This is a genomic window from Mesorhizobium ciceri WSM4083 (genome assembly GCF_000519305.1).
GTDB lineage: Bacteria > Pseudomonadota > Alphaproteobacteria > Rhizobiales > Rhizobiaceae > Mesorhizobium > Mesorhizobium ciceri_B.
Genome location: NZ_JAFG01000011.1, coordinates 1 through 113,170, shown reverse-complemented (window position 1 = coordinate 113,170; position 113,170 = coordinate 1). Strand labels below are relative to the sequence as shown.

The following is a 113,170-nucleotide window of genomic DNA, read 5'->3' as shown; positions in this document are numbered from 1 at the left end:
CCGCCACGATTTGTGCGTAAAGCGCCTCCGTGATAGCGCGGTTGGCGTAGCGTTCGCGGCCAAAAAAGCGCTGGAACATTGGGGATGGTCTCCTGGGGACCGTTTGTTGAAGTGGGCTTGTTGCATCGGCAAGCAAGCTGGTTTACCGGTTTCGCGGCCCAGCGCAAGTTGCGGCCAGCTAATGGAGTTGTTGTTGCGCGCGCTGAATTTCAAGTCGACCTTCCCGTCCAGGCCCGCCGGCGCGATCTCGCTGCTGATGATCGTTTCGGCACTGTCCGCCTGCCACACCTCCAAGATGATCGGTGACCTCAGCCCGAGTGAGACGCTGACGCAAGGTTACGTCATAGACCAGCAGGCAATCGACCTGGTGCCGGTCGGTTCGAGCCGCGAGCAGGTGCTTCTGGCGCTCGGCACGCCGTCGACGACCGCGACCTTCGACAACGAGGCCTTCTATTACATTTCGCAGACGCGCAAGCGCTACGTCGCCTTCGACAAGCCACGGCTCATTGACCAGCATGTGCTGGCGGTCTATTTCGGCGCCGATGGCCGCGTCACCCAGATCGCCAATTACGGGATGAAGGACGGCAAGATGTTCGACTTCATCTCGCGCACCACACCGACCGGCGGCAAGGACCAGAACTTCCTCAGCCAGATCATCAACGGTGCCAGCAAGCTGGCGCCCAGCGTTCCGGGCGGCGGCGTCTAATTCCTTTCGGCTTCCATTCCGGAAGTCTCGTCATCTCAGGCGACCAAAAACCCGCGGGAGCAATCCTGCGGGTTTTTGTTGTGGCCACGCTCAGGGCAAGGTCCCGGCATGTTTGCCGGCGGCGCTTAAGCCGTCGGAACCCAAGCCGGATAGATGAGATGCCGGCGCATTTACCGCATACAAGGCGGAGATAGGCTTGTTGACGCGTCGACATGGCATAGCTCAACAAAAAACCCGCGGGATCGCTCCCGCGGGTTTTTTCGGGCTGAAGCCTAGATCAGCCGTGCGCGAGCACGGCCAGCAGCAGGAGCGCGACGATGTTGGTGATCTTGATCGCCGGGTTGACGGCAGGACCGGCGGTGTCCTTGTAGGGATCGCCGACCGTGTCGCCGGTCACCGAAGCCTTGTGCGCCTCGGAACCCTTGAGATGCTTGACGCCGTCCTTGTCGACAAAGCCGTCTTCGAAGGACTTCTTGGCGTTGTCCCAGGCGCCGCCGCCCGAGGTCATCGAGATGGCGACGAACAAGCCGTTGACGATGACGCCGAGCAGCGAGGCACCAAGGGCGGCAAAGGCGGATGCCTTCGAGCCCGAGATCAGCAGCACGCCGAAATAGACCACGAGCGGCGCCAGAACCGGCAGCAGCGACGGGATGATCATTTCCCTGATTGCCGCCTTGGTCAGAAGGTCGACCGCGCGCGCGTAATTCGGCTTCGAGGTGCCGGCCATGATGCCCGGATCCTCGCGGAACTGCTTGCGCACCTCCTCGACGATGGCGCCCGCCGCACGGCCGACAGCCGTCATGGCGATGCCGCCGAACAGATACGGGATCAGACCGCCGAAGATCAGGCCAGCGACGACGTATGGGTTGGAGAGATCGAAGGAGATCTCGCCCATGCCCTGGAAGTAGGGATATTTGTCGCCATTGGCGGCAAAGAACTTCAGGTCGTTAGAGTAGGCGGCAAACAGCACCAGTGCGCCGAGACCGGCCGAACCGATGGCGTAGCCCTTGGTCACCGCCTTGGTGGTGTTGCCGACCGCGTCGAGCGCGTCGGTGGACTGGCGCACTTCCTTGGGCAGGCCGGCCATTTCGGCAATGCCGCCGGCATTGTCGGTGACCGGGCCGAAGGCGTCGAGCGCAACGATCATGCCGGCAAGACCGAGCATCGTCGTGACCGCGATCGCCGTACCGAAGAGGCCGGCGAGCTGATAGGTCGAGATGATGCCGCCGACGATGACGATCGCCGGTAGCGCCGTCGATTCCAGCGAGACCGCAAGGCCCTGGATGACGTTGGTGCCGTGACCGGTGACCGATGCCTGGGCGATGGAGTTGACCGGGCGCTTGTTGGTACCGGTGTAGTACTCGGTGATGACGACGATGAGACCGGTCACCACGAGGCCGACGAGGCCGCAGATGAACAGGTTCTTGCCGGTGATGACCATGCCGGCAACGGTGCCGATCTCGCCCCAGCCGAGCGTCACCTGTGTGGCGACGCCAAGGCCTACGATGGACAGCAGGCCGGTGACGATCAGGCCCTTGTACAGTGCGCCCATGATCGAGCCGTTGGAACCGAGCTTGACGAAGAAGGTGCCGACGATAGAGGTCAGGATGCAGGCGCCGCAGATAGCGAGCGGATAAAGCATGGCCGCACCCAGAACGGCGGTACCGCCAAAGAAGATGGCAGCCAGAACCATGGTGGCGACGACGGTCACCGCATAGGTTTCGAACAGGTCGGCGGCCATGCCGGCGCAGTCGCCGACATTGTCGCCGACATTGTCGGCGATGGTGGCCGGGTTGCGCGGATCGTCTTCGGGAATACCGGCTTCGACCTTGCCGACGAGATCGCCGCCGACGTCGGCGCCCTTGGTGAAGATGCCGCCGCCGAGACGGGCGAAGATCGAGATCAGCGATGCGCCGAAGCCGAGCGAGACCAGCGAGTCGATGACGATACGGTCATTGGGCTGGAGGCCCATGAAGTGGGTCAGGATGAGGTAGTAGATCGACACGCCGAGCAAGGCGAGGCCAGCAACCAGCATGCCGGTGATGGCGCCCGATTTGAAAGCGATGTCGAGGCCGGCAGCGAGGCTGTTCGATGCGGCCTGCGCCGTGCGAACGTTGGCGCGAACGGAGACATGCATACCGATGAAGCCGGCGGCGCCTGAAAGCACCGCTCCGATCAGGAAGCCGATCGCGGCGGTGATGGACAGCAACCACCAGGCGAGCACGAGAACGACGACGCCAACGATGGCGATGGTGGTGTACTGACGCGCCAGATAGGCTTGCGCGCCCTCGCGGATAGCCGCGGAGATTTCCTGCATGCGTGCATTGCCCTGATCGGCCGCAAGGACCGAACGTGTCGCCCAGATGGCGTAAAGGATTGAAAGCAGGCCGCAGGCGATGACGGCGGAAATAATTGTCATTGCCGGATTTTCCTCGATTGATGGCCCAAAAGAACCCCTCCCTGGGCCGTTGAGACAAAGACCGGATTCCGAGCACGGAATCCGCCTCTTCGCAGCGGTGTATGCGAAACAGGGCTGCGAACGTCAAGATATTGTTCGGTTTTTGCCCGCCTTTCGCCTAAATGGTTGGGGCCAGGCGGCGGCTGCCGTCAGCACCCTCCTATTAGATCGATTGAAATTGGCCTGACGCAGGACGCCCCTACTCGGCTCCCCGGCCCATACGGCGCGCCGTGTAGCGCTCGATCGCCGACAGACCGTCATAGATCAGTACGGCAAGGGCTGCCACGATCAGGCCGCCCTGCAGGATGAAGGCGAGATTGTTGGACAACAGCCCGGCGATGATCACTTCGCCCAGCGTCTTGGCTGCCACGGTCGAACCGATGGTCGCGGTGGCAAGGCTGATCACCACCGACAGCCTGATGCCGCCGAGAATGATCGGGGCGCTGAGCGGCAGCTCGACCTTGGTGAGCCTTTGCCAACCGGTCATGCCGGCGCCGCGCGCCGCTTCGACGACATTGGCAGGCAGCGTCGTCAGGCCGGTCAGCGCATTTTCGAAGATCGGCAACAGGCCGTAGAGAAACAGGGCGATCAGCGTCGGCTTCTCGCCGAAGCCGACGGCCGGCACGGCGAGTGCCAGCACCGCCACCGGCGGAAAGGTCTGGCCGATGTTGACCAGGCTGCGCGATAGCGGGAGGAATTCGGCGCCGGCCGGCCTGGTGACCAGGATGGCAAGCGCCACCGCAACGATGGTTGCCGCCACGGTGGCGATCAGAACCGTGCGCAAATGCAGCAATGTCAGCGTCAGCAGGCTGCCCTGATTGTAGATCACCGGCGCATTGTTTTCGGTCAGCGGCTTCAGCAGCGGCTCGAACCAGCCTGGATTGGTGACGAAGGCAACAAGCAGCATCACCAGGGCAAGTCGGAGCAGCGATGGAAGCCAGGCCTTCATGCCGGCCTCGCCGCGCGCTTCACCAGCCCGTCGACGGTGACGCGGCCAATCGGCTTGCCGTCGGCGCCTGTGACCGGCAGCGCCGGCCGACCCGACCACAGCAGTTCGGCCAGCGCGTCGCGCTGGCTGGCATCGCCGGGGATCGCCTCGCCTTCGGCGGAGCCCTTCTCCATGGCATCGCGAACCCGGCCAAGCGACAGCAATCGGAACGGCCTCTCGCTGGCGCCGACCAGGGTCTCGACGAAGGCGCTTGCCGGCTTTGCCAGGATCTCGGCCGGCTTGGCGTACTGCACCAGCTTGCCGGCATCCATGACCGCGATCTTGTCGCCCATATGCACGGCCTCTTCCATGTCGTGGGTGACGAGGATGATGGTGGTGCCGAAGCGTTTCTGGATCGCCAGCAGATCCTCCTGCGCCTTGGCGCGGATGATCGGGTCGAGGGCGCCGAACGGTTCGTCCATCAACAGCACGTTGGGCTCGGCGGCAAGCGCGCGGGCAACGCCGACGCGCTGCTGCTGGCCGCCGGAGAGTTCGTGCGGGTAGCGCGGCCCGAAGGCTTCGGGATCGAGCTGATAGAGCGTCATCAGCTCGTCGACCCTGGCCTTGATACGGTCCTTGTCCCAGCCGAGCAGCACCGGCACGGTGGCAATGTTCTGCGCCACCGTGCGATGCGGAAACAGGCCGTGGCCCTGGATGGCGTAGCCGATGCTGCGGCGCAGCTCGTAGCCAGGCAGCGAACGATTGTCGGCGCCGTCGAGCTTGATGATGCCCGAGGTCGGCTCGACCAGCCGGTTGATCATGCGCAGCAGCGTCGTCTTGCCGGAACCGGACGTGCCGACAATGACGGCGATGGTGCGCGGCTCGATGACCATCGAGACGTCATCGACCACGGTCGTCGCGTCATATCGCTTGGTAATGCCTTCGATCTCGATCATGCCGTTTCAACCCTGCGCCTGGTGGCGGTCATTTCGATCACCGCATCGAGGATGATGGCGGCGGCAAAGGCGAGCGCGACCGTTGGCACCGCGCCGAGCAGCACAAGGTCCATCGCCGTCTGGCCCACACCCTGGAAGACGAACACGCCGAAACCGCCGCCGCCGATCAGCGCGGCAATGGTGGCGAGGCCGATGTTCTGCACCAAGACGATGCGGATGCCGGTGAGGATGACAGGAAAAGCCAGCGGAAACTCGACGCCGAACAGGCGCTGCCTGTCGGTCATGCCCATGCCGCGCGCGGCGTCGTTGGCAGCCCGCGGCACGCCGGCGAGACCGACCACGGTGTTGGCCACCACCGGCAGCAGCGAATAGAGGAACAGCGCGACGAAGGCGGGTGCGGTGCCGATGCCGCGAATGCCGAGCGCGGCGGCCCCCGGCACATGCGCGGCAACCCAGCCGAGCGGCGCGATCAGCAGACCGAACAGCGCGATCGAGGGAATGGTCTGGATGATGTTGAGCACGTTGAGAACGCCGGCCCGCAGATTTTCGACGCGATGGCACAGGATGCCGAGCGGCAGGCCGACGATCACCGCGGCCGCCAGCGAACCGAGCGCCAGCGTCACATGCTTGGAGCCCTCCGCCCAGAAACTGTCGGCGCGGTTGAAATATTCCTTCAGGATCGACAGATTGTCCCAGCTTCCCGAAATCAACAACAGCCCGATCGTCAAAGCCGCGACCACAAGCACGCCCACCCGCGCCAATGGCGACAGGTTCAGGCGTGTCAGCACATCGGCGAGCAAAAGCGTGAAGGCAAAGATCAGAATCCAGAAACCGGAGGCTGGCGAAACTCTCGCAAAGGTGTTGCCCGCCGGCGTGAGAAATGTTCCGGCGACGCCGATCAGCAGCGCGAGCGCGGCAAGCGCCGCCACGCTGGCGGCAAGGCGCAGCACAAGCGGTGTCTTGAACAGCGCTATGAGTGCGGCGACGACGATGGTCACGAGCAGCAGCGTCCCGGTGGTTGCCGGCAGCGCCTCGAGAATCGAGCGCGCCTGACCGGGGACAATGCGGTTGGCGCGGAACGTGGCAAAGGGCGCGGCAAAAGCCGCGTAGGCTGATATCGCGGCGATGACCACGCCGAGCTTGTCGAAGCGGATGTTCACGCCCTCCCCCGTCAGTCGATCCAGCGCGCCACGAAAGCGGCGCGCCGGAATCGTCCTACTTCAGGAAGCCGTTCTTCTTCAGGAAGTCCTCGGCGACGCCCTTGACCGGCTCGCCGCCGACCTGCACGCGACCGTTCAGCTCCTGCAGCGTGACGAGGTCGAGCTTGGCGAAGACCGGCTTCAGCAGCGTCTCGATCTCGGGATGTTCCTTCAGCACCGCTTCGCGGATGATCGGCGCCGGCTGGTAGACCGGCTGCACGCCCTTGTCGTCGTCGAGCACGACGAGCCCGGACGGTGCGATGCCGCCATCGGTGCCGTAGACCATGGCCGCATTCGCGCCGTTGGTCTGGTTGGCGGCCGCGGCAATGGTTGCCGCCGTGTCGCCGCCCGAGAGCGTGATCAGCTGGTCCGGCTTCAGCGTGAAGCCATAGGTGGTCTGGAAGGCCGGCAGTGCAGCCGCCGAATTGACGAACTCGGCGGAAGCCGCCAGCACCACCTGACCGCCGCCCGCGACATATTTGCCGAAATCGGTGAGCGTGGCGAGCTTGTTGGTTTCGGCGACTTCCTTGCGCAGCGCGATCGCCCAGGTGTTGTTGGCGGGCGACGGCGACAGCCAGACGATCTTGTTGGCGTCGTAGTCGAGCTTCTTGGCCGTTTCATAGGCCTTGGCGGCGTCTTTCCAGACCGGGTCGTCGGCCTTCTCGAAGAAGAAAGCGGCGTTGCCGGTGTATTCGGGATAGATGTCGATCTCGCCGGCGGTGATCGCCTTGCGCACCACCGGCGTGCCACCGAGCTGGATGCGGTCCGATGTCTTGATGTTGTTGGCGTTGAGGACGAGCTGGATGATGTTGCCGAGCACGCCACCCTCGGTGTCGATCTTCGAAGAGACGACCACCTGGGCATTGGCGGAAGCCACTGTTACGCCGAGCGCCAATGCCGCGCCGGCCAGAAACTTGACTGAAAACATTGTGAAACCCCTTGCTGTGAACCGAAACGCGATGACCGCATATGAGCATGGCTTCAACGGCCAGTCGGGGCACACGGTTTCATAACAATAGGTACAGACGCAATATTTTTGTTCCGGCGCGTCAGATTCGGCCGACATCGTGCTGACAGCGCCGTGTCAGGTGAGGTGGCGGAGGGATCAGGCGTCGGCTTTGCGCAAGCTCGTCAGCTTGAGCGCGCCGAGCGCCACGAAGCACAGGACGGTGACCGGAAAGACGATCCAGTTCAGCATCTCCCAGCCCCAGGCGTTGTAGACCATGCCCGACATCAGCGAGGCGCAGGCGACGGAGCCGAACAGGACGAAGTCGTGGAAGCCTTGCACCTTGCCCTTTTCCGACGGCCTGTAGGTGGCGGCCACCATCGCGGTCGCGCCGATGAAGCCGAAGTTCCAGCCAAGGCCTAGCAGGATCAGCGACGTCCAGAATTGCCACAGCGCCAGGCCCGACAGAGCGACAATGGCGCAGCCGATGAGCAGGATCAGGCCAGTGGCCACAATGCGTTCGGCGCCGAAGCGATGGATCAGCGAGCCGGTGAAGAAGCTTGGCGCGAACATCGCCATGACGTGCCAGGAGATGCCGAGCGTCGCGTCGTTCTCCGACAGGCCGCAACCGACCATGGCCAGCGGTGCGCCCGTCATGACGAAGCTCATCAGCGCATAGCTGCCGACCGCGCAGAAAAGCGCGGCGACGAAACGCGGCTGCGTGACGATTTCAGCCAGTGGCCTGGCGTCGCTGTCGGCGATCTCCACCTTGCCGGATGCTTTCGCCGGCAGCCGCAGGAACGACAAGACGATGGCGCCGACGGCGGCCAGCGGCAGGATGGAGATGAAGGAACCGGCAAACATGACCGGCGCCAGCAATTCGCGGGTGAAGATGACGATCTGCGGCCCAAGGATGGCGGTGACGATGCCGCCGGCCAGCACGAATGAGATGGCACGCGCCTTGAATTCCGGCGGTGCGTTGTCGGCAGCGGCGAAGCGGAACTGCTGGACGAAGGCGCCGCCGACACCGATCGTGAGCAAGCCAAAGGCAAACAGCCAGAAGCTGCCTTGAAAAAGCGCAAGCGTGGCGACGAGGCCGCCAAGCGCCGTGACGATCGTTCCGGTCATGAAGCCCCCGCGCTGGCCCATGCTGCGGATGATGGCCGCTGCAGGCAGCGCGCCGAGCGCCACGCCGATGTTGAAGCCGGTGACCGGCGCTGTCGCCAATGATTTGTCGGGACCAAGCAGATATTGCCCTGCCAGCGCCCCCACGGAGATGGCGATGGGAGCGGCCGAGCCGATGATCGCCTGCGAGGCGGCCAGGATCAGCGCCGTGCGGCGCGCCTCGCTGCCTGCCTCGACGGCGATTGCCGTCATGATGCGTCCTTGCCGCGCCCCTCGCCACGCACCCGGCGAGATACACGGTCGAGCACGGCATTGACCAGCTTCGGCTCATCTTCCTCATAGAAGGCCTTGGCGATGTCGACATATTCGGAGACGATGACCGCGACGGGGACATCCTCGCGCTTCATCAACTCGTAGACGCCGGCACGCAGAATGGCGCGCAGCGTCGAATCGAGCCGCGACAGCGGCCAGTCTTCGGTCAGCGCCTGGCGGATGATCGGATCGATGGTCTTCTGGTTCTCGACGACGCCCGCCAGAATAGCCCGAAACCATTGCGCATCGGCCTCGCGATAGAGCGCTCCGTCGACTTCCTTGCCGAGACGAAAGGCCTCGTATTCGGCGGTAATCTCGAAGACACCGCTGCCGGCGACATCCATCTGATAGAGCGCCTGCACGGCGGCAAGACGGGCAGCGCCGCGCTTGTTGGCGTGGCGCACCGCGGGCTGGCCGGGCGAAGCGGGTTCGCTCACGATCGCGCTCCCAATTGTTCCTTGAGGGCAATCATGGTCAGGGCCGCACGCGCGGCAAAGCCGCCCTTGTCGCCTTCCGAGCGCTTGGCGCGAGTCCAGGCCTGGGCGTCATTCTCGGTGGTGAGGATGCCATTGCCGATGCAGACCGAGTCCTGCACGCTCAAATCCATGAGCGCGCGGCTGGATTCATTGGCGACAATGTCGAAATGATAGGTGTCGCCGCGGACGACGGTGCCGAGCGCGACAAAGCCATCATAATGTGTGCCGCCTCCCGTAGCGCCGTCCAATGCAAATGAGATTACCGCGGGGATCTCGAGCGAACCTGGAACGGTGACGACATTGTAAGTCGCGCCCGCTTCATCGAGCGCGCTTGTCGCGCCGTCGAGCAGCGCGTCGGCAAGGTCGTCGTGAAAGCGCGCTTCGACAATAAGCAGATGCGCCTTCGCCTTCGGACGAATGAAGGCTTTGCCGTGTTGGGATGTGCCAGCCATAAAAGTCTCCGGGGAGTTGCCGGTGACTTAGGCCGAAGCCGGGTTCATCGCAAGCGGAAGATTGTCCACGACGCCGACGGTCGGCAGAACTTGTTGGGTTTCCAGTATTCAGAAGCCTGTAACGTGACGGTAGCGACGCACCGTATCGCGCAGACGATCGTTCACCGATCGTGGATTGATCAAGGCTTCAACGAAGACTCTGCTGTCGTTGATAGACAGATCGACCCGCGAGTGCTCTTCGGTGTTCACATCGGCCTGCGCCTCACGGATCAGCTTGTCTTCCTGCGTGGAATGCACTCTGTCCTTGGCCATCAAAGCCCCTCTTTCGCGGCCTCGACCAGCCGCGCCGCATAACGCGCCATGGTGTCGATCTCGAGATTGACGCGGTCACCGACCTTGCGCTCACCCCAGGTGGTCACGGTCAGCGAATGGTGGATCAGCAGCACGTCGAAGCGGGTGCCTTCGACCTTGTTGACGGTGAGCGAGGTGCCGTCGAGCGCGACCGAACCCTTGGGCGCGATGAACTTCGCCAGGTCGCGCGGCGCCTCCAGCGTGAAGCGCACGGCGTCGCCCTCGTCCTTGCGCTCGACGATCTCGGCCATGCCGTCGACATGGCCCGAAACGATGTGGCCGCCGAGTTCGTCGCCGATCTTCAGCGCTCGCTCCAGATTGACCTTGGTGCCGGATTTCCAGCCCGAGGCCGTGGTCAGCCGCAAGGCTTCCTCCCATGCTTCAACCTCGAACCAACGCGCATTCGAGCCGCTGTCGGGCAAGGCAGTGACTGTCAGGCAGACGCCGCCGCAGGAGATCGAGGCGCCGATGGCGATGGTCTGCGGATCATAGGCGGTGTCGATGCGCAAACCCACCCCTTCCCTGAGCGGTTTGACGGAAGCGACAGTGCCGATATCGGTGACAATTCCGGTGAACATCGGTGTTGATCCCTAAAAATCTCTTATCCACTCGGCGTAGCTGTCTTCGCCAAAGCGCATCTCGCGCAGCTTGCGAAAACCTGCCGGGATATGGTCAGCGTCAACAGGCGATGCAATGCCGTCATCGCCGATCGCTTCCGGCCCCTGGAACAGCACGATGCGGTCGACCAGTTCGTCGGCCAGGAAAGCGCTCGCCACCCTGGCGCCGCCCTCGACCAGCACGCTGGCCATGCCGAGCGCGGCCAGATCCTCGAGTAGTTCCGGCAAGGCTACGCCGCCCTCGTGCGTTTCCGTGCCGATGAAGCGGACGCCGGCGCGTTCGAGTGCTGCGCGCCGCAGCGGATCGGCCTCCAGGCAAGCGGCGACATAGAGCGGCACCCGGTCGACGCCCGAAACCAGCTTCGAGGCCTCCGGCAACCGGATCTGGCGGTCGAGCACGATGCGGGCAGGCGAACGGTTCTCCAGCCCCGGCAAACGCACTGTCAGGGCCGGATCATCCTCAAGGGCCGTGCCGATACCAACCAGTATGCCGTCCGCCTCGGCGCGCATCAGATACACTTCGCGGCGCGCGATATCGCCGGTGATCGACACCTGCCCATCGCCTTCCCTGCCGATCTTTCCGTCGCTGGAAAGCGCAAGCTTGAGAATCACTTCCGGGCGTTTTCTCAACGAACGAATCAAATAGCCGGCCATCTGCTCGGAGGCTTGCTCGGCCAACACCTTCTCGACCACCTCGACACCGGCGGCACGCAGGATCGCGTAGCCCTTGCCGGACACGCGCGAATCGGGATCGCTGGCGGCACCGACGACGCGCGCGACACCGGCATTGACCAGCGCATTGGCGCAGGGCGGCGTGCGGCCGTGGTGGGCGCAAGGCTCCAGCGTGACGTAGGCGGTGGCGCCGCGCGCGAGCTCGCCGGCCTCGGCCAGGGCCTCGGTCTCGGCATGCGGGCGGCCGCCGACAGCGGTGACGCCGGTGCCGACGATCATCGGACCGTTGCCGTCATCGCGTACGATCAGAGTGCCGACGGACGGATTGGTCGCGGTGCGCCCGGCATTTTTTCGCGACAGTCTGAGTGCCGCCGCCATGAAGCGGCGATCAAGGGCGGCCTGTTCGCTTGCAGTCATGCTCAGCTGGCTTCCTCTTCACCCTTGATTTCGTCGCCCTTGAGCTCGCCCAGCAGTTCGTGGAAATCCTTGGCCTCGCGAAAATTGCGGTAGACCGAGGCGAAACGCACATAGGCGACATCGTCGAGCGATTTCAGCGCTTCCATGACCAGCCGGCCGACTTCTCCCGAAGCAACCTCCGTCTCGCCAGAACTTTCGAGCTGGCGCACGATGCCGGTCACCGCGCGGTCGATGCGCTCGGGATCGACATTGCGTTTGCGCACGGCAATCTCCACCGAACGCAACAGCTTGTCGCGGTCGAAGGGCACTTTGCGGCCCGATTTCTTGACCACGACGAGATCGCGCAACTGCACGCGCTCGAAGGTGGTGAAGCGACCGCCGCAATCGGGGCAGACGCGCCGCCTGCGGATCGCCGCGCCATCCTCGGCGGGGCGCGAATCCTTCACCTGCGTATCTTCCGACTGGCAATAGGGACAGCGCATGGAGAAGCCTTTGGTTGGCGAATCTGGTGAAGCGAAAGGCTTAGAGGTTTTTGCAGCGATGGCAAAGTGTCGCCAACCCCTCGCCCTTCAGAGATAGCGAGGCGCAAGCAGGATTGCCAGCCTCGCTAGGCAGCCGCACAGCGTACCGATCGTCTCAGGGAGCTACGTCGGCGGTCGGAAAACCGCACGATGCGCCGAGACTGCGATAGGCCTTGGTGAAGCCCTCCATGGATATGCTTCCAACCGGCGCATCGCCAAAGGAGACATCAAGCACCGATGCCCGGCGCATGGCGCGCAGGAGCGCCAGGCTGGTCTTGGCCTGGTTGTCCACGGTCCAGCTGAGCCGGCCGTTGACGGCGCCATCGGAATGGAGCTTGGCGGTGACGCGGCCCTTGTCGTCGCCGAAGGTGGCGGTAACCGACTTGCCGGCCGGCAAGGTCTTGTTGTCGACGGCGATCGTTATGGACGGGTAGGCATCCGGCGGCAGTGCATCGCCATTCGTGATTATGAGCGTCAGAACGCCGCTCTCGCCGCCAGCGCCGATAAAGGCGGTCGAGGCCGCGCAGGTCTTGCGCAGATCCTCACCGGTGTCGACCTCGTCGACCAGGGTCGACCATCTGCCGAAGGTTTCGAGCTTGGGTGCCGCCTGGGCGGGCGCCGCGGGCTCGGGCTGAGGTGCGGGTTGCGCGGGCGCGGCTTGAGCAGGGGCGGTTTGCGCCAAGGCGATGCCGGGGAAAGGCACGGCGATCAAAGCGGCCAGAGCGCCAACGGCGCCAAGGTCGGCGAAACGAAATGGTCGCATCATCAAGGCTCCTGCCGGTCGCCCCGGCCTGCTGAAACGACGCTTGTCGTTGCAGCAGGCGGTAAGACTTCCTACCGCGTCAGCCGAGATAGGGATAGAGCGGGAACCGATCGGTCAGCGCCACGACCTTGGCCTTGACCGCTGCTTCGACGGCGGCATTGCCCTCATCGGAATTGGCGACCTTGAGACCATCCAGCACTTCGGCGATCAGCTTGCCGATCTCGCGGAATTCGGCCTGGCCGAAGCCGCGCGTGGTGCCGGCCGGGGTGCCGAGACGCACGCCCGAGGTGACAAAAGGCTTTTCCGGGTCGAATGGAATGCCGTTCTTGTTGCAGGTGATGTTGGCGCGGCCCAGCGCCGCCTCGGCGCGCTTGCCGGTGGCGTTCTTGGGCCTGAGGTCGACCAGCATAAGATGGTTGTCGGTGCCTCCGGAGACGATGTCGAGACCGGTTTCCTTGAGACTGGAGGCGAGCGCCTTGGCGTTGGCGGCGACGCTCTCGGCATAGACCTTGAAGCTCGGCTTCAGCGCTTCACCGAAGGCAACCGCCTTGGCGGCGATGACATGCATCAGCGGGCCGCCCTGCAGGCCGGGAAACACCGCCGAATTCATCTTCTTGGCGATGTCCTCGTCATTGCAGAGGATCATGCCGCCGCGCGGGCCGCGCAGCGATTTATGCGTCGTGGTGGTCACGACATGGGCATGCGGCAGCGGCGACGGATGCACGCCGCCGGCGACCAGGCCGGCGATGTGCGCCATGTCGACCATCAGATAGGCACCGACCGCATCGGCGATCTCGCGAAACCGCTTCCAGTCCCAGACGCGCGAATAGGCGGTGCCGCCGGCCAGGATCAGCTTCGGCTTGGTCTCATGGGCGGTCTTTTCGATGGCGTCCATGTCGAGCAGATGGTCGTCCTGGCGCACGCCATAGGAGACGACCTTGAACCATTTCCCGCTCATGTTGACCGGAGAACCGTGGGTCAGATGGCCGCCGGAATTGAGGTCGAGGCCCATGAACGTGTCGCCCGGCTGCAAGAGCGCCAGGAACACGGCCTGGTTCATCTGGCTGCCGGAGTTCGGCTGGACGTTGGCGAAGTTGCAGCCGAACAGCTTCTTGGCGCGCTCGATGGCCAGTTCCTCGGCCACGTCGACGAACTGGCAGCCGCCATAGTAGCGCTTGCCCGGATAGCCCTCGGCATATTTGTTGGTCATGATCGAGCCCTGCGCCTCAAGCACGGCGCGGGAAACAATGTTTTCCGAGGCGATCAGTTCGATCTCGTGACGCTGGCGACCGAGTTCGTTGCGGATGGCGCCGAAAATCTCCGGATCGGCATCGGCCAGCGTGGTTTCGAAGAAGGATTCGAATTTGTTCGACACTGCCGCTGCTGTTGCCATGGCCTGCAATCCTCGGGGTTCGGGGGCAATTTTCGATTTATGCAAGTCGTTGTCCCAAAACCGCTGCACACTTTTGGGCGACTTGCATTTGCCGCGCCATTAACACAGTTGTTTTCGCCCCGCCACGTTTGCGGCGCGAAATTTGCTGGCCGGATTGCGCCAGCGAAGCCTTCAGGTCGCTATTTCCTTGCCTTGCGGCCTCTCAGCAAGGCCTCGGTGAGCGTGATCTCGGTAAACAGCGCCTGCGACGTGTGGTCGTTGATCTCGCCGCTGCGAAACATAGCGCGCACGGCCTCGCGCTCGGCCTCGATGCCCGCAAATCTCAGCTCGAGTTCCAGCCTTCCGGCTTCGCGCGCCTCGGCGCGGGCCTCATCGGCTTCGTCCGAGGCGGCGATGCGGCGCCGGTAGCCGGCGACGATGCTGTCGGCGGCGGCAAGCCTGGCACCGGGCACCTCGCCTCCCTCATCATCAGCGGCTCCGGCAATGCTCTCGATGCGCGCGATTGCCGCTTTGGCGGCGCCGACACGCGCCAGCCGCTCCTCGGCGGCGCCGGCATCCTCCCCCGGCTCGACCAGCCCCCTGGCGATCGTCGGCAGAGCGAGGCTGGCGAAGACCAGCGAGCAGATGATGACGCCGGCGGCCAGGAAAATGACCAGGTCGCGCGCCGGAAACGGCGAGCCGTCCGGCATGGCGAGCGGCAGCGACAATATGCCGGCCAGCGTAATGGCGCCGCGCACGCCGGCCACCGAACCGGCGAGCCGCACGCGCAGCCCGAACGGCTCCGCCTTGCGCTTGCCCAGACGCGCGGCGATGCCGGCCGCGATATCGCCGACCCAAATCCATAGGAACCGCAACGCGATCAGGCACAGCGTCAGCGCGATGACGGTCGCGATCGGCTGGAGGATCGGGTGCAGGCTCATGAGCTCCGGCGGCACATGGCGGATGATGTCGGGAAGTTGCAGCCCAAGCACGATGAAGAGAGCGCCGTTGAAAACGAAGGAAAGCGTCGTCCACAGCGACATCGTCTGCATCCGCGCCGAGACGCCGAGGAAGCGAAACACGCCGGAGCCGCCGGTGAGCAGGCCGGCGGTGACAGCCGCCAGGATGCCGGAAGCTCCGACATGCTCGGCGCCGAGATAGGCGATGAAGGGCAGCAGGACCATCACCAGCACCTGCGCCTCGGCCGGGACGCCGCCGATCCGGTTGAGCAATTGCAGCAGCTTGGCGGCAACGAACAGCGCCGCCACGCCGATCAGGATGCCGATCGCCACGGCATAGAGAAAACTGAGCGAAGCCGCGGCAAGGGAAAAGCTGCCGGTCAGCACTGCCGCCACGGCAAAGCGGAACATGACCAGCCCCGACGCATCGTTGAGCAGCGACTCGCCTTCCAGAATGTGCATCAGCCGCGCCGGGACGACATTCCTGTCGACGATCGAGGACACGGCCACCGCGTCGGTCGGCGACAGCACCGCGGCAAGCGCAAAAGCAACGACCAGAGGGATGCTCGGCACCAGCCAATGCAAGGCGTAGCCGAAGCCGACGATGGTGAAGAAGACCAGCCCTATGGCCAGATCCAGGATCGGTCGGCGCAGCGCCATCAGTTCACGCTTCGGCGCGCCATAGGCATCGCCGAACAGCAGCGGCGGGATGAACACCAGCAGGAACAGTTCCGGATTGATCTCGACATGGATGCCGCGCACCGGCCAGGCGAGCGCCGCACCGATCGCAATCTGCAGCACCGGCAACGGCACCCGCACCAGGCGCACCAGAGCGCCGGAAAGCGCCACGAAGACGAGCACGACCAGAATGAAGACAGCGACTTCCATGGTCCGGTTCCAGGCTTTCCTGCCGACCATGCGCAAAGCTGGCCGATCCGTCCAGCCGCCCGTCCCGTGAAAAACGCCGCGGCACCCAATGAAAAAGGCCGCCCTGAGAGGCGGCCCTTTTTATATAAGAATCAAACGTTTATAGCGCAGACGTGATCTGCAGCTCGTTGTTGCCGTCAAGCGCGTAGACGTCATCGCGGAACTGCACGACGCCCGGACCGGTCGACCAGGCCGAGAGATAGAGGAAGTGGACGGGCACCGGATTGGTGACCTGGATCGGCGTGTTTTCACCGGTCTTGATCGCCGCCTCGAAATGCTGGCGGTCCCAGCCGGGCGTGTCGCGCAGGATCCAGGTGACGAGGTCGCGCACATTCTGCACGCGCACGCAGCCCGAGGAATCGAAACGCAACATCTTGCCGAACAGGCTCTGCTGCGGCGTGTCGTGCATGTAGACGCCGTCAGGGCTCGGGAAATTGATCTTCACCGAAGCCATGGCGTTTTCCGAGCCGGGATCCTGGCGGAAACGGTACTTGGCGGCGTCGTCGGTCGACCAGTCCACATTCATCGGATCGACTTCGCTGCCATCGGGCGCGAACAGGCGGATGTGGCTGTTCTTGAGATAATCGGGATCCTTCCGCATCAGCGGAATGATGTCCTTGCGCACGATCGAGACGGGCGCGTTCCAGTATGGATTGACGATGATCTCGTTGATCTTGGAATTGACGATCGGCGTCTGCCGGTCGATTTTGCCGACGATCGCGGTGTGGCGAAGCACGACGCGATCGTTCTCGACCGCTTCGACCTGCGCTGCCGGAATGTCGACTAGCACGTAGCGGCTGCCCAGCGTGCCGGCCTTCTCGCGCAGCCGCTGCAGATTGGTCTGCAGCTGGCCGAGCCGGATCTGCGCCGAAACGTTCATCGCCGCGTAGGTGTATTTGCCCATCGAGCCATCAGCCGGCAGGCCGTGACGCAGCTGGAAGCGCTTGACCGCCGAGTCGACATAGGAATCGAAAGCCGTCGAAATGCCGGCGCTCTGCGACAGGTCGCCAGCAACCATCAGCCGCTTGCGCAGCGGCACCACATCGGGATCATCGACGCCAAGCTGCAGCTTCTTGGTCGCGGGAACCTCGACCCAGCCACCCTGCCCGACGATGTTCTGGTATTGCCCGACCGCCTGTTCCGTGAAGGCGACGGTCTGCGGGCTGAAGATCGGCAGCGTCGAGGCCACCTTGCCACCCTCGCTGGCGCGGGCGTCGAACTGGTCGTCCCAATTGCCGCGCGCCGAGGATTTCAGGATATCACCGATCACATCCTGCGCATTGGCGCCGCCGGCAACAACTGCGGCTGCGAGCGCGGAGGCTCCGGAGAGGAAAAAACGACGGCTGGTTCTCATGGACGTTCCAGACATTGGTAGCAGTTCGATCACTTGCTGCGTTGATCACCGGGCGATCTCGCCCGCACTGTAAAATTGGCAATCTTAACAATTAGCCAACCATGCTCCGCATCACCTTGGTGTGACAGCGCCCAGGCGCGATACGGATTGCGGGTGAACGCATGGCCTTCACACCAGCATCACTGCCTCTCTCGGTTCCACTGGAATATGGCGGCAACGTGGCCTAGCGCCTCAAATCCGACCGGCGGATATTCCGAAAAGAACGGTGCGTGCTTTTTGGGTATCGGGTCAGCGCCGTCGCCGAGCCATCACCGATGGGGTCGGCTGCCGCGCGGCAGGACCCGCAGCCGGCCGGGAATGAACCTGGCTCAGGGCTTTGGACCCGGAGCCTCGAGTTCGGAACATCGTTGCAACACTTGATTCTCAGGGTACCGCAATATCTTGTTGTCATCGAGTTTGAGCAGCAGCGCCCGTCTCTTTTCCACACTGTCGGTATCGTCGGAGCAAGTCAGGTCCAAAATGACGGCGTCCAGGCCTTTGATCTTCTGGATTTTGTCGATTGCGCAGCCGACTTCCCACATTTCCACCGACTTGTGGGTGAACGTCACTCTGGAGTCATTTCCGTCGCACGGGCTGCTGCCTTCCATAGCGAAGGCATCCTTCCACCATTCCTCGGCGAAAGCCGTTTCTGATGCCAGCAATAGTGCCGCCGCGACAAAACAGATCTTGAAACGCCTGCTTCGACCCATCATGCCCCCTTGTGTGGTGACATTAGGCATTGTGGAAGCGAAAGCAAAGCGTGGCCAACCGGGTTCCGGTCAGCTGACACACAGATGAACTCACGTCGCCGTCCGTCGCTAGAAAAAGGCCGATGCCTCTCGGCACCGGCCCTGACTGAAGGTCGACATTTCGGCCGCGCTTCTGTGGCGCGGGCCGGATCTCTGCGCCTTACATGCGGTAGGCGATGGTGTCGTTCCAGAAGCGGTCGAGCCGCTGCAAAGCGCGGTTCATCTGCTTGAACTCGTCGGTGTTGATGCCGCCGACCTGTTCGATCGAGCCGACATGACGCTCGTAAAGACCGGCGACGACCTCGGCCACCTCGTTGCCCTTCGGCGTCAGCGAGACGCGGACCGAACGGCGGTCGATGCGCGAGCGCTGGTGGTTGATGAAACCAAGATCGACCAACTTCTTCAGATTGTAGGAGACGTTGGAGCCGAGATAGTAGCCACGCGAGCGCAGTTCGCCGGCGGTCAGTTCGGAATTGCCGATGTTGAAAAGCAGCAGCGCCTGGATGGCATTGATGTCGGAACGGCCGTTGCGGTCGAATTCGTCCTTGATCACATCAAGCAGGCGGCGGTGCAGCCGCTCAACAAGCTGCAGCGATTCCATGTACAGGGAACGGATAGCCTCGCGGCGATCGTCGGATACGTTGGCGGTCTTCGCCGCCGGACGCGAATTGATCATTGTCTTTGCCTCTCGTTTGTCGCCCTGGTGATTTTTTGTTTTTCACCTTGATCGCGACACTATCGAATACTCATAAAATTCGACTTAAACGCTAGGGCTAACAAGAGCTTACCGGTAAGAGGTTTCGGAAGAGGCTTAACGAACGGTCACCCGAGCAAGGATAATTAACCTAAAGATTTCGGCAACGATTGCGGGGCTCATTCGAGGCGACAGCCGGGCCGCCAATGGGTTCAACGGCTTAGTGGCGGACCGGGCGCTTCTGCAGGTGGATGACGACGCGGAAGACGATGTAGAGCACCGCCACCGCCGCATGCGAGACGACAATCAGCAAGCGGTGGCCGAACAGCTCAGGAAAGCCGGCATACATGACCGTCTCGGTCACCGCGCAAATGAACCAGATCACCGGGCCCCAGGACGCCAGCATCCACAGGCCGGCAGCGGCAAAGGGAAAGAACACGGCGAGCACCACCGCCGCGACCTGCCAGTGCACGGGCATCAGGTCGAAACGCCACAGTGTGCCCGGATAAAAGCCGATCAGCTTGATCCAGTAGAGAATGCCGAACAGCAGGCAGTAGCCCGATATGACGCGCTGGAACCAGGCGAAGATCACCTCCACCCCGGAGGGCTGCAGCACGACGCGCCTTGAGGTCACCTCGCTCATATCAGGAGTTCCCGTTCGCCGAGCGGAGCGAAATAGGCATCGACATCCGCTTCGCTGACCGCAGCCAGGCTTGCCGGCCGCCATTGCGGCTTCGAGCCCTTGTCGATGATGGCGGCGCGGATGCCTTCGTAGAAATCATGGCCGGCGAGCATCCGGTTGAGGATGCGGAACTCCATTTTCATGCAGGCTTCCATGGACAGCGTCAGTCCGGCGCTGATCTGCCGCCAGGCGACGCGCAGGCTGGTCGGCGAGCGGGTGCGGATCGTCGCCAATGTCTTTGCCGCGAACTCGTCGGCGCCAGCCGCACGCTCGAGGCTGTCGATGACGCGGTTGAGGGACGGTTGCGAAAAATGGCGAACAATCGCCTCCAGCGTCGGCCTGTCGGTTTCTCGCCTTGCCTGCACGAAGAAGCCGCGCAGCACCGATTCCGGATCGCCGGTCAACGCCAGCCGGTCGAGGAAGCCAGCCTGGTCCTCGGCCTTGATGGTGTGGGTGGCCAGCCCCGACCACAGCGCATCGCCATAGCGGATGCGATTGCCGGTCAGCGCCAGATACATACCGAAGGAGCCGCCGAGGTCAGGCAGCAGGTGGCTGGCGCCGACATCCGGAAAGAAGCCAATGCCGACTTCCGGCATGGCAAATTGGGCATTCTCGGTCATCACCCGGTGCGAGCCGTGGAAGGAGATGCCGACGCCGCCACCCATGACGATGCCGTCGATCAGGGCGACATAAGGTTTCCTAAAACTGTTGATGCGGGCATTGAGGCGATACTCATCGGCGAAGAACTCGACCGGCGGTTTTCCCGCGCGGCCTGTCTCATAGACATGCAGGATATCGCCGCCGGCCGAAAAGGCCCTCCCCTCTGCCTTGACGACGATGACGTCGACGCCCTGGTCGGCTTCCCACGCGGAAAGAGCAGCGTCGAGCGCCCCGATCATACGGTGCGTCAGCGCATTGAGCGCCTGCGGCCGCGTCAAGGTGACGACGCCGGCCCGGCCCAGATGTTCGAAGCGGATCTCGTCGCCTCCGCCAAAATCCATCGTGAAGAATCCCTCCCCCGGCCGCCGGGACTGAAGTGCTAAAGCGTGGCGCATGGGTGCGTCAATGGCGAGCGCACCGGTGCAAGCTCTGGCCCGGACCAGGAGCCAGTGCTAAAAATCGAGCTGCAATACTGAAAAACTGGATAGAGTTCAGTGCAGCGCGGCTATGGCGGGTCTTCGAACGGGACGATTGTTTATGACTCGATTTTCGCACCTTGCGCCGGTGGCAATCGGGCTGAGCATCTGCTTGACTGTTCACCCGGTCATGGCGGGGACTTTGGAAGACCTCTACAGCTCGCAGACCATCGTCAACGGCAAGTACGAGAAGAACCGCCAGTCCGGCTTCAAGCGCTGCCTCGACGCGGTTCTGGTCCGGGTTTCCGGCGATCAGCGCCTGCCGGCGAAACCCGAGATGGCGGCACTGCGCGACAAGGCCGGCAGCTTCGTCGCTGGCTTTCACTACCGCGACCGCATGGAAGGCATTCCCAACCATGACGATCAGGGCACCTACGATCGGCCCCACAACCTTTACTGCCAGTACAAGCCTGCTGACATCGACCCGGTGCTGGCTTCGCTCGGCAGCAGGCCGTGGCTGACTGAGCGGCCGCGGCTGGCGGTGTTTTTGGCGACCGAGCGCGGAACAATGCATTACGCGCTCGATGCCGATGACGATCGTGGCATGCCGATGCGCGAATCGTTCGGCAATGCAGCCGCACCGCTGGCCATGCAGGTGGCTTTTCCCACGGCAGCGCAGCTGTCGCAGGCCGGATTGGACGATCAGGCGCTTCGCAATGCCGAGATGACGAAGCTCGACACACTGGCGAAGAAGGCCGGCGCCGACCAGGCGCTTTCCGGCAGTCTCGTCTGGAGCGACAAGGAACTGGGCTGGATCGCCGACTGGCAGCTCAAGGCGGGCGACGAGACCTACCGCTGGCAGGTGCGCGGCGTCAATTTCGACGAGGCTTTCCGTGTCGCCATCAGGGGCGCGGCACAGATTCTGTCAGGCAATGGGCAACCCGAATAGACCTCGATCGGATCACTGGCACAATCGTGCCGCATTGGTCAGCGGCGGGAGCTCGTGGTAAAAGCCTGCCCGAACGAGAGTATTTGGCGATGAACAAATTCACCCCCGCAAAGCCCGCCGGCGCGCGCGGCGTCGACGAGATCACCGGCAGCCGCCGTCTGCGCCGCATGCGCAAGGCCGACTGGTCGCGCCGTCTGGTGCAAGAAAACAGGCTCACGGTCGACGACCTGATCTGGCCGATCTTCGTCGTCGACGGCAAGGGTGTCCGCGAGCCGATCGCCGCCATGCCCGGCGTCTTCCGCCTGTCGATCGATCTCGCCGTCAAGGAGGCCGAGCGCGCGGCCAAACTCGGCATTCCGGCACTCGCCACCTTCCCCAATGTGGACATCTCGCTGCGCGACCAGACCGGCTCGCACATCCTCGATCCCGACAATGTCATCAACCGCGCCACCCGTGCGATCAAGGATGCGGTGCCGCAGATAGGCATCATCACCGACGCAGCGCTCGACCCGTTCACCAGCCACGGCCATGACGGCATCCTGCGCGACGGCATCATCGTCAATGACGAGACGGTGGAACAGGTGACCGCCGCTGCCGTCATCCAGGCGGCCGCCGGCGCCGACATCATCGCGCCATCCGACATGATGGACGGCCGCATCGGCGCCATCCGCGACGCGCTCGACGCCAATGGTTTTCAGGATGTGGCGATCATGTCCTATGCGACCAAATTCGCCTCGGCATTCTACGGTCCCTATCGCGAGGCGGTGGGCACCGCCGGTCTGCTCAAGGGCGACAAGAAGACCTATTACATCGACCATGCCAATTCCGACGAGGCGGTGAGAGAGGCCGAACAGGACATCGCCGAGGGCGCCGACATGCTGATGGTCAAGCCCGGCCTGCCCTATCTCGACATCATCCGGCGGCTGAAGGACGAGTTCCAGATGCCGACCTTCGCCTACCAGGTGTCGGGCGAATATTCGATGATCAAGGCAGCAGGCGCCAATGGCTGGATCGACGGCGAGAAGGCAATGCTGGAATCGCTGCTCGCCTTCAAGCGCGCCGGCTGCGACGGCATCTTGACCTATTTCGCTCCAGAAGTGGCGGAACTGCTGAAGGGGTAATTTCTCTTCGCGACGATGGCCGGTCGCGGCGAGCAATGTCGGCCAATCCGCTTCGACATCCATACCAATTTCCGGCTCCTGGCCGGGGAATCCATAGCGAGGGCCGCTTGACCGTTGCCTGGGCTTCGTTAGAGCTTGAAAATACCGCTTGCAATTCACAATCGGTTTGTTACAAAACAACTGCTTGCAAAACACAATCGGTTATCGAGGAGGCTCGCATGTCCAAACTTCGCGTCAACGCTTTCACCCTGTCGCTCGACGGCTATGGCGCCGGTCCCGATCAGGATCTGCAAAATCCGCTCGGCGTCGGTGGGGAATCCTTGCACAAGTGGTTTGTCGACACCCGCACCTTCCGTGAGATGGTGCTCGGACAAGACGGCGGCACCACCGACGTAAACGAGGCGTTCGCGGCGCGCAGTTTCGAAAATGTCGGCGCCTGGATCCTCGGCCGCAACATGTTCGGGCCGATCCGCGGCGAGTGGCCTGACGACAGCTGGAAGGGCTGGTGGGGCGACAACCCGCCCTATCATGTGCCGGTTTTCGTGCTCACCCATCACAAGCGGGAACCGATCACGATGGAGGGCGGCACCACTTTCCACTTCGTCACTGACGGTATCCATTCAGCTCTTGAACAGGCCCAGGCTGCCGCTGGCGGCAAGGACGTGCGGGTCGGTGGCGGCGTCGCTACAATCCGCCAGTATTTGCAGGAAAAGCTCATCGACGAGATGCATCTGGCGGTCTCGCCGCTGCTGCTCGGCTCGGGCGAGAACCTTTTTGCCGGTCTGGACATGCTCAAGCTGGGTTATCTCTGCAGCGAGCAGGTGGCGACGCCGCTCGCCACGCACGTCACCATCAAGCGGGCGTAGTTACAGCTCTTTCTCCCCGACACTATACGGGGAGAAATGCCCGGCAGGGCAATGAGGGGCGGCGCCAACCAGCCGAATAGTATGGCGCCGAAAATGCCATCGAGGGCAATATAACGGCAGAATAGTCTCCTGCCAGCATGGAGAATTTTTTTAGACTCAACTGTCGAAGAAGGTGCCGCCCCTCATCCGCCTGCCGGCACCTTCTCCCATATAGAGACGGGGAGAAGGGAGCGATCCATCAATACTTCTCCGGCACGTAGAGCTCGCGCGGCAGCACCTGGCGCTCGTATTCGGGGTTGAAGACGCGCTCCGGCAGCGTGATCTCCTCGTGCGGCACTTCCTCGTAAGGCAGCTGCTTGAGCAGATGGTCGATGCAGTTCAGCCGCGCGCGCTTCTTGTCGTTGCCCTCGACGATGAACCAGGGCGCTTCCGGGATGTTGGTGCGGGCGAAGGTCTCTTCCTTGGCCTTGGTGTATTGCTCCCAACGCACGCGCGACTGCAGGTCCATCGGCGACAGTTTCCACTGCTTCATTGGGTCATGGATGCGCATCAGGAAGCGCATCTGCTGTTCCTCGTCGGTGATCGAGAACCAGTATTTGACCACGGTGATGCCCGAGCGAACCAGCATGCGCTCGAACTCCGGCACGTCGCGGAAGAATTCTTCGACCTGATCGGGCTGGGCAAAGCCCATCACCCGCTCGACGCCCGAGCGGTTGTACCATGAGCGGTCGAACAGCACGATCTCGCCGCCGGCCGGCAGATGCGGGACATAGCGCTGGAAATACCATTGCGACTTTTCGCGCTCGGTCGGTGCCGGCAGTGCCACGACGCGGCAGATGCGCGGATTGAGCCGCTGGGTGATGCGCTTGATGACGCCGCCCTTGCCGGCCGAATCGCGTCCCTCGAAGATTACCACCAGCTTCTTCTTGTGGTAGGCGACCCAGGACTGCAGCTTGATCAATTCGGACTGCAGTGTGATCAGGTCGCGAAAATACTGCATGCGATCGATCGAAGGCGGATGCGAGTTCTTGTAGATCTTGGCGATCTCCATCGACAGCGCCGGCTCCGACATTTCGAGCTCATAGTCTTCGTCAAGCGTGTCGGCGAGCTCGGCTTCAAGCCAATCCCTGGCCGGAGAATTCTGTTTTAGCTCGGTCATTATCGGCTGCTCCACTTGCAAGCTCTGTCGATCCACGTCCGGCGCCCCAAACTCCCAGCTTGCGGCCCGGGAACGGCAACACCTGAGCCGACTTCAATATAGGCCTGCAATGACGGTTTTATTGCAGCGCGAGCATGGTTACCGCCGCTGTCGATTCAGCCAGGCATGATCCATCCGTCGTGCTGGCATGGAGACACGTCGCCCAAATTGTCCTACAAATAACGGCCACATTCGGGCGCCCTCCCCAGCCCCTTTCCCAACGCAATCGCGAGGATCGACATGGAATACCGCACACTCGGCCGTTCCGGCCTGAAAGTATCGACGCTGACCATGGGCACCATGACTTTCGGCGGCGCCGGCGCGTTTTCGGCTGTCGGCAAGACCGACCTCGACGAAGCGCGCCGGATGATCGACCTCTGCATCGACGCCGGCATCAATGTCATCGACACCGCCAACGTCTATTCGAATGGCATATCCGAAGAAATCATCGGCGAAGCGCTCGGCGGCAAGCGCAAGGGCGACGTGCTGATCGCCTCCAAGGCACGGATGCGGATCGGCAAAGGTCCCAACGATGAAGGCCTGTCGCGCCATCACCTGATCCGCGAATGCGAAAAGAGCCTGAAGCGGCTCAAGACCGACGTCATCGACATCTATTTCCTGCACGAATGGGATGGCGTGACACCGCTGGAGGAAACCATCGGCGCGCTCGACACGCTGGTTGCGCAAGGCAAGATCCGCTATGTCGGCTGCTCCAACTATTCCGGCTGGCAGGTGATGAAGGCGCTCGGCATCAGCGACAGCCATCATCAGCCGCGCTTCGTCACACAGCAGATCCATTACACGCTGGAAGCGCGCGAGGCGGAGTACGAACTGCTGCCGATTTCCATCGACCAGGGGTTGGGCGTTCTGGTCTGGAGCCCGCTCGCCGGCGGATTGCTGTCCGGCAAATACCGCCGCGACAGCCCCACCGCCCGCCAACTCGCGGGCTGGTCGGAACCACCGATCCGCGACGAGGACCGGCTGTGGCGGATCGTCGATGTGCTTGTGGAGATCGGCGCGCAACGCGGCGTGTCGGCAGCGCAGGTGGCGCTGGCCTGGCTGCTTGGCCGGCCGTCCGTCAGTTCCCTGGTGATCGGCGGCAGGACGGAAACGCAGTTCCGGGACAACATCGCGGCGGCAAGCCTGGTGCTTTCCGGCGAGGAGCGCGAGCGCCTCGACGCGGTCAGCCGGCCGCCCTTGCTCTATCCCTACTGGCACCAGCAGCTGACCGCAAAGGACCGTTTTGGTGCCGCCGATCTGGTGATTGACCGAAGCGGCATCTGATCGGCAAATCGATGGCGATGGGTATCGGACGCCGCAATGATGGGCGTGGCCCCTTCATTGCGGCGCGCATCTTGCAAGCCTGGCCATCATCGACGCACTATCGCTTCAGCTGTTGTGTTTGACGGCTAATGCTCCTAGGCAGGACCAGAGCCGCGAGGCAGTGAAAAGGAGCCGATATGGCGCGACCACCAAACTACGATCAGGAACGCAAGGAACGCGACCGCCAGAAGGCGGCCAAGAAGGCCGAGAAGCTGGCAGCCAAGGTTGCAGCGCGGGAACGTTCGAAGCCCGAGGACGAAACCGAAGGCGAAACCGAAACGGCAAAGTGACGGCAAAAGGCCCGCAGATGCGGGCCATGCCTCAATCCAGATAGCCGGCTTGTGTCAGGCCGGCGCCTTGTCGCTGACGAACACGTCCACTTCGCGTGCTGCCGCAATGAAGGCGCGCCTGGCGTTCATCGCCGGCTTGTCGCCGGCCAGTGCGTCATGACAGGCTTGCAGGGCCGCGCGATGCTTGGGGCTGCGCTTGCCGGGCCAGCTGTTGAGGAGGTAGTCGGAAGCCTCACGCGCCGTGCGCAAGAGCTGAGTGCTTCCCGCCGCGACTGACTTCACAGTCACAGGTGTTTCAAATCGGTTGTTTTCCATGGCCGCTCCTTACGCCATCGGCGTCTGCGAAGCGAGGCGAAAGTGCGCATACGTCCAGACGCCGCTTTGCGTCCCTTCATCCACCCCTAAGCAGCAACGACGGCAAAGCCTCTGGCGCGAAGACCGCGCCGATCGTTGGCGAGCGACGTCACCAGCCGGTCGCGGCTGCCGACGATGTGGCCTGAGAGCAGGCGCGCGGCTTCATCGGCGTCGCCAAGGCGTGCCGCCGCCAGTATGGCGCGATGTTCGGCCCAGGCGCGGCTGAGCGCCGCTTCGTCGCGAACCTCCAGCCAGCGCGCCCGCGACAGGCGCGTCATGGCATCGCGCACCGCCCGGAACAGGAATTCATTGCCCGACAGACGCGCCAGTTCGATGTGAAAATCCATGCCGACGCGATGCCATTCCTCGCGCGGCGTGTCGTTGTCGCAGGACTCGAGCATCGCCTCGATGACATCGACGGCGCTCCGGTCCGCCAGGCCGCATGTCAGGCGAAGTGCCGCAACCTCGACTGCTTCCCTATAGACCGCGATCTGCTCGAGTTCAGCCAGATTGATCGGCGACACCGTCCAGCCGCGCCCGTCCCTACCGACCAGCCCCTCGGTCTCGAGCCGCAGAAGTGCTGCCCTGACCGGGGTTCGCGATGCACCGAAACGGCTCTCGATCCAGCGCTCGGTCAGCTTCTCGCCGGGACCGATCTCTAGGCCAAGGATCATCTGCCGAAGCTGTTTTTCGACGCTCTGCATCTGCGACATTGTCGTTTCCACCTTTGGTCGTTTGCTGGCGATTGTCTTGCCGATCACGTTCGACAGGCTGCATTGACAGCGGCCAAGCTTGCGTCCATGACGTGCACCATCTTGGTATCCCAAACTGGTATCCGCAGCAACCCTCGATAAAAGAGTTGCTGGGACAGGACATAAGACATGCAGCAGAGCGCGCCCCCGGCCACCGACAGCACCTACAACATCCACTGGCGGCGCAATCTGTTCGTGTGCTTTGCCGGGTCGTTTTCGACGCTTGTCGCCATGACGCTGCTTTTACCGTTCCTGCCGCTCTATATCGAGCAGCTTGGTGCCGAGGGCCACGCGGCGATCGTGCAATGGTCGGGGATCGCCTATGGCGCGACGTTCTTCGCGGCGGCGCTGGTGGCGCCGCTCTGGGGACGTCTCGGCGACCGCTACGGCCGCAAGGTGATGCTGGTTCGCGCCAGCTTCGGCATGGCCATATGCATGTCGCTGACCGGCATAGTGGAGACCGTCTGGCAGTTGGTGCTGCTGCGGCTGCTGATCGGTTTTGCCGGCGGCTACTCCTCGGGATCGACCATCCTCGTTGCCATGCAGACGCCGAAGGAACGCTCCGGCTGGGCGCTGGGCCTGCTGTCGGCCGGCATCACGGGTGGGGCTCTGGTCGGCCCACTGGTGGGCGGCGCCCTGCCGCCGCTGATCGGCATCCGCGCCACCTTTCTCCTCTCCGGCGGCGTCATCTTCCTGGCGTTCCTGGCGACCACGTTTCTGATCAAAGAGAATCCCCGTCCGAAAACAGCAGACGCCGCGTCGAAGCAGAAGCCGAAAGGCGGCTGGGCACAAATTCCCGACAAACGGCCTGTCGTCGCCATGCTGGCGACCGGCATGCTGTTGAGCTTCGCCACCATGTCGATCGAGCCGATCATCACAGTCTATGTGCAGCAGCTCATCGAGGACCAGAGCCGCGTCACGCTGATATCAGGCGTCGTCATGTCGGCGGCGGCCCTTGGCGCCATCCTGTCGGCCTCGCGCCTCGGCAAGCTCGCCGACCGCGTCGGCCACTGGAACGTCATCATCGGCGCGCTTGCCGTCTCGGCGCTGCTGCTGATCCCGCAGGCCTTCGTCACACAAAGCTGGCAACTCATCGGCCTGCGCTTCCTGATGGGCCTGGCGCTGGGCGGTCTGTTGCCCTGCATCACCAGCGTGATCCGCCACAATGTCCCCGATGGGGTCGGCGGCAATGTGCTCGGATTGTCGATTTCCGCCCAGTATGTCGGGCAAGTCGCCGGCCCCTTGCTGGGCGGCTTTGCCGGCGGTCATTTCGGCATGCGCTCGGTGTTTCTGGGCACATCCGTCTTGATGGCAGGGGGCGCGGTGTATAATTGGCTGGCACAGTCACGCCGCGAGCAGGACATGCTTGCCAACCCCGGCAAGCCCTGACCGGGCCAGGCATATCCCTCGGACATCACGGAGCCCCAGACATGAGCACGGCCGAGCAATTTTCCGGCACCAGCAGCCGTATCCTCGTCCTGTCCGGAGGCCTCTGTGGTGCTGCAGGCGTGGCACTGTCGGCCGCGGCGGCGCATCTGGGCGGCGCCTTCGTCGGCACCGCCGCATCGTTCCTGCTGATGCATGCGCCGGTCTTCCTTGCCGCCGGACTGCTTGGCGCGAACCGGATCCTGCGCATCGGCAGCCTGATCCTGCTGGTTGGGCTTCTGCTGTTCTGCGGCGATCTGCTGGCCCGCGATTTCATCGGGTCGCGGCTGTTCCCGCTGTCGGCGCCGATCGGCGGCACCCTACTTATCGCTGGCTGGCTGGCGATCGCCGCCTCGGCGCTGGTGCGCATGCGTTCCTGACGCCTGCCCGCGCCAAACGTAAAAGCGTGGGCTGCTAGTCCTGCCGGCGCTCGGGCTTGATGAGCAATTCGCGATTGCGTCGCCGCAGCTTGGCCAACCAATGCCGTTGCGGCCTCTTGGAGGCTGGCGCGATGCCCCAATAGTTGCGGTAGATGTCTTCGAACAGATAGCTGACGGGATGCATGATGTGCGCTCCTTTTAGTCCTTGAATCGATCCAATCGACAGGCGCGAAAAACCGACCCGGTCAGCTCCGTTTGCGCTCCACAAGGAACCGCAACTCGCGAACCCATGGGCCGGCTTTGCCACGGCGTTTCTGCGTCGTGGTGTTCGACGAGATGCTCCAGTCGTTGCGGTAAATGTCTTCGAACAGAAAATTGACGGGATGCATGACACAACTCCCTGCTTAATGTTGAATCGATCCAATTCCGATAGCCGGCATTTCCTTGGATCGATTCAAACATAGGCCTTGTCGAGGCTTCGATCAAGTCAAAATTTGAACCGATCCAACGAAAGTGTTAGATGGGAGGAATCCAGGAGACGAAGATGGCGCCACTTATCTCTGCAAAGACAAGACCGGTCCGGCTGGCGGACATCGCCAAGGCGGCCGGCGTGTCGCACGGCACCGCGTCCAACGTGTTCGCCCGTCCGGAGATCGTGCGCGAGGAGGTTCGCGAGCGGGTCAAGGCGGCAGCCGAGGCCATGGGATATGGCGGACCGGATCCCAAGGGCCGGCTGCTGCGCGCCGGCAAGGTCAACGCGATCGGTGTGGCGACCGCGGAACCCCTCTCCTATTTCTTCGACGACCCCTTTGCCCGGGTGATGATGGCCAGCATCTCGCAGGCCTGCGACGCGACCGGTGCGGGGATTTCGCTGGTCTCCGCAGCCAACAACGAACAGCTTGCCTGGAACATCCAGAGTGCGCTGGTCGACGGTTTCATCGTCTTTTGCGTCGATGGCGGTTCAAGGCTGGTCGAACTGGCGCGTGAACGCAAACTCCCTTTTGTCGCGCTCGATCTCGATTCGGACGACGACGACGCCGTTGCAGCGATCGGCGTCGACAACATCGCCGGGGCTGGCCTGGCGGCCCGCCACCTGACCGAACTCGGACATCGCCGCTTTGCCGTGCTTACCCTGCCCTGTGCCGACGCAGGCTTCGGCCCTACCACAAGCGAGCAGGTGGAAATGGCCCTCTACTCGGCTACGCGCGACCGCTTGCGTGGCTATTTCGCCGAACTCTCCCGGGTCGGCGTCGACGTCTCGCGGGTGCCGATCTACGAAACCGTCAATGACGAGGAGAGCGTTTGGGCCGGCCTCGACCATATTTTCGCCGGTGCCGAGATGCCGACAGCCATCCTGGCCATGTCGGACAGGATGGCGCTCCATGCGCTGGACTGGCTGCGGCAGCACGACATCTCGGTACCGGGCGATGTTTCGGTCGTCGGCTTCGACGGTGTTCCGGAGGGGGCGGTTTCCAAGCCGCCGCTGACCACGATCGTCCAGCCGATCGCCGAGATGGGCCGTCTTGCCGTCAAGGCGATCCTTGAAAATGACGGTTCGTTCAGCCGGCAATCGCTGCCGGTCCAACTCGTGGTGCGAGCCTCATCCGGTCCCTCGCCCGCCTGAGCTGGCGACGCCTCAACGGCCCATTCTTGTCGCCATGGCCGGCATCGCGAAGGATGCAGCATGGACTGGCGGTGCGGCGTTGTGAGCCGGCCTGCTTTTGCCGGACCAGCCGAGGCCCGATAGCCATTCGAGATAGTAGGCGAGCGCGAACTGCATGACGATGCCGGCCGATATCAACAGGCTGTCATAGGCAAACCCGCCCGGATTGATCAGCTTCAGCACCTGCGCCGCCATCGCAAGCACCGTGCCGGCAATGAAAACCGGCAGCGATCGTTTGCCCAATATGGCAAGCGGATGATCGCGCCCGGTGCGAAACAGGTTCGAGACCGCCGGGAATGCCACGATCAGGTAGCTCACCGCCAGTATATGCAGCAGCCTCGGCAGCGACAGGAACGTCTTGTCGAAACCGGTCAGCACCGGAGGCAGGCCAAGCCAGGAGATATGCCCCCAAAGCGGGCTGTGCACCCAGACCAGTGCGGCTGCGGAGTAGGCCAAGGCCGCGCCAACCAGCCAGCGATTGACCGGGATGGTGCCGCCGCGACGCACATGCAATGCACCTGCCAGGCCGATGTTGAAAAGGAACTGCCACGACAGCGGGTTGAGAAACCAGAAGCCGGGCTCGGGATAGTTGGGCGGAGCGATCTGATAAATCCCCGCGACCAGCCACAGGGCGCCGGATGCGACCAGTGCCAGGACCGGCCGATAATTCACAATGAGCAGGAACACCGGCGCCAGCAAGAGCAGCACCGCATAGACGGGCAGTATGTTGTTGTAGCCGAGTTGGTGGCCGAGCGTCACGATGCCGATCAGCACCTGCGGCGTATTCTTGATCAACGGCTCGATGTTGATCATCGTCAGAAGCTCCGGCCGCCTGGCAAACACCGCCGCGGCGCAGAAAATGGCCATCACCACCATGGTGGTGACGATGTGGGTGGCATAAAGCACACCGGCGCGGCGCAACATCTTCAGGGTTGCCAGCAGCCGGTTTCCAGGCTCGAATTTCCTGCCATAGGCGAGCGCGACCGAGATGCCGGAGATCAGCACGAAGACCTCCGCCGCATCGGAAAAGCCGAAATTCTTGTAGGTCAGATACTCGAAGGCGGTACCTGGCACATGGTCGACATAGATGGTCAGCAAAGCGAGAGCACGGAGCACGTCTATGCGCGTGTCGCGCTCAGTGCGATCCGGGACACGCGCATCGCGGTCCGACACGCGCGACTCGCGGTCTGTGACACGCGCATCGCGGTCCGGGGAAATCTGGGTGGTCATCGACAAAAAGGCCTCAAAGCTGGTTGTTCATACCGGGCAATGCGACCCCCGGCGCACCGCTTCGATTCCTCCCGAAGGGATCTTATCGGCGGAGAAACGGACTGTAATGCGCCCGGTTCAATCAACTTTCGCGGAGCTTGAAAATATTGCGTTTTGAAGCCGGCAAATTGAGCGAAACCTCATATAATCAAGAGGATGCGCGATGATCCAAGAGACCTCACAAGATGGTGCGTTGCGGCGTGATTTCGCCTTCCACCACCGCCTTTACAGCCCGGCGGATTCAACCGGCGAGTGCTTCTTCCTGCTGCATGGGTCGGGTGTCGACGAGACGACACTGGTGCCGCTGGCGCGAGAGATCGCACCGCGTGCCACGCTCATCGCGGTGCGTGGCCGCGTTGTCCAGGAGGATGGTTTCCGCTGGTTCGCGCGCATCACGCCGACGCGCTTCGAACAGGCAAGCATTCGCACCGAAACCGAGGCCTTTGCGGGCTTCGTCGCCGACGCGGCCACACGTCACCATCTCGACCTCTCGCGCACAATTTTCCTCGGCTATTCGAACGGCGCCAATCTGGTTTCGAGCCTGATGCTGCTGCATCCGGGCCTTGTCGAGCGCGCCGCGCTGCTGCGGCCGATGCCGGTGCTCGATGACGTGCCGGCGACGGATCTGTCAAAGGTGCGGGTGCTGATGATCGCCGGCGCCACCGACCTCACCTATGCGCCTTTCGCCCCTGCTCTGGTGACATTGCTCAGTCGGCATGGCGCCGAGATCGACGCCAGGATTGTCCCGTCAGGTCATGAATTCGGCAGCGCCGACGCCGCAATCGTCAGGCAATGGCTGTCGGGATCGGCAGCGGTGGCGATGGCAGGCTGACGGACTCACCAGCATGACCAGCCGCCTACCCTCGCCCCATCCTGTTCCAGGCATCCAGCCCGGCGATCTTGTAGGCTTCGGCGAGCGTCGGATAGTTGAAGGTGTTGTTGACGAAGAAGTCGACGGTGCCGCCGAGGTTGATCACCGCCTGGCCGATGTGGATGAGCTCGGTGGCGCCCTCGCCGATGATGTGCGCGCCGAGCAGACGGCGCGTTTCGATCGAGAACAACAATTTCAGGAAGCCGGTGTTGACGCCCATGATGTGGCCGCGCGAGGTCTCGCGAAAACGCGCCACGCCGACCTCATAGGCCGCACCGCTCTCACGCACCTGTTCCTCGGACTGGCCGACCGTCGAGATTTCCGGCACCGCGTAGATGCCATAGGGAAAGGTTTCCGGTGGCGGCGGCAACGGCACGCCGAAGGCATGGCAGGCCGCCACCCTGCCCTGCTCCATCGACGTCGAGGCCAGGCTCGGAAAGCCGATGACGTCGCCGGCGGCATAGATGTTCGGCACGCTGGTCTGGAAGGATTGCGGATCGACCTTGATGCGCCCCCTGGAGTCGGCGTCGATGCCGACGACATCCAGGCCCAGGCTGCCGACATTGCCGGTGCGGCCGGCGGCGTAGAGCACGACCTCGGAACGGATGGTGCGGCCATCGGCCAGTTCCACTTCGGCGGCGTCCGGCTTGGAGCGGATTTCCTTGACCGCGCTGCCCAGCCGGATGGTCATGCCGCGATCGCGCATCTGGTGGATGAAATCGTCGACGATCTCGCGGTCGACGAAATCGAGGATGGAGTTGCGCGGCTCGACCAGCGTTACCGGGACGTCGAGCGCGGAAAAGATCGTCGCATATTCGACGCCGATGACGCCGGCGCCGATCACGGTCAGCGTACGCGGCAAGCGATCAAGCTCCAGCATCTCATCGCTGTCGAAGATTCGGGTCTTGTCGAAAGGCACATCGCGCGGCCGGTGTGGCCTGGTGCCTACTGCGATCAGCGCATTGGCAAAACCAACCTCGCTGTAATCGCCTGTGTCGGTGGTCAGGCTGACCTTGTTGGGGCCAAGGAATTTCACCGCGGCTCGGGCGCTCTTGACGGTGTTGCGCATGAACTGGTGCTGCAGCACCTCGACCTCATGGTCGAGCGTCTTGTGCAGGCGCTCGACCAGATCGCCGACCGAGATATCCTGCTTGACCCGGTAGCCGCGCCCGTAGAAGCCACGCTCGCGCCAGCCGGAAAGATTGAGCACCGTTTCGCGCAGCGTTTTCGATGGGATGGTGCCGGTATGCACCGAGACACCGCCCAGACGCCGGCCGCGGTCGACCACCAGCACCGACTTGCCGAGCTTGGCCGACTGTACCGCGGCACGGCGACCGGAAGGGCCGCTGCCGATGACCAGCATGTCGTAGTCCATATTGCCCCGTCCCCTACCCCTAGCGCTGTTGCGCCACCTGTGCGCTTTGCTGCGCCGCAGCAAGCTAATGCTATCCGCGCCGCAAATTCAACCGGTTCAGATTGCACCCGACGCCATCGAAGCCAGTGCACCGCAAGAAGCCCGATCTTGATTCCGCCACGGGCCTTCACCATTTCATGGCTGAGCGGTCCGCACCCTATGTCGGACCTTGTTACGAGGAAATGACATGAACGCGCGCGTTCTCGACGGCGAAATCATCACCAGCAGGCTCGATGATGTCAGGGCCTATGACGGCGTGCGCACGAAGCGCATCCTGGCCTTCGTCATGGACTATGTCATCGTCGCGCTGCTCACCATCCCGTTTGCCATTCTGGTGTTCTTCCTCGGGCTTTTGACCCTCGGACTTGGCTGGATGCTGTTCGGCATCCTGATACCGACTGTGGCCATCCTCTACATCTGGAACACGCTGGGCAGCACCGACCAGGCCACCACGGGCATGAAGATGATGGGCATCCGGCTCGACCGGCTCGACGGCAGGCCGATCGACGGCCTCACCGCGGTCGTCCATTCGGTGCTGTTCTGGGCCGGCAACGTCATCCTGTCGCCGCTCGTCCTGCTGGTGACGCTGTTTTCCGACCGCAAGCGCACCTTGCACGATCTTTTGCTTGGCACGGTCGTCAGCCGCACCGACCGCTGAAACGGCCCTGTGAAGAGCAGTCGCAACCGATTGAGCACAAATGTGAAGGCGTCGAGTCGACCACGCCCACATAATCCTGTTGAATTTTTCGCCGTCCGCGCCAAAGGTAGAGCGATTCGAAGGAGTGTTTCCAAGGCTCGATGACGCAGCATCCGACCCAGTCGCCGCAGTTCTTCCTGACCGCGCCGTCGCCGTGCCCCTATCTCGACGGCCAGTTCGAGCGCAAGGTGTTCACGCACCTGGTTGGCGACAAGGCGGCGGAGATGAACGACCTCTTGACGCAAGGCGGCTTCCGGCGCTCGCAGAACATCGCCTACAGGCCGGCCTGCGAGACCTGCCGCGCCTGCGTTTCGGTACGCATCCTCGCCCAGGAATTCGTCGCCAGCCGCAACATGAAGCGCGTGCTGCAGCACAATTCCGACCTCGTCGGCCACATGCACAATGCCGAGCCTTCGACCGAACAATATTCCCTGTTCCGCAGCTATCTCGACGCCCGCCACCGCCGTGGCGGCATGTCCGACATGACGGTGCTCGACTATGCGATGATGGTCGAGGATACTCATGTCGACACCAAGGTGATCGAGTATCGGCGGCGTGGACCCGACACCTTCATCACCGGCAAGGGACAGGGCGAGTTGATCGCGGTGGCGCTCACCGACAAGATGGCCGATGGCCTGTCGATGGTCTATTCCTACTTCAATCCCGATTTCGAGGAACGGTCGCTCGGCACGTTCATGATCCTCGACCACATCGCCCGCGCCAGGGCGATGGGCCTGCCCCATGTCTATCTCGGCTACTGGGTCAACGGCTCGCGCAAGATGAATTATAAGATGCGCTTCATGCCGCAGGAGCATCTCGGCCCGAAGGGCTGGGAGCGCTACACCAACGAAGCGGTCGCGCGCTGATTACTCTTTCCCAAGTCCGGGCTTAAACATTTTCAATCGAGACGATGCTGGTCTTTCCGCTGGTTGGCGGAGAGCGTGCGATTGCGCCGGTCCGCCATCCTCTCCCGAATTCATTGTGAAAGTCGCTGCATGTCGTCTCACGATACTCACACCAAAGGACTTCTGCTCACCGCATTCGGCGGGCTGACGCTGACCGTGGACATCCCGCTGATCCGGCTCGCCCACGGCGAGGCGTGGACAATCTTGCTGCTGCGCACCGGCTGCACCTTGGCCGCGGCACTGATCATGTGGACCATCTGGCGCTCGTTCAGCAAGAATGCGCCGCAGCTGATACCTGGCTGGTCGGGCCTGATCGTTGCCGCGATCTACGGGCTCGGCGCGATTGCGTTCATCACAGGCGTCTACAACACCTCGACCGCCAACCTGGTGTTCATCCTGGCCTTCACAACCATGTTCGCCGCGCTGCTTTCATGGGTGTTCCTGAAGGAGCGGCCGCGGCCGCTGACCCTTGCGGCATTGGCCATGATGATCGTCGGGGTCGTCATCATCGTCGGCGATTCCGTCGGCACCGGACATCTGTTCGGCGATCTGATGGCGTTGTGTTCGGCCTTCCTGATCGCCTGCGCCATCACCATCTCGCGCGCCAGCGGCAAGGATATGGGCTTTACCTCCCTGATCGGCGTCGTCCTGCCTTTCGGGCTGGCGGCATTCATGGTCTCCAAGACCGGCTTTCAGGTGGAGGCGCCCTGGTGGATCATCCTCAACGGCGCGCTCGTCATGCCGATAGCGTTCTTCTGCCTTGCCGCCGGGCCGAAATACATTTCGGGCCCTGAAGTGGCGATGTTCTACCTGCTCGAAACCGTGCTGGCGCCGGTCTGGGTGTGGATGATCTTTGCCGAAACACCGACGCGCAACAGCCTGATCGGCGGCACGATCCTCATCGTCACGCTGATCGCGCATTCGCTGTGGCAACTGCACGAGGGACGCAAGCGGCGTGGCGACCTTGCGGTGCAACATCCGGTCTGAGCACCTTAGTGCCGATATGCTAGGTGCGATCAACCGGTTGCCGTATCTGAAAAAGGCTCTGCAACGATCTGGTATTCGTCCTCATAGATGACATATCCCAGACGAGAACTCTTCATGACGTCAACATGATGCCCATGCTGCGCAAGGAGCGCTGCCAGGTCAAAGGCCCTTGCCAGATGTTCCGTTGCCGTTGGTTTGAACCAGCTCAATCCTTGGGTCGTCTCTCTCCGGTAGAAACCTTTCGATCTTGAGAGGTTGAAACGCGGCGGTATTGCGAGGTTCTGTCGAAACCAGGCAAGACTGTCTTCCAGCTGATCCAGCGTATGTCGGTCAACATCCGGTTGACCCCGCAATTCATAGGCAGCGCCAAAAAAACCTTCGCGCGCATGCGTTCCCTTGATGGCATTTGACCGAACAAATCGCAAAAACATGCGCAGATATTATTTCTGACCGGAAATGGATCAATAGTCGCTCAGGGTCGCTGCGGACAGTTCAATTCAGGCGCTAGCCTTTTTATCGGCGACGATCTCGATCTGCTGCGGACTACCCTCCAGCTCCACCGGTGCCGCGGCCCCAAGCTCGTCGGTCAACTCCACCTCGCGCAGCCATTCGCGCCAGATCGCGACCAGCAGGGCCATCAGCACCGGGCCGATGAACAGGCCGAGAAACCCCATGGTCTTGACGCCGCCGATCAGGCCGAAAAATGTCGGCAGGAAGGGCAGTTTTATCGGCCCGCCGACGAGCTTCGGGCGCAGTGTCTTGTCGACGATGAACAGCTCGATCGCGCCCCAGAGGAACAGCGCCAGCCCGGCCATCGGCGACCCGCTGGCGGCGAGGTAGATCGAGACCAGCGTGAACGACAATGGCGCACCGCCGGGGATCAGCGCCATGACGCCGGTCAAGGCGCCAAGCGTCACCGGCGACGGCACGCCGGCCAGCCAGTAGGCGATGCCCAGCACCAGGCCTTCGCCGATGGCGATGACGGTCATGCCGGTCACGGTCGACGAGATCGTCGCCGGCACGACGCGCGAGATGCGTTCCCATCTGGTCGGCAGGATGCGTTCGCCGAGACGGTCGACCTGGCCAGCAAAATGCTCGCCGTCGCGATAGGCGAAGAACAGCGCGATCATCATGAACAACAGTGTCAGGAGCAAGCCGAAAGCACTGCCGCCTGCGGCCAGCACGCCGCGATAGATGCTGCCGATGTTGGCGCCGCTGACCAGCTGGATCAGTTCACCAATGCCGCCTGGATGGCCGAAATTGGTCGTCCATTGCTGGTTCAGCCACTCGCCCACGACAGGCATGGTGGCGATCCAGTGCGGCGTCACCGCGCCGTGACGGTTGGTCTCGATCGCCCAGGCGACCCATTCGCGGACCTCGTTGATCGCATAGGTGCCGGCGAGCGCGATCGGTATCACCAGGAAGGCGAGGATGAAGAGGATGGCAAAGGTCGCGGCGATGGTGCGGTTGCCACTGACTGCGACGAGCAGGCGGCGGTAAAGCGGCCAACTGGCGAAAGCGATGACGAGCGCCGCCAGCACCGGGAACAGGAAGCCGTGGAAGAAATAGACGCCGGCGGCGACGATCAGCACCAGCAGCCAACGCGCCGCCGACAGCGGCGGAATGACGGCGGACCGCAGCGGCGTCGACAGGCCGAACAGGCGCTGCTGCCGTTCCGGTTTCTGGATTCTTGTTTCCTTCAAACGCCTGGCTCTCCCAAACACCCCTCCTGTCTATGCACTGATATAGTGCAGCAATCGTGACGATAGTCCAAATGATTGGGTAGCGTCTCTCCTTCTCCCCCTGTGGGAGAAGGTGGATCGGCGCGCAGCGCCGAGACGGTTGAGGGGTGTTCCAGCGGAATGAGGCGTTGGTGTTCCCTGGAACACCCCTCATCCGACCTCGCTTCGCGAGGCCACCTTCTCCCACAAGGGGAGAAGGAAAGGCGCTGAGTTACCCAAATTTCCCCGTCCTCGGGAATCCCTTCGGCACCATGCGTCCGGCCGAGGCGCGGGCGCCGATCCACTCAGTCAGTTCCTCGCGCGACCTTGTGAAGGTGCGGTCGGCCGAATCCTGCCAGGAGAGGCCGCTCTCCAGCGTGAACGGCTTGAGATCGAGAAGGCCGCCATCCTTGTATTTCTGCAGCCGCACGCCCTTGCCGCGGCCCATTTCCGGAATTTCGGCGAGCGCGAACACCAGCATCTTGCGATTCTCACCAACGATAGCGAGATGGTCGCCGGTGACCGGGATGCAGCGCTTGGCTTCGTCCGGCGCCTTGACGTTCATCACCTGCTTGCCCTTGCGGGTATTGGCGACGACTTCCTCCTCCGGCACGATGAAGCCGTTGGCGTCGTGCGAGGCCAGCAGCAGCTTGCGCTTCGGATCGTGAACGAAGGCGGTGACGATGTCCTGGTCATTGTCCATATCGACGATGATGCGGATCGGCTCGCCATGGCCGCGCCCGCCGGGCAGCCGGTCAGCGCCGATCGTGTAGAATTTGCCGCCGGTGGTGAAGACCAGCACCTTGTCGGTGGTCTGGGCATGGAAGGCGAGCTTGAGGCTGTCGCCCTCCTTGAAGGTCAGCGTCGAGAGATCGGCCAGATGCCCCTTCATCGCCCGCAGCCAGCCCTTTTCCGAGACAACGACGGTGACCGGCTCGCGCTCGATCATGGCATGGGCAATGTCGGTCAGATCGTGCTCGGGCGCGTCGGCGAACTGGGTGCGGCGCTTGCCGAGCTCGGTCTCCGGGCCGAACTTGTCGCGGATGTTGGTGACTTCCCACTTGATCGTCGCCCACTGCTTCTCGTTTGAAGCAAGCAGTGCCTCGATCTGCTTCTTCTCCGCGCTCAGGCCGTCGAATTCCTTGCGGATCTCGAATTCTTCCAGCTTACGCAGCGCGCGCAGGCGCATGTTGAGGATGGCTTCGGCCTGGGTGTCGGTGAGCGACCAGCGGGCCATCATTACCTGCTTTGGCTCATCCTCCTCGCGGATGATCCTGATCACCTCATCGATGTTCAGGTAGGCGATCAGGTAGCCGGCAAGTATCTCCAGCCGTCTTTCGATTTCGCCGAGCCGGTGTTTCGAGCGGCGGACCAAAACCTCGCGGCGATGATCGAGCCACTCCTGCAGCACGCCCTTCAGCGACAGCACGTTGGGCACCTTGCCGCGCGACAGGACGTTCATGTTGAGCGGGAAGCGGCTTTCGAGCTCGGTCAGCTTGAACAGCGATTCCATCAGGATGCCGGGGTCGACCGAACGGCTCTTCGGCACCAGCACGACGCGGACGTCCTCGGCGCTTTCGTCCCTGATGTCCTCGAGCAGCGGCAGCTTGCGCGCCATCAGCAGCTCGGCGATCTTCTCGATCAGCCGCGCCTTCTGCACGCCATAGGGGATTTCGGTGACGACGATGCTCCAGGTCCCCCTGCCCTGGTCCTCCTGAAACCACTTCGAGCGCACGCGAAAGCCGCCGCGGCCGGTTTCGTAGGCTTCGAGGATCGAGGCGCGGCTGTCGACGATGATGCCGCCGGTCGGGAAATCCGGCCCCTGGACAAAGTCCATCAGCTTCGCCACCGGCGCGTCCCGGTTTTCGATCAGGTGCAATGCGGCATCGCAAAGCTCGGCGGCGTTGTGGGGCGGGATCGATGTCGCCATGCCCACCGCGATGCCGGACGAGCCGTTGGCCAGCAGGTTCGGAAAGGCGCCGGGCAAGACCACCGGCTCCTCGTCTTCTTCATTGTAGGTCGGCCGAAAATCGACGGCATCCTCGATGATACCGGACAACAGTTCGGTCGCCACATCGGTCATGCGCGCTTCGGTGTAGCGCATGGCGGCGGCGTTATCGCCGTCGATGTTGCCGAAATTGCCCTGCCCGTCGACCAGGGGATAGCGCATCGAAAAATCCTGCGCCAACCGCACCAGCGCGTCATAGATCGACTGGTCGCCATGCGGGTGGAACTTGCCCATCACCTCGCCGACGATGCGGGCGCATTTGGCAAAGCCCTGGTCGGGGTTGAGCCGCAGCAGGCGCATGGCGTGCATGATGCGGCGATGGACCGGCTTCAGTCCGTCGCGCACATCGGGCAGTGCCCGGTGCATGATAGTCGACAGCGCATAGGCCAGATAGCGCTCTTCCAGCGCCTTCTTCAGATCGACCGGCTCGATATGATCGCCACCGCCATTTTCAGGCGGCAAAAGCCTTTTTCCCATGGGCTCGGACTAGCCGAGCGGGTGATTCGCGGCAAGAGCCCGACGGAGATACCGGCCTTTCTGCAACATGAAACCGCACCCCGGGGGATGTCTGCCAACATCAGCCTGTTACATGCGGGTTCTATGGCCAAGCGCGACGATATCCGGCTATCGGCTCTTCATGACAAATTCACCGGTTTGCGCAAAGACGGTGGGATCGGGTTTGCCTTTCACCGCGATTTTTGACCAATGTGCCGGGACACGCCTTTTTCCGGTCCAGTTCGTCACGGAATGGTGATGGCGCAAATAATTGAAAAAACAATTTCAGGACACTCTCAGGGACCTTGCGATGACAATCAAACGCTCAACTCTCAGGAAATTAGCCTTTTCGACCTTCTTGCTCACGCTGCCGCTGAATACGGCCCTCGCTCAGGATACGGCAGTGGCCGACCGGCTGAAGGCAGCGCTTGTCGCACAAGGTGTCGACATCACCTGGACCGGCGTGACCGGCGACAACACCAGCATGGTGCTGCAGGGCGTTGCCATCAAACCGGCGGCGGAGAAGGAAGCGCTTCCCATCGGCGACGTCAAACTCGAAGGCGTGACCGAGGCAAATGGCGGCTATGACATCGCCACCGTATCGACGGCTGCCTTCACACACAGCAAGGACGGCGTTACCCTCGACCTCAGCCCCTTCGTCATCCATGACATGACAGTTCCGGCCGACGGCGCCACCGGCCCGCTGGGCTCGCTGATGATGTACAAGTCAGCCGAACTCTCGAACATGACCGTCAAGGTCGCCGACAAGACCGCCTTCTCGATGGACGGGCTTGCCATCGAAATCACGCCGCCGGCGGACGGCAAGGCGATGGAATTCACCGCAACCACGGAAAAATTCAATGCCGACCTGACGCTGGTGGACGATCCCAAGTCCAAGGAAGTCATCAACGCGCTCGGCTACCAGAACATCGCGGGCAATCTCGAAATGGCCGGCACCTGGCAGCCCACGGACGGCAAGATGGAACTGTCGAAATACGACATCTCGGTCGAGAATGCCGGCACGCTCGGCATGACCTTCAATCTCGGCGGCTACACGCTGGACTTTATCAAGTCGCTGCAGGAAATGCAGAAGAAGATGGCGGCACAGCCTGAAGGCGCCGACAATTCGGCGCAAGGCATGGCCATGCTCGGCCTGTTGCAGCAGCTTTCGTTCAACAGCGCCTCGATCCGCTTCGACGACGATTCGCTGACCAACAAGGTTCTGGACTATGTCGGCAAGCAGCAAGGCATGTCCGGCAAGGACATCGCCAACCAGGCCAAGGCGATCGTGCCGTTCGGCATGGCGCAGCTCAACAATCCGGAACTGACGGCGCAGGTCACGGCCGCGGTCAGCAAATTCCTCGACGATCCGAAGAGCCTCGAAATCTCGGCCGAGCCGCCGGCATCCGTGCCGTTCGCACTGATCATGGCGGGTGCCATGTCCAACCCGCTCGACCTGCCGAAGACGCTCGGCGTCACCGTCAAGGCCAACGAAGACTGATCGAAGCGATCTCAATATGCAAAAAGCCCGGCAGCGATGCCGGGCTTTTTTATCGGGATTAGCGAATCGAAAGAATCGGTTCGGGCGGTTCTTTACAGCATCGCCCGAAGCGCGATCAGGCGTCCTTCTTGGGCACGGCAACGCGCAGCGCCAGGTCGCGAAGCTGCTGCGGGCTCGCTTCCGACGGTGCGTTCATCAACAGATCGTAGGCCTGCTGGTTCATCGGGAACATGGTGATCTCACGCAGGTTCTTGGCGCCGAGCAGCAGCATGACGACGCGGTCGACGCCGGCGGCCATGCCGCCATGCGGCGGTGCGCCATACTGGAAGGCACGATAGAGGCCGCCGAAGCGCTCCTCGACCGTGGCGCGGTCCAGCCCGACCGTCTCGAACGCCTTGACCATGGTTTCGGGCAGATGGTTGCGGATACCGCCGCTGGCGATCTCGAATCCGTTGCAGACCATGTCGTACTGGAACGCCTTGATGCCGAGCAGGTCCTCGCCGTTCAGCGCATCGATGCCACCTTGCGGCATCGAGAACGGATTGTGGGCGAAGTCGATCTTCTTCTCTTCCTCGTTCCACTCGAAGAACGGGAAGTCGACGATCCAGCACAGCTCGAAACGCTCGCGGTCGACAAGGTTCAGCTCCTCGCCGGCACGGGTGCGCGCAGCCCCCGCAAAGGAGACGAACTTCTTCGGGTCGCCTGCAACAAAGAAGGCGGCGTCGCCATCGGCAAGGCCGAGCTGAAGGCGGATCGCCTCGGTGCGCTCCTCGCCGATGTTCTTGGCCAGCGGGCCGGCGCCTTCGAGCTTGTCACCCTCCTTGCGCCAGAAGATATAGCCCAGCCCCGGCTGGCCCTCGCCCTGCGCCCAGGAATTCATGCGGTCGCAGAAGGCACGGCTGCCGCCGGTCTTGGCCGGAATGCCCCACACCTCGGCCTTCGGATCGTTGGCCAGGATGTTGGCGAACACCTTAAAGCCGGAATCGCGAAAATGGTCGGAAACGGCCTGCATCTCGATCGGGTTGCGCAGGTCCGGCTTGTCGGAACCGTATTTGCGCATGGCGACGTCATAGGGAATGCGCTGGAATTTCTGCGTCACCGGCTTGCCGTTGGCGAAGGTCTCGAACACCCCGCGCATCACCGGTTCCATGGTCGACAGCACGTCGTCCTGCTCGACGAAGCTCATTTCAAGGTCGAGCTGGTAGAATTCGCCGGGCAGACGATCGGCGCGCGGGTCCTCGTCGCGGAAGCAGGGCGCGATCTGGAAGTAGCGATCGAAGCCCGACACCATGATCAGCTGCTTGTACTGCTGCGGCGCCTGCGGCAGCGCGTAGAAGGTGCCGGGATGGATGCGCGACGGCACCAGGAAGTCGCGCGCGCCTTCCGGCGACGAGGCGGTGAGGATCGGCGTCGAGAATTCGGTGAAGCCGACCTCGCCCATGCGCTTGCGCATTTCCGCGATGATTTTTGTCCGCGCGATGATGTTCTTGTGCAGCGTCTCGCGGCGCAGATCGAGGAAGCGGTATTTCAGGCGGATATCCTCGGGATAATCCGGCTCGCCGAACACCGGCAGCGGCAATTCCTTGGCCGCCGACAGCACCTCGATCTCGCGGGCGAAGATCTCGATCTCGCCGGTCGGCAAATTGGCGTTGGTGGTCTCGGGCAAGCGCGCCTTGACCTCGCCGTCGACCCGAATGACCCACTCGCCGCGCACGGTCTCGGCGACCTTGAAGGCAGGCGAATCCGGATCGGCGACGATCTGGGTCAGGCCATAATTGTCGCGCAGGTCGATGAAGAGCAGGCCGCCATGATCGCGCACGCGATGCACCCAGCCCGACAGGCGAACGGTCGAGCCGACGTCGCTCTTCCTCAACTGGGCACAGGTATGGCTGCGGTAACGGTGCATTGTCATTGGTAAAGTCCGGGGTGCTGGGGCCGAAGCATCACAGCTCAGCCTGAAAATTTGCGCGAAAAGCGCATGGGAGGTTGGATTTGTCAAGGTAAGTGGCCCGGGTTGGTATTTCGGTTCCGCTTTCCCAGGCGCCCTATGAGCCCAGTGCCGATAGCCGAAGGCGCTGAGCAAGGTGTTCGACGACCAATGCAGCGCTGGCGGACGACGTTGCGGCATGATGAAGGCGAATTTCGGCCCCCGGCAGCGGGGGCACATGCCGGCCGGGACGGACATCTCGCAGGCCAGGCGCAAGCATGCTGCCTTTGACCACGGTGACCGCCAGGCCCTGTTCGACAATTGCCTCCGTGGCTGAGAGGCTCGGGCTGACATAGGCCAATCGCCATGGCCGGCCTGCCTTGTTGAGCGCCTCAATGGCCCAGGAACGAAACAGGCAATCGGGGCTCGACAGAGCGACGGGCAGTGGGTCGAGCTCCTCGACGGGCCGCGTCGCCGCCGCCGCCCAAATCGCCCTTTCGCGGCATATCAAATCCCCCTCGGTCGTGCCTTCCGGGTGCATGGCGATGACGGCGTCGAACGACGACCCAAGCCGTTTCAGGAGCCGGGCGGTGAGACCAATCTCCATTTCGACCTGCACCAACGGAAATCGCTCGGCAATGCCGGCAAGGAGGCGCGGCAGGATCTTGGTGCCATAATCTTCCATGACCCCGATGCGAACCTGTCCGGCCACCTGCTGACCGGACACACGCGCAATCGCCTGCTCATTGAGAGCAAGAATGCGGCGGGCATCGATCAGAAAGCCCTCCCCGGCGGCGGTGAGTTCAACGCGGGCGGTCGAGCGCCGGAACAAGATGGTCTCGATGCGCTCCTCAAGACGTTTCACCTGCAGGCTGACGGCCGCCTGCGTTCTATTGAGCTGCTCGGCGGCTCGCGTGAACGAGAGGCGCTCGGCAACGACGACGAAGGCCCGCAGAAGGTCCGGATCCAGATTCGGGATGCTCATAGTGGAATGTTATCAAACTCATTGAGCTTATTCGATTCCTTATGGCCCGCCTGCCCGATATCGCTGGTTCAGAGTTGGCAAGGTCAGGAACCATGGAAATCACAGGAGTGCTCGCCGCGATTCTCTCCAGCGCTTTTGGAGGCACCGCCGTTGGCGCAACGCGATATCTCGCGGGCACGCTCGATCCTCTCGCTATCGGTGCGGTCCGGTTCGGCGGCGGCTTTCTGGTTTTGGCCGCCGTAGCTCTTTGGCGGCGAGACATTTGGCCGCCGAAGAGCGACTGGCTCGGCACCGGTGCATTGGGTCTCCTGTTCTTCGGGCTGTTTCCGGTGCTCTTCAATGGCGCCCTTGTCTACACGACGGCCGCGCGAGGTGCGCTCGCGCTTTCGACACTGCCTCTGCTCACCATGCTTGCCGGGGCAGTTCTGAGAATCGAGCCGCCGACCATCCGCAAGATCGTCGGTGTCCTGATCGCAATGGCAGGGGTGGCCGTAGCGCTCGGCACGAGCCTGACGACGGCTCCCCCAGATGCCTGGCGCGGAGATCTTCTCATGGTCGCGGCCGCTTCCTGCATGGCGCTCTACAACGTCTGGTCGAGACCATTTCTATCCCGCACCGCGCCAATCCCGTTCGTGGCGTTTGGCATGGGCGTGGGCGCGGTCTGCCTATCGGTCCTGGTGGTTTCGAACGGAGGCTTCGCGCGACTTGCCACGCTCAGCGCACCTCAGTGGATCGCGAGCGCATATCTGGCCATAGTTTGCGGCGCCTTCATTTTCTTCCTCTGGGCATTCGCGCTCGGGCGAGCGTCGCCGACGCTGGTTGCCGTCTCCGTTGCGGTCAATCCGGTGACGGCATCGATCTTCGGTGTCGTCTTCCTGGGCGAACAAGTGAGCGCGAACCTGATTGTCGGGCTGATGGCAGTCCTCGCAGGAATAGGCATCGCAACGGGAGCAGCCGAGCGGCTCGGCCTGTGGCCCGACGATCGGCAGTCACGTCGAAGGCAGCCCTGAGCGCTGACCAAGCAAACGGGGGAAACGACAGCGATCATCTCTGTTGGCGCAGGGAATTGCTGCTGGCGTTGGCCAGGGCGATGGTCCAAGAAGGGATCACCGACACGTGATCGCCTCTTCATGTCCTCCATCCGCCCGATGATCCCGCTTCTTCTCGCCGCCGGCATCTTGCTCGGCGGCAATGGGCTGCAGAGCACGCTGGTCGCGCTGCGCGGCGCGCAGGAAGGGTTTTCGGCTTCCGACATCGGCCTGATGGGCACCTTCTACTTCGCCGGCTTCCTGCTCGGCTGTCTGGCCATCACCCGCATCATGAAGGCGGTCGGCCATATCAGGGCATTTTCGGCGCTGGCGGCAATCGCCTCGGTCGGCACCTTGCTCCTGGTGCTGGTCATTGATCCGGTGATGTGGTGCGCGGTGCGCCTTGCCGGCGGCTTCTGCTTCGCCGGGCTGTTCACCATCGTCGAAAGCTGGCTGAATTCCGGCGTCGGCAATCACGACCGGGCACGCGTGCTGGCGATCTACCGGATGGTCGACATCGGTTCGGTAACATCAGCCCAGTTCCTGATCCCGGTCTTCGGCGCCGGCGGTTTCGCCATCTTCGCCATCATGTCGATGATGATCACCTTGTCGCTGGTGCCGGTCTCGCTCGGCGACCGCACCAACCCGGCACCACCCGAAGAGGTCAAGCTCGACCTGGCGCGCGTCTGGCGGATTTCGCCGCTGGGCTGCTTCGGCTGCATCGCCGTCGGCGTCACCAACAGCGCCTTTCGCACCTTGTCGCCGGTCTATGCCGAGCAGATCGGCATGTCGGTGGCCGATGTCGTCACCTTCGTCAGCGTCGGCATTTTCGGCGGCGCCATCATCCAGTATCCGCTGGGTTATCTTTCCGACCGCTGGGACCGGCGCCGGGTGCTTTTGATGACAACCTGCTGCGCGATGTTTTCAGCATTGGCGCTGGTGTTCATTGCCGGCAGCAATCCAGCGCTCAACTTCATCCTCATCTTCATCTTCGGCTGTTTCGCCATGCCGCTCTATTCGCTGTCGGCGGCGCATTCCAACGACCGCGCCGACACCGGCGAGTTCGTGCTGATCAACGCGGCCTTGATGCTGTTCTATTCCTTCGGCGCCATTGGCGGCCCGTTCGCCGCCTCGACGGCGATGCAATATTTCGGACCGGGCGCCCTGTTTGTATTCAGCGCGGTGGTCTATGCGATTTTCATCGCCGTCATCCTCTACCGCATGCAGGCCCGGTCCGGCGTGCCGGCAGGCAGGCGCGGCCGCTTCATTGCGCTCTTGCGCACTTCGACGGTTTTCGCGCGGCTGGCCAGGAGAAACGGCGATTCCGATAGTCCGGGAACCTGATGATGGCGGCGCCAAAGCTTGACGAAAGCCCCGGCGGCTGAAATCTAGGAAGACCTTACTCCTGCCAAAAGCGATTTGATGCACGTCATCACCACCCAGAAAGAACTCGAGACCGTTCTCGCCGCTTTCGAAAAGTCGGATTTCGTCACTGTCGACACCGAATTCATTCGAGAAACGACGTTTTGGCCGATCCTGTGCCTGATCCAGATGGCCGCCCCCGGCGTGACGGCACTGATCGATCCGCTGTCGCCCGATATCGACCTGAAGCCGTTCTTCAGGCTGATGGCCAACGAGGCGGTGGTCAAAGTCTTTCACGCCGCGCGGCAGGACATCGAAATCATCGTCCATCTCGGCGATCTGGTTCCGCATCCAGTGTTCGACACGCAAGTGGCGGCGATGGTCTGCGGCTTCGGCGACAGTGTTTCCTACGATCAGCTCGTGCAGCGCATCACCGGGGCGCGGCTCGACAAATCATCGCGCTTCACCGACTGGCGCCACCGGCCGCTTTCCGACAAGCAGCTCGACTATGCGCTGGCCGACGTCACCCATCTGATCGAGGTCTATCAACACCTCAGCGCCGAATTGGAGCGGGAAAACCGCGCCCATTGGCTCAACGAGGAAATGGAGGTCCTGACCTCGCGCGAGACCTATGACCCCCACCCCGAGGACGCCTGGAAGCGGTTGAAGATGCGGCTGCGCAAACCGCAGGAACTGGCGATCGTGCAGGGCGTGGCGGCGTGGCGCGAGCGCGAGGCGCGCGAACGCGACGTCCCGCGCGGCCGCGTGCTCAAGGACGACGCGATCTATGAGGTGGCGCAGCAGGCGCCGCGCGACGCGGCGGCCCTTGGCAAGCTGCGCACAACGCCGAAGGGCTGGGAGCGCTCCTCGACGGCAACGGCGCTGCTCGGCGCGGTCAACACCGCACTTGCCTTGCCCAAGGAAGAGATGCCGAAACTGCCAAAAAGTTTCCAGCCGCCCGAGGGCTCGAGCGCCGCGGCGGAACTGTTGAAGGTGCTGCTGCGGATCGTCGCTGAAAAGGAAGGCGTCGCCTCGAAGGTGCTGGCCTCCAGCGACGACATCGACCGTATCGCCGCCGAGGGCGAGGAAGCCGACGTACCAGCGCTGCAGGGCTGGCGGCGCGCGGTGTTCGGCGAGGCCGCGCTCAAGCTGGTACGCGGCGAGATCGGCATCAAGTTCGACAAGCGAAAGATCGCCGTGTTTGATCTTTAGGTATCCTTCGCGGACTTCCCTTCTCCCCTTTTGGGAGAAGGAATATCTGCTCTGCTCAAACCACGCCGAGCAGGTGTAGCGCGAACCAGATCCATCCCAGCAGGAGAATCACCGCGCTGACGAAGAATGACCGGCTGCGCAGCAGCAGATTGTTGCTGGTCAGGTGAATCCAGGCATGGAAATAGCGCGAAGCGACGAAAATCCACATCAGCGCCAGGGTCAGATAGTTGACGCCATTGGTCAGGTGCAGGGTCAGGCACAGCACATAGAACAGCACCGGCAGTTCGAACTGGTTGGTGAGATTGGCGGCAACGGTGACGCTGGAGGCCGGCTCGGTCGAACGCACCTTGAACTGACCGGGCTTCGCCTCGCCTGATCTGATTGCGCCGTATCTGCGGCGACCCAGGACACAGTAGACGATGTAGATCAGCAGCACATGCGCCAGAACAGGCCAGAAGATTGTGGTCTGGTTCATGAAGTGTCCCCTGCCCGGTCGGGCCTTTACGGCATCAAGCCTGGCGTTTCTGGCCTGCCAGCAAGAAGGCGGTAATGACGATCACCGGGATGGCGAAAAGCGCGAATTTGGTCACGATCAGCGACGAGGCCAAAGACAGCGAATCCGGGTTCGCCGACAAGAAATCGGACAGAAGCCGCGCTACCGCGATGTTCTGGGCGTAGTCGGCAAGCGTGTAGGGCAGCACCAGGACCAGCGCGAAGATCGACTGCAGTTGCGCCGGCAGCACGCGGAAAGCCTTCAATCGCCGGCCGGTGGCCAGGATCAGGCTGACCAGCGTCACCGACAGCAGCGCCGGGAACAGCAGATCGAAGGTCAGATAGTGCCAGACGAGAATGATCTCGCCACCGCGCCGGCCGAGCGCCGTCAGCCAGGCCATGCCTTCGTCGGGCGTGAAACCGAAAACGCGCATGTCGAGCGACGGCAAGCCGCCGCTCAACTGGCGGAAATAGAAGAATTCCAGTGCCGTCATGGCGATGAAAACCACCGCCGACAGGAAACAGAGTGCGCCTGCGTGGCGCGACAGCCGCAGGATCGTCGCTGTCAGGCTCCGCCCGAGCGCGTACTGGTCAGGCTCCGCCGGGATAGTTCGGGCTTTCGCGGGTAATCGTGACGTCATGGGCGTGGCTTTCACGAAGTCCGGCATTGGATATGCGCACAAAGGTGGCGCGCTCGCGGAAATCGGCAAGGTCGCGGCCACCAACATAACCCATAGCGGCTTTCAGCCCACCTGCAAGCTGGTGCAGCACGCCGGACACAGGTCCTTTGTAGGGAACCTGCCCTTCGATGCCTTCCGGGACCAGTTTCAGCGTGTCGCGCACCTCGGCCTGGAAGTAGCGATCGGCGGAGCCGCGAGCCATGGCGCCGACCGAGCCCATGCCGCGATAGGCCTTGAAGGAGCGGCCTTGGTGCAGATAGACCTCGCCCGGGCTTTCGTCGGTTCCGGCCAGCAGCGAGCCGATCATGGCCGCACTGGCGCCTGCGGCGAGCGCCTTGGCCAGATCGCCGGAATATTTGATGCCGCCATCGGCGATCACCGAGACGCCGGATTTGTGCGCCGTCTCGACCGCCGACATGATGGCTGAAAGCTGCGGCACGCCAACGCCGGCAACGATGCGGGTGGTGCAGATGGAACCCGGACCGATGCCAACCTTGACGGCGTCGGCACCGGCGTCGATCAGCGCCTGCGTGCCCGCGGCGGTGGCGACGTTGCCGGCCAGGATGCGGACCGAGTTGGATAGTTTTTTCGCCCGCGTGACGGCGTCGAGCACGCGCTGCGAGTGGCCATGCGCGGTGTCGATCACCAGAAGGTCGACGCCGGCATCGATGAGGCGTTCGGCGCGCTCATAGCCGTCATCGCCGACGCTGGTGGCGGCGGCCGCGCGCAAGCGGCCCTGCGCGTCCTTGCTAGCGTGCGGGTTGAGCTGCGACTTCTCGATGTCCTTGACGGTGATCAGTCCTACGCAATTGCCCTGCCTGTCGACGACGACCAGCTTTTCAATCCGATGCTGGTGCAGAAGGCGCTTGGCCTCGTCCTGGTCGACGTTCTCCTTGACCGTGATCAGGTTGTCACGGGTCATCAGCTCATGGACCTTCTGCGCCGGATCGGACGCAAAGCGCACGTCGCGATTGGTCAGGATGCCGATCAGCCGGCCGATCTTGTGGCCGCCGCTGCCGCCGTTCTCGACCACCGGAATGCCCGAGATCGAATAGCTGCGCATCAGGCCCAGCGCGTCGGCGAGCGTCGCGTCGGGGCCGATGGTGACGGGATTGACCACCATGCCGGATTCGAATTTCTTGACCTGCCGCACCTGCTCGGCCTGTTCGGCCGGCGAGAAATTGCGGTGGATGACGCCAATGCCGCCGGCCTGGGCCATGGCGATGGCAAGCCGCGCCTCGGTGACGGTGTCCATCGCCGCCGACAGGATCGGCACGTTGAGGTCGATGTCGCCGGCGATGCGGGTGCGGACATCGGTCTCGCCAGGCATGACCTCGGAATGACCCGGCTGCAGCAGCACGTCGTCAAAGGTCAGCGCCAATGCGCCGGTGGACGTTTCGATGATTTTTGCCATGGCCAGTCCCTTGAATATAAAACGCGGTGGGGGAATACAAAAAAGCGCTGGACCGGAATGGACAGCGCCGACTCGTTTCTTCCCTTTCAGGATTGGCGCTGGCTGGTACCACGTCCAAGCGCCGATGAAAAGCCGATGATTTCACGCTCCCGCAAAGGTGACTTTCCGGCGAAGGGATGCCACCTGTGGTTGCCGGTCGCACAAAAGTGACAGCAAATTAATGCGACATCCCGGCGAAGGCATGGTAACCGCCCGCCTCAAGGCCGACATGCAATCGGCAACGCAACATTCAAGTCTGGACGCGTTCCTTGAACCGCACCATCCCGCTCATCCTGGCGGTCGCCCTTTTCATGGAAAACATGGATTCGACCGTCATTGCGACATCGCTGCCGGCGATCGCCGTCGACATCCACACCAGTCCGATCGCGCTCAAGCTGGCGTTGACCGCCTATCTCGTGTCGCTGGCGATCTTCATTCCGATCAGCGGCTGGATGGCAGACCGTTTCGGCGCCAAGAATATCTTTCGCGCCGCGATCGCGGTCTTCATCGTCGGCTCGATCGCTTGCGCGCTCTCCGGTTCGCTGCCGGCTTTCGTGGTGTCGCGCTTCCTGCAAGGCATCGGCGGCGCCATGATGACGCCCGTCGGGCGGCTGGTGCTGGTGCGCGCGACACCGAAAAGCGAACTCGTCGCGGCGATGTCCTGGCTGACCGTTCCGGCGTTGGTCGGGCCGTTGGTCGGGCCCCCAGTCGGCGGCTTCATCACCACCTACTTCACCTGGCATTGGATCTTCCTGATCAATGTGCCGATCGGCGTGGTCGGCATCTGGTTGGCGACGCGTTTCCTGCCGGAGACCGAACCCGCGCAGACCCCGCCACTTGATTTCATCGGCTTCGTGCTGAGCGGGCTGGCGGCATCCGGCGTGGTGTTCGGCCTGTCGGTGGTCAGCTTGCCATATTTGCCGCCAATCGTCGGTGTCACCACCGTAGCGGTCGGTCTCGTATCGGGCGCGCTCTATCTGCTGCACGCGCGGCGCGCCAAAAACCCCCTGCTGGCGCTCGAACTGTTCCGCAACCAGGTGTTCCGCTCTTCGGTGCTTGGCGGCTCGCTGTTTCGCATCGGCATCGGCGCCGTGCCCTTCTTGCTGCCGCTGATGTTCCAGATCGGCTTTGGGCTGACGCCGTTCCAGTCCGGCATGATCACCTTCGTCTCGGCGATCGGCGCCATCGGCATGAAATTCGTCACCGCACTGATCTTCCGCGTCGCTGGCTTCCGCCGCGTGCTGGTTGTCGGTTCGCTGGTCGCCGCGGCCTCGATCGCCATCTACGGCCTGTTCACACCCGACACACCCTATCTGCTGATGCTAGCCATGCTGCTCGTCGGCGGCTTCATCCGCTCGATGTTCTTCACCGGCGTCAATGCGCTCGCCTATGCCGAGGTTTCGGCTGAAGACACCAGCAAGGCGACGCCGATTACAGCGGTGTTCCAGCAGTTGTCGGTCGCGCTCGGCGTGGCGCTGGCCGGCGGAATCCTGGAAGTATCGACGTCAATCCATGGCGGCCCGCTGTCGCTGGACGATTTCCACACCGCCTTCTTTATCGTTGCAGCGGTCTCTGCGGTGGCATCGCTATCCTTCATCCGGCTGGCGCCCGATGACGGCAACGCCGTCTCCGGCCACGGCCGGCTGACCACACCCAAGACGCTGGAAACGGTGAGCCCACCTAGCAACTGATGGCAGCCTACGCTTCGGGCTCGCCTTCTGGACGACCCGATTCGCCCGACGGCGGACCGGCGGTGCCCTGTCAGTCGTCGGCGTCCCCCGGCCCTTCGCTATGGCTCCGGGCGCTCGAGGCCTTCGGAACGTCCACTGGACGTTCCGATCCGCCTGACGGCGGACCGGCCTCTCGCCCTTTAAAATCTTTGGCCAGCAAATAGAGCTCGACCGATTCATCCCGCGACGCCGGCGGCTTGACGTGATGGACGGAGCGGAAGTTCTTCTTGAGCATGGAGAGCAGCTCGTTTTCGGCGCCGCCCTGGAAGGTCTTGGCAAGGAAATGCCCGCCCGGCTTCAGCACCGACAGCGCGAAATCGGCGGCCACCTCGCACAGATGCATGGTGCGGATATGGTCGGTCCGCTTGTGGCCGGTGGTCGGTGCCGCCATGTCGGACAGCACGATGTCGGGATCGCCACCCAGCGCCTCGGCCAGCTTTTGCGGTGCTGCCGGATCGAGGAAATCCATCAGCAGCACCGGCGCGCCGGGCACGGCGTCCATTTCGAGATAGTCGATGCCGATGACATGCGGTTTGTCGGCCGTCGATTTCGTCCGCGCGGCGGCGACCTGGCACCAGCCGCCGGGGGCGGCGCCGAGATCGATCACCTTCATGCCGGGTTTCAGGAGATGATGCTTGTCGTCGATCTCGATCAGCTTGTAGGCCGCGCGCGAGCGATAGCCGTCAGCCTTGGAGCGCTGGACATAGGGATCGTTGATGTGGCGCTGCAGCCAGCGGCGCGACGATTCCTTCAGGCCGCTCTTCTTTTTGATCCGTGTCTTCAGCACGCGAATGCTGGCGGATCCTGGTTTTTCCGGTTTCTTGGTCATTGGCTAGTTTCTTGCCTGAGTTTTCTCGCTCGCGGAGTTGCGGTCGTTTTTCCACGTCTGCGCGTTTCGTGAACGGTTTCCCCCACTCCGTCGCCGCTTCGCGGCGCCACCTCTCCCCCCTCCGGAGGGAGAGGAAAGGAGCGAGGGTCGGCGAACTCGCGCCCTTCCTCTCCCCCGTCGATCGGGGGAGAGGTGTCGAGCGAAGCTCGACGGAGTGGGGAGTCGACTGTTCACGCTCTGCCACGCCCATCGTTGCGCCAGACGCCATCATCGGCCATCAGTTCGCTCAAAATACCTTCGCGCAGGCCACGATCGGCGACTCGCAGCCGCTCGGACGGCCACACGGCGCGGATCGCTTCGAGGATAGCACAGCCGGCCAGCACCAGATCGGCGCGATCGGCACCGATGCAAGGGTTGGCGCAGCGCTGCTGGAAATCCCAGCCAACCAGTCTTTCGACCATGCGATCGACGCTGTCGCGGTCCATCCACAGCCCGTCGACACGGCGGCGATCGTAGCGCTCGAGCTCAAGGTGGACACCGGCCAGCGTCGTCACCGTTCCCGACGTGCCCAGCAGATGAAAATTCGGGCTGGCCTTGAGATGGCTCAGCCGGTCGCGACCGTCGAAGTTGGCCAGCCGGCCGGCGACATCATCGACCATGGCGGCGAAGATCTCGCGCGTCACCGTGCGGCCGCCAAAGCGCTCGGCCAGCGAGACGACGCCGACCGGCAGCGACGTCCACGACACGATGTGATTGGCCAACCTTGGCGAACGGCGGCCGGCGAGATCGATGAGCGCGATTTCGGACGAGCCACCGCCAATATCGAACAGCACGACGCCTTGGGTGTCGCGCTCGACCAGCGAGCCGCAGCCGGACACCGCCAGCCGCGCTTCGGTCTGGCGGTCGATGATCTCGAGCTTCAAGCCGGCCTCGCGTTCGACGCGGTCGATGAACTCGACGCCGTTTTCGGCCGTACGGCAGGCCTCGGTAGCAATCAGCCGGGCTTTTCTGATCTTGCGGTTGCGCAATTTGTCGCCGCAGATCTTCAGCGCCTCGACCGCGCGGTCCATCGCCGGCTGGCCGAGCCGGCCATTGGCGGTGAGCCCCTCGCCCAGCCGCACGATGCGAGAAAAGGCGTCGATGACGCGGAACTGGCCATGCCGTGTCGGCACGGCGACCAACAGCCGGCAATTGTTGGTGCCGAGGTCAAGCGCCGCAAACACCGGAAGCTCCTGGACCGGCGGCCGACGGGCGCCTTGTTCCGGCCGTGGCACAACAGCGGCGGGCGAGACCGCCGATTCCACCGCCCTGTGGGCCTCCGCCGCCGGGGCACCGGTTTTGCCTGGCGCCGGCGATCGATTCTCCGTGGGACGCGCTTCGTCGCGCGCAAAAACCTTGCGCCCGCGCCTTCGCTTGCGCCGCTTCTTGGGCTTGCCTTTGTGGGGTGCGTCGCCCGCCTGCCCGTCTGCGGAGCGGAGCTCCGTCGGGCGGCGTTGCTGCCAGCTTGCGTTCCCCGGGTCAGCCGACCGCCGGGAAGCGCTGGACACGCCCACCTCCGGCGCGCCGGCGCCGGTGTCGTGGTCTTCCACTGTCGTTCCTTCCGGCGCCGCGCGAACCTATGATGGACGCAGCAGGCGCTTCAGTGTTTTAAGTTGCCGCCAGACTAACAGCGCCGCGCCCGATCACCAAGAGCCGCATGCCGAATTTGCCGGCAGGCCGCTGACCGCCGTTCCGGCGCGGCCGCTCACTGCGGCAAATCTTGCCGGCCGGCGCTGCGACAAGGGTTCGCGGTTGAATAGCCGGCTTCGATGAGGCATTTCTGAAATGAGCGGAAGAATCCGGCACTGCCGGCCTCCCACCAGCCACGAAAAGGAAGCGGACCCGCAACGCATGGCAGTCAGGCAATGAACTGGAGACGCTATTTCTGGCCGGTCGTCGGCATCGCCGCGGTGATCTTCTCGCTGCTGCTGCTCTGGCACGAACTGCGCGGCGTTTCGCTCGACGATGTGTGGGACGGTATCACGGCCATTCCGACCCGCGGCTGGGTTCTTGCCGCGCTGAGTTCGATCATCGCCTATGCCTCGCTCGCCGGTTACGACCACATCGCGCTCCTGCATATCGGCAAGCGCGTATCGTGGCTGTTCGTCACGCTGTGCTCCTTCACCACCTATGCGCTGTCGCACAACATTGGCGGTTCGGTGTTTTCGGGCGCTGTCATCCGCTACCGCGCCTACGGCACCAGAGGCCTGACCGGACAGGATGTCGGCGTGCTGGTGGCGGTCTGCTGGATCACCTTCGTGCTGTCGACGATTTTGGCCTCGGGCCTGGTTCTGGTGTTCGAGCCTGAGATACTCGACCGGTTTTCCGGCATCGCCCATCATGGCCTGTCGGAAGCGGCCGGTATCGCGATGCTGCTGCTCGTCGCCGCCTACATATTCGGTAGCTGGCTGCATCTACGCCCGCTGAAGATCGCTGGCTTTCAGTTGCACTATCCGGCGCTGCCGATCGTCGCCCGGCAATTGCTGATCGGCCCGATCGAGTTGCTGGCCGCCGCCGCGATCATCTTCTTTGCCCTCCCCGAAGCCCACAATCCCGGCTATTTCGTCGTGCTGGGTGTCTTCCTCGTTTCCTTCTCGATCGCGCAGATCTCGCACGCGCCGGGCGGGCTCGGCGTGTTCGAGGTGGTGTTTCTCGCCGGCCTGTCGGACATGGATCCGGTCGGCGTGCTGGCGGCGCTGCTGGTGTTCCGGCTGTTCTACCTGATCATCCCGCTGATTCTGGGCCTGGGCGTGGTGCTGTTCTTCGAACGCTCGCAGTTCAGCCGCAACGAGAGCTGAGGAGCGAGATTGGACTGGGAGCCGCGCGCCCGCATCTGAAGTGTGGCGTCTGAAATCGCCTGACGAAACGTGCCATTGAACCGCAGAGCAGGCTTGACTATTTTCCGCTGGCGGCTACAAGGCAGCGCTCACAGCGGCTTGCCCGCTCGGCCCGCACGGTTCATGACCGCGCCTGCTGGGGAATAGGTTAACGGTAGACCCACGGACTCTGACTCCGTTAGTCCTGGTTCGAATCCAGGTTCCCCAGCCAAACATTTTTTCAAAAACAGCCGACTTACTCATCCCGCAAATCCTGCGGTGTCGGCGCAGCGGATCTTCCTGCTGGGCGTGAACGGGACTCGCAACACCACGCTTCAATCCCCCGTTCTTATATTAGCTTTTACGAATGAAAAATTGAGAGTAGTATCGCCTTCGGCGCGTTCTAGATCCTAGAGCAGCAGCCAACTCCGAAGAGCGGGAGCTGACCGTTGTGACGCGCGCCGTCCAATCTGGCGCTCGCGAAGGAGGAGGAAATGCGCATCCATCCAAGCCCGGTGTTTTTGGCAGCCTTTGCGGTCGCCTGGAGTTCTGCCGCGCTTGCGGCCGATAAAAGCGATGAGCAGTTGATTGAGAATGCGATCACGGCAGCGCCGGAGGCTGTCGGCAAAAATGCCGCCGTCGTGAACTGGGAGATGAAAACGCTAAAAAAGGGCACGAACGGCTTCACCTGCATCCCCGACGATCCTGGGACTCCCGCCGACGATCCGATGTGTACAGATGAGAACGGCATGGCGTGGATGCACGCGATCATGTCCAAGGGCGAGCCCCCCAAAGGCAAGGTCGCTTTCGCGTATATGCTGAAGGGGGGCGATGCGGCCAGCAACACCGATCCCTTTGCAACCAAGCCACCGGAAGGGGCCGAATGGCTGCATGACGGTCCGCATGTAATGGTCATGAACGCACCGGACATAATGGCCCTGTACCCCCACGAACCGGACCCGAAACAGCCTTATGTGATGTTCCCCGACACGCCCTACGCGCACCTGATGATTCCGGTGAAGTAGTACAAGCGAGACCTGCCGCTTAACTCGGCGGCAGATCTCCCTCGCGGACGGGAGGTTTGGTTGTTCAAGCTCGCGGCCATGGCGTTGGCAGCCGTGCTGATTGCCGGCGCTGCGCTGGCGCACAAAGGCGCAACGGGTATCATCGCCGAGCGCATGGAGACGATGAAGAACATGGGCCGCGAGTTGAAGGCCATAGGGGACATGCTGGTGGGAAATGCGCCGTTCGACACGGCGGCCGTGGTTCAGCACGCCGATGCGCTCCACGAGAATTGCCACAGAACCACAATTTTGTTTCCCCCTGGCAGCATCGATCACCACAGCAAAGCCTTGCCGGCGATTTGGGAAAAGCCCGAGGTATTCCAGGAGGCAATGCAGAAGCTGCACAAAGCCACCGAGACTTTCGCCGCGACGGCGCCCGTCAGCGACAGGATCGCGCTTGCGGCTTCTTTTGAACAGATCCGGAAAATCTGCACCGGCTGTCACCAGACATTTCGGTCGCCCGACAATTGACGCAGAGTTGCAGCGGAATGTGCTTTGACGCCGAAAGCCCGCGCCTCTGGTAGCCTGTCGGCCCTCTTTTTCTTGCCGCGCAGATGCTTCACGCGGGCTTCCCGGATTCCTGGCCTGGTCGATCTGACGGAACATGCTCCTTTGATTAAATTAGCAGTGGCACATAAAAGGGCTTATAATTCGGACAGCCGGCACTGCCCCCTCCAAGCCGGTCAGGCTCGGCGCCAGTCCCCCTCGATACCCCCCGACGCCGGGCCGCTGCTCCTAGCCGCTGGTCAGGATAAGCGCGCGAGCGATACGGCGCGTCATCGGTGTCTATGCGACGGAATCATGGAAGGCGAGATTGCCTGGTCGTTGCGTCCGCCTTAGTGAAGCTTCATGAAGGCTCCTCCACAAGGCCGCGTCATGCTCACTGATAGCCAGTACATTCTCGAACGCATCAGCCAAGGCTGCGTGACGCTCTCCGACGGCGAGTTCGTCATCGACAGGCTGGTCAAGTATTTCGGCAATGGGAGGATCCGCTGGCATGTCGAATTCCGTGGGCATCGCATCGAGCTGACGACAGGCCAGCTCAAGAAGCAGCCGACCTTCCGCAGGAAGATACTCGAACAGGCCGGGGTGCTGCCGCCGCAGCGTGCCGGGACCGACTACAGGCGATGGGCACTTGATCTGAGGACGAATGCCATCGAGCTGCCTTGGCGGGATAGGCCGGTGGATGTCGGCTTCGCCATCGACAGGCTCACCAGCCATGGGGATGGGCGCTGGACGGTCGAATACCAGGGCAAGGCCATCAAGTTCACGACGACCAAACTCCGCAGGCAGGTGAGTTTCCGCAAACGCATGCTGGCCAAGGCCAAGGTGTTGCCGCCCGAGTTGGCCCCGGTCGCCTATCGCAAGTGGATGGATTGGCTCATCCAAAACGCCACCGAGGCTGCCCCGCAGGCCGGCGATGCCTTGATGACAGAGAAAAGTTGGCTTGACGACCTGCCAGAGCTAGCCGGCTGGCAAGACGAGGCGCCGCGCGAAGGGACCGACTAAGGGTGGCGCTAGCCGCATCATCACCACAACACCAGCAGTCCCCACCTTTCGTCGTCCAACCGCGTAGCGGGAAGCTGCCCTGCAGCAAGGTTGACGAAGCACCGATGAGGTAGGCATAAGATCCGCACGGTCTGAGGGCGGGACGGTGACGCATCGGTCTGCAAAACCGACGTAATGGGTTCAATTCCCATTCAGACCTCCATTTTTCAAAAGCCGCCCGCGCTGATACAAGCCGGGCGGCTTTTCTTGTCAGGGAACGCCAGCCTTACCGTCTCAAACAATGGCGATGGCACTCGTGGCGTTTGCCATGGATACGGATTTCGGCACACATTGATGGCGAAGGAATCTGGTACCGCTTGGCTCGCGGTCGACAAGACTTTGAATGGAAGACATGGACCGCTTCGACCTCGGCATCTACCGCCGCCCCATCTCCACTCGCTCGACAGAAACCCAGCGTTGGTTCGATATCGGCCTCAACTGGTGCTATGGCTTCAACCATGAGGAAGGCATCAAGTGTTTTGAGAAGGCGCTCGAAACAGATCCTGAATGTCCGATGATCCATTGGGGCATCGCCTATGCCGCCGGACCTTTCTACAATCTGACCTGGAAGGAACATGGCGAGGCCGAGGCCGACAGCGCGACCAAGCGCTGCTTCGCGCATGTCCAGCTGGCCCGGGCCAATGCGGCTTCCGCCAACGAGATCGAGAAGCGGCTGATCGAGGCGCTGGCCGCCCGCTTCCAGAAGCCGTACCGGGTGAGCCCGGACGAATTCCAACGGTGGGATGACGCCTATGCCGCCGCGATGCGGCTTGTGTACAGGGACTTTCCCGACGACCATGATGTGATGGCACTGCTGGTCGAAGCGCTGATGATGCGCACGGTGCGGCGGCTGTGGAACCTCAAGACCGGCGCGCCGGCGCCGAATTCCGATGTCGTCGAGGCGCTCGACGTCTGCGAGCGGTCGATCCGGCTTGCCGGTGAGGCCAGCGCAGCACAACATCCGGCGATCGTCCACCTGCACATCCATCTGCTGGAAATGTCCACCATGCCGGAGCGCGGCATGCGGTCAGCGGATCTGCTCGGCGAAATGTGTCCTGATGCCGGGCATATGAACCACATGCCGGGGCACATCTATGTGCTGTGCGGCGAGTATGAGAAAGCCAGACGTGCCAGCGAAAAGGCGGTGCGCGCCAACGACCTCTATCTCGCCTATGCCGATGAGCCGACCTACTATCTGCTCGGCTGCTGCCACGATCTGCACCTGATGATGTTCACCTGCATGTTGTCGGGCCAGTACCAGCCTGCACTGTGGGCCGCCGACAGGGTGCGCAGCCTGGTCGCGCGCGACGTGGTCGCCATCCCCGGCCGGCCCAAGCTCACGCAGACGGTGGAAGGCTACCATGCGATGAAATCGCATGTGCAGGTGCGCTTCGGCCGCTGGCGGGAGATCATCGACGAACCGGCGACCGCGGAGCCAGGCCTCTATGTGCTGACGGCGGCCATGCAGCACTACGCCAAGGGTGTGGCGCATGCGACGCTTGGGCAATTTGCTGAAGCCGAGCGTGAGCGCGAAGCGTTCCATCGGCATCTGAAAGGCATTGCGCCCGAGCGGCGCTTCCTCAGCAATCCGACGCAAGCCTCACTGGCTGTCGGTGCCGCCCTGCTCGACGGCGAGCTGGCGTACCACCAGGGCCGGCATGAGGAGGCGTATAGCCATTTGCGGCAGGCGGTCGAGCTTGACGACAATTTGTCCTACACCGAGCCGTGGGCCTGGATGCACCCGCCGCGCCATGCGCTGGCGGCGCTGCTTCTCGACCAGGGCCATGCGCAAGAGGCCGAGCAGGTCTATCGCGACGATCTGGGCCTGAGCGGCACGGTGCAGCGCTGCGCCCAGCATCCGAACAATGTCTGGGCACTGCACGGGCTGGTGGAATGCCTGAAACGGCGCGGCGAGACTGATGAATTGCCGACATTGCAGACAAGCCTTGCCGCAGCGCTGGCCAAGGCGGACGTGCCGATCACCTCGTCCTGCCTGTGCAGGACGAGCGCGCAGCAAGGCTGCTGTCACTGACGCGAAGTCAGCCTGCCGCCACTGTTGCGGCCGATCGGCTAGAGCAATTCCAGGAAAAGTGTGAAACGGTGTTCCGTCCGGAATTGCGTCAAAACAAGGAGTTAGAGCGGGTCGCCGTTTCCGTGAAACGGTGAACTGCTTTAGCCAAACAAATTGTCGGCCAGATCGCCGTTGGTGGTGGAAACCGCGCCACCCGGTCGTGTCACCTGCCGATCAGCCAAGGCTCCATGCCGCGTCGTTCCACGCCTTCCTCGATCAGCACGGAGCAGTCGATCTCATCGTGAAGTTGGGCATTTGGGTCAGACGAAAGCCAGGAAGCATAGGACCGAAGCTGCTTGAGCCTAGCTGTTTTCTCAAGCCGTGCCTGGCGCTCATCCTCGGCAGGTTGAGCCGATCTTTTGTTCTTCTGGGCAGGAAATTGCATCTTGGCTCTCCTCGGTCACCGAGCCTATGGAGACAGACGCCCAATGGGACCCTCGCCCATTGTCGCTCCGGTCTCCGCGCTTCGGCTTGAAGCCAACACATGCGCTGACGAGAGTCGCCATCCATCTGGATGAAGGCGGACCCCTAATCAACCCGGCAAAGTGCTTGTGACGTACCCCGCCTCGATCGGGAGCCAGAAGTCCGGGCTTTCGACCGTGTGACTGGCGTCACCGAGGGCGTGGGGCGGCGCCCCTTACCCCAGCCACTTCTCGTAGTCGGACACCAGCAGATGGACCGGGGCAACGTCTTCGTCGATGTTGGAAAAACGCCCGATCGGTTCGCGAAACACATTGTCGGTGAGATCGTCATTGACGGTCGAGACCTCGCCGATCAGCACGTCCTTGCCCTCGGCCCAGAAAGCATGCCAGACGCCGGGCAGCAGCGTGACGCTCTGGCCCGGGTCGAGCTTCAGGAGCCCGCCCGCGGGCAGCCTGTGGATGGTTCCGTCGACCGGCACCGAAACCTCGGCCTTGGGATCGATGCCGCCGTCGCGGTCATGCATGAACAGTTCCAGCACCAGCTTGCCGCCGCCACGGTTGATGATGTCCTCGGCCTTGATGTTGTGGCGGTGCATCGGCGACAGCTGGTCCTTGCGCGAGATCATGATCTTCTCGGCATAGAGCATGCCCATGCCCTTCTTCATGTCCTCGTAGCGGCCGTTGCGAACGGTGAACAGGAACAGGCCGAGTTCCCTGAATTTCTCTTGCCCGTAATCGGTGATGTCCCAGCCGAGCCGCGAGCTAAACACCGCCGACGAGTCGACTTGGCGCGCCTTCGCCTCCTGCGGCGACCAATAGGCGAAGGGCGGCATGATGTAGCCGAACGAGCGGATGAAAGCGTCGGCTTCGCGGATGATGTCGTTGATGGCGGAGCGCTTCATGATCATGATCCCTTCGTATCGATTTGTCTGGCAAATCGCATAGCCGAACGTCGATGCGGTGTCGATCCATCTCGCCGCCCTGCCCGGCATTGCGCAGGGCGTATGGACCACAGATCCGCTTGCCTGGCCGCGTGACATCACGGATTTTCAGGGCCATAAAACCCGCGGATTCCTCATGGGGTGAAAGATGATGCCGACCGTCCACGATCTCGATACGCCGTCCATCCTGATCGACGCCGCGCGCGCGGAAGCCAACATTGCCCGCGCCCAGGCGCATGCCGACAAGAACGGGCTGAAGCTCAGGCCGCATATCAAGACGCACAAATTGCCCTACTGGGCAAAGAAGCAGGTGGCGGCCGGCGCCGTCGGCATCACCTGCCAGAAGATCGGCGAGGCCGAGGTGATGGCCGATGCCGGGCTGACCGATATTTTTCTTCCCTACAACATCCTTGGGCGGGCCAAGCTGGAACGGCTTCTGGCGCTGCACGGGCGCGTCACCCTGTCGGTGACAGCGGACAGCATGGAGACGCTCGAAGGGCTGGCAACCACCTTCACCGATGCCGGCCATCGTCTGCCGGTGCTGGTCGAATGCGACACCGGCATGGGCCGCTGCGGCGTGCAGACGGCTGATGAAGCGGTTGCGCTGGCAAGACAGATCGACAGAGCCGGTGGCCTCGCCTTCGGCGGACTGATGACCTACCCGGCCGCCGGGCGGGCAGCGGAGGCCGAAGCCTGGCTCGCCGGGGCCAAGCAGGCACTGGCCGCGTCAGGCCTCGCCTGCGAACGCATCTCCAGCGGCGGCACCCCGGATATGTGGCGCTCCAGCGATACATCTGTTGTCACGGAGTATCGTCCAGGCACCTACATCTATCTCGACCGCTATCAGGTCGCCAAAGGCGTCGGCGGCCTCGACGACTGTGCGCTGACGGTGCTGTCGACGGTGGTCAGCCATCCCACAGCGACGCGCGCTATCCTCGATGCCGGCAGCAAGGCGCTGTCCAGCGACACGCTGGGTCTCGCCGATTTCGGCGAGTTGCTCGGCGTGTCGGGAGCGCGGGTGACGGGCCTGAGCGAGGAGCACGGCACCGTCACGCTTTCGGGCGACGGCAAGCTGCGCATCGGCGAGCGCGTGCGTGTCGTGCCCGACCATTGCTGCGTCGTCACCAATTTGTTCAACGAGGTCAATCTGGTCGACGGCGACAAGGTGCTGGAAACGCTGCCGGTGGCGGCGCGGGGAAGGATGGGGTGAGACCGACGCGCCCGAACTGAACGCCAGATGCACTCAGCGTTGAAGAACTGGACCCAGCGCGGTTTTCAATGGATCGAGGGCGTCGCCGTACAGTTTCCAGCGCTCGACCGAGGACGAATAGATCGGCTGGCGCACCTGCCAGCGGCTCGGCGTCCGCACCGTGCGCTCGGTTTCGTGGAAACGGAGGCAGGCATCGTCCCATTCGACCCCGAGGAACCCGATCAATCCACGCGCGCGATGCTCAAAATCGGCCACCGTTTCTTCGTAGGGCATGTCGTGGATATCAAGCGGGACGACCTTGGCCCAATGGCGCATCAAGCGGTCATATTGCCGGTAATACTGCCCCAGCTTGGTCAGATCGGCATTGTAGCCATGTGCTTCGGAAAAATTATGCATGAAGCAGGACGTGCAATTGTCCATCGGGTCGCGCCGGCAATGGATGATGCGGGCATTTGGCAAGATGAGGCTGATGAAGGCCAGCATCTCGAAATTATGCGGCATCTTGTCGACGACCAGCCGCGCCTTGCCGTTGCGCTTGTTGAGATCGTCTAGATATTTCGAGCCGAGCTCTTTCGCCTTGGCCGGAGTGAGCGCCGCCATGGCCTTGGTGAAGACAGCAGGATCGAGTTTGTCGAACCCGAGTTCACCGGCCAACGAGCGAATGGTCGGCAGTTCGCCCGCGCCATAGATATCGCGATGACTGGCGCATATCTGCTCGGTCAGTGTTGTTCCCGACCGTGGCATGCCGACGATGAAGACCGGGCGTCTCGACGGATTTCCCAATTTCGGCCGCGCCGCGAAGAAGTCGGCATCGAAAGTGTCGATGAAGCTGTCGTAAAGCTGGGTGTGCCGGTCAATGTCGAAATCATTGCCGGAAATTGCCTTGGCCTGCGCGAAATGGCGGATGGCCAGGCGATACTCGCGCTGATCGTTGAGCATTTTGCCGGCGGCGTGGTGCAGCACCACCCGCTCGCGATCGGTCGTCATGGGCAATTCCAGGCGAGCCCGTATCAAAGGCAGCGCCGGATCGTCCTTGACCGCCCGGCGCGCCAGCGCCATTCCGGCCAGCGCCTCGACATGGCTCGGGTCGATGGCAAGCGCGCGGCCAAAACATTCGACCGCCTCGGCCTGTCGGCCGATGTCGGTGAGCAGATCGCCCATACCGGCAAGGGCCGTCAGCGATTGGCTGTCGACCGCCAGCGCCCGGCGATAGAAACCTTCGGCGACGTCGCCCTCGAGCTGGCTGCGGTAGGACCGGCCGAGATTGCACAAAGCTTCGATGAGCCGTCCGTCAAGCGCGATCGCCTTCTTTAGATGTTTGCGGGCGCGCTCGATGTCGCCGGTGACATTGTAGGCGTTGCCGAGATTGTTGCGGAAGATGGCGTTGCCCGGTTCGAGCTTGACCGCCCTTTCCATATAGGCAATGGCGGCGTCATGATGCTCGGCCTCGATGGCCAGAGTGCCCATCAGGTTCAGCGCCATGGCATTTTTCGGCTGCGTGCGAAGAACCGTCTGGTAGCAGAACTCGGCCTCGCGAAAACGCTTGCGCCGTTGTAGGTCGATGCCGCGCTGCAATGTCTTTTCCGCCGGTTCACCGGCGGTCGGAAGAGAGGCTGGGATCATTGCCGGCAGACCCAAGGGCTGCCGGCGTGGCAAGAGCGGCATCCGTCAAATCCCGGTCGCGGCTTGTGACAGGCCGGTCAAATCAGAACTTGTAGATAACGCCAAACTGCAGATTGTGGGAGTACAATTTGGCATCCTTGTAGGTATTGCTGCCGTCATTGTCGTCCAGATCGACGTTGGAGACGGCCTTGAAGCGATAGCCGAAATCGAGGTCGACATTCTGCGTCACCGCATAGGTGACACCGGTCCCCAACTGGCCGGCGAAACCCCAGCCGCCAGGCCCATATCCAAAGTCGTCACCGTCAAAATGGGTATCGGCGGTAACATAAGCTGCGCCGATACCGCCGCCGACATAGAGCTTGGCATCGCCAAAATGCGCAACGTCGGCCCAGACATTGGCGAGCAGATAGGTCGCTGACAAATTGCCGGCCGCATCGCCTGAGTTGAAGACAACACCGTCGTAACTGCCGCTAAACGAACTTGCTTTGTAGCGCGCGTAGGACAATTCGCCTTCGACACGAAACACATCGTTGATGCGCCGACCGACAGCACCGCCGATCACGAAGCCAGTATTAAGATCGACTGAATACCGAGAACCATCGTAGTCCGTCTTCACATCATTGGGGAAACTGGCGCCACCAAACAGTGTGACATACCAGAGATCTTCCGCCCTCGGGGCGTCGACGACAGCATCGGCGGCGTGCGCCGAACTCCAGCCAAGCCCCAATGCGAGTATCGATACCCCAGCCAGTAAACTCAGTTTCATCGTCGAATCCCCGCTCGATAACAGTGACTGGCACTTCGCTCGGCTCAGGGGAAGATGTCAACGGACGGACGAAGTCGAGGCGGCCTTTTGGGACACCTCGTTGCTATACAGCAACACAGCAGCATTGTTTGGGCGAAAGCAGGAGTAAGGTTGCTGCTGGTCGCAATTCGAGCGGCGAGAGGGGGAAACCTAATCGCGTCTCTCTGCCTGCCGTGCCGCAACCCTGCGCATGGCAATCACCCTGCGGCGGCGGATTTCGGTGCGCATCGCCATCAGGTGCAGCGCGAAGAACAGCACGGTGAAGCCGAGCGCCATCACCAGCAGCGGCCATAGCAGGCTTGGGTCGATGGTCGAGCCGCCCATGCGGAACACCGAGGCCGGCTGGTGCAGCGTGTTCCACCAGTCGACCGAGAATTTGATGATTGGGATGTTGATGAAGCCGACCAGCGTGATGATGGCGGCGGCCCAGGCGGCGCGGCTGGCATCGTCGAGTGCGCGGGTCAGCGCGATGATGCCGAGATACATCAGGAACAGCACGAACACCGAGGTCAGGCGCGCATCCCAGACCCACCAGGTGCCCCACATCGGCTTGCCCCAGATCGAACCGGTGATCAGCGCCAGCGCGGTGAAGACGGCGCCGATGGGTGCGGCTGATTTCAGCGCGACATCGGCCAGCGGATGCCGCCAGACCAGTGTGCCGAGCGCCGAGATCGCCATCAGCGTGTAGCACATCATGGCGAGCCAGGCGAAAGGCACGTGGATGTACATGATGCGAACGGTGAGGCCTTGCTGGAAATCCTCAGGCGCGGCGAAGCTCATATAGAGCCCGACGGCGAGGATCAGTGTGGCGATCGTGGCCAGCCATGGCACGACCCTGTCCGCCAGCCCGACGAAGCGCGTCGGGTTGGCAAGATCCATCCAGCCGGTCAGGCGTGAAGTCGTGTCGCTCATGTGGTTCTACATAAACCGCCGCGGCGTTCGGGGCAATCGAGCGGTGGTGTCGCAGGGCTACTTACCCTCCCCTTGTGGGGCATATGCGCTAAGATAGTTTCGGCATGGACTGAAATTTGCGCTTTCGTGGTGGCTCACGCCATCGATGTCGCAAGGCATGGAGATTTTGGCGCAGAGTTGCCAAGGGAGGCTGAGCAAAGATCGCTGCGATCAGAGAGGCGACGATCTGGCGGGTGGCGCGCCACAGCAGCGGGCGCCCGTCGCTCAAGGGGGAGAGACACCCAACTCCTGCGAAAGGGGTTCGGTCACAAGCGCGATGAGGAAGTGGGCAAGAATCCAGGGCCTTGCGATCCTTGGGTCTTTGGCGGGAGGCGCGCGCAGTCCGATCAGGCTCTTCAGGCGCTTGAAAGCGAGTTCGATGCGCCAGCGCATGCGATAGAGCTTGAGAACTGTGCCGGAGGGAAACTCCTCCTGGTCAAGCGAGGTCACAAGGATGACAAAGCCGGCGGCAATCAGCGTCTCTGGTTGAACCTGCTTGCCCTTGGCCTTGGCTTCCTTGTTGATTTTGCGCCGCGCTTCTTGTGTCGCGGCCTCGGATTTGCGCAAGGCGATCAGGCGCATCTTCAGGGGCTCGCCCTTCTTGAGGCCCAGCCAGACAGGCGTTTCGATGACCTCCTCCCGGCAGCTCTTCAGGTGGCCGATGAGATCGAACACCTTGCCGCTGGCGTCGAGCCATCGCACATTCTTCCACGGCGCGCGCACGACAACGTCGCCGTCTTGCGCCATGACCTTTGCGATCCGCTCGGCCTGCAGATAGGCGCGGTCGCCGATGCGGATCTCGCCCGGCACCACCGGCACGCGGTCGATCAATTCGGCCTCGCTCTGGTCGGTGATCTCGAGGAAATCGAACTGCTCGCGCTCAAGATCGAAGGCGCAGTGCATACGCCAAAGGCCATTGTTCTTCTTCTCATGCACACCGGCTTTGGCAACCGATGTCGCATCGAGGATGCGGATCAGCCGGCCCTTGGCCAACCCTTCCTCCTCGCGCTTCAAAAGATGCCAGATCAACTGCTGCAGCCACGGCCCTGCATTACGCAGCCGGCCGAGCAACGCCACGTCCGAGATGTCGGCGATCCCGCTTGCCGCCGCCCAGGCCACGACGCCCCGCATGCCAACCTTGCCAAGGCAGTAAGCCGGTGTCAGGCGCAACAGATCAGTCGCCGACCTGACGCCCCGCGGCCGCAGAAACGCCTTCGTCTTGCGGCCACTCCCTGCAATCAACTCTTCACCGCCGAGGAGCTCAATCGTCTCGGCCCAGCCGTCATCTACAAGCGATTCGTGTGTCATCGCAGCGTAGAATCACAACCGATTTGCCACGGCAACGCCTATCTTAGCGCATATGCCTTGTGGGGAGGGTCGCTGCGAAGCAGCGGGGTGGGGAGCGACGGCAGCGCCTGTACCCACCCGGACCTACGGTCCGACCTCCCACAAGGGGGAGGTCGGAGAAAGAAGCTCAGGCGGCTGCTTCCTGCTGTTGCTGTACGGTGCGGCTGAGGCGGCGAACCTCCTCGTCGTTGAGCAGGCCGCCGGCGCGTAGCAGGCTGGCAAAGCGGCCATTGCGCAGCGACAGCTCGGTGAAGCCGCCCATCTCGACCACCCTGCCCTTGTCCATGAACACGACCAGATCGGCGTCGCGAACGGTGGTCAGGCGGTGGGCGATGATGAAGGTGGTGCGGTCGCGGCGCAGTTCGTCAATCGCTTCCTTGACGCGGTCCTCGGTCTCGACGTCGAGCGCGCTGGTCGCCTCGTCGAGCACCAGGATCGGTGCGTCCTTCAGCACGGCGCGGGCAATGGCGATGCGCTGACGTTCGCCGCCCGAGAGCTGCCCGCCACGTTCGCCAACCACCGTGTCGTAGCCATTGCTCTTGGACAGGATGAAGTCCTGTGCGGCAGCCGCATTGGCGGCGGCATGGATTTCGTCATTGCTTGCATCGGCGCGGCCAACACGGATGTTGTCCTCGATCGAGCGGTTGAGCAGGCCGGCATCCTGGAACACGGTGGCGATCGAATGGCGCACCGATTTGCGGGTCACGGTGCGGGTGTCGATACCGTCGATCAGGATACGGCCATGGGACGGCGAGAAGACACGCTGCAGCAGGTTGATGAGCGTGGTCTTGCCGGCGCCCGTCGGGCCCACGATGGCGACGGTCTGGCCCGCCTGCACCTCGAAGGACACGTCGTCGATGCCTTGGCCGGAATTGGCGAATTCGAAGCCGACATTCTCGAAGCGGACATGGCCGGTGACGTTGGCAAGATCGCGCAGGCCGTCCGGCTCGGCGGCATCAGCCGCGGAGTCCTCGAGATGGTAGAAATCCTCGAGCTTGGCACGGGCCTCGGAAATCTGGTTGGCGAAAGCCGACATCTGGTCGAGGCGAGCGATCAGCATCGTGGCAAAACCGGTGAAGGCAATGACGTCGCCGACACCCAACTGACCATGAGTGACGAGATAGGAGCCGATCGACAACACGATCAGCATCGAGATTGCCGAGGACAGACGGTGCAAGGCATTGGCCAGCGCCCACCAGTCGAGGACAGGGTTCTGCGCGTCGAGCAGGTTCTTGACGTAGCGGCGCAGCGTATCGGCCTCGTGGCCGAGGCGATTGTAGCTCTGCAGCACCGCAACGTTGCTGACCGAGTCGGTCACATGCGCGAACACCTTGTGGTAGTGACGCTCGACCGCGGCCTGGCCCGCCTTGGTGCGGCGCATGACCATCCGGCCGATGCCGACATAGAGCAGCCCGAGGCCAAGCAGCACCAGCGACATGCGCAGGTCCATGCTGATCGCGGTCGGAACCAGCAGCACGAGGGCGACAGCCGTCGACAGATGCTGGCGCATGAATTCGAGCCAAAGGCTGAACAGGGTTTCGACGGCGCGCAGCATCGTGTGCAGCGCATTGGAGGTGCCGTGCTGATGGTGCCAGGCGAGCGGCATGGTGATCACCCGCTCGAAGGACTCGCAAAGCACTTCGCTGCGCCGCGCGTGGGCAAAGCGGTCGGCGCCGCGCGCCACCATGACGAAGGCAACGATGTTGAAGGCGCCGAGACCGGCCCACATGACCAGCGTGGTGAAGACAGAGCCACGCTCGGAGATGGCGCCGATGACGCGACCGAACATGATCGGCTCGAGAAGCGCTACGATGGCGAGAGCCACGTTGGCCGAACAGATCAACGCAACGCGTTTCCTGTCCGCGGCCAGATAACCGAGTGCTCGCCAGTAGATTTGCAGAAGGGTCACCCCAGTTACTCCGCCACGCTGTTTATTGTGCACTGCATCATTTTATTCGTACCGGTTGATACGTCGCAAAACAATGGCCGTGTACCCCTTCAGTTCCCTTAGAGCGAACAAAAGATGGCGACGTTCCGAAATCTGCCGTGATCACCTAACGGTTTGAGAAGACAGGTAAAATGTCAGGCATGCGGCGAAATCATGGCAGTTGGCACGTGCTGCCACAATTTTAATCAGCAACAATGTCCGGCGGATGACCAAGGCCGAAATCGCCTTTCGTGAAGTATAGAGCGAAACAAAGCTGCAGGATGCCCCTCCGGGCGAAGGGTGGCCAAACCCTCACTGCCCGTGGCGGCCCATAGGGCGCGCCTCAAGCCTTTGATTTCATGGATTTCTCGGCGACATGCCCTTCAATCGGCAGAGGCAAATGCCATGCGGGATGGGGTCTCTCATACCGCCGCGGTGACAAAAGTCGCGCCCCGGACCTCAGCCCCGAGCGCCTGCTTTTTGGGCAACAGTCCTCAGGCCGGGATCCTGATGACAACCTCGGCAACTTCGCCGTCCTTCAGTTCGACTGCCGAACCCTTGGTCTTTGCCCCATTCACCTCCAGCGACACGGCCTTGGCCTTATTGTCGCGGATGACGCGAACCTTGAGTTCCGCCCCCAGCATTTTGAGATTTGCCGAGTACCCATCCCAGTGGCTCGGCAGCTTCGGCTTGAACTGGACACGCTTGCCGCGCCGTTCGATGCCCAGAATGCCTTCGACCGCAGCCCTGTAGAGCCAGCCGGCAGAGCCGGTGTACCAGGTCCAGCCGCCTCGGCCGCCCTTGCTGTTGCCGGCGCTGTCGTCCCCGGCATAGATATCGGCCGCCACGACATAGGGCTCGACACGATAGTGCTCGGCCGTGGCCTCGTCGGTCGCATGGTTGACGGGGTTCAGCATCGAGAAACAGCGATAGGCCTCGTCGACCTGTCCCATCTCGGCAAGCGCGATGACGAACCATGTGGCGGCATGGGTGTACTGGCCGCCATTCTCGCGCACACCGGGCGGATAGCTCTTGATATAACCCGGGTCCTTCTCCGTCTTCGAGAAGGGCGGCGTGAACAGCTTGACGATCTTCAGCTTGTCGTCGACGAGCAGCTTCGTTGCTTGCTCCATCGCGGTCGTCGACCGTGCCGGATCGCCCTCTCCCGAAAGCACGCTCCAGGACTGGGCGATCGAGTCGATCTTGCACTCCTGCGAGTTGCGAGACCCCAAAGGGGTGCCGTCGTCGAAACTGCCGCGCCGGTACCATTCGCCGTCCCATGCGGTGCTCTCAAGCGCCCGCTTCAGAACATCGGCATGCTTTGCCCAGGCCTGTGCTCGCTTGGCGTCGCCCTCGGCCTTGGCGACGGGGGCGAAATCGCCCAGCGTCTTCAGCAGGAACCAGCCGAGCCAGACGCTCTCGCCCTTGCCGTGCTCGCCAACGCGGTTCATGCCGTCGTTCCAGTCGCCGCCCAGGATCAGCGGCAGGCCCGCGGGGCTGCTGCGCTTGATGGCGAGATCGAGCGCACGCGCGCAGTGGTCGTAGAGCGACGCTGTCTTCTTCGAGATTTCCGGGGTGAAGAAGGCATCGTGCTCGCCCTCGCCGAGCGGCTGTCCATCGATGAAGGCCAATTGCTCCTTGAGGATGGTGGCATCGCCGGTGACCAGCAAATAGCGCGCCGTGGCGTGGGCAAGCCAGACCACGTCGTCGGAGATCAGCGTGCGCACGCCAGCACCCGTGCGCGGCAGCCACCAGTGTTGCACGTCGCCTTCGGGGAACTGCCGCCGCGCCGCATTGAGGATCTGGTCGCGCGCCAGCTGCGGGTCATGCGCCAGCAATGCCAGCGTATCCTGCAGTTGGTCGCGGAAGCCGAAGGCACCGCTGGCCTGATAGAAGGCCGAGCGGGCACGGATGCGGCAGGCCAGGCTCTGATAGGGCAGCCAGTGATTGACCATGGCATCGAGCGCCTTGTCAGGCGTCTCGACCTGGATGGTGTCGAGGAAGCCGCGCCATTCGCGCTCATTGTCGGCCAATCGCTGGTCGAAATCCTTGACCCGGTGCTCCTGCACCAGCGCGCTAGCCTCCTCGGCGGACTCGGCGTCGCCGAGCAGCCAGAGCAGCGTCACGTCGCCGCCAGCCGGAATCTCGACATCGCGGGCAATCGCCGCGCACGGATCGTCACCGGCCTCGACACGGCCAGACAGCGCCGCACCACTCAGCACCGCCTGCGGCAGCTCGCTGGAGCCATGCCGGCCCAGGAACTCCGTCCGGTCTGTCGTCACCGAATGAACGCCGCCGTCGGCCGCGAGGAACGCAACCCGTTCGCCGAAATCCAGCCCATAGGGGTTTTGTGCCAGCAGCGCACCGGTTGCCGCGTCCCGCGACGGAACGATGGTTGCCGCAGTGCGCGACCGGTGCCCGCCGAGCACCCATTCGGCATAGGCATAGACACGCAGCCGCGCCGGCACCGAGCCGGAATTCTGGATGCGCAGCCGCGAGATCTTCAGGGAATCGACCGGATCGACGACATGGGTGAGGTCCATCGACAATGGTCCGCGCTTCGAGCGGAAGGTCGAGAAACCCTGGCCATGCCAGGCCTCGTAGGTCATCGAGGGATCGCGCACCATGGCGGCGAGCGGCGAGAATGCCTTGCCGCTCGCCTGATCGTAGATATAGAGGCCCTCGCCCGGCCGGTTCGAGACCGGATCATTCGACCACGGCGTCAACTGGTAGTCGCGGCTGTTTCGGCTCCAGGTGAAGGCTGCGCCCTCGGCGGAGGTGTGGAAGCCGAACGAGGCGTTGGAGACGACGTTGATCCAAGGTTGCGGCGTCGTGCGCCGGCCGGCCAGGCGCACGACATAGTGCCTTCCGTCGCCGTCGAAACCGCCAAAGCCGTTCCACTGGCTGAGCCCGCTTCCATCGGCGCTGACATTGGCCACCGCCTGTGAGGCAGGAGTATGCGTCGTGGGTGTCGGCGACGGCAATTCACGCGGGATCGGCAATGCTGCCAGGGCGTCCCGCGCCTGCAGAGCCGCCGCCTCGGCGCGCTCGATCTGGTCGAAGATGGTGCCGTTGCGCGTGTGCAGGACCACCCGGGCGACAGCGAGCAGCGTCTTGTAGGTGGTTTCGTCCATGAGATCGCGGCGCACCGCGAATATGTGCTGGCGAGGTCCGAGCTCCTTGCCGCGCAGGCGGCTGTTTTCGCACAGCGTCTCGACCGCCCGCTGCAGGTCCTGGACATAGGAGGACGCCTGCTCGTTGACGACGACGAAGTCGATCATCATGCCGCGGGTGCGCATATATTCCTGGAAACGCAGCGCCTGGGCAACGATTTCGAGATCGGCGACGTCGCCGATCCTGACCAGGAAGATCGGGAAATCGCCGGAAATGCTTGTCGGCCACAGGCTCGACTGCTTGCCCAGCCCCGTGGCGATGGATTCAGCGGGAAGACGCAGGAACGGATCCGGATAGATCAGATAGCGCGCCAGCTTCTGCACATTGGCGGCATCGGTCAGGCTGAGGCCCATATGGCGGGTCTGCACCTGGCTGCGCGTCCAGGCAAGCATGGCCTGGCGGGCAAAGCTCTCCGGATGGTCGAGGCGGGCGATCGCTTCGTCCAGTTCGGCACGGCCGGCGCCGACAACCGTCCAGAAGGTCAGCGATATCTTCTTGTTGGCCGGCACGCGCACCTGGCGGCGCAGCGAGGCGACGGGATCAAGTGTAAAGCCTGAGTGGCCGCCCAGCCTGGCGCCCGGGTCGAAAGCGGCGGCGTCGACGATGGTACGGCCACGGCCGATGAAGGCGCGCCTGTCGGTCTCGGCCTCGGCATCGCGCGCCGATCCGGATGGATCGGTGACGAAATGCACCATGGCGATATCGGGCTCGCTGGTCTCGCGCTTGCGCCGCGTGGCGAAGATCGCCGCGTTGTTGGCAGAGATTTCGGTTTCCACGAACATCTTCGAGAAGGCCGGATGCGCGTTGTCGGACGCCTCCAGGCCGAGTACCAGCTCGGCAAAGGAGGTCACTTCGATGTGACGGTCGGACGGACCGTCATTGTAGAGCGTGACCCGACGGCCCTCGCCATTGCCTTCCGAGATGACGATGCATTCGACCTCGGAGCGCAACGTGCCCACCGATTTGACGAAGCTCGCCTTGTCGTCGGAGAACAAGGTCTGCGCCTTTTCCTCGGCCGCGCGCTTCGGTTCGGCTGTAGCCGACCACCAGTCACCTGAGCCTGCGTCACGCAGGAAGATGTAGGAGCCGAGCCGGTCCTCGGTCGGATCCGGCTGCCAGCGGGTGACGGAGAGATCGCCCCAGCGGCTGTAGCCCGAGCCGGTCGCGGTGACCATCACCGAATAGCGGCCGTTCGACATGACGTTGGTCGACCGCAGCGACTGCAGCGGATTGAGCACGATGCGGGTGTCGGGGCTGTCGACTTCGGTCTCGTCCTTGGAGCGTTCGTCGGCCTCGGTCCTGACGGTCGCGGTCGGGATGTCGCGCGGCGCCCTCTCCTGCAGCAAGAGTTCGGCCGATTCGATGACCGGATCGCTGTGGAAGCGGTCGCGCATGCGGCCTTCGAAGATGGCGTCGGCAACCGCCGCGATCGACATGCCCGAATGGTGGGCCATGTAGTTCTGGACGACGACATGATCGGTGCCTTCCGGCACGCGCTGCGGCGTGAAGTCGACGGCATCGTAGTAGCCGTGGCGGCCGAGCGCCCCGATCTCCCGCAATCGGGCGAGATTCAGCACGGCTTCACGCGGATTGAACTGGGCCGCCAGTATGGTGGCGTAAGGCGCGATCACCGTGTTCTGGCCAAGGCCGCGCTTCAGCCCGAGGCCTGGAACGCCGAAATTGGTATATTGGTAGGTCAGTTCGCGGTCGCGCGCATTGTAGGCGGCCTCCGAGATGCCCCACGGCACGTTCTTCTGGCGGCCATACTGAATCTGGCGCTTGATGATCAGCTTGCTGGTCTGGTTGAGGATCGAGCCCTGCGGCTCCTTCATCACCAGCGGCGGCATCAGATATTCGAACATCGAGCCGGACCAGGACATCAGGGCGCCCTGGAAACCGATTTCGACGATCGGCCGGCCAAGCCGGAACCAGTGCTCGGTCGGCAGGTCGCCCTTGGCGATGGCGAACAGGCTGGTCAGCCGCGCTTCGGAAGCCAGAAGGTCGTAGCAGCTTTCGTCGAGCTGGTGCTCCTCGACCCGGTAGCCGATCGACAACAGCTTGCGCTCCGGCCGCATCAGGAAGGAGAAATCCATCTCGAAGGCGTAACGGCGCGTGCGCTCGCGCAAGGTGAGCAGCTTGGCACGCAGCGCCTCGACGGCATTGTCGTCGCTGTGCGCGTCATGGACGTGCGCTTCGCAGGTGGCTTCCAGCCTTGCCGCCCAGTCAACGATGACGTCGCTCTGGGGCGACACCGCCTCCGTATGGATGGCGGTGGCCAATTTGCGGATTTCGCCGGCCAGCACAGCCAGGTTGATGGTGCGGATCGACGCCATTTCGGGCTGCGCCTTGATGGTGTCGACAGCGCGCCGCATGCCGTCGAGGCGGTCGGCTAGGCGCTGGCGCAAGGGGCGCAGCTGGCGACGATCATCGGGCAGATCATCAAGGCTTTCGCTGAGGATGGTGACGGTGTCGAGAATGCCTTCGAAATCGCCCTGGAGATGGACGGAGGGCGCCTCCGCCCATTCGGCGCAAGCTGCCGCTACCGCCACCAGATGACCGGCGAGGTTGCCGCTGTCGACAGCCGAGATGTAGAGCGGATAAAGCGGCTTCAGCGTCGTCGTGTCATACCAGTTGAAGAGGTGACCGCGCTCACGTGGCATGCCCTCGATCGTGGCCATGGTGGCGTCGATGCGGGTGATGGCGTCGGACAGGCTGATCCAGCCGAAGTCGCGGGCGGAAACGACGGACAGCAGGTAGACGCCGATATTGGTTGGCGAAGTGCGTGGCGCCACCACCGGCGCCGGGCTTTCCTGGAAATTGTCCGGCGGCAGATGGTGATGCTCTGCCGTCACGAAGCTTTCGAAATAGTGCCATGTGCGCCGCGCCACCGTGCGCAACGTATGGATATCAGCCTGCGATATGCGCAGGCGATCCTCGGTTTCAGCCGAACGGCTGATCCAGCTGGCGATGGCGGGCGAGCCAATCCAGAACAGGGCGAAGAAGAAGGCAACAAAGGCGCCGGTCGAATCGGCCAGCACCGGAATGGCAAGGCCGACGAAGCCGATGATCACGGCGCCATACATCATGCCGTAATACGACCCGACATCGTTGTCGCCCGCCTTGTGCGCCTGCGAGGCGGTGCGCCATTCCAAAAGGTTCTGGCGGCTGACGAACAGCCGGTAGAGGGTGCGCACGATGGCATCGCCCATCATCCAGGCATTGTGCGCCATCAGCACGATCTTCAGCGCCACCATGGCGGTGCCGAAGGCGACGTCGCGCGCCAGGGCCGAGAAATGGCCGCGTGGCGTCTGGTCGCCGCTCTTGGGCAGGATGGCGTTGACGATGTCGAATGTCGGCGCCATGAACAGGCTGAGGATCAGCAGGGCCTGCCATTGCGCGGCCTGCGTGAAGGGCAGCAGCGTCCAGCCGGCGATCGCCGCCATCACCCAGAAGATCGGCGTCAGCGAGCGGCGCAGATTGTCGATCATCTTCCAGCGCGACAGCGCCGGCACGCCGGAGCGCGGATCGAGCATGAAGCCGAGCAACTGCCAGTCGCCGCGCGCCCAGCGATGGTGGCGCGAGGCGTCGACCGAGTAGCGGGTCGGATAGTCCTCAACCAGTTCGACGTCGGTGATCAGCGCCGCGCGCGCCAGCGCGCCTTCCAGCAGATCGTGGCTGAGGATGGTGTTTTCCTCGATGCGGCCCTGCAGGGCCGCCTCGAAGGCGTCGACATGATAGAGGCCCTTGCCGGTGAAGGACCCGTCGCCGAAGACGTCCTGGTAGAGATCGGACACGGCAAAGACATAAGGGTCGAGGCCGCGATTGGCCGAAAAGACCCGCTGGAAGAACGACGCATCGTCGCCTGATGTCAGCGACGCGGTGATGCGCGGCTGCAGGATCGCGTAGCCGGCCGTGACGACGCGCTTGCTGGCGTCGAAATGCGGCCGGTTGAGCGGGTGGCAAAGCTTGCCGACGAGAGTGGCGACCGCGTCACGGGTGGTGCGCGTGTCGGCATCGAGCGTCATCACATGGACGACGTTCTCCGGCAGCGGCACGTCGAGCGGCAGGAACGTGGTGTCGCTGTCGCCGCGCAGCAGAAGGTCGAGCTCATGCAGCTTGCCGCGCTTGCGCTCCCAGCCCATCCAGGACCCTTGCGCCGCATTGAACAGCCGGCGCCGGTGCAGGATGTAGAAACGCGGCGCGCCTTCGGAAGGATAGCGGGCGTTGAGACGAGCTATCTCGGCACGCGCGAATTCGAGGATTTCGGTGTCGGCAGCATCGATCTCGGTCTTCGAGTCCGGCCAGTCCGACAGCAGCGCGAAATGGATTTCATCGGCCGTGTTGGCGAGATGATGCACCTCGATGTTGCGGATGTTTTCCTCGACATCGTCGCGCGAGCCGATCAGCGACGGCACCACCACCAGCGTGCGCGCCTCGGGCGGCACGCCGTGCCGGTAATCATAACCGACAAGACGCGTCGGTTTCAGGAACAGCGATACGACCGTGTTGAAGAAGGCGAGCGCGCCCTCGCTGGCCGGCACGGCAAAAAGCGCCAGCATGAGGACGATCGAGGGCACCGACAGGCCGAGATTGGCAAGCGCGTTGCCGGAGAGGACGAGAAGCAGGGCCGTCAGCGCAAACACCGGTACGACGATGCCGAGCCACCCGGTCTTGCGGAAGGCACGCTTGGCCGTCTGGCTGATGGTCGGGCGATAGCCGATCGCCTTCTCGAGCTCCAGCCGGCGCGGGCCGACGAGAAAGAAGCCGACATCGGTGTGAGCGGATCCGGTTAAAACGGCGTCGCCGTCGCCATCGCTGGCGGCGTGGCCGGCCAGCTCGATGGCCTTCTCGGCGACGCGATATTCCGAAAGGTTCGAACGGCGCGCCAATTCCTCGATCGCGGTCCGGTACTGGTCGCGCGAGAAGAAGTCGAGCGCGGCGAAATCGGTGCGCTCGCGCAGCACGGTGTCGATGCGGCTGACGCCTTCGAACCACACCGTCCAGTCGACGTCGTTGATGAGGCGCAGGCCGCGAATGATGTTGCCCGTCGTCACATTGCCGCTGGACAGCGTGTGATGTTCGGAAATGATGATTTCCTCGGCATCAGAGCCGGTCTTTTCGAGCTCGCCTTCCAGCCATTCCAGAGCCTTGCCGGCATTCTGCGAGCCATCGCGCAGGCGATAGAGCAGCTGGGTCGCGAAGGTGGTGTCCTGCGCGTGGGCGCTGAAATTGGACAGGATCGACTGCCGGTCAGCGCTGTCGTCGGTGGCCAAGACCTTGTCGGCCACATCGTTGGCGATCTGACGCATCTGGCGGGTGCGATTGACCCTGACGGCCAGCCGACGCAGATTTTCGATCAGGACGAAGCGCAACAGCGAAGGCAGCGCCCAGAGCTCGCCAATCTTCAGCGGCTCGACCGACTGAAAACCCTGGACGATGGACTTGAACATCGTCGCCGAAACGGAACTGTCCGAATGCGCGACATAGGTCCACGCCAGCGCCAGCGCGCGCGGCACGCTGCCGCCGTCAGGCAGTTTCAACGTCGGCAACTGGCGATAGAAGCGGCGCGGCAGATCGCGCTTGACCTGGAAAATGGTCTCTTCGACCAGGTAATTGTTGTCGAGCAGCCATTGTGCCGCCGGCGTGATCGTCTCGCCCCTCGCCTGCGCCGCATTGGTCGACCGGTAGACTTCCAAAATCTTCTTGGCGCTGTCCCGGATACGGGCCTGAAAATCGAAGGGCGTCAGGCCGAACAGATCCGTGAGGTCGCCTTTTGCCAGGCTTTCACCGAGCAGCCGAAGGCGCTCTTCGGGCAGGTAATTGGAGCGGATCGGCTCTTCGGTGATGGCCGGGAAGCTCGCGCTTGTCTTCTCGATTTGGGCAGGATTCGTCTGAATATTCATTGAAAATTCCGTAAGCGGGCACTGAGCGGCGTCACCGCCACGGCAATGGCCCTAAAACCGGTTCAAATGCAATTGGTTGCATAAACCCCACTTGCCGAAAGTTTGTTTCCGCACCGCGACAGGGCGTCATCTCTCAGCAAAACTCAAAGACAAGCACCCCACTTCCCGCCAGGCCAGATCGGCGGAGAGGATTCAGGCTTTTTCGTGATGCCGCCAGCAGCTTACGCTATATTTCTCCGGTACCGCGATCATGTTTGGAAACAAGCGTTAACCGTTGCCGGAAATGCCGCCGATCCGGATCACGAACAGCGTTGCCTCATGGGTGGGCTGGACAAGCAGGCCGCTGCTGACCGGACCGGACAGCAGCGTGTCGAATGGCCCGAGGCGAACCGGTTCGGCGGCGGGCACGCTGACGTCGCCGTCCAGGCACAGGATGAGCGTCGTGCCGGCTTCAGTCCGGACTTCCGTGGGGGCCGAAATCACCAGGCGTTCAACCGAATGCGTCATCCGGCTTCGGCGGGTCATGACATTGAGATCGGTGATCGGTCCGCCGATCAGCGCGGCCGAGGTCTGCACGTCGGCCGGGAAAGAAAACAGGGTGGTCGTCCTGTTTATGGATGTCGGCGGCCAGCCGGCAACATCTAGGATGATGCCCTCGCCTTCGAGCACGGCAAGGGTGCGATCGATGCCGGCAAATTGCGAGAAAGGCCCGCTCAATTCGACGCGCGCCATCGACACGCGCCAGTCGAAGTCGTCGAGCCCGGCACCCGAAGGCGAGACGGCGATTTCCGTCGTCACGCCGCCGCCGTTCTTCCACGGCATCGACCGGTATTCGGCTGCCCGCAGGATGCGCATCGGTTCAGCCAATCAGCCGAGAATGCCGGGCAGGTTGAGCTGGTGCTCCTTGGCGCATTCGATGGCGATTTCGTAGCCGGCATCGGCGTGGCGCATGACACCGCTCGCCGGGTCGTTCCACAACACCCGCTCCAGGCGCCTTGCTGCGTCCGGCGTGCCGTCGGCGACGATGACCATGCCGGCGTGCTGCGAAAAGCCCATGCCAACGCCGCCGCCATGGTGCAGCGACACCCAGGTGGCGCCGGACGCCGTGTTGAGCAACGCGTTGAGCAGCGGCCAGTCGGATACCGCATCCGAGCCGTCCTTCATGGATTCCGTTTCGCGGTTCGGCGAAGCAACCGAGCCGGAATCGAGGTGATCGCGACCGATAACGACAGGCGCCTTCAGCTCACCCTTGGCCACCATTTCGTTGAAAGCGAGGCCGAGCCTGTGGCGGTCGCCAAGGCCAACCCAGCAGATGCGCGCCGGCAAACCCTGGAAAGCGATGCGCTCGCGCGCCATGTCGAGCCAATTGTGGAGATGGGTGTTGCCAGGCGTCAGTTCGCGCACCTTGGCGTCGGTCTTGTAGATATCTTCCGGATCGCCCGACAGAGCTGCCCAGCGGAACGGCCCGATGCCACGGCAAAACAGCGGACGGATATAGGCCGGCACGAAACCGGGGAAGGCGAAGGCGTTCTCGAACCCCTCCTCCTTGGCCACCTGGCGGATGTTGTTGCCGTAGTCGAGCGTCGGCACGCCGGCGTTCCAGAACGCCACCATCGCCTCGACATGTTCACGCATGGAAGCGCGTGCCGCCTTCTCGACCACCTTGGGGTCGCTGACGCGCTTCTCGCGCCACTCGGCCATCGTCCAGCCCTTCGGCAGATAGCCGTTGATGGGATCATGCGCCGAGGTCTGGTCCGTGACCATATCGGGGCGAATGCCACGCCTGAACATCTCCGGCACGATCTCGGCCGTATTGCCAAGCAGGCCGACCGATTTCGCCTCCCCGGCCTTGGTCCAACGCTCGATCTTTTCCAGCGCCTCGTCGAGCGTGTCGGCGCGCTCGTCGACGTAGCGGGTGCGCAGGCGAAAATCGATCGAGTCCGGGTTGCATTCGATTGCGAGGCAGCAGGCGCCGGCCATGACGGCGGCGAGCGGCTGGGCGCCACCCATGCCGCCGAGACCGCCGGTGAGGATCCATTTACCCCGGAGATTGCCGCCATAGTGCTGGCGGCCGGCCTCGACGAAGGTCTCGTAGGTGCCCTGCACGATGCCTTGCGTGCCGATATAGATCCACGAGCCGGCCGTCATCTGGCCGTACATCATCAGGCCCTTCTTATCGAGCTCGTTGAATTTTTCCCAATTCGCCCAGTGCGGCACCAAATTGGAGTTGGCGATCAGCACGCGCGGCGCGTCCGGGTGGGTGCGGAAGACGCCGACCGGCTTGCCGGACTGGACCAGCAAGGTCTCGTCATCGGCCAGCGTCCTCAAGGAGGCGACAATGCGGTCAAAGTCGTTCCAGGTGCGCGCCGCCCGGCCGATGCCGCCATAGACGACCAGTTCGTTGGGATTTTCAGCAACATCCGGATCGAGATTGTTCATCAGCATGCGCAGCGGCGCTTCCGTCAGCCAGGAGCGCGCGCTGATTTCGGTGCCGCGCGGGCTGCGGACTTCGCGGATATTGTGGCGAGGATTGTTCATGGCGTCACTCCATAAAGGACCTGATGTCAGACGCGCGCCCAGGATGTCGCGGTCTCGAGGATTTTCCGCAGCGTGGCGCGGATCGGTGCTGCGAACTCGGCGTCATAGGGCACCGGCCAATTGTCCGGCGTACCCTTGCCATCTGGCTCGCGCATATAGCCGCGGTTGGAGAGTTCCATCTGCAGCGCATGCACGCCTTGTTGCGGCTGGCCGAAATGGCGTGTGATCCAGCCGCCCTTGAAGCGGCCGTTGATGACAAAGGTTTCACCGGTTTCGGCCATGATCTGGCCGACCATCGCCTGCAGCGTCGGACCGGCGCTCCTGCCGTCATTGGTGCCGAGGTTGAAAACCGGCAGCGTGCCTTCAAACAGGCGCGGCAGCACTGAACGGATCGAGTGGCAGTCATAGAGCACGATCTTGTCGTGCAAGCCACGCAACCGGTCGATCTCGACCTGCAAGGCGGCATGGTAGGGCACGAAGAATTTTTCGCGGCGCTCGTCGATCTCCGACGGCCCCGGTTCTTCGCCCTCGCCGTAGAGCGGATCGCCATCGAAAGTCTCGGTCGGGCAAAGGCCGGTCGTCGCCTGGCCGGGGTAAAGCGAGGCGCCGGAGGGATCGCGGTTGACGTCGATGACGGTGCGCGAGATCGCGGTGTGTACCACCGTCGCCCCGAGGCCGGCAGCAAAGTCATAGAGATTATCGATCCACCAATCGCAGTCGCGGCGGCCGAGCCAGGGCGAGACCAGCCGATTCTCAAGGCCGGCGAGGTCGATGCCGGTGTGCGGGATCGACACCAGCAACGGGGCTGTGCCGGGCGTGACCGTCAGCCAGGGCGCGCTTGCCATCACATCGCTCCCGAAATCGACGGCAGAGCCACACCGCCGGCGGCCTTGATGGCCGCACCGCTGCGCACCATGGCGATGGCTTTTTCCATATCGGGGTGGAAATGGCGATCATTGTCGAGATGCGGCACTTCGGCCCGGACCAGTCTGCGGACCGCCTCCAGGGCGTCGCTCGAGGCCAGCGGCGCGTGGAAATCGCAGCCTTGGGCCGCGGCCAGCAATTCGATGCCGATCACCGCGGTGGCGTTCTCGACCATGCCGATCAGCCGGCGCGCGCCGTGCGCGGCCATCGAAACATGGTCTTCCTGGTTTGCCGAGGTGGGGATCGAATCGACGCTGGCCGGATAGGCTTTCTGCTTGTTCTCCGAAACAAGCGCCGCCGCCGTCACCTGCGGGATCATGAAGCCGGAGTTCAGACCGGGCTTCGGCGTCAGGAAGGCCGGCATGCCGGACAGCGCCGGATCGACAAGCATGGCGATGCGGCGTTCCGACAGCGAACCGATTTCGCAGACGGCGAGCGCGATCATGTCGGCGGCGAAGGCCACCGGCTCGGCGTGGAAATTACCGCCGGAAAGCGCGGTGTCATCCTCGGCGAAGATCAGCGGATTGTCGGTGACGCCATTGGCTTCGGTGCCCAGCGTGTCGGCTGCCTGGCGCAGCACGGTGAGTGCAGCGCCCATGACCTGCGGCTGGCAGCGCAGGCAATAGGGATCCTGCACGCGTTCGTCGCCAACCCGATGCGATTCACGGATGGCGCTGCCGGCCATCAGATTGCGCAGGGCGTCGGCCGTCTCGATCTGCCCGGGATGCTTTCTCAGCACATGGATGCGCGGATCGAAGGGGGCGTCGGAGCCTTTTGCCGCGTCGGTCGACAGGGCACCGGCGACCAGCGCCGATTGGTAGAGCACTTCGGCCTCGAACAAGGCGGCCAGCGCATAGGCGGTCGAAAACTGGGTGCCGTTGAGCAGCGCCAGGCCCTCCTTGGCGCCCAATGTCACCGGCTCCAGGCCATGCGAGACGAAGGCGACCTTGGCCGGGAAACGGCCGTGCGGGGTGAAGCATTCGCCGACGCCGATCATCACCGCCGTCATATGCGACAGCGGGGCAAGGTCACCGGAGGCGCCGACGGAACCTTGCGCCGGCACTACCGGGATGACGTCGTTGGCCAGCATTGCTTCGAGCAACTCGATGGTCTGCGGCCGCACGCCGGACGCGCCCTGCGCCAGGCTGGCGAGCTTCAGCGCCATCATAAGCCTGCAGACAGCAACCGGCATCGGCTCGCCGACGCCGGCGGCGTGCGACAGCACGATGTTGCGCTGCAAGGTCTCGAGGTCTTCGGCCGGGATGCGAACGCTGGCCAGTTTGCCAAAGCCGGTGTTGATGCCGTAGACCGGCTCACCCTTGGCAACGATCCTGGCGACGGCCTCGGCGCTCGCCTTGATTTTCGGCCGGCAGGCATTGTCCAGCTTGGGCACGGCGCCACGATAGATGGCGCGCCAGTCCGCCAGCGTCGCATTGCCGGGCTTCAGGGTCAGTTCGGTCATTGTCCTCTCCAGATGCGGGCATGCAGCGGGTTGAAGCCCATGCGGTAGACGAGTTCGGCGGGGCGCTCGATGTCCCAGATCGCCAGGTCGGCGGATTTTCCGGCTTCAAGCGTGCCGGTTTCTCCCCGCAAACCAAGCGCGCGGGCCGCCTCGCGGGTGACGCCGGCAAGGCATTCATCGACGGTCAGGCCGAACAGGGTCGCGGCCATGTTCATGGTCAGAAGCAGTGAGGTCAGCGGCGAAGTGCCGGGATTGTTGTCGGTGGCGACAGCCATCTTGACGCCGTGCTGGCGAAACAGTCCGATCGGCGGCTTCTTGGTTTCGCGAATGAAATAGTAGGCGCCGGGCAGTATCGTCGCCACGGTTCCGGCCTTGGCCATCGCCGCTGCACCCGCCTCATCGGTGTATTCGAGATGGTCGGCCGACAGAGCGCCGTAGCGGGCGGCGAGTCCGGCGCCATGCAGGTTGGACAGTTGGTCGGCATGAAGCTTGACCGGCAGGCCGGCCGCCTTTGCCGCATCGAAGACGCGCGCCATCTGTTCCGGCGAAAAGGCGATGCCTTCGCAGAAACCGTCGACCGCATCGGCCAGCCCCTCGGCGGCAACCGCCGGGAGAATTTCCTTGGCGACCAGATCGATAAAAGCGTCCTTGTCGCCTCTGGCTTCCGGCGGCAATGCATGGGCGCCGAGGAAGGTGGTGCGGATCGTCACTGGCCGCTGTCCAGCCAGTTGGCGCGCCGCGCGCAGCGACTTTTTCTCGTTTTCGAGGTCGAGGCCGTAGCCTGACTTTACCTCCACTGACGTTACGCCTTCGGCGATCAGCGCATCGAGACGCGGCAGCGATTGGGTGACCAGTTCGCTCTCGCTGGCGGCCCGCAAGGATTTGACCGAGGAGACAATGCCGCCGCCGGCTCTGGCGACTTCTTCATAGGTGGCGCCGGCCAGCCGCATCTCGAATTCGTTGGCGCGGTTGCCGGCATGGACCAGATGGGTGTGGCAGTCGATCAGGCCAGGCGTGATCCAGCGGCCCTCGCAATCGACCGTCTCGGCGGCCTGGGCAAGTGTTGGGGGCAGCTCCGACTCGGGGCCGGCATAGACAATGCGGCCGTCACGCGCAGCGACCGCGCCATGTTCGACGACGCCTAGTCCGGCAGACCCTTCGGCCATGGTCGCGAGCCGCGCATTGCGCCACAGACGAAGATCCCCTGCCCGGCTTTTGCTCTGTCCAGCCATCATCTTTTCCGTTTCAATGGATGACGATTATGTATATACATATTGAAACGCACTGCAAGTGCCATCATCGCATGAGAGACAGAGAACCGGAGAGAAAAGTGGCAGCGATCTTTGCGGAACAGGCGCTCCTTCCCGATGGCTGGCGCGATAATGTGCGGCTCACCCTGGCCGATGGACGCATTACAGCCGTTCAGCCTGGCGCAGCAGCGGCAGCCGGCGACGAACGCCACGCGATCCTGTTGCCCGGCATGCCCAATTTGCACAGCCACGCCTTCCAGCGCGGCATGGCCGGCCTTGCCGAGCTTCGCGGCCCCTCCGCCGACAGTTTCTGGAGCTGGCGCGAGGTGATGTACCGTTTCGCCCTGTCGATGACACCCGATCAGGTCGAGGCGGTTGCCGCACAACTCTATGTCGAAATGCTGGAGGCCGGGTTTTCGCGTGTCGGCGAATTTCACTATCTGCATCACGACCGCGATGGAAAGCCCTACGCCAACCTCGCCGAGATGGCCGAGCGCATTGCGGCCGCGGCCGGCGAGACGGGCATCGGCCTGACCCTGCTGCCGGTGTTTTATGCGCACTCGTCTTTCGGCGGTGCCGTGCCAAACGACGGCCAGAGGCGATTCATCAACGATGTGAGTCGGTTCTCGCGGCTTGTTGAGAAATGCTGCGAATCGGTTCGTGCACTGAATCAGGCTGTCGTCGGCGTTGCTCCACACAGTTTGCGTGCCGCGACGCCGCAGGAACTAGCCGAAGTCGCCGCGCTGGCGCCGGAGGGGCCGATTCACATCCATATCGCCGAGCAAGTGAAAGAGGTCGAGGACTGTCTTGCCTGGTCCGGCGCGAGGCCCGTGGAGTTTTTGCTCGCCAACGCCAAGGTCGACAAGCGCTGGTGCCTGATCCATGCCACGCACATGACCGATGCTGAAACCGTTGCCATGGCCAGGAGCGGCGCCATCGCCGGCCTCTGCCCGATCACCGAGGCCAATCTCGGTGACGGCACTTTTGCCGCCCCGCTGTTCAGGGAACATGGAGGCCGCTATGGCGTCGGCTCCGATTCCAACGTTCTCATCGGCCTCCCCGACGAGTTGCGCCAGCTCGAATATTCGCAGCGCCTCGCTCACCGCGCCCGCAATGTGCTCGCGGTCGCGGGCGGCTCGACCGGCCGGGCGCTGTTCGATGCCGCGCTAGACGGGGGCAGCGCCGCCCTTGGCGCCGGCATCTCGCAGATCGCCGCCGGCGCATCCGCCGATCTCGTCTCGCTCGATCCCAAAAATCCCTCGCTGGCCGGCAAGAGCGGCGACGCGATCCTGGACGCCTGGATCTTCGCCAATGGCGGCAAGGTCGACTGCGTCTGGGTGCATGGGCTCAAGCAGGTCAGCGGCGGCAGGCATGTGAAGCGAGAGGCTATCACCGAGCGGTTTCGCAGCGTGATGAGGGCGCTTTCGGCATGAGCATGGCCGGTACAGTGGTAGCGGAAGGTAGCGGCTCGCTGCACCAGCGCATCCTGACCGACATTAGCGAGAAGATCACGTCCGGTGCCTGGGCGCCCGGCCATCGCATCCCGTTCGAGCACGAACTGAGCGTGCAATACAATTGCTCGCGCATGACGGTGAACAAGGCGCTGTCACAGCTTGCCAAGGCCGGGCTGATCGAACGCCGCCGCCGCTCAGGCAGCTTTGTGCGCCGGCCGCAGTCGCAAGCGGCGGTGCTGGAAATCCACGATATCCGCATCGAGGTCGAAGCGCTCGGCCTGCCCTACCGCTATGAGCGCGTCGCGCGACACAAAAGGCGCAGCAGCGCCGGCGATCGCGCGCTGCTGGAGCTGGGCGTGGCCGGACCGGTGCTGGCGCTGGAGTGTGGGCATTTCGCCGGCGAGCGACCGTTCGCGCATGAACAGCGGCTGATCAACCTCACCGCCGTGCCCGAGGCAGCGGACGAGGAATTCGTGGCCATCGCACCAGGACCATGGCTGATCGGCCGCGTGCCGTGGAGCGAAGCCGAGCACCGGATTCGCGCTGTCGCCGCCGACAGGCATATCGCCGCGGCACTCGACATAGAAACCGGTGCGCCCTGCCTGGTGGTCGAGCGACGGACATGGAGCGCCGAGCACCCGGTCACCCATGTGCGCTTTACCTACGCGGCCGAGAGCCACACGCTGGTGGCAAGGTTCAGGCCGCAGGGGTAGTCTTTCTTCACCCTCCCCCTTGTGGGGAGGGTCGGCGAGCCGGCATTGCGAAGCAATGGTGGCGAAACGGGGCGGGGTGCGGCGCCGACCCCCACCCCGCTGCTTTGCAGCGACCCTCCCCACAAGGGGGAGGGTAAAAACTCAAATCGCGGCGGTAATAATAATCTCGACCAGATAGTCCGGGGTGGCGAGCTTTGCTTCGCCGGTGGCGCGGGCTGGCGTGTTGCCCTGCGGCACCCACTTGTCCCACTCAGCGTTCATCTCGGCAAAAGTGCTCATGTCGGCCAGCCAGATGATCGCCTGCAGGATCTTGGTCTTGTCGGAACCGGCCTTGGCCAGCAATTCGTCGACGGCCGCCAGGATATCCCTGGTCTGCGAAGCGACGTTGCCGGTTGGCTGGCCGACCTGGCCGGCCAGATAGACGGTGTCTCCGTGAATGACGATCTGGCTCATGCGCGGGCCGACATCGATGCGACGAATGCTCATTGGATGGTTCCTTCCTGTGGCGGTTGCGCTTCTTTAGAGTCGCGGCCGGCTTGGGGCAAGGTCGCCAGGTCGAATCCCCTTGGGCCAACGACATATGACATGCACACACGGCAAGTTGACCTCCGGCCGCAATTCCGCCGGATTGGCTTGTTGACTAATGTAATAACATCACATATCCAATCGACCGCTGCCAGCAGCCGGATTTCGCCGCCCCACGGATCGCAGAATGACAAACACCTGCCTGACATTCCGCGACCTGACGCTTGGCTACGGCAGCCATCCGGCGATCCATCATCTCGACGGCACCATCCGCAAGGGCTCGCTGACGGCTGTCGTCGGCGCCAACGGCTCAGGCAAATCCACGCTGATGAAAGGTATTGTCGGCGTCCTGAAGCCGATGGCCGGCGAAGTTATCCGCGCGCCCGGCGTTCGCGCCGCCTATCTGCCGCAGCAGTCGGAACTCGACCGCTCCTTTCCGGCGCGGGTGGTGGATCTGGTTTCGCTCGGCCTGTGGCCACGGCGCGGGCTGCTTGGCCGTTATACCAGGGAAGATCGCGATGACGTCAGCAAGGCGCTGATGGCGGTCGGCCTCGGTGGCTTCGAGAAGCGCCCGATCGACACGCTGTCGGGCGGCCAGTTGCAGCGCACGCTGTTTGCGCGTGTCCTGCTGCAGGACGCCGACCTCATCCTGCTCGACGAACCCTTCAACGCCGTCGACGCCAAGACGGTCGGCGACCTTATTGCGCTGATCAAACACTGGCATGGCGAGGAACGCACCATCATGGTTGTCGTCCACGATCTGGACCTGGTGCGTCAGAATTTCCCCGAAACACTGTTGCTTGCCCGCCAGCCGATTGCCTGGGGCGAAACCAGGGAAACGCTGAAGCCGGAAAACCTGCTGCGCGCCCGTCGCTTCCACGAAGCCTGGGAAGAGAATGCGCCCTGGTGCGAGCCAGGCGAGGACGCTCATGGTCATGGCCACGATCACGACCACCATGACCATCACCACGGCGTCGGACCTAGGGCTGCCTGATGGATACGCTTTACGGTCTCTTCATCGCACCCTTCGCCGATTTCGGCTTCATGCAGCGGGCCCTGGTCGGTTCGCTGATGCTGTCGCTCGGCGCCTGCCCGATCGGCGTCTTCCTGATGCTGCGACGCATGAGCCTGTCGGGCGACGCCATGGCGCATGCCATCCTGCCCGGTGCCGCCGCCGGCTTCCTGTTCTATGGGCTGGAAATCCTGCCGATGACCATCGGCGGCCTGATCGCCGGCGTCATCGTCGCGCTCGGCGCCGGCGCCGTCTCGCGCTTCACCATCCAGCGCGAAGACGCCTCGATGGCGGCGTTCTACCTGATTTCGCTCGCTATAGGCGTGCTGATGGTGTCGATCCGCGGTTCCAGCGTCGATCTCATGCATGTGCTGTTTGGCACCGTGCTCGCGCTCAACGATGAAGCGCTGACGCTGATCGGTGGCATCGTCGTCGTGACGCTGGTCAGCCTCGCCATCTTCTGGCGGGCGCTGGTCGCCGAATGCCTCGACCCGCTGTTCCTGCGCTCGGTCAGCCGGCTCGGCAGTCCGGTGCATTTCATCTTCCTCGGCCTTGTCGTGCTCAACCTTGTCGGCGGCTTCCAGGCACTCGGCACGCTTCTGTCGGTTGGGCTGATGATGCTGCCGGCCGCGGCGGCCCGCTTCTGGACAGCTCGCGTCGAGCCGATGTGCGTGCTGGCGGTGCTGATCGGCTTCGCCTCCTGCGTCGCCGGACTGCTTTTGTCCTATCACGCGTCGCTGCCGTCCGGCCCGGCCATCATCCTTTCGGCCGGCGTCGTCTATTTCGCCTCGATCCTGTTTGGCACGCGCGGCATTCTGCGCGCGCGCATCATCCATCACCGTCACAGAACGGCCTGATCCCCGCCCCTAGAAGGAGACCCGTCTATGCTGAAATCGATCCATGCCGCCCTGGCTATGAGCGTTATAACATTAACCGCCTTTGGCGCATCGTCGGCCTTGGCGGCACCGCTAAAAGTGGTCGCCAGCTTCACCGTCATTGCCGATTTCGCCAAAAATGTCGGCGGCGACCGCATCGACGTCACCACCATTGTCGGGCCGGATGGCGACGCCCATGTCTACGAGCCGAGCCCGGCCGATGCTGTGGCCATGGCCAAGGCCGACATCGTGCTGGTCAACGGCCTGCATTTCGAAGGTTTCCTGCAGCGGCTGGTCGATGCCAGCGCTACCAAGGCGTCTATCATCACCTTGACCAAGGGCGTGACGCCGATCGATTTCAAACCTGAATTCGCCGATGCCGACGCGGCCGAAGGTGCCGGCACCGGCGGCGGCAAGACGGTCACCGATCCGCACGCCTTCCAGTCGATCGCCAATGCCAGGATCTACGTGAAGAACATCGCCGAGGCTTTCTGCGCGGCGGATGCGGAAGGCTGCGTCAGCTACCAGACCAATGCCGCCGCCTACACAAAGAAGCTCGACGCGGTCGAAGGTGAAGTGAAAACGGCGATTGCCTCGATCCCGCAGAGCAAGCGCGTCGTCATCACCTCGCATGACGCCTTCGGCTATTTCGAACACGCATACGGCCTGACCTTCCTTGCCCCGCAAGGCATCTCGACCGACTCCGAACCGTCCGCCGCCGACGTCGCCAAGCTGGTTACCCAGGTGAAGCAGGACAAGGCGGCTGCGATTTTCGTCGAGAACATCACAAACCCGCGCCTGATCGAGCAGATCGCCAGCGAGACCGGCATCAAGGTCGGCGGCACGCTCTATTCGGACGCGCTGTCGCAGCCCGATGGGCCGGCCGCGACCTATATCGACATGATGCACAACAACATCCGTCAGATCAAAGGCGCCATTCTCGGCAGCTGAGTTTGAAGGATCGTCCAGCCGGGCCGCATCGGCCCGGTTGGATTTTCCGGCACGCAATGTGTATTTGGCAGAGAATTCCTTCGGTACGGATTGCCGCCCATGTCGGGGAGTGGCAAGACTGCCGCCTGACCAGTTTGCAAGGATGCTGCCATGGAATACCGCGAAATCAGCGAGGACTATTCGGTTTCGGGCCAGATCCAGCCTGAGGACGTCGCCGCCATCAAGGAAGCCGGCTTCAAGAGCGTCATCTGCAACCGGCCCGACGACGAACAGCCCGGCCAGCCTTCTGCCGACACCGTCAAGGCGGCGGTGGAAGCCGCAGGCCTCGCTTTCCGCTACATTCCGGTGATCAGCGGCCAGATCACCGTCGAGAATGTCGAGGATCAGGCCGAAGCGCTCGACGAACTCGACGGCCCGGTCTTCGCCTATTGCCGGTCCGGCGCGCGCTGCACCAATCTCTATGGGTTGATCCAACAGTCGAAGGGTTGATACGCCCAAGATTTAGATCGGCAGCGCGCCGGTTTCCTTGAGTGTCTCAAGCACGATTGCCGTCTTCACATGCTGCACGGATTCGTGTGGCAAGAGCACGCCGTTGACGAATTCCGACAGTGATTTCAAGTCGGGCGTCACCACTTTCAGGATGTAGTCCATCTCGCCGGTCAGGGCGTGCGCTTCCTGCACCTCGGGCAGCCGCGCCACCAGTTCGCCGAAACGCCGTGCATTGTCGCGGTTGTGGGTGGCGAGCGTGACCGAAATGACGTTCACCAGGGAAAAACCGAGCTGGTCGCGGTCGAGAACGGCGCGATAGCCCTTGATAAAGCCGTCCTCCTCCAGCCGCTGGCGGCGGCGCGAGCATTGCGACGCCGACAGGTTCACCCGCTCCGAAAGATCGTTGTTGGTCAGCCGCGCATCACCCTGCAATAGCGCCATGATCTTGCGGTCGAACTGATCAATGCGCGTCTCATCCATGGTTTTTCCTCATATCATGCATGCTTCACGCATGACATCATCATTTCAAGCGTTTGAATGCAAGCACCATGCACTCCATCGGCGCTATGATCGCGCAAGATGAGCCTTTCAGGCCAAGCCAGCTTTCGGAGGATATCATGGGCCCCTTCCCGCACGACGCCCCGCCCGCGAAGATCAACAAGGATAATCCGGCCGGCACCGACGGTTTCGAGTTTGTCGAGTTCGCGCATGCGGAGCCGCAGAAGCTGGCCGAACTCTTCGCCCGCATGGGCTATGTCGCGGTAGCCAGGCACCGCACGAAAGACATCACCATCTGGCGCCAGGGCGACATCAACTATGTCGTCAATGCCGAGCCTGGCTCGCACGCGATGAAGTTCGTCGACAGGCATGGGCCTTGTGCTGCCTCGATGGCCTGGCGGGTTGTCGATGCCAAGCACGCTTTCGATCATGCCGTTGCCAAGGGCGCCACGCCTTACGAAGGCGCCGACAAGGCGCTCGACGTGCCGGCAATCGTCGGCATTGGCGGCTCGCTGCTCTATTTCATCGAGACCTACGGCAATAAGGGTTCGGCCTATGATGCCGAGTTCGAGTGGCTGGGCGCTCGCGACCCGCGGCCGCAAGGCGTCGGCTTCTATTACCTCGATCACCTGACCCACAATGTCTATCGCGGCCAGATGGACAAGTGGTGGGATTTCTACCGCAATCTGTTCGGCTTCAAGCAGATCCATTTCTTCGACATCGACGGCAAGATCACCGGCCTGGTGAGCCGCGCCATCACCTCGCCCTGCGGCAAGATCCGCATCCCGCTGAACGAGTCCAAGGACGAGACCAGCCAAATCGCCGAGTATCTGAAGAAGTACAATGGCGAAGGCATCCAGCACATCGCCGTCGGCACCGACGAGATCTACGCCGCCACCGACAGGTTGGCCGAGAACGGGCTGAAGTTCATGCCCGGCCCGCCGGAAACCTACTACGACATGTCGTATGACCGCGTGAATGGCCATGACGAACCGATCGAGCGGATGAAGAAGCACGGCATCCTGATCGACGGCGAAGGCGTCGTCGACGGCGGCATGACCAAGATCCTGCTGCAGATCTTTTCGAAGACCGTGATCGGCCCGATCTTTTTCGAGTTCATCCAGCGCAAGGGCGACGAAGGTTTTGGCGAGGGGAATTTCCGCGCGCTGTTCGAATCGATCGAGCAGGACCAGATCAAGCGCGGCGTGATCAAGGTTCAGGCAGCGGAGTAAGCTTCAGGTCGAGCGGATTGCGCATGCCCTCATTTCAGGTCATGCGCTGGATCAGATTTTAAGCCCCAACCGCTCGACCTCTTTCTCCCTCAGCTTCAGATCATAATCGAGCAGAAACTCATCCAGTTGCGGCGGCTTGACCGAGGTGCCGGAAAGCATGGCGTGCACCTGGCCGCGATGATGGATGTCGTGCAGGAAGACGTGGGCAAGGATATCGCCGATGCGCTCGGGGATCATGCCGTCCTCGCGCCGGTCGGTGATCACGCGGCGATCGAGATCGTCGGCCGACAGCCTATCGCAAAAGACGATCAGCCGCCGGTCGGCTGCGACCTGCGCGGCAAACAACGCCGCCGGCTCGTCGAGGGGCACGAAGTCGTCATGGGCGGCAGCACCGAGACCACCCTCTTCGAGAAAATCGAGATAGAGAAGATCGACCGCAAGGATGTGGTTGAGCGTTGCCTTGATCGACGGAAAGAAGCTGGTGCGTTCGGCCTCGAACTCACCGGGCTGGAGCGACAGCACCGCGCGGTAGAGCCGGTCGTTCGACCACAGATTGTTGCCGGCCATACGGCGCAGATGGTCGAGCAGGTTCACGAGATCAGCCCCCTGCCCGCACCAGATGCAAGCCTGCCCCCATGATCGCGAATCCGGCAAGAACGATCAACAGCAGCCCGTTCATGCGTCGCCGCATGGCTTGCGTCTCCTCATCCCGCGCGACTTTCATGTTGGTGATGGTGTGGAACATCATCGCCTTGCGCGGAAAGCCGCTGCGGTTGGTCAAGTCCGGTGAGCGCGCCTCGATGCGGTAGCTCAGCCGGATCGCCTGGATGAAGACCGCCAGTATGGCGAGTGCCCAGACACCAGCCAGCAGATAGACCCCCGTCATGCCCTCACCTCTCGTATTTTTCGACCTTCTGCTCGATGGCGCCGAAGATCGAATGCCCGGTCTTGTCCTTCATCTCGATGCGCACCGTGTCGCCGAAGCGCAGGAACGGCGTTTTGGCTTCGCCTGACACGATGGTCTCGATCATGCGCAGTTCGGCGATGCAGGAATAGCCGGCGCCACCGGCCGAAACAGGCTTGCCCGGCCCGCCGTCGAGCTTGTTGGAGACGGTCCCCGAGCCGATGATCGTGCCGGCGGCCAATGGCCGTGTCCTTGCTGCGTGAACGATCAGCGCCGGGAAGTCGAAGGTCATGTCGATACCGGCATTGGCCCGGCCGAACGGCTTGCCGTTGAGATCGGCGAGCAGCGGCAGGCTGACCTTGCCGCCATCCCAGGCGTGACCCAGTTCGTCCGGCGTGACCGCGACAGGCGAAAACGCCGAGGACGGCTTTGATTGGAAAAAACCGAAACCTTTGGCCAGTTCCGGTCCGGTGAGTGCGCGCAGCGTGACGTCATTGACCAGCATGACCAGCCGGATCGCAGCGCGCGCTTCTTCGAGGTTGGCGCCCATCGGCACGTCGTCGACAATGACAGCGACTTCGCCTTCCATGTCGATGCCGAAGGCCTCGTCAGCCATGCGGATCGGATCGCGTGGCGGAATGAAAGAATCCGAGCCGCCCTGGTAGATCAGCGGGTCGGTCCAGAAGCTTGCCGGCATCTCGGCGCCGCGCGCTTTGCGCACCAGCTCGACATGGTTCACGTAAGCCGAGCCATCGGCCCATTGATAGGCACGCGGCAGCGGCGAGTGGGCGTCATGCTCGTGGAAGCGCTCCGACGGCATCGCATTGTTCTCAAGCGATTCCGCTATTGTCGCGAGATGCGGGGCGATGCGCCGCCAGTCGTCGAGCGCCGCCTGCAGCGTGCGTACCAGGAACGAGGCGTCGGTGAAGCGTGTCAGGTCGCGCGAGACGACGACGAGTTTTCCGTCGCGCGTCCCGTCCTTCAATGTGGCAAGCTTCATGCGGTTTCCTCTCCTGCTGCAGCTTTGGCGCTGCTTTGGTTTTTTATCTTACGCATGATCTTTTCCGAAAACCGGTTCCCACTTTTCGGGATCATGCTAGCTCCACAACAAGGCCGTCGCGGGCGATCGTCAAGTCGCCGGCCCATGTTTTCCTGACAGCGGCAGTCCAATCGGCCTCGCCGATCCCGGGATCGTCGGCCGGAATGAGGTGATTGAGCACCAGCCTCCTGACGCCGGCATCGCTGGCGATGCTGCCGGCCTCTTCGGCAAAGCTGTGGCTGGCGAGCAGATGGTCTTTCAGCCGCGCACCATTGCCGGTCCTGGCCACCAGCCGCTCGATGCCCTCTTCCAGCATGGCCTCGTGGACGAGGATATCCGCGCTCCGGGCAAAATCGGCGAGCGGCGGAAAGAAGGCCGTGTCAGCGGAGAACACCACACTTTTCCCGCCATGTTCGAAGCGCAGGGCAAAACAGTCGGTCACCGGCGGATGCTCGACGCGCAGCGCCGAAACCGTCAAGCCGCCCTGTTCGACCACCTGGCCTTCGCCGAATTCGACGATCGAAACCAGGTCTCGAATATCCGGCCGGCCCTCGTCGACGATGCGGATTTCGATATCGAAGTCCATCGCCTGGCAAAAGCGCTGCCAATAATGATCCGTGCCGGGCGGACCGAACACACCGACGGGCATGGCCAAACCCGCCGTCCAGGCGGTGTGGATCAGCGGCCCCAGTTCCAACACATGGTCGGAGTGCAGATGCGTGATGAAGATCAGGTCGAGCGACTTCAGGCTGATGCCGGCATCGACCAGACCGCGCGTCACGCCAAGTCCGCAGTCGACAACGATGCTGCGGCCGCCGATCTGCAGCAGCGACGAACTCGGCCACGGACCACCCGGCCGGAGCGCAGGACCACCCTTCGAGCCCAAAAGCACTAGCCGATCCGGCATTGGCTCGGTGCTCAAGACCAGTCGCCCTCGGGCGTGCCATTGAAACGCTTCTTCAGATCCGCCCAGCAGTCGATGTAATTGTCCTGCCGCGTTTCGAGTTCGGCGCCGTAGCGGGTCAGCATCTGCGGAAAGCGGGTTTCGAACATGAACGCCATGGTGTTGTCGAGCTTGACCGGTTTAAGGCCCGCGCGCGAGGCCTTTTCGAAGCCAGGCGCATCCGGCCCATGGGCCAGCATCAGATTGTGCAGGCTGATGCCACCGGGCACAAAACCTTCTTCCTTGGCGTCATACTGGCCGTGGATCAGCCCCATGAACTCGCTCATGATGTTGCGGTGGTACCAGGGTGGCCGGAACGTATCTTCGGCCACCAGCCAGCGCGGCGGAAAGATGACGAAGTCGATGTTGGCGGTACCCTCCTCGCCACTCGGCGCCGTCAGCACCGTGAAGATCGACGGATCGGGATGGTCGAACAGCAGCGCTCCGACCGGCGAAAAGGTCGCCAGATCATATTTGTAGGGCGCGTAGTTGCCGTGCCAGGCAACGACGTCCAGCGGCGAATGGCCGATCTCGGTGACATGGAAATTGCCGCACCATTTCACCGTCAGCCGGCAAGGCGTTTCCTTCTCCTCGAACCAGGCGCAAGGCGTCTTGAAATCGCGCGGATTGGCCAGGCAATTGGCGCCGATCGGGCCGCGGTCGGGCAGCGTCAACTTGGCGCCGTAATTCTCGCAGACGTAGCCGCGCACTTCCTTATCGACCAGTTCGACCTTGAAGACCAGGCCGCGCGGCAGCACCGCGATCTCGCCGGGCCTCAATTCGATGACGCCCATCTCGGTGACGAAGCGCAAGGCGCCGACCTGCGGCACGACCAGCAACTCGCCGTCGGCATTGAAGAAATGGTCGTCGACCATCGAGGTGTTGGCGACATAGACATGTGCCGCCATGCCGGTCTGCCCGAGCACGTCGCCAGCGGTGGTGATGCTGCGCATGCCCTTGATAAAGTCGGTCGGCTCCTTCGGCATCGGCACCGGATTCCAGCGGTACTGGCCAAGCGCCAGTTCATGGTCGCCGACATTGGGCGCGCTCTTCCACAAGGGATAGCTCGCAGGCTTGAAGCGGCCAGTGTGCTTGACGCTCGGTCGGATGCGGTAGAGCCAGGAGCGCTCATTGGTGCCGCGCGGCGCGGTGAAGGGAGAGCCGGAAAGCTGTTCGGCGTAAAGACCGTAGGCCGGCCGCTGCGGCGAATTCCGTCCCTGCGGCAGCGAACCGGGCAGCGTCTCGGTTTCGAAGTCGTTGCCGAAGCCCGGCATGTAGGAAAAGGCCATTGCTTCCTCCCGAAATGGATACCAATTGACCAAACTGGTTTCATTTGTAACCATTGAAAATGTAACCATCAATGGCGGCTTTGAAAAAATGGTGATCAAGAGCGAAGTGCCCGACGCGCCTGAAATTCTCAATCTGGAGAGTTTCCTGCCCTACCGGCTCTACCGGCTTGCCGACGCCGTCAGCCGCGAGTTTTCCCGGATTTACAAGGACAGCCATGGCCTGACGCGGCCGGAATGGCGCACCCTCTCGGGACTGGGGCAGCGCGGCACGATGACCGCGACAGAGCTCGGCGAGCAGTCGGCCATGCACAAGACCAAGGTTTCGCGCGCTGTCGCCGAGCTCGAACGGCGTCGGTGGCTGACGCGAAAACCGGACGAAAAAGACCGCCGTGTCGAACATCTGACGCTGACCGGAACGGGGCTTGCCGCCTATCGCGAGATGGTGCCGCTGGCGAAGGCGTTCGAACGGGATTTGCTGGCAAGGCTCAGTGCTGAAGAGCGCACGGCGATCACCAGCGGACTGGCTGCATTGGAGACCAGCCTGGTCCCGAGCAAGGGTTAGTCCAAGATCAAGCCAATCACTCTGAACGACGGAGTTCGAGCGAACCTGCGTGGGAACTCCCACCGCAGCCAAAGCATAGCATTGCTTTCGATTTGATCGTGATTTGCGTTGTCAGGCCGCGTATAATGCCCATTACACCGACGGGAGGACTACGATGAGCATTCGCGCATTAAGTGTCCTGGTGACGCTGCTTGTAGGCACCTGCGCATTTGCGCAGGCCCAGCAGACAAAGCCGATGTCGATCGAAGTGTTCCCTTTCGAATTGGAGGACAAGAGCGCCGGGGCGGGAATAATTCCCCCGGACGATTATGACAGGCGCTATCTGTCGGAATCGGCACAAATTGCGAGGGACATGCTCTCCCAGTCTGGGCGTTTTACAGTAATTGATGTGCCGGCGAGGGATACAAAGGCTGCCGCGCCGCACGGATTGCGCAACTGCGCTGGTTGTGAAGGCCCGATTGCCAAGGAGCACGGCGCGTCGCTTGCCTTGCTTGGCGTCGTAACGCGCATCAACCGAACAGAACATACTATGTTCATTCGCATCCTTGACGCCGAAACCGGGAGACATGTTTCGGAGGGGTTTACCGATCTTCGCATGGGTGCGAACTACGCGTGGCCCCGCTCCGTGAAATGGTTAATGAAAAACAGAATTCTGCGGTAGGGCGGCATCTACCAGTCCATCACCACCTTGCCGGAACTGCCGCTGCGCATCGCATCGAAGCCGGCCTGAAAATCGTCGATGCCGATGCGGTGGGTGATCAGGCCGGAGACATCCAGCGGGCCCTGCACAAGCGCGATCATCTTGTACCAGGTTTCGAACATCTCGCGGCCGTAGATGCCCTTGAGATGCAGCATCTTGAAGATGACCTTGTTCCAGTCGATCTCGAAGCCGGTCGGCGCGATGCCCAGAATGGCGATCTTGCCGCCATTGTTCATGGTGTCGATCATGTCGCGGAAAGCGGGGGCGGCGCCCGACATTTCGAGGCCGACGTCGAACCCCTCGGTCATGCCGAGCACCGGCATGACGTCACGCAGCTTTTCCTTCGAGGCGTCGACGACATGCTGGACGCCGAGCTTCTTGGCCAGCGCCAGCCGCACCGGGTTGATGTCGGTGATGACGACTTTTCGCGCGCCGACGCATTGCGCGACGAGCGCGCCCATGATGCCGATCGGCCCGGCGCCGGTGACCAGCACATCTTCGCCGACCAGATCAAATGACAATGCGGTGTGAACGGCATTGCCCAGCGGATCGAAGATCGCGGCGATCTCGTCGGGCACATCATCGGGGATCGGCACGACATTATGCTGCGGGATCGCCAGATACTCGCCGAAGGCGCCCGGACGGTTGACGCCGACGCCGAGCGTGTTGCGGCACAGATGCCCTCGCCCGGCGCGACAGTTGCGGCAATGGCCGCAGACGATGTGGCCTTCGCCCGATACACGCTGGCCGACCTTGTATTCGGTGACCGCGGCGCCGAAATCGGCAACGGTGCCGACGAATTCATGGCCCGTCACCATCGGCACCGGCACCGTCTTTTGCGCCCACTGGTCCCAATTGTAGATATGGACGTCGGTGCCGCAAATCGCCGTCTTCTTGATCTTGATCAGCACGTCGTTTGGGCCGATCTCCGGCACCGGCACCTCTTCCATCCAGATGCCCGGTTCGGCCTTGGCCTTCACCAGCGCCTTCATCATGTTCGACATGCTTTTGTCCCTTGAATCTCTTGATCCGGAATCGCTTTTCGGTTCCGGCCTTTCAGGAAATGACCCCGAGTTCGCGCCCGACAGCGGCAAACGCTTCCACTGCCCGATCGATATCCGCGCTGGAATGCGCCGCCGACATCTGCGTGCGGATGCGCGCCTGGCCTTTCGGCACCACCGGGAAGGAAAAGCCGATGACGTAGATGCCGCGCTTCAGCATGCGCGCCGCCATCTCCTGCGCCAGGCTGGCATCGCCCAGCATCACCGGAATGATCGGATGATCGGCTCCGGCCAGCGTGAAGCCGAGCTTGCCCATCTGCGACCGAAAGCGCGCCGCATTGTCGTAGAGTTTGCTGCGCAGCCCATCGCCGTCCTTGATCAGTTCGAACACCTTGATCGAAGCGCCGGCGATCGCCGGCATCAGCGTGTTGGAGAAGAGATACGGCCGTGAGCGCTGGCGCAGCCAGTCGACCACCTGGCTCTTGCCCGAAGTATAGCCACCGGAGGCCCCGCCAAGCGCCTTGCCGAGCGTGCCGGTGATGATGTCGACCCTGCCCTCGACGCCGCAATGTTCGGCCGAGCCGCGGCCGTTTCGGCCGACGAAGCCGACGGCATGGCTGTCGTCGACCATCACCATGGCGTCGTATTTCTCGGCGAGGTCGCAGACACCCCTGAGATTGGCGATGATGCCATCCATCGAAAACACGCCGTCGGTGGCGATCAACCGGAAGCGGCAGTCCCGGGCTTCCTTCAGGCGCGCCTCGAGATCGGCCATGTCGTTGTTGGCGTAGCGGAAACGTTTGGCCTTCGACAGCCGCACGCCATCGATGATCGAGGCATGATTCAAGGCATCCGAGATAATGGCGTCTTCCTCGCCCAGCAGCGTCTCGAACAGGCCGCCATTGGCATCGAAACAGGAGCCGTAGAGGATGGTGTCTTCCATGCCGAGGAAAGAGGAAATCGTGGATTCGAGCTGCTTGTGCTCTTCCTGCGTGCCGCAGATAAAGCGCACCGATGCCATCCCGTAGCCATAGCGGTCGAGCGCCTGCTTGGCAGCATTGCGCAAATCGGCGCTATCGGCGAGGCCGAGATAGTTGTTGGCACAGAAATTCAGCACCTTGTCGCCGCCGACCTCGATCTCGGCCGACTGGGTCGAAGTGATCACCCGCTCCGACTTGTAGAGGCCTGCCGATTTGAGCCCCGCGAGCTCGCTGTCGATGTGTGAGAGGAATGCTGCGGTCATGGTCGGCCTCGTTTGATGTGGGCTGACTGTCGTCTCGTCCGCGCGAAAAATCCATCGCAAAAACGACCGGACCGGTGGCAAGCAGCACGATGCCGCCCCGATGTCGATCATCATGCGGGGGCGGAAACGACGCCACGACAAAGGTTCTGGCCGATGACCGCTCAAATGCCGGTACGGCGCTAAACGAGCCGATAACCATTTCGCGATCTTTCGACAGCTGCCCCTCACCGGGCAGCCGTCGATTTCCGGTCCTGTTAACGTTTGCAGTTCAATGGTGCTCATACAAGAATCTTAGGCAAGAATCCGTAGGCGAGAGGGCCGCCCCCGAAAATGTCGCAGCAGCCGGTGCAAACCGTTTCAGGCAAGCTCATACTGTTGATCAAGGCCGGCTATTGGCTGGCCCTGCTGATCATTGCGGCCATGGTGATCGCCTCCTTCATCCTGCTGCAGCAGATGATGGCCACCCAACAGCACAATCACACCTTGCTCGACATCGTCAGCACACAAAAGACGCTGTCGCAGCGCATCGTCTTCCTTGCCGGTGCAACGGGCGCCGGCTCACGCGACAAGCAACCGGCGCTGGTCAGCGCGCTCAAGCAGGCAACGGCGGAGTTCGAGACGAACTACGACCTGCTGCTCGATCAGACGGGAGCCGACCCGCAATCGCCGGCCAAGCTTGACCCGAAGTCGATCGAGAGCGTCCTTTTCGCCAAGCCCTTCCACCTCGACTATTTCTCGGTCGGGCTGATCGCCAATGGCGACCGCCTGATCTCGGCCTATGAATCGCAATTCAGCGGCAATGGCGGCTACAAGGGGGGCGACGAACGCGTCAATCTCGATGCCTCTGTCGCCAATGCGACCTTGTCGGGCTATGCCGCGCTTGGCCAGCGCATCAGCGCCGATGCCGATGAGCGCTCAGAGAAGCTGCTCGCCCTCCACCGCACGCTGTTCTATGCCACAATCGGCGTCATCATACTGGTGGCGCTGTTCATCTTCAGACCGATGTCGAACGCCATCCTGCGCAAGACGCATGAACTGATCGACGCGCGCAATTCCATGGCCTTCATCGCGGTGCACGACGGGCTCACCGGCCTGCACAACCGCACGTTCCTGACCGATCATTTCGACACGCTGATCAAGGGCACGCACCGGCGTCGCGAACGCCTTGCCGTCGTCCAGCTCGATCTCGACCGGTTCAAGCAGATCAACGATACGCTCGGCCACGCCGCCGGCGACTATGTGCTGGTCGTCACGGCACAGCGCATGCGCGATTCCTGCCGGGCGTCGGATCTGTGCGTGCGCCTGGGCGGCGACGAGTTCGTCATGATCCTCGGCGGCGCCGGCGGCACCGAAGACATCAATATGCTGGCGCGACGCATCCTGGCACATATCAACGAGCCGATCGTCTTCCAGGGCACGACCATTCTCCCAGGCGCCAGCGCCGGCATCGCGGTCTATCCGATCGACGCCGACAATGCTGGGGATTTGCTGGTCCACGCCGATCTGGCGCTCTACTCCGCCAAGAAGCTTGGCGGCGGCAACTTCTCCTTCTTCTCCGAGGAGCTGCGCCGCGAACTCGACTATCGCAAGCAGCTCGAGCACGACATCAAGGTCGCCATCGCCGAGCGGGCGTTCCAGGTCTATTTCCAGCCGCAGGTCTCGCTGACCAACGGCACGATCAGCGGCATCGAGGCGCTGGTTCGCTGGAACCATGCGGAGCGCGGCATGATCCCGCCCGGCGAATTCATTCCGGTCGCCGAGAAATGCGGCTTCATGCCCGAGATGGGCCGCATCGTCATCACCAAGGCGATCAACGAGGCGGCCGAATGGAACCGCGCCGGCATTGCCTTCGGACGGCTTGCCGTCAATGTTTCCGGCACCGAGCTGCGCGAGCACGATTTCGATGCGTTCTTGTTCGAGACGCTGGAAAAGGCCGGGCTGCCGCCGCAGAAATTGTCGCTGGAAATCGTCGAATCCGTCATCCTCGATGACGAAAAGACGGGCATCGCGGCCAAGCTGCGCCACATCCGGGCAGCCGGCGTCCATCTTGAACTCGATGATTTCGGCACCGGCTATGCTTCGCTCAGCCATGTCAACCCGAACGAGATCGACCGGCTGAAGATCGATCGCCGCTTCGTCCAGAACATCCATGAGAATGGCGACAACTCGAAAATCGTCCGCGCCATCACCGAGCTGGCGCGTGGCCTTGGCATCTCGATCGTCGCAGAGGGCGCCGAAACCGAGGCCGAGCTCAATTCGCTGATGGCGATCGGCTGCGACCAGGTGCAGGGCTACTCCATCGCCTTCCCGATGCCGCACGACAAGGCGCTGGAATGGCTGACCGCCCGCATGCCCAAGAAGGCCAGGCTGACGGTGCTGCAGGGAAGCCTGGCATAGGTTTGCCTTTTTGTTTGTGCATGTCGTTATCCCAAAACCGCTGCGCACTTTTGGGCGACATGCACCGGCTCGCCTTGACAAGCCTTTGTGGACATGGCGGCCTTGTCGTGATCGCAACCGGATATCGGGGCCGATGACACCGTTTCGGTTTGTCCTGGCGGCAGTTTTGATTTTTGCGGTCCCCGCCCAAGGGGCCGATCGCACAATCTATCTTACCTTCGACGATGGACCGCTTAACGGCACAAGCAACATCCTCGATGTGCTGGAAGCCGAAGAGGTTCCGGCGACAATGTTCATGGTCGGCATGCATGCGCAGGCGAGCGCCGCCAACAGGGCGCTCGTCCAGCGCGCCAGGCAACTTCCTCTGGTGACGCTCGGCAACCACAGCTACAGCCATGCCTACAATCACTACCGGCATTTCTACGGCGATACCGAAGGTGTCGTCGCCGACATGGTACGGGCGAATGCGGTGCTCGGGTTGAAGCCCGTGGTGCATGCAAGACTGCCGGGGCGCGACGTGTTCAGGCTGCCCTCCATGTCGAAGAACGACACTTCGCTTGGCCTCGCCCAGGAGGGGCGTGAAGAGCCCGATTACGAGTTTGTCGCGGCCTCAGGCTTCTATCTCTACGGCTGGGACCATGAATGGGTGCACAAGGACAACGGCGAGCCGGTGCAGAGCGTCGACCATCTGGTCAGCGAGATCGATCACCTGTTCGGCTATGGCCGCTTCGTCAAGCCCGGCAAACTGATCCTGCTGATGCATGACGAGATGTTCCAGGACGGCTTCGACGGCAAGACGAAGCTGACCAATTTGATCACCGCGCTGAAGCTGCGCCGTTACAGCTTTGGGGCAATCCAGGGCTATGACGACTGAGCCGGCAAGGACGGCCAGTTCTCAGCGGATTGCGCATCGCGGGATCAGCAAGGTGTCAAAGCACCTCGACTGATTCGCCGCGTAACTTGTGGCGGCGCAATTTGATGTATGTGCGTAAATTTGGCGTAATCTGAAAGCCAATCAGCTTCGTCTCCTGGAGGGGAGCAGCCCACGCCATGGTCTCGTAGCGGGCACCGTAACCTTCGATAGTGACGGCAAGATTTTCGCGGCCCAGATACCTCGCCAGAGTGGCACAGGCAGCAACCCTCGATCGTATGGACTGACCGTATTTGGGCGCAAACGCCAATCCTCCGTCCGCCAGGTCATCCACCTCATGGGCAAGCACCAGGAACAAGATGTCCTCGTCGCCGGCCGGCACACCGGCATCCACAAGGCGCTCGGGGTCTCCGGTATCGAATTTCAGTCCGACCAGGCGGGCGACAAGACCTTCAACGCGGGGACCGACTATTTGCTCCAGCCATCTGCGGTGTGCATCGGTGCGCCTGCTGGACTTGCCGTCCGGATAGTGGCCGCTGTCGTAGGCAGCGTGAAACATCGCGGCCAGGACAAGATCGACGCTTTTATCGAAATGCGCGGCCGATGACGCAGCCCCCACCGCATGGCAGATGAACGGCCGTCCTGTCTTGCGGTAACGGCCGTTGAACATCGCGCAACACACACGATACGCCTTTTGCACCCGGGCAATATCGGCAACCGAATATCCATTCTCGTATAGCTGCATGTAGAGCGCCGTATTGGTCTGGCGCGGAACGAACAGATCTTCTGTGGTCAACTTGTCCCCCCGGACTTTGCTAGATTTTCGGCAACTTCTCGCTGCCAAAGCCAGCGGCTTCGGTATTCTTGCACAGACTTTGCAGAAGAGTTGAGCCTGACCTCTTCCCCACCTGGATCAGCCGGACAATAGAACGTTACAAATATGATGAGGGAAGTCCAGTCTAAGGAAATGCTTGGCCCGTCGGATTCTATCCCCCGACATTGGCCCGCAACGCCGCCAGCACCTGCGCGAACTCCGCCAGACGCTCGTCGGTCAATCCCACTCGCAGCCGCTTGTCGAAGGAGAGCGCGGCCTTGCGTAGTGTCTCGAACATCGCTTCTCCGGCCTCGGTCAATTCGACCAGATGAACGCGGCGGTTGACGGGATCACGGCGACGCGTCAGCAGGCCCTGCGCCTCCATCGCGTTGAGATGGTGGGTCAACGTCGCGCCCTGGATGCCGATCATGCCGGCGAGTTCACGCTGATTGGCAAGCTTGCTCGACTTGACCGACAGCAGCGTGAGCCAGACCGGCAGCGTGCCGCCAGCCTCGACCAAGGCGGCATCGAAGGCCTGGGCAACCAGCTTGGCGGTTCGACCGAGATTCATGCCGACTGGCGGGCGTTCGAAGGGCGTCATTGCAAGACACTAGACGGTGTCATGCACGGATGGAACTGGTCCGGCTTATACATTGACATCTAACCATTCGATATCTAATTATCTAGAGATGGCGGGCTAAAGAGGAATCCGGTCATGCAATATGTCTACATCGTCGTTATCGGCCTTCATGTCATGGCCGGTGTATTCTGGGCGGGTACGACCCTCGCGGTCGGTCGTGACCCGGACATCCGGGCGGAACGGTTCTTCCGGCCGCAAATGGGCGCTGCCGGCCTGGTTTTCCTGACCGGCATATTGCTCTGGTATTTCTTTCATGAGGGCGTTTTCGGCTCGATGGAGAAGGTGCTGGCGCTGGGCATCGTGACGGCCCTGATCGCCGCCGGCGTGCAAGGCGCGCTGGTGGGATCAGCCAGCAGGCAGCTTGCCGGTGCCGATGCGGCAACGGAAAGCCAGTTGCGCGCGAAGATGACAAGAGGCGAACGCATCGCCGGGGGGCTGCTGGTGCTGACCGTGCTGTGCATGGCCACCGCCAGAATGTTTTGAGCGTCGCCACGCAGAATCGTACGTTGTCTGGCGACGAGCCAATGACGTGCGGGCGCGCGGCCAGACCGAAGTACACGGGCTCTCGTACGCAGGTCCGACCGCGCGCTACCAATCCTCGCGATAGCTAATTTCAGATCCGCAAGCCGAACCTGATGCCGTCGTAGATGGCGGCATGAATGTTGCGCGAGGCGACCGCGTCGCCAATGCGGAACAGAACAAAGCCGCCTTCTGGATTGCGCTTGGGAAAGATGTCGCCACCGCTCACCAGACGCTCGTAGTCGACCGCACCGCCATTCTTCGACAGCGGCTTCAGCGAGAGGTAGAGATCGTCGAGCGGCAGCGTACCGTGCTCGACCACCACCTGGTCGACCCTGCGCTCGCCGCGCCAGCCATCGGCGAAATCCGAAGCCAGCTCTGCGATCAGCTGGTTGCCCTCACGCCGCACCGAACGCAGCCGCGTGGTGATGGTGATGGTGACGCCCTTTTCCTGGAAGGCCCTGATATAGGGCACATGGTTCATGCCGCCCATTTCTGGGGCAAAGAAACGCTCCGGCGAGACAAGCTCGAGTTTCGAGCCTGCATTGGCGATCAGTTCGGCGGCGCCCATGCCCTGATGGCCGCCATTGTCGTCATAGAGCAGCACATTTTCGGCCGGCTTGACGCTGCCGGCCATGATGTCCCAACTCGAGGTGACAAGATTGTCGCCTGATGTCAGCGGCGGGTTCTGCGGCAGGCCGCCGGTAGCGACCACCACCACATCGGGCGACAGCGCCAGGACATCGTCTTTTTCCGCCCAGGTGTCGTAGCGGATCTCGACGCCGAGCCGGTCGAGTTCAGCCAGCCGCCAGTCGATGATGCCGATCAGCTCCTTGCGGCGCGGGTTCTGCGTCGCCAATCGCACCTGGCCGCCGGCCTGGCTCGATGCTTCAAGCACCGTCACGTTGTGGCCGCGCTCGGCCGCGACCCGCGCAACCTCCAGCCCGCCGGCGCCGGCTCCGACGACCACGATTTTCTGCTTCGGTCCTTCGGTCCTGACGATAATATGCGGGATTTCGGCCTCGCGGCCGGTCGCGGCATTGTGGACGCAGAGCGCTTCGCCGCCCTCATAGATGCGGTCGAGACAATAGGTGGCGCCCACGCACGGGCGGATCTCATGCTCGCGCCCCTCCATCACCTTTTTCATGATGTGCGGATCGGCGATGTGGGCGCGGGTCATGCCGACCATGTCGAGCTTGCCGGTGGCGATGGCGTGCCGTGCGGTGGCGACGTCGGATATGCGCGCGGCATGGAAGGTCGGGAATTTCGTCGCCGCCCTCACCTCTCCGGCGAAATCGAGATGCGGCGAAGAGCGCATGCCGGCCACCGGGATGACCTTGGTCAGCGCCGCATCGCTCTCGATCGAGCCACGAATGATGTTGAGGAAATCGACCTTGCCGGAGCCCGCCAGCCGCCTGGCGATTTCGATCCCCTCCGCCTTCGACAAGCCTTTTTCGAAATCTTCGTCGGCGACCATGCGGATGCCGACGACGAATTTGTCGCCGACAGCTGCCCGCACGGCATCGAGCACCATGTTGGTGAAGCGCAGGCGATTGTCCAGCGAGCCGCCGAATTCGTCGTCGCGATGATTGGTGGCTGGCGACCAGAAGCCGTCCATCAGATGGCCGTAGGATTCGAACTCGATGCCGTCGAGGCCGGCGGCCTCGCAGCGCTGGGCGGCTGAAGCATAGTCGGCGACGATGCGCTCGATGTCCCAGTCCTCGATGGTCTTCGGGAATGCGCGATGCGCCGGCTCACGCACCGGGGAGGCCGAGAGCACCGGCAGCCAGTCGGCCTTGTTCCAGCCGGTACGGCGGCCGAGATGGGTGATCTGGATCATCACCTTGCAGTCGTGCTCGTGGCAGGCGTCAGCGAGCTCGGCCAGCCACGGCACGATCCTGTCGTCATAGACATGCAGATTGCCGAAAGCGGCCGGGCTGTCGCGCGAGACGATCGCCGAGCCGGCGGTCATGGTCAGCGCCATGCCTCCCCTGGCCTTCTCGGCGTGGTAGAGCCGGTAGCGCTGTTTCGGCATGCCGTCCTCGGAATAGGCCGGCTCGTGGCTGGTCGACATGACCCGGTTCTTCAGCGTCAGGTGTTTGAGCTGGTAGGGCTGGAGAAGCGGATCGTTGCTGGTCATCGTCTTCCTGCGGTTTCAAATTGTGCTAATGAGCGGCAAAATTCGTTTTCAAGCATGCCGTCCCGCACGCACTCCGGGCGCATGCGACAAGGATTACGCCCATGATCGACACCAAAACCCTCACCCAGCTCGGCGCGCACGTCGAGACGCCACAAAGCCCCGAAGCAGCGGTCCTGGAGACCGTACCGTTTTCGCGCGGTGACGGACCGCCGGCGATCGTGCGCTTCACCTGCCCGGAATTCACCTCGCTGTGCCCGGTCACCGGCCAGCCGGACTTCGCCCATATCGTCATCGACTACGCACCCGATACGCTGCTGGTGGAATCGAAGTCGCTGAAACTGTTCATGACCTCGTTTCGCAACCATGGCGCCTTCCATGAAGACTGCACCGTCATGATCGGCCGCCGCATCGTGGCGGCAACCAAGCCGCTGTGGTTGCGCATAGGCGGCTATTGGTATCCACGCGGCGGCATTCCGATCGATGTGTTCTGGCAAACCGGCGCTCCGCCCGAAGGCGCCTGGCTGCCCGACACCGGGGTGGCGCCCTATCGCGGGCGGGGTTAGTCTCCCGCTCATTCGCACTGATACTGGCTGAGTGCCCATTCGCCGGTCACCGACAGCAGGTCCGATATCTTCCAGTCGCCGTCGACCCTCTTGAATTTCCATTCCAGCCGGTGCGGGTTGCCCGATATGACGAAGGCGACGATGACCTTGGCCTGGTCGCCGTTGATCGCCTCGAGCGTCTTCAGGCTCTTGTCGATCTCGGCCTTGTCATAATCGGCATTGTCGAGCGCCATGTTGGGGTCGAGGCACTCGCCCTGCCCGGATTTGCGCAAGGCGTCGCTCTTGTCGAGCACGGTTTTGGCCGGATCGATGAAATGGCCTCGCTCGGCTGGATCGATCTCCAGCCCGACCTGATCGTAAAACGGCCGCACCACAGCGGTCGGCGAGCCCGGCTGGATCGGTGCGGCCGGCGCGACTTCGGCGGGCGACCATCCAACCGGTGGCGTTGCCGGTTCCACCCCGGTTCCCGGTGCATTTGCGGGCGGTGTCCCGCTGTCGCCCGGCGCGGCGTCAGCCGGGGCGTTTGCCGGCGGCGCACCCAACAGGCCTTGCGCGGCGGCGGCGCTCAGAGCCGCCAGCAGGCACACACCCGACAGTGCCAGGAACCTGCGATGGGCCATCGCTTCACTCCGGCGTCTGGCCGGCCATGCATTCCAGCGCGCTGAGCGTCCAGTCGCTGGTCTTGGAAGCGATGTCCGATATCTTCCACTTGCCGTCGATCTTCTTGAGCGACCAGAGCATTTCACGTTTGGAATCGTCGCCTTCCGAAAAGAGGCTGAAGGATGCTGTAACCTCGGCATTGTCACCATCCAGCTTCTCGGACAGTTTCAGCGTTTTCGAGACGGTCTTCTGATCGAAATCCTGGGCGTCGAGACCAGGATCGAAGTCGATGCAGGCAACCTCGTCCGGATTCTTTTTCGTTGCCTGGTCGTTCAGCTCGAACAGTTTCGTCACCGGTTCGGTGAACCGGTCCCGATATTGTTCGTCGGCCTCGAACTTGACCGCCGGCACATAGAAGAACTTCACGGCGTCGGACGCCGGTCCGGCGACGGCGGCCGCTGGCATGGCTATCGAAAGGGCGGCAACGAGCACTGTCAGTCTCATGCAGAATCTCCGGCTTTTGAAGGCTTGAGCCTATCAATACCACGTATCCTGCATATCGGCTTTTTTGCGGCTCATGAAGTCCTGCAGCGCCAGCCCAAGGCGCGCCGCCTGACGTTCTGGAAGTTCGCAAAAGCACCTCCGCGATTAACTGCCGACGATACCAACCAGCTACAGTCGCCACAAACATCCTTAGCCTCCGAAAGCCGCGACAGGCCCTTTGAGCCGGGAGCGCTCAGGTTTGACACCAAGCCCTGGCATCTGCGGGACGCGTATATGCCCGTTTTCGATAATGACGGGATTTACGGGGTCGATATGCCCTTCGATGTATTCCTGCGCGATCCAGGCGCCCTCGAAACGTCTCGGCTCGACGGTGGCTGCGAGATGCACACATGCCGCGGCGATGACGTCCCCGCCCCAAGCATCGTCGCAGCTGTGCGGAAGAGATCGTATCGCACACAGGTCGCGGACCGTGACCATCTTGGTGAGGCCGCCAAGGCGGGTGACCTTCAATCCGAATCCGTCCGCGATACCTGAAGAAACTGCCCGCAGGACGGCATTCAAATCCTCGGCACTCTCATCGAGGTAGATCGGATGGGTAACGCGTCCCTTGAGGCTCGCGACTTCCTCCATGGTGTTGCAAGGTTGTTCGAACACAAACGGGATTGTCTGGCAAAGCCGGTCGATGTGCAGCGCCGCCGCGGCGGTGAGGCCACGATTGGCGTCGACGGCTATCCGGGCCGTGAAGCCAACCGCTTCCCATACCTTGTGCACGGTGGCGACGTCTTGCTCGAGATCCCGTCCGCCTATCTTGATCTGAAGCCTTGGGTAACCGGCCTTGACCTTGTCGACGGCAATACGCGCCGTCTCGTCCGGTGCACCGACAATGGTCGAGTAGTAGGACGGCACACGATCGGTGAGCGCGCCGCCCAGAAGTGTTGAAACCGGAACGCCCAACCGCTGTCCGGCGAGGTCGAGGAGAGCTATATCCAAGGCCGCCTTGGCATAGTTGTGACCGTTCAACCGCTCGTCCATTCTTTTCGCCAGGCGGCGCATGGACGTAGTGTCCTCGCCGACTAACCCAGGCGCTATTTCGGCAATTGCCGCTCTCGCACCCAGAGCATGTTGGGGCTGATAAACAGGGCCGACCGGGCAAGTCTCGCCCCAGCCTGACAGCCCGTCCTCGGTGGTCACTTCAACGAGCGTGCTGTCCAGATCCTGCACGGTACCGCTGGCCATCCGGTAGGCACCGCCTTTGACAGGCAGATGCACCTGATAGACTTTGATCGACTCGATACGCATACAGACCTTAGCCCCCTTCAAGCCAAGCGATTCTTGCCATCTTGCCATTCCAGTGCATGACGGCGCTCTCGGTCACAAACTTGGGCCGACTGCCGTGCTCAAGCCCGCACATTGTGTTTGCGCTTCATGAAGTCCTTGGCGGTCTCGACCGCCACTGCCGCGTCGCGGCAATAGGCGTCGGCGCCGACGGCCTTGCCGAATTCCTCGTTCAGCGGCGCGCCGCCGACCAGCACGACATAATCGTCGCGAATGCCCTTTTCCTTCATCGTGTCGATGACGACCTTCATGTAAGGCATGGTCGTGGTCAGCAGGGCCGACATGCCGATGATGTCGGGCTGGTGCTGTTCGATCGCATCGAGATATTTCTCGACCGCATTGTTGATGCCGAGGTCGATGACGTCGAAGCCGGCGCCCTCCATCATCATGCCGACGAGGTTCTTGCCGATGTCGTGGATGTCGCCCTTGACGGTGCCGATGACCATCTTGCCCTGCTTGGGCGCGCCGGTGGCGGCGAGCAGCGGGCGCAGGATGAACATGCCGGCCTTCATCGCGTTGGCCGANAGCAGCACTTCGGGAACGAACAGGATGCCGTCGCGGAAATCCTCGCCGACGATGCGCATGCCTTCGACCAGCGCTTCCGTCAGCACTTTATAGGGCACCCAGCCGCGCTCGAGCAGGATGTTGGTGCCTTCCTCGATCTCTTCCTTCAGCCCGTCATAGAGATCGTCGTGCATCTGCTG

105 protein-coding genes and 2 tRNA genes (1 of these 107 cut by a window edge) are annotated in these 113,170 nt (G+C 62.8%); 40 read left to right on the top strand and 67 right to left on the bottom strand.

From position 1 onward, the window contains the following. Positions 1–79: the beginning of a ubiquinol-cytochrome C chaperone family protein gene (locus MESCI2_RS0121550; protein WP_027038387.1), read on the bottom strand. It extends 470 nt beyond the left edge of the window; only the first 79 of its 549 coding nucleotides appear in the window; the start codon lies at positions 77–79; its stop codon lies beyond the left edge, outside the window. 114 nt (positions 80–193) lie between these two features. On the opposite strand from MESCI2_RS0121550, the gene MESCI2_RS0121545 reads away from it, so the two are divergent. Then, entirely contained in the window at positions 194–706 is a 513-nt protein-coding gene (locus tag MESCI2_RS0121545; protein WP_027038386.1) for an outer membrane protein assembly factor BamE, read from the top strand. A 277-nt stretch (positions 707–983) separates the two neighbouring features. On the opposite strand, the gene MESCI2_RS0121540 is transcribed toward MESCI2_RS0121545, so the two are convergent. From MESCI2_RS0121540 to MESCI2_RS0121445, 20 genes are all read right to left on the bottom strand, one after another. Next, positions 984–3,125 (bottom strand): sodium-translocating pyrophosphatase, encoded by a 2,142-nt coding sequence (locus tag MESCI2_RS0121540; protein WP_027038385.1) that lies wholly within the window; start codon positions 3,123–3,125, stop codon positions 984–986. Positions 3,126–3,363: 238 nt separating this feature from the next. Further along, a complete protein-coding gene (locus tag MESCI2_RS0121535; RefSeq protein ID WP_027038384.1) occupies positions 3,364–4,113 on the bottom strand; it encodes an ABC transporter permease in 750 nt (249 codons plus the stop codon). Beyond that, the gene (locus tag MESCI2_RS0121530) at positions 4,110–5,048 is read right to left on the bottom strand and encodes an ABC transporter ATP-binding protein (RefSeq protein ID WP_027038383.1); all 939 of its coding nucleotides are present in this window, start codon (positions 5,046–5,048) and stop codon (positions 4,110–4,112) included. The genes MESCI2_RS0121535 and MESCI2_RS0121530 overlap by 4 nt, the downstream gene beginning before the upstream one ends. Further along, a complete protein-coding gene (locus MESCI2_RS0121525) occupies positions 5,045–6,208 on the bottom strand; it encodes an ABC transporter permease (protein WP_027038382.1) in 1,164 nt (387 codons plus the stop codon). Before MESCI2_RS0121525 ends, MESCI2_RS0121530 begins: the two co-directional genes overlap by 4 nt. A 55-nt stretch (positions 6,209–6,263) precedes the next feature. Continuing rightward, a complete protein-coding gene (gene osmF / locus MESCI2_RS0121520) occupies positions 6,264–7,175 on the bottom strand; it encodes a glycine betaine ABC transporter substrate-binding protein OsmF (RefSeq protein ID WP_027038381.1) in 912 nt (303 codons plus the stop codon). A gap of 177 nt (positions 7,176–7,352) precedes the next feature. Continuing rightward, the gene (locus MESCI2_RS0121515; protein WP_027038380.1) at positions 7,353–8,570 is read right to left on the bottom strand and encodes an MFS transporter; all 1,218 of its coding nucleotides are present in this window, start codon (positions 8,568–8,570) and stop codon (positions 7,353–7,355) included. After that, positions 8,567–9,067 (bottom strand): transcription antitermination factor NusB, encoded by a 501-nt coding sequence (nusB, locus tag MESCI2_RS0121510; protein WP_023798402.1) that lies wholly within the window; start codon positions 9,065–9,067, stop codon positions 8,567–8,569. Before nusB ends, MESCI2_RS0121515 begins: the two co-directional genes overlap by 4 nt. After that, positions 9,064–9,558 carry a 6,7-dimethyl-8-ribityllumazine synthase gene (gene ribH, locus MESCI2_RS0121505; RefSeq protein WP_027038379.1) on the bottom strand — a complete coding sequence of 165 codons (495 nt, stop codon included), beginning with the start codon at positions 9,556–9,558 and terminating at the stop codon, positions 9,064–9,066. The genes nusB and ribH overlap by 4 nt, the downstream gene beginning before the upstream one ends. 108 nt (positions 9,559–9,666) lie before the next feature. Then, positions 9,667–9,870, bottom strand: coding sequence for a DUF1778 domain-containing protein (locus MESCI2_RS01000000134970; protein ID WP_050596604.1), 204 nt, complete (start codon positions 9,868–9,870; stop codon positions 9,667–9,669). Further along, a complete protein-coding gene (locus MESCI2_RS0121495) occupies positions 9,870–10,487 on the bottom strand; it encodes a riboflavin synthase (protein ID WP_027038378.1) in 618 nt (205 codons plus the stop codon). The genes MESCI2_RS01000000134970 and MESCI2_RS0121495 overlap by 1 nt, the downstream gene beginning before the upstream one ends. 12 nt (positions 10,488–10,499) lie before the next feature. Continuing rightward, entirely contained in the window at positions 10,500–11,615 is a 1,116-nt protein-coding gene (ribD, locus tag MESCI2_RS0121490) for a bifunctional diaminohydroxyphosphoribosylaminopyrimidine deaminase/5-amino-6-(5-phosphoribosylamino)uracil reductase RibD (protein WP_027038377.1), read from the bottom strand. Positions 11,616–11,617: 2 nt separating this feature from the next. After that, positions 11,618–12,097: a transcriptional regulator NrdR gene (gene nrdR / locus MESCI2_RS0121485; protein ID WP_023810227.1), complete on the bottom strand. Its 480-nt coding sequence runs from the start codon at positions 12,095–12,097 to the stop codon at positions 11,618–11,620. A 154-nt stretch (positions 12,098–12,251) separates the two neighbouring features. Then, entirely contained in the window at positions 12,252–12,902 is a 651-nt protein-coding gene (locus tag MESCI2_RS0121480; protein WP_027038376.1) for a hypothetical protein, read from the bottom strand. Between the two features lie 76 nt (positions 12,903–12,978). Further along, on the bottom strand, positions 12,979–14,292 hold the full coding sequence (gene glyA / locus MESCI2_RS0121475; RefSeq protein WP_013532252.1) for a serine hydroxymethyltransferase: 1,314 nt from the start codon (positions 14,290–14,292) through the stop codon (positions 12,979–12,981). Positions 14,293–14,471: 179 nt separating this feature from the next. Further along, complete coding sequence (locus tag MESCI2_RS0121470; RefSeq protein WP_027038375.1) at positions 14,472–16,118, bottom strand: Na+/H+ antiporter; 1,647 nt, start codon at positions 16,116–16,118, stop codon at positions 14,472–14,474. A gap of 139 nt (positions 16,119–16,257) precedes the next feature. Beyond that, the gene (locus tag MESCI2_RS0121465; RefSeq protein WP_027038374.1) at positions 16,258–17,511 is read right to left on the bottom strand and encodes a L,D-transpeptidase family protein; all 1,254 of its coding nucleotides are present in this window, start codon (positions 17,509–17,511) and stop codon (positions 16,258–16,260) included. A gap of 368 nt (positions 17,512–17,879) precedes the next feature. Further along, positions 17,880–18,290: a hypothetical protein gene (locus tag MESCI2_RS0121460; protein ID WP_245270411.1), complete on the bottom strand. Its 411-nt coding sequence runs from the start codon at positions 18,288–18,290 to the stop codon at positions 17,880–17,882. A gap of 169 nt (positions 18,291–18,459) precedes the next feature. After that, complete coding sequence (gene ldtR / locus MESCI2_RS0121455) at positions 18,460–18,975, bottom strand: transcriptional regulator LdtR (RefSeq protein WP_008875359.1); 516 nt, start codon at positions 18,973–18,975, stop codon at positions 18,460–18,462. A 238-nt stretch (positions 18,976–19,213) separates the two neighbouring features. Next, positions 19,214–19,636, bottom strand: a complete 423-nt coding sequence (locus MESCI2_RS0121450) for a DUF6163 family protein (protein ID WP_027038372.1) — start codon at positions 19,634–19,636, stop codon at positions 19,214–19,216. Beyond that, complete coding sequence (locus MESCI2_RS0121445; protein ID WP_027038371.1) at positions 19,633–20,676, bottom strand: enoyl-CoA hydratase/isomerase family protein; 1,044 nt, start codon at positions 20,674–20,676, stop codon at positions 19,633–19,635. Before MESCI2_RS0121445 ends, MESCI2_RS0121450 begins: the two co-directional genes overlap by 4 nt. Before the next feature lie 196 nt (positions 20,677–20,872). On the opposite strand from MESCI2_RS0121445, the gene MESCI2_RS0121440 reads away from it, so the two are divergent. The 3 genes from MESCI2_RS0121440 to MESCI2_RS0121430 all read left to right on the top strand — a co-directional run bounded on the left by MESCI2_RS0121440 (position 20,873) and on the right by MESCI2_RS0121430 (position 23,687). Beyond that, positions 20,873–21,700, top strand: a complete 828-nt coding sequence (locus tag MESCI2_RS0121440; RefSeq protein WP_027038370.1) for a DUF2066 domain-containing protein — start codon at positions 20,873–20,875, stop codon at positions 21,698–21,700. An 89-nt stretch (positions 21,701–21,789) separates the two neighbouring features. Beyond that, positions 21,790–22,821: a porphobilinogen synthase gene (gene hemB / locus MESCI2_RS0121435; RefSeq protein WP_027038369.1), complete on the top strand. Its 1,032-nt coding sequence runs from the start codon at positions 21,790–21,792 to the stop codon at positions 22,819–22,821. Between the two features lie 218 nt (positions 22,822–23,039). Then, entirely contained in the window at positions 23,040–23,687 is a 648-nt protein-coding gene (locus tag MESCI2_RS0121430; RefSeq protein WP_027038368.1) for a dihydrofolate reductase family protein, read from the top strand. A gap of 238 nt (positions 23,688–23,925) precedes the next feature. On the opposite strand, the gene ppk2 is transcribed toward MESCI2_RS0121430, so the two are convergent. After that, positions 23,926–24,846: a polyphosphate kinase 2 gene (gene ppk2 / locus MESCI2_RS0121425; RefSeq protein WP_027038367.1), complete on the bottom strand. Its 921-nt coding sequence runs from the start codon at positions 24,844–24,846 to the stop codon at positions 23,926–23,928. 279 nt (positions 24,847–25,125) lie between these two features. Between ppk2 and MESCI2_RS0121420 the strand changes: the two genes are divergently transcribed. Further along, positions 25,126–26,169, top strand: coding sequence for an aldo/keto reductase (locus tag MESCI2_RS0121420; RefSeq protein WP_027038366.1), 1,044 nt, complete (start codon positions 25,126–25,128; stop codon positions 26,167–26,169). A gap of 176 nt (positions 26,170–26,345) precedes the next feature. Then, positions 26,346–26,498 carry a hypothetical protein gene (locus tag MESCI2_RS1000000137085; protein WP_081738829.1) on the top strand — a complete coding sequence of 51 codons (153 nt, stop codon included), beginning with the start codon at positions 26,346–26,348 and terminating at the stop codon, positions 26,496–26,498. Between the two features lie 54 nt (positions 26,499–26,552). Here MESCI2_RS1000000137085 and MESCI2_RS0121410 read toward each other — a convergent pair whose 3' ends face one another. Together MESCI2_RS0121410 and MESCI2_RS0121405 are read right to left on the bottom strand one after the other, a co-directional pair. Beyond that, on the bottom strand, positions 26,553–26,786 hold the full coding sequence (locus MESCI2_RS0121410; protein WP_244506945.1) for a DUF982 domain-containing protein: 234 nt from the start codon (positions 26,784–26,786) through the stop codon (positions 26,553–26,555). 113 nt (positions 26,787–26,899) lie between these two features. Continuing rightward, entirely contained in the window at positions 26,900–27,565 is a 666-nt protein-coding gene (locus MESCI2_RS0121405; RefSeq protein ID WP_027038365.1) for a GntR family transcriptional regulator, read from the bottom strand. Positions 27,566–27,733: 168 nt separating this feature from the next. Between MESCI2_RS0121405 and MESCI2_RS0121400 the strand changes: the two genes are divergently transcribed. Both MESCI2_RS0121400 and MESCI2_RS0121395 read left to right on the top strand, forming a co-directional pair. Further along, positions 27,734–28,993, top strand: a complete 1,260-nt coding sequence (locus MESCI2_RS0121400; protein ID WP_027038364.1) for a multidrug efflux MFS transporter — start codon at positions 27,734–27,736, stop codon at positions 28,991–28,993. Positions 28,994–29,034: 41 nt separating this feature from the next. Next, complete coding sequence (locus tag MESCI2_RS0121395; RefSeq protein ID WP_027038363.1) at positions 29,035–29,409, top strand: DUF423 domain-containing protein; 375 nt, start codon at positions 29,035–29,037, stop codon at positions 29,407–29,409. Between the two features lie 34 nt (positions 29,410–29,443). Here the strand turns inward: MESCI2_RS0121395 and MESCI2_RS1000000137080 are convergent, their stop codons facing one another. Next, the gene (locus MESCI2_RS1000000137080) at positions 29,444–29,593 is read right to left on the bottom strand and encodes a hypothetical protein (RefSeq protein ID WP_081738828.1); all 150 of its coding nucleotides are present in this window, start codon (positions 29,591–29,593) and stop codon (positions 29,444–29,446) included. A gap of 61 nt (positions 29,594–29,654) precedes the next feature. Next, positions 29,655–29,798, bottom strand: a complete 144-nt coding sequence (locus MESCI2_RS1000000137075; protein ID WP_081738827.1) for a hypothetical protein — start codon at positions 29,796–29,798, stop codon at positions 29,655–29,657. A gap of 155 nt (positions 29,799–29,953) precedes the next feature. On the opposite strand from MESCI2_RS1000000137075, the gene MESCI2_RS0121380 reads away from it, so the two are divergent. Continuing rightward, positions 29,954–31,033, top strand: coding sequence for a LacI family DNA-binding transcriptional regulator (locus MESCI2_RS0121380; protein ID WP_027038362.1), 1,080 nt, complete (start codon positions 29,954–29,956; stop codon positions 31,031–31,033). 12 nt (positions 31,034–31,045) lie between these two features. Here MESCI2_RS0121380 and MESCI2_RS0121375 read toward each other — a convergent pair whose 3' ends face one another. Beyond that, complete coding sequence (locus tag MESCI2_RS0121375) at positions 31,046–32,302, bottom strand: OpgC family protein (RefSeq protein WP_027038361.1); 1,257 nt, start codon at positions 32,300–32,302, stop codon at positions 31,046–31,048. A 202-nt stretch (positions 32,303–32,504) separates the two neighbouring features. Here MESCI2_RS0121375 and MESCI2_RS0121370 point away from each other — a divergent pair, with 202 nt between their 5' ends. Next, positions 32,505–33,173: an alpha/beta hydrolase gene (locus MESCI2_RS0121370; protein ID WP_027038360.1), complete on the top strand. Its 669-nt coding sequence runs from the start codon at positions 32,505–32,507 to the stop codon at positions 33,171–33,173. Between the two features lie 25 nt (positions 33,174–33,198). Here the strand turns inward: MESCI2_RS0121370 and sthA are convergent, their stop codons facing one another. Beyond that, the gene (gene sthA, locus MESCI2_RS0121365) at positions 33,199–34,587 is read right to left on the bottom strand and encodes a Si-specific NAD(P)(+) transhydrogenase (protein WP_027038359.1); all 1,389 of its coding nucleotides are present in this window, start codon (positions 34,585–34,587) and stop codon (positions 33,199–33,201) included. A 226-nt stretch (positions 34,588–34,813) separates the two neighbouring features. Between sthA and MESCI2_RS0121360 the strand changes: the two genes are divergently transcribed. The 3 genes from MESCI2_RS0121360 to MESCI2_RS0121350 all read left to right on the top strand — a co-directional run bounded on the left by MESCI2_RS0121360 (position 34,814) and on the right by MESCI2_RS0121350 (position 37,215). Next, the gene (locus MESCI2_RS0121360; RefSeq protein ID WP_027038358.1) at positions 34,814–35,284 is read left to right on the top strand and encodes an RDD family protein; all 471 of its coding nucleotides are present in this window, start codon (positions 34,814–34,816) and stop codon (positions 35,282–35,284) included. Between the two features lie 140 nt (positions 35,285–35,424). Then, positions 35,425–36,189, top strand: coding sequence for an arginyltransferase (locus MESCI2_RS0121355; protein ID WP_023810205.1), 765 nt, complete (start codon positions 35,425–35,427; stop codon positions 36,187–36,189). A 129-nt stretch (positions 36,190–36,318) separates the two neighbouring features. Then, positions 36,319–37,215, top strand: coding sequence for a DMT family transporter (locus MESCI2_RS0121350; protein WP_027038357.1), 897 nt, complete (start codon positions 36,319–36,321; stop codon positions 37,213–37,215). A 29-nt stretch (positions 37,216–37,244) separates the two neighbouring features. Here the strand turns inward: MESCI2_RS0121350 and MESCI2_RS1000000137070 are convergent, their stop codons facing one another. The 3 genes from MESCI2_RS1000000137070 to parC form a co-directional block, all read right to left on the bottom strand. Further along, the gene (locus MESCI2_RS1000000137070) at positions 37,245–37,646 is read right to left on the bottom strand and encodes a hypothetical protein (RefSeq protein WP_027038356.1); all 402 of its coding nucleotides are present in this window, start codon (positions 37,644–37,646) and stop codon (positions 37,245–37,247) included. Positions 37,647–37,712: 66 nt separating this feature from the next. Further along, positions 37,713–38,918 carry an AI-2E family transporter gene (locus MESCI2_RS0121340; RefSeq protein ID WP_027038355.1) on the bottom strand — a complete coding sequence of 402 codons (1,206 nt, stop codon included), beginning with the start codon at positions 38,916–38,918 and terminating at the stop codon, positions 37,713–37,715. Between the two features lie 250 nt (positions 38,919–39,168). Next, entirely contained in the window at positions 39,169–41,421 is a 2,253-nt protein-coding gene (gene parC / locus MESCI2_RS0121335; protein ID WP_027038354.1) for a DNA topoisomerase IV subunit A, read from the bottom strand. On the opposite strand from parC, the gene MESCI2_RS1000000137995 reads away from it, so the two are divergent. Both MESCI2_RS1000000137995 and MESCI2_RS0121325 read left to right on the top strand, forming a co-directional pair. Further along, a complete protein-coding gene (locus MESCI2_RS1000000137995) occupies positions 41,377–41,646 on the top strand; it encodes a hypothetical protein (RefSeq protein ID WP_155936639.1) in 270 nt (89 codons plus the stop codon). The two genes, parC and MESCI2_RS1000000137995, sit on opposite strands and share 45 nt — an antisense overlap. Positions 41,647–41,749: 103 nt before the next feature. Then, positions 41,750–42,940: a hypothetical protein gene (locus MESCI2_RS0121325; protein WP_027038353.1), complete on the top strand. Its 1,191-nt coding sequence runs from the start codon at positions 41,750–41,752 to the stop codon at positions 42,938–42,940. 115 nt (positions 42,941–43,055) lie between these two features. Here MESCI2_RS0121325 and aspS read toward each other — a convergent pair whose 3' ends face one another. Then, a complete protein-coding gene (aspS, locus tag MESCI2_RS0121320; protein WP_027038352.1) occupies positions 43,056–44,846 on the bottom strand; it encodes an aspartate--tRNA ligase in 1,791 nt (596 codons plus the stop codon). A 139-nt stretch (positions 44,847–44,985) separates the two neighbouring features. After that, the gene (locus MESCI2_RS0121315; protein WP_027038351.1) at positions 44,986–45,852 is read right to left on the bottom strand and encodes a LysR substrate-binding domain-containing protein; all 867 of its coding nucleotides are present in this window, start codon (positions 45,850–45,852) and stop codon (positions 44,986–44,988) included. 41 nt (positions 45,853–45,893) lie between these two features. On the opposite strand from MESCI2_RS0121315, the gene MESCI2_RS0121310 reads away from it, so the two are divergent. The 3 genes from MESCI2_RS0121310 (at position 45,894) to rnd (ending at position 49,454) form a co-directional block, all read left to right on the top strand. Then, positions 45,894–46,862 (top strand): DMT family transporter, encoded by a 969-nt coding sequence (locus MESCI2_RS0121310; protein WP_245270410.1) that lies wholly within the window; start codon positions 45,894–45,896, stop codon positions 46,860–46,862. Between the two features lie 120 nt (positions 46,863–46,982). Continuing rightward, the gene (locus MESCI2_RS0121305) at positions 46,983–48,224 is read left to right on the top strand and encodes an MFS transporter (RefSeq protein WP_027038349.1); all 1,242 of its coding nucleotides are present in this window, start codon (positions 46,983–46,985) and stop codon (positions 48,222–48,224) included. 78 nt (positions 48,225–48,302) lie between these two features. Then, positions 48,303–49,454 (top strand): ribonuclease D, encoded by a 1,152-nt coding sequence (rnd, locus tag MESCI2_RS0121300; RefSeq protein ID WP_027038348.1) that lies wholly within the window; start codon positions 48,303–48,305, stop codon positions 49,452–49,454. A gap of 55 nt (positions 49,455–49,509) precedes the next feature. Here the strand turns inward: rnd and MESCI2_RS0121295 are convergent, their stop codons facing one another. The 3 genes from MESCI2_RS0121295 to guaB are packed head-to-tail and all read right to left on the bottom strand — an operon-like array spanning position 49,510 to position 52,040. Next, positions 49,510–49,929 (bottom strand): MAPEG family protein, encoded by a 420-nt coding sequence (locus MESCI2_RS0121295; protein WP_027038347.1) that lies wholly within the window; start codon positions 49,927–49,929, stop codon positions 49,510–49,512. Positions 49,930–49,963: 34 nt separating this feature from the next. After that, entirely contained in the window at positions 49,964–50,587 is a 624-nt protein-coding gene (locus MESCI2_RS0121290) for a hypothetical protein (RefSeq protein WP_081738825.1), read from the bottom strand. Further along, positions 50,538–52,040, bottom strand: a complete 1,503-nt coding sequence (gene guaB, locus MESCI2_RS0121285; RefSeq protein WP_027038345.1) for an IMP dehydrogenase — start codon at positions 52,038–52,040, stop codon at positions 50,538–50,540. Before guaB ends, MESCI2_RS0121290 begins: the two co-directional genes overlap by 50 nt. Before the next feature lie 308 nt (positions 52,041–52,348). Between guaB and MESCI2_RS0121280 the strand changes: the two genes are divergently transcribed. Next, positions 52,349–53,770 carry an MFS transporter gene (locus MESCI2_RS0121280; RefSeq protein WP_027038344.1) on the top strand — a complete coding sequence of 474 codons (1,422 nt, stop codon included), beginning with the start codon at positions 52,349–52,351 and terminating at the stop codon, positions 53,768–53,770. A gap of 70 nt (positions 53,771–53,840) precedes the next feature. Here the strand turns inward: MESCI2_RS0121280 and MESCI2_RS0121275 are convergent, their stop codons facing one another. Together MESCI2_RS0121275 and MESCI2_RS0121270 are read right to left on the bottom strand one after the other, a co-directional pair. Then, positions 53,841–54,638 (bottom strand): RlmE family RNA methyltransferase, encoded by a 798-nt coding sequence (locus tag MESCI2_RS0121275; protein WP_027038343.1) that lies wholly within the window; start codon positions 54,636–54,638, stop codon positions 53,841–53,843. Between the two features lie 230 nt (positions 54,639–54,868). After that, positions 54,869–56,227, bottom strand: a complete 1,359-nt coding sequence (locus MESCI2_RS0121270) for a Ppx/GppA phosphatase family protein (RefSeq protein ID WP_027038342.1) — start codon at positions 56,225–56,227, stop codon at positions 54,869–54,871. Between the two features lie 315 nt (positions 56,228–56,542). Here MESCI2_RS0121270 and MESCI2_RS0121265 point away from each other — a divergent pair, with 315 nt between their 5' ends. The 7 genes from MESCI2_RS0121265 to MESCI2_RS0121235 all read left to right on the top strand — a co-directional run bounded on the left by MESCI2_RS0121265 (position 56,543) and on the right by MESCI2_RS0121235 (position 62,137). Continuing rightward, positions 56,543–57,475 carry a lysylphosphatidylglycerol synthase domain-containing protein gene (locus MESCI2_RS0121265; protein ID WP_027038341.1) on the top strand — a complete coding sequence of 311 codons (933 nt, stop codon included), beginning with the start codon at positions 56,543–56,545 and terminating at the stop codon, positions 57,473–57,475. Positions 57,476–57,651: 176 nt separating this feature from the next. After that, positions 57,652–57,725: transfer RNA gene (locus tag MESCI2_RS0121260), tRNA-Gln, on the top strand. Positions 57,726–57,987: 262 nt separating this feature from the next. Then, positions 57,988–58,518, top strand: a complete 531-nt coding sequence (locus MESCI2_RS0121255) for a hypothetical protein (protein ID WP_027038340.1) — start codon at positions 57,988–57,990, stop codon at positions 58,516–58,518. Positions 58,519–58,578: 60 nt separating this feature from the next. Further along, entirely contained in the window at positions 58,579–59,028 is a 450-nt protein-coding gene (locus tag MESCI2_RS01000000134965) for a c-type cytochrome (RefSeq protein ID WP_050596603.1), read from the top strand. Between the two features lie 405 nt (positions 59,029–59,433). Further along, on the top strand, positions 59,434–60,066 hold the full coding sequence (locus MESCI2_RS0121245; RefSeq protein WP_027038339.1) for a hypothetical protein: 633 nt from the start codon (positions 59,434–59,436) through the stop codon (positions 60,064–60,066). A 128-nt stretch (positions 60,067–60,194) separates the two neighbouring features. Then, a tRNA-Cys gene (locus MESCI2_RS0121240) sits at positions 60,195–60,268 on the top strand. 189 nt (positions 60,269–60,457) lie between these two features. Beyond that, entirely contained in the window at positions 60,458–62,137 is a 1,680-nt protein-coding gene (locus tag MESCI2_RS0121235) for a hypothetical protein (protein ID WP_027038338.1), read from the top strand. 202 nt (positions 62,138–62,339) lie between these two features. Here the strand turns inward: MESCI2_RS0121235 and MESCI2_RS1000000137060 are convergent, their stop codons facing one another. Further along, entirely contained in the window at positions 62,340–62,561 is a 222-nt protein-coding gene (locus MESCI2_RS1000000137060) for a hypothetical protein (protein ID WP_027038337.1), read from the bottom strand. A 252-nt stretch (positions 62,562–62,813) separates the two neighbouring features. Further along, on the bottom strand, positions 62,814–63,500 hold the full coding sequence (locus tag MESCI2_RS0121225; RefSeq protein WP_027038336.1) for a D-lyxose/D-mannose family sugar isomerase: 687 nt from the start codon (positions 63,498–63,500) through the stop codon (positions 62,814–62,816). Between the two features lie 190 nt (positions 63,501–63,690). Between MESCI2_RS0121225 and MESCI2_RS0121220 the strand changes: the two genes are divergently transcribed. Then, positions 63,691–64,749, top strand: a complete 1,059-nt coding sequence (locus MESCI2_RS0121220; protein WP_027038335.1) for a D-TA family PLP-dependent enzyme — start codon at positions 63,691–63,693, stop codon at positions 64,747–64,749. Between the two features lie 33 nt (positions 64,750–64,782). Here the strand turns inward: MESCI2_RS0121220 and MESCI2_RS0121215 are convergent, their stop codons facing one another. The 11 genes from MESCI2_RS0121215 to hutI all read right to left on the bottom strand — a co-directional run bounded on the left by MESCI2_RS0121215 (position 64,783) and on the right by hutI (position 86,635). Next, positions 64,783–66,372: a tetratricopeptide repeat-containing sulfotransferase family protein gene (locus MESCI2_RS0121215; protein ID WP_245270409.1), complete on the bottom strand. Its 1,590-nt coding sequence runs from the start codon at positions 66,370–66,372 to the stop codon at positions 64,783–64,785. 82 nt (positions 66,373–66,454) lie between these two features. Beyond that, positions 66,455–67,138 (bottom strand): outer membrane protein, encoded by a 684-nt coding sequence (locus MESCI2_RS0121210; RefSeq protein ID WP_027038333.1) that lies wholly within the window; start codon positions 67,136–67,138, stop codon positions 66,455–66,457. Positions 67,139–67,327: 189 nt separating this feature from the next. Further along, on the bottom strand, positions 67,328–68,089 hold the full coding sequence (locus tag MESCI2_RS0121205) for a heme ABC transporter permease (RefSeq protein WP_027038332.1): 762 nt from the start codon (positions 68,087–68,089) through the stop codon (positions 67,328–67,330). A 264-nt stretch (positions 68,090–68,353) separates the two neighbouring features. Continuing rightward, positions 68,354–69,436: a transposase gene (locus MESCI2_RS0121200; RefSeq protein WP_027038331.1), complete on the bottom strand. Its 1,083-nt coding sequence runs from the start codon at positions 69,434–69,436 to the stop codon at positions 68,354–68,356. A gap of 166 nt (positions 69,437–69,602) precedes the next feature. After that, on the bottom strand, positions 69,603–71,384 hold the full coding sequence (locus tag MESCI2_RS0121195) for a glucan ABC transporter ATP-binding protein/ permease (RefSeq protein WP_027038330.1): 1,782 nt from the start codon (positions 71,382–71,384) through the stop codon (positions 69,603–69,605). A gap of 512 nt (positions 71,385–71,896) precedes the next feature. Further along, positions 71,897–80,479: a GH36-type glycosyl hydrolase domain-containing protein gene (locus MESCI2_RS0121190; RefSeq protein WP_027038329.1), complete on the bottom strand. Its 8,583-nt coding sequence runs from the start codon at positions 80,477–80,479 to the stop codon at positions 71,897–71,899. 267 nt (positions 80,480–80,746) lie between these two features. After that, entirely contained in the window at positions 80,747–81,334 is a 588-nt protein-coding gene (locus MESCI2_RS0121185) for a HutD/Ves family protein (protein WP_027038328.1), read from the bottom strand. A gap of 12 nt (positions 81,335–81,346) precedes the next feature. Then, a complete protein-coding gene (hutU, locus tag MESCI2_RS0121180; protein WP_027038327.1) occupies positions 81,347–83,017 on the bottom strand; it encodes a urocanate hydratase in 1,671 nt (556 codons plus the stop codon). A 26-nt stretch (positions 83,018–83,043) separates the two neighbouring features. Continuing rightward, a complete protein-coding gene (hutG, locus tag MESCI2_RS0121175) occupies positions 83,044–83,862 on the bottom strand; it encodes an N-formylglutamate deformylase (protein WP_027038326.1) in 819 nt (272 codons plus the stop codon). Beyond that, positions 83,862–85,403 (bottom strand): histidine ammonia-lyase, encoded by a 1,542-nt coding sequence (hutH, locus tag MESCI2_RS0121170; RefSeq protein WP_027038325.1) that lies wholly within the window; start codon positions 85,401–85,403, stop codon positions 83,862–83,864. Before hutH ends, hutG begins: the two co-directional genes overlap by 1 nt. Continuing rightward, positions 85,400–86,635 (bottom strand): imidazolonepropionase, encoded by a 1,236-nt coding sequence (gene hutI, locus MESCI2_RS0121165; protein WP_027038324.1) that lies wholly within the window; start codon positions 86,633–86,635, stop codon positions 85,400–85,402. The genes hutH and hutI overlap by 4 nt, the downstream gene beginning before the upstream one ends. 98 nt (positions 86,636–86,733) lie before the next feature. Between hutI and MESCI2_RS0121160 the strand changes: the two genes are divergently transcribed. Both MESCI2_RS0121160 and hutC read left to right on the top strand, forming a co-directional pair. After that, positions 86,734–88,086 carry a formimidoylglutamate deiminase gene (locus MESCI2_RS0121160; protein WP_027038323.1) on the top strand — a complete coding sequence of 451 codons (1,353 nt, stop codon included), beginning with the start codon at positions 86,734–86,736 and terminating at the stop codon, positions 88,084–88,086. Beyond that, positions 88,083–88,820, top strand: coding sequence for a histidine utilization repressor (hutC, locus tag MESCI2_RS0121155; RefSeq protein ID WP_081738823.1), 738 nt, complete (start codon positions 88,083–88,085; stop codon positions 88,818–88,820). The genes MESCI2_RS0121160 and hutC overlap by 4 nt, the downstream gene beginning before the upstream one ends. Positions 88,821–88,961: 141 nt before the next feature. Here the strand turns inward: hutC and MESCI2_RS0121150 are convergent, their stop codons facing one another. Then, positions 88,962–89,306 carry a RidA family protein gene (locus MESCI2_RS0121150; protein ID WP_027038321.1) on the bottom strand — a complete coding sequence of 115 codons (345 nt, stop codon included), beginning with the start codon at positions 89,304–89,306 and terminating at the stop codon, positions 88,962–88,964. 226 nt (positions 89,307–89,532) lie between these two features. Between MESCI2_RS0121150 and aztA the strand changes: the two genes are divergently transcribed. From aztA to MESCI2_RS0121130, 4 genes are all read left to right on the top strand, one after another. Further along, on the top strand, positions 89,533–90,339 hold the full coding sequence (aztA, locus tag MESCI2_RS0121145; protein ID WP_027038320.1) for a zinc ABC transporter ATP-binding protein AztA: 807 nt from the start codon (positions 89,533–89,535) through the stop codon (positions 90,337–90,339). Then, positions 90,339–91,214, top strand: coding sequence for a zinc ABC transporter permease AztB (aztB, locus tag MESCI2_RS0121140; RefSeq protein ID WP_027038319.1), 876 nt, complete (start codon positions 90,339–90,341; stop codon positions 91,212–91,214). Before aztA ends, aztB begins: the two co-directional genes overlap by 1 nt. A gap of 27 nt (positions 91,215–91,241) precedes the next feature. Continuing rightward, the gene (aztC, locus tag MESCI2_RS0121135) at positions 91,242–92,183 is read left to right on the top strand and encodes a zinc ABC transporter substrate-binding protein AztC (RefSeq protein ID WP_027038318.1); all 942 of its coding nucleotides are present in this window, start codon (positions 91,242–91,244) and stop codon (positions 92,181–92,183) included. 150 nt (positions 92,184–92,333) lie between these two features. Further along, positions 92,334–92,672 (top strand): TIGR01244 family sulfur transferase, encoded by a 339-nt coding sequence (locus MESCI2_RS0121130; protein ID WP_027038317.1) that lies wholly within the window; start codon positions 92,334–92,336, stop codon positions 92,670–92,672. Between the two features lie 12 nt (positions 92,673–92,684). Here MESCI2_RS0121130 and MESCI2_RS0121125 read toward each other — a convergent pair whose 3' ends face one another. Next, positions 92,685–93,152, bottom strand: a complete 468-nt coding sequence (locus MESCI2_RS0121125; protein ID WP_027038316.1) for an Lrp/AsnC family transcriptional regulator — start codon at positions 93,150–93,152, stop codon at positions 92,685–92,687. Positions 93,153–93,289: 137 nt separating this feature from the next. Here MESCI2_RS0121125 and hppD point away from each other — a divergent pair, with 137 nt between their 5' ends. After that, on the top strand, positions 93,290–94,402 hold the full coding sequence (gene hppD, locus MESCI2_RS0121120) for a 4-hydroxyphenylpyruvate dioxygenase (protein ID WP_027038315.1): 1,113 nt from the start codon (positions 93,290–93,292) through the stop codon (positions 94,400–94,402). Positions 94,403–94,453: 51 nt separating this feature from the next. On the opposite strand, the gene MESCI2_RS0121115 is transcribed toward hppD, so the two are convergent. The 5 genes from MESCI2_RS0121115 to hmgA all read right to left on the bottom strand — a co-directional run bounded on the left by MESCI2_RS0121115 (position 94,454) and on the right by hmgA (position 98,577). Next, positions 94,454–94,996 carry a DinB family protein gene (locus MESCI2_RS0121115; RefSeq protein WP_027038314.1) on the bottom strand — a complete coding sequence of 181 codons (543 nt, stop codon included), beginning with the start codon at positions 94,994–94,996 and terminating at the stop codon, positions 94,454–94,456. Between the two features lie 4 nt (positions 94,997–95,000). Next, positions 95,001–95,288, bottom strand: a complete 288-nt coding sequence (locus MESCI2_RS0121110) for a hypothetical protein (protein ID WP_027038313.1) — start codon at positions 95,286–95,288, stop codon at positions 95,001–95,003. Between the two features lie 4 nt (positions 95,289–95,292). Then, the gene (locus MESCI2_RS0121105; protein ID WP_027038312.1) at positions 95,293–96,306 is read right to left on the bottom strand and encodes a fumarylacetoacetate hydrolase family protein; all 1,014 of its coding nucleotides are present in this window, start codon (positions 96,304–96,306) and stop codon (positions 95,293–95,295) included. Positions 96,307–96,397: 91 nt separating this feature from the next. Then, on the bottom strand, positions 96,398–97,252 hold the full coding sequence (locus tag MESCI2_RS0121100) for an MBL fold metallo-hydrolase (RefSeq protein ID WP_032901121.1): 855 nt from the start codon (positions 97,250–97,252) through the stop codon (positions 96,398–96,400). Between the two features lie 11 nt (positions 97,253–97,263). Next, positions 97,264–98,577 (bottom strand): homogentisate 1,2-dioxygenase, encoded by a 1,314-nt coding sequence (hmgA, locus tag MESCI2_RS0121095; protein ID WP_027038310.1) that lies wholly within the window; start codon positions 98,575–98,577, stop codon positions 97,264–97,266. 88 nt (positions 98,578–98,665) lie between these two features. Between hmgA and MESCI2_RS0121090 the strand changes: the two genes are divergently transcribed. Together MESCI2_RS0121090 and MESCI2_RS01000000134960 are read left to right on the top strand one after the other, a co-directional pair. Continuing rightward, a complete protein-coding gene (locus tag MESCI2_RS0121090; RefSeq protein ID WP_027038309.1) occupies positions 98,666–99,139 on the top strand; it encodes a MarR family winged helix-turn-helix transcriptional regulator in 474 nt (157 codons plus the stop codon). Positions 99,140–99,293: 154 nt separating this feature from the next. Next, on the top strand, positions 99,294–99,800 hold the full coding sequence (locus MESCI2_RS01000000134960; RefSeq protein WP_050596602.1) for a DUF2380 domain-containing protein: 507 nt from the start codon (positions 99,294–99,296) through the stop codon (positions 99,798–99,800). Between the two features lie 8 nt (positions 99,801–99,808). Here MESCI2_RS01000000134960 and tdh read toward each other — a convergent pair whose 3' ends face one another. Both tdh and MESCI2_RS0121075 read right to left on the bottom strand, forming a co-directional pair. Next, on the bottom strand, positions 99,809–100,843 hold the full coding sequence (gene tdh, locus MESCI2_RS0121080) for an L-threonine 3-dehydrogenase (protein ID WP_013533376.1): 1,035 nt from the start codon (positions 100,841–100,843) through the stop codon (positions 99,809–99,811). A gap of 52 nt (positions 100,844–100,895) precedes the next feature. Next, positions 100,896–102,083 (bottom strand): glycine C-acetyltransferase, encoded by a 1,188-nt coding sequence (locus MESCI2_RS0121075; protein ID WP_027038308.1) that lies wholly within the window; start codon positions 102,081–102,083, stop codon positions 100,896–100,898. A gap of 330 nt (positions 102,084–102,413) precedes the next feature. Between MESCI2_RS0121075 and MESCI2_RS0121070 the strand changes: the two genes are divergently transcribed. Both MESCI2_RS0121070 and MESCI2_RS0121065 read left to right on the top strand, forming a co-directional pair. After that, positions 102,414–104,480 carry a putative bifunctional diguanylate cyclase/phosphodiesterase gene (locus MESCI2_RS0121070; protein WP_027038307.1) on the top strand — a complete coding sequence of 689 codons (2,067 nt, stop codon included), beginning with the start codon at positions 102,414–102,416 and terminating at the stop codon, positions 104,478–104,480. A 166-nt stretch (positions 104,481–104,646) separates the two neighbouring features. Further along, the gene (locus MESCI2_RS0121065; protein WP_245270408.1) at positions 104,647–105,354 is read left to right on the top strand and encodes a polysaccharide deacetylase family protein; all 708 of its coding nucleotides are present in this window, start codon (positions 104,647–104,649) and stop codon (positions 105,352–105,354) included. Between the two features lie 55 nt (positions 105,355–105,409). On the opposite strand, the gene MESCI2_RS0121060 is transcribed toward MESCI2_RS0121065, so the two are convergent. Together MESCI2_RS0121060 and MESCI2_RS0121055 are read right to left on the bottom strand one after the other, a co-directional pair. Then, positions 105,410–106,147, bottom strand: a complete 738-nt coding sequence (locus tag MESCI2_RS0121060) for a hypothetical protein (protein WP_027038305.1) — start codon at positions 106,145–106,147, stop codon at positions 105,410–105,412. Positions 106,148–106,337: 190 nt separating this feature from the next. Beyond that, positions 106,338–106,766 carry a MarR family winged helix-turn-helix transcriptional regulator gene (locus MESCI2_RS0121055; RefSeq protein ID WP_027038304.1) on the bottom strand — a complete coding sequence of 143 codons (429 nt, stop codon included), beginning with the start codon at positions 106,764–106,766 and terminating at the stop codon, positions 106,338–106,340. Between the two features lie 114 nt (positions 106,767–106,880). Between MESCI2_RS0121055 and MESCI2_RS0121050 the strand changes: the two genes are divergently transcribed. Continuing rightward, positions 106,881–107,288: a hypothetical protein gene (locus MESCI2_RS0121050; protein WP_027038303.1), complete on the top strand. Its 408-nt coding sequence runs from the start codon at positions 106,881–106,883 to the stop codon at positions 107,286–107,288. 130 nt (positions 107,289–107,418) lie between these two features. Here MESCI2_RS0121050 and MESCI2_RS0121045 read toward each other — a convergent pair whose 3' ends face one another. After that, complete coding sequence (locus MESCI2_RS0121045; RefSeq protein WP_027038302.1) at positions 107,419–109,464, bottom strand: NADH:flavin oxidoreductase; 2,046 nt, start codon at positions 109,462–109,464, stop codon at positions 107,419–107,421. 101 nt (positions 109,465–109,565) lie between these two features. On the opposite strand from MESCI2_RS0121045, the gene queF reads away from it, so the two are divergent. Then, the gene (gene queF, locus MESCI2_RS0121040) at positions 109,566–110,027 is read left to right on the top strand and encodes a preQ(1) synthase (RefSeq protein WP_027038301.1); all 462 of its coding nucleotides are present in this window, start codon (positions 109,566–109,568) and stop codon (positions 110,025–110,027) included. Positions 110,028–110,035: 8 nt separating this feature from the next. Here queF and MESCI2_RS0121035 read toward each other — a convergent pair whose 3' ends face one another. The 4 genes from MESCI2_RS0121035 to MESCI2_RS0121020 all read right to left on the bottom strand — a co-directional run. Further along, positions 110,036–110,647, bottom strand: coding sequence for a hypothetical protein (locus MESCI2_RS0121035; protein ID WP_027038300.1), 612 nt, complete (start codon positions 110,645–110,647; stop codon positions 110,036–110,038). 4 nt (positions 110,648–110,651) lie between these two features. Next, positions 110,652–111,131 (bottom strand): DUF3828 domain-containing protein, encoded by a 480-nt coding sequence (locus MESCI2_RS0121030; protein WP_027038299.1) that lies wholly within the window; start codon positions 111,129–111,131, stop codon positions 110,652–110,654. A 189-nt stretch (positions 111,132–111,320) separates the two neighbouring features. Next, positions 111,321–112,430 (bottom strand): mandelate racemase/muconate lactonizing enzyme family protein, encoded by a 1,110-nt coding sequence (locus MESCI2_RS0121025; RefSeq protein WP_027038298.1) that lies wholly within the window; start codon positions 112,428–112,430, stop codon positions 111,321–111,323. A gap of 98 nt (positions 112,431–112,528) precedes the next feature. Further along, positions 112,529–113,170, bottom strand: a 642-nt coding sequence (locus MESCI2_RS0121020; protein ID WP_027038297.1) for a corrinoid protein, incomplete at its 5' end; no start/stop codon positions are given.

Excerpts from the sequence above, each read along its gene's own strand:
- aztC (WP_027038318.1), top strand. The coding sequence starts at position 91,242 with ATGCTGAAATCGATCCATGCCGCCCTGGCTATGAGCGTTATAACATTA.
- MESCI2_RS0121290 (WP_081738825.1), bottom strand. The coding sequence starts at position 50,587 with ATGACGTCACGATTACCCGCGAAAGCCCGAACTATCCCGGCGGAGCCT.
- MESCI2_RS0121370 (WP_027038360.1), top strand. The coding sequence starts at position 32,505 with ATGATCCAAGAGACCTCACAAGATGGTGCGTTGCGGCGTGATTTCGCC.
- MESCI2_RS0121220 (WP_027038335.1), top strand. The coding sequence starts at position 63,691 with ATGCCGACCGTCCACGATCTCGATACGCCGTCCATCCTGATCGACGCC.
- MESCI2_RS0121185 (WP_027038328.1), bottom strand. The coding sequence starts at position 81,334 with ATGCGCATCCTGCGGGCAGCCGAATACCGGTCGATGCCGTGGAAGAAC.
- aztA (WP_027038320.1), top strand. The coding sequence starts at position 89,533 with ATGACAAACACCTGCCTGACATTCCGCGACCTGACGCTTGGCTACGGC.
- MESCI2_RS0121190 (WP_027038329.1), bottom strand. The coding sequence starts at position 80,479 with ATGAATATTCAGACGAATCCTGCCCAAATCGAGAAGACAAGCGCGAGC.
- MESCI2_RS0121395 (WP_027038363.1), top strand. The coding sequence starts at position 29,035 with ATGAGCACGGCCGAGCAATTTTCCGGCACCAGCAGCCGTATCCTCGTC.
- MESCI2_RS0121105 (WP_027038312.1), bottom strand. The coding sequence starts at position 96,306 with ATGAAGCTTGCCACATTGAAGGACGGGACGCGCGACGGAAAACTCGTC.
- MESCI2_RS0121125 (WP_027038316.1), bottom strand. The coding sequence starts at position 93,152 with ATGGATGAGACGCGCATTGATCAGTTCGACCGCAAGATCATGGCGCTA.
- MESCI2_RS0121460 (WP_245270411.1), bottom strand. The coding sequence starts at position 18,290 with ATGCCTAATGTCACCACACAAGGGGGCATGATGGGTCGAAGCAGGCGT.
- MESCI2_RS0121225 (WP_027038336.1), bottom strand. The coding sequence starts at position 63,500 with ATGAAGCGCTCCGCCATCAACGACATCATCCGCGAAGCCGACGCTTTC.
- MESCI2_RS1000000137060 (WP_027038337.1), bottom strand. The coding sequence starts at position 62,561 with ATGCAATTTCCTGCCCAGAAGAACAAAAGATCGGCTCAACCTGCCGAG.
- MESCI2_RS0121420 (WP_027038366.1), top strand. The coding sequence starts at position 25,126 with ATGGAATACCGCACACTCGGCCGTTCCGGCCTGAAAGTATCGACGCTG.
- MESCI2_RS1000000137995 (WP_155936639.1), top strand. The coding sequence starts at position 41,377 with ATGATCGCCACCGCCATTTTCAGGCGGCAAAAGCCTTTTTCCCATGGG.
- MESCI2_RS0121325 (WP_027038353.1), top strand. The coding sequence starts at position 41,750 with ATGACAATCAAACGCTCAACTCTCAGGAAATTAGCCTTTTCGACCTTC.
- MESCI2_RS0121530 (WP_027038383.1), bottom strand. The coding sequence starts at position 5,048 with ATGATCGAGATCGAAGGCATTACCAAGCGATATGACGCGACGACCGTG.
- MESCI2_RS0121350 (WP_027038357.1), top strand. The coding sequence starts at position 36,319 with ATGTCGTCTCACGATACTCACACCAAAGGACTTCTGCTCACCGCATTC.
- MESCI2_RS0121275 (WP_027038343.1), bottom strand. The coding sequence starts at position 54,638 with ATGACCAAGAAACCGGAAAAACCAGGATCCGCCAGCATTCGCGTGCTG.
- MESCI2_RS0121295 (WP_027038347.1), bottom strand. The coding sequence starts at position 49,929 with ATGAACCAGACCACAATCTTCTGGCCTGTTCTGGCGCATGTGCTGCTG.
- MESCI2_RS0121255 (WP_027038340.1), top strand. The coding sequence starts at position 57,988 with ATGCGCATCCATCCAAGCCCGGTGTTTTTGGCAGCCTTTGCGGTCGCC.
- ribH (WP_027038379.1), bottom strand. The coding sequence starts at position 9,558 with ATGGCTGGCACATCCCAACACGGCAAAGCCTTCATTCGTCCGAAGGCG.
- MESCI2_RS0121200 (WP_027038331.1), bottom strand. The coding sequence starts at position 69,436 with ATGACACACGAATCGCTTGTAGATGACGGCTGGGCCGAGACGATTGAG.
- MESCI2_RS0121245 (WP_027038339.1), top strand. The coding sequence starts at position 59,434 with ATGCTCACTGATAGCCAGTACATTCTCGAACGCATCAGCCAAGGCTGC.
- hutH (WP_027038325.1), bottom strand. The coding sequence starts at position 85,403 with ATGACCGAACTGACCCTGAAGCCCGGCAATGCGACGCTGGCGGACTGG.
- ldtR (WP_008875359.1), bottom strand. The coding sequence starts at position 18,975 with ATGATCAATTCGCGTCCGGCGGCGAAGACCGCCAACGTATCCGACGAT.
- parC (WP_027038354.1), bottom strand. The coding sequence starts at position 41,421 with ATGGGAAAAAGGCTTTTGCCGCCTGAAAATGGCGGTGGCGATCATATC.
- MESCI2_RS0121355 (WP_023810205.1), top strand. The coding sequence starts at position 35,425 with ATGACGCAGCATCCGACCCAGTCGCCGCAGTTCTTCCTGACCGCGCCG.
- MESCI2_RS0121210 (WP_027038333.1), bottom strand. The coding sequence starts at position 67,138 with ATGAAACTGAGTTTACTGGCTGGGGTATCGATACTCGCATTGGGGCTT.
- MESCI2_RS0121375 (WP_027038361.1), bottom strand. The coding sequence starts at position 32,302 with ATGACCACCCAGATTTCCCCGGACCGCGATGCGCGTGTCACAGACCGC.
- MESCI2_RS0121025 (WP_027038298.1), bottom strand. The coding sequence starts at position 112,430 with ATGCGTATCGAGTCGATCAAAGTCTATCAGGTGCATCTGCCTGTCAAA.
- hutC (WP_081738823.1), top strand. The coding sequence starts at position 88,083 with ATGAGCATGGCCGGTACAGTGGTAGCGGAAGGTAGCGGCTCGCTGCAC.
- MESCI2_RS0121205 (WP_027038332.1), bottom strand. The coding sequence starts at position 68,089 with ATGAGCGACACGACTTCACGCCTGACCGGCTGGATGGATCTTGCCAAC.
- MESCI2_RS0121090 (WP_027038309.1), top strand. The coding sequence starts at position 98,666 with ATGGTGATCAAGAGCGAAGTGCCCGACGCGCCTGAAATTCTCAATCTG.
- MESCI2_RS0121050 (WP_027038303.1), top strand. The coding sequence starts at position 106,881 with ATGCAATATGTCTACATCGTCGTTATCGGCCTTCATGTCATGGCCGGT.
- MESCI2_RS0121450 (WP_027038372.1), bottom strand. The coding sequence starts at position 19,636 with ATGAGCGAGGTGACCTCAAGGCGCGTCGTGCTGCAGCCCTCCGGGGTG.
- hutI (WP_027038324.1), bottom strand. The coding sequence starts at position 86,635 with ATGGCTGGACAGAGCAAAAGCCGGGCAGGGGATCTTCGTCTGTGGCGC.
- queF (WP_027038301.1), top strand. The coding sequence starts at position 109,566 with ATGATCGACACCAAAACCCTCACCCAGCTCGGCGCGCACGTCGAGACG.
- sthA (WP_027038359.1), bottom strand. The coding sequence starts at position 34,587 with ATGGACTACGACATGCTGGTCATCGGCAGCGGCCCTTCCGGTCGCCGT.
- MESCI2_RS0121215 (WP_245270409.1), bottom strand. The coding sequence starts at position 66,372 with ATGATCCCAGCCTCTCTTCCGACCGCCGGTGAACCGGCGGAAAAGACA.
- MESCI2_RS0121440 (WP_027038370.1), top strand. The coding sequence starts at position 20,873 with ATGACTCGATTTTCGCACCTTGCGCCGGTGGCAATCGGGCTGAGCATC.
- MESCI2_RS0121045 (WP_027038302.1), bottom strand. The coding sequence starts at position 109,464 with ATGACCAGCAACGATCCGCTTCTCCAGCCCTACCAGCTCAAACACCTG.
- hemB (WP_027038369.1), top strand. The coding sequence starts at position 21,790 with ATGAACAAATTCACCCCCGCAAAGCCCGCCGGCGCGCGCGGCGTCGAC.
- MESCI2_RS0121035 (WP_027038300.1), bottom strand. The coding sequence starts at position 110,647 with ATGGCCCATCGCAGGTTCCTGGCACTGTCGGGTGTGTGCCTGCTGGCG.
- MESCI2_RS0121405 (WP_027038365.1), bottom strand. The coding sequence starts at position 27,565 with ATGTCGCAGATGCAGAGCGTCGAAAAACAGCTTCGGCAGATGATCCTT.
- ribD (WP_027038377.1), bottom strand. The coding sequence starts at position 11,615 with ATGACTGCAAGCGAACAGGCCGCCCTTGATCGCCGCTTCATGGCGGCG.
- MESCI2_RS0121305 (WP_027038349.1), top strand. The coding sequence starts at position 46,983 with ATGTCCTCCATCCGCCCGATGATCCCGCTTCTTCTCGCCGCCGGCATC.
- MESCI2_RS0121540 (WP_027038385.1), bottom strand. The coding sequence starts at position 3,125 with ATGACAATTATTTCCGCCGTCATCGCCTGCGGCCTGCTTTCAATCCTT.
- MESCI2_RS0121515 (WP_027038380.1), bottom strand. The coding sequence starts at position 8,570 with ATGACGGCAATCGCCGTCGAGGCAGGCAGCGAGGCGCGCCGCACGGCG.
- guaB (WP_027038345.1), bottom strand. The coding sequence starts at position 52,040 with ATGGCAAAAATCATCGAAACGTCCACCGGCGCATTGGCGCTGACCTTT.
- hutU (WP_027038327.1), bottom strand. The coding sequence starts at position 83,017 with ATGAACAATCCTCGCCACAATATCCGCGAAGTCCGCAGCCCGCGCGGC.
- MESCI2_RS0121445 (WP_027038371.1), bottom strand. The coding sequence starts at position 20,676 with ATGGATTTTGGCGGAGGCGACGAGATCCGCTTCGAACATCTGGGCCGG.
- MESCI2_RS0121360 (WP_027038358.1), top strand. The coding sequence starts at position 34,814 with ATGAACGCGCGCGTTCTCGACGGCGAAATCATCACCAGCAGGCTCGAT.
- MESCI2_RS0121100 (WP_032901121.1), bottom strand. The coding sequence starts at position 97,252 with ATGCCGGATCGGCTAGTGCTTTTGGGCTCGAAGGGTGGTCCTGCGCTC.
- hutG (WP_027038326.1), bottom strand. The coding sequence starts at position 83,862 with ATGGCAAGCGCGCCCTGGCTGACGGTCACGCCCGGCACAGCCCCGTTG.
- rnd (WP_027038348.1), top strand. The coding sequence starts at position 48,303 with ATGCACGTCATCACCACCCAGAAAGAACTCGAGACCGTTCTCGCCGCT.
- MESCI2_RS0121110 (WP_027038313.1), bottom strand. The coding sequence starts at position 95,288 with ATGACGGGGGTCTATCTGCTGGCTGGTGTCTGGGCACTCGCCATACTG.
- ppk2 (WP_027038367.1), bottom strand. The coding sequence starts at position 24,846 with ATGACCGAGCTAAAACAGAATTCTCCGGCCAGGGATTGGCTTGAAGCC.
- aztB (WP_027038319.1), top strand. The coding sequence starts at position 90,339 with ATGGATACGCTTTACGGTCTCTTCATCGCACCCTTCGCCGATTTCGGC.
- MESCI2_RS0121470 (WP_027038375.1), bottom strand. The coding sequence starts at position 16,118 with ATGGAAGTCGCTGTCTTCATTCTGGTCGTGCTCGTCTTCGTGGCGCTT.
- MESCI2_RS0121265 (WP_027038341.1), top strand. The coding sequence starts at position 56,543 with ATGAACTGGAGACGCTATTTCTGGCCGGTCGTCGGCATCGCCGCGGTG.
- MESCI2_RS1000000137080 (WP_081738828.1), bottom strand. The coding sequence starts at position 29,593 with ATGCATCCCGTCAGCTATCTGTTCGAAGACATCTACCGCAACTATTGG.
- MESCI2_RS0121480 (WP_027038376.1), bottom strand. The coding sequence starts at position 12,902 with ATGATGCGACCATTTCGTTTCGCCGACCTTGGCGCCGTTGGCGCTCTG.
- MESCI2_RS0121030 (WP_027038299.1), bottom strand. The coding sequence starts at position 111,131 with ATGAGACTGACAGTGCTCGTTGCCGCCCTTTCGATAGCCATGCCAGCG.
- MESCI2_RS0121315 (WP_027038351.1), bottom strand. The coding sequence starts at position 45,852 with ATGAGCATCCCGAATCTGGATCCGGACCTTCTGCGGGCCTTCGTCGTC.
- MESCI2_RS1000000137070 (WP_027038356.1), bottom strand. The coding sequence starts at position 37,646 with ATGTTTTTGCGATTTGTTCGGTCAAATGCCATCAAGGGAACGCATGCG.
- MESCI2_RS0121150 (WP_027038321.1), bottom strand. The coding sequence starts at position 89,306 with ATGAGCATTCGTCGCATCGATGTCGGCCCGCGCATGAGCCAGATCGTC.
- MESCI2_RS1000000137085 (WP_081738829.1), top strand. The coding sequence starts at position 26,346 with ATGGCGCGACCACCAAACTACGATCAGGAACGCAAGGAACGCGACCGC.
- MESCI2_RS0121495 (WP_027038378.1), bottom strand. The coding sequence starts at position 10,487 with ATGTTCACCGGAATTGTCACCGATATCGGCACTGTCGCTTCCGTCAAA.
- nrdR (WP_023810227.1), bottom strand. The coding sequence starts at position 12,097 with ATGCGCTGTCCCTATTGCCAGTCGGAAGATACGCAGGTGAAGGATTCG.
- MESCI2_RS0121070 (WP_027038307.1), top strand. The coding sequence starts at position 102,414 with ATGTCGCAGCAGCCGGTGCAAACCGTTTCAGGCAAGCTCATACTGTTG.
- MESCI2_RS01000000134960 (WP_050596602.1), top strand. The coding sequence starts at position 99,294 with ATGAGCATTCGCGCATTAAGTGTCCTGGTGACGCTGCTTGTAGGCACC.
- glyA (WP_013532252.1), bottom strand. The coding sequence starts at position 14,292 with ATGGCAACAGCAGCGGCAGTGTCGAACAAATTCGAATCCTTCTTCGAA.
- hppD (WP_027038315.1), top strand. The coding sequence starts at position 93,290 with ATGGGCCCCTTCCCGCACGACGCCCCGCCCGCGAAGATCAACAAGGAT.
- aspS (WP_027038352.1), bottom strand. The coding sequence starts at position 44,846 with ATGCACCGTTACCGCAGCCATACCTGTGCCCAGTTGAGGAAGAGCGAC.
- MESCI2_RS1000000137075 (WP_081738827.1), bottom strand. The coding sequence starts at position 29,798 with ATGCATCCCGTCAATTTTCTGTTCGAAGACATTTACCGCAACGACTGG.
- MESCI2_RS0121055 (WP_027038304.1), bottom strand. The coding sequence starts at position 106,766 with ATGACGCCCTTCGAACGCCCGCCAGTCGGCATGAATCTCGGTCGAACC.
- MESCI2_RS0121310 (WP_245270410.1), top strand. The coding sequence starts at position 45,894 with ATGGCCCGCCTGCCCGATATCGCTGGTTCAGAGTTGGCAAGGTCAGGA.
- MESCI2_RS0121130 (WP_027038317.1), top strand. The coding sequence starts at position 92,334 with ATGGAATACCGCGAAATCAGCGAGGACTATTCGGTTTCGGGCCAGATC.
- MESCI2_RS0121380 (WP_027038362.1), top strand. The coding sequence starts at position 29,954 with ATGGCGCCACTTATCTCTGCAAAGACAAGACCGGTCCGGCTGGCGGAC.
- MESCI2_RS0121430 (WP_027038368.1), top strand. The coding sequence starts at position 23,040 with ATGTCCAAACTTCGCGTCAACGCTTTCACCCTGTCGCTCGACGGCTAT.
- hmgA (WP_027038310.1), bottom strand. The coding sequence starts at position 98,577 with ATGGCCTTTTCCTACATGCCGGGCTTCGGCAACGACTTCGAAACCGAG.
- MESCI2_RS01000000134970 (WP_050596604.1), bottom strand. The coding sequence starts at position 9,870 with ATGGCCAAGGACAGAGTGCATTCCACGCAGGAAGACAAGCTGATCCGT.
- MESCI2_RS0121465 (WP_027038374.1), bottom strand. The coding sequence starts at position 17,511 with ATGAGAACCAGCCGTCGTTTTTTCCTCTCCGGAGCCTCCGCGCTCGCA.
- osmF (WP_027038381.1), bottom strand. The coding sequence starts at position 7,175 with ATGTTTTCAGTCAAGTTTCTGGCCGGCGCGGCATTGGCGCTCGGCGTA.
- MESCI2_RS0121235 (WP_027038338.1), top strand. The coding sequence starts at position 60,458 with ATGGACCGCTTCGACCTCGGCATCTACCGCCGCCCCATCTCCACTCGC.
- MESCI2_RS0121400 (WP_027038364.1), top strand. The coding sequence starts at position 27,734 with ATGCAGCAGAGCGCGCCCCCGGCCACCGACAGCACCTACAACATCCAC.
- MESCI2_RS0121075 (WP_027038308.1), bottom strand. The coding sequence starts at position 102,083 with ATGACCGCAGCATTCCTCTCACACATCGACAGCGAGCTCGCGGGGCTC.
- tdh (WP_013533376.1), bottom strand. The coding sequence starts at position 100,843 with ATGTCGAACATGATGAAGGCGCTGGTGAAGGCCAAGGCCGAACCGGGC.
- MESCI2_RS0121535 (WP_027038384.1), bottom strand. The coding sequence starts at position 4,113 with ATGAAGGCCTGGCTTCCATCGCTGCTCCGACTTGCCCTGGTGATGCTG.